The 111,434-nt window shown below is 65.6% G+C and carries 116 protein-coding genes, 1 tRNA gene and 1 pseudogene (2 of these 118 running past the window's edge); 57 read left to right on the forward strand and 61 right to left on the reverse strand.

The features are described from left to right. The 7 genes from ACO05N_RS08070 to ACO05N_RS08100 form a co-directional block, all read right to left on the reverse strand. Positions 1-423, reverse strand: partial view of an asparagine synthase-related protein gene (locus tag ACO05N_RS08070; RefSeq protein ID WP_310037801.1) — the 5' end (the start) only. Its footprint begins 1,347 nt before the window's first position; the window shows 423 of its 1,770 coding nt (coding positions 1-423); it begins with the start codon at positions 421-423; the stop codon falls past the left edge of the window. Next, entirely contained in the window at positions 423-1,073 is a 651-nt protein-coding gene (locus ACO05N_RS08075; RefSeq protein ID WP_310037798.1) for a lasso peptide biosynthesis B2 protein, read from the reverse strand. Before ACO05N_RS08075 ends, ACO05N_RS08070 begins: the two co-directional genes overlap by 1 nt. Before the next feature lie 48 nt (positions 1,074-1,121). Further along, positions 1,122-1,241 (reverse strand): benenodin family lasso peptide, encoded by a 120-nt coding sequence (locus tag ACO05N_RS08080; RefSeq protein ID WP_257844696.1) that lies wholly within the window; start codon positions 1,239-1,241, stop codon positions 1,122-1,124. A gap of 122 nt (positions 1,242-1,363) precedes the next feature. Beyond that, positions 1,364-1,975: a GntR family transcriptional regulator gene (locus tag ACO05N_RS08085; RefSeq protein WP_310037797.1), complete on the reverse strand. Its 612-nt coding sequence runs from the start codon at positions 1,973-1,975 to the stop codon at positions 1,364-1,366. Continuing rightward, on the reverse strand, positions 1,972-2,853 hold the full coding sequence (locus ACO05N_RS08090; RefSeq protein WP_310037796.1) for a phytanoyl-CoA dioxygenase family protein: 882 nt from the start codon (positions 2,851-2,853) through the stop codon (positions 1,972-1,974). The genes ACO05N_RS08085 and ACO05N_RS08090 overlap by 4 nt, the downstream gene beginning before the upstream one ends. A gap of 14 nt (positions 2,854-2,867) precedes the next feature. After that, a complete protein-coding gene (locus ACO05N_RS08095; RefSeq protein WP_310037795.1) occupies positions 2,868-3,485 on the reverse strand; it encodes an acyl-homoserine-lactone synthase in 618 nt (205 codons plus the stop codon). Between the two features lie 79 nt (positions 3,486-3,564). Next, the gene (locus tag ACO05N_RS08100) at positions 3,565-4,302 is read right to left on the reverse strand and encodes a LuxR family transcriptional regulator (RefSeq protein WP_422056631.1); all 738 of its coding nucleotides are present in this window, start codon (positions 4,300-4,302) and stop codon (positions 3,565-3,567) included. A 365-nt stretch (positions 4,303-4,667) separates the two neighbouring features. Here ACO05N_RS08100 and ACO05N_RS08105 point away from each other — a divergent pair. From ACO05N_RS08105 to ACO05N_RS08130, 6 genes and pseudogenes are all read left to right on the forward strand, one after another. Next, a pseudogene (locus ACO05N_RS08105) lies at positions 4,668-4,715 on the forward strand (hypothetical protein); the annotation flags it as partial. Between the two features lie 31 nt (positions 4,716-4,746). Beyond that, complete coding sequence (locus ACO05N_RS08110; protein ID WP_310037792.1) at positions 4,747-5,364, forward strand: DNA -binding domain-containing protein; 618 nt, start codon at positions 4,747-4,749, stop codon at positions 5,362-5,364. Positions 5,365-6,077: 713 nt separating this feature from the next. After that, entirely contained in the window at positions 6,078-7,202 is a 1,125-nt protein-coding gene (locus ACO05N_RS08115; protein ID WP_310037789.1) for an ArdC family protein, read from the forward strand. Beyond that, on the forward strand, positions 7,199-7,615 hold the full coding sequence (locus tag ACO05N_RS08120; RefSeq protein WP_310037786.1) for a DUF2958 domain-containing protein: 417 nt from the start codon (positions 7,199-7,201) through the stop codon (positions 7,613-7,615). Before ACO05N_RS08115 ends, ACO05N_RS08120 begins: the two co-directional genes overlap by 4 nt. Before the next feature lie 84 nt (positions 7,616-7,699). Next, positions 7,700-9,553 (forward strand): ParB/RepB/Spo0J family partition protein, encoded by a 1,854-nt coding sequence (locus ACO05N_RS08125; RefSeq protein WP_310037784.1) that lies wholly within the window; start codon positions 7,700-7,702, stop codon positions 9,551-9,553. A gap of 170 nt (positions 9,554-9,723) precedes the next feature. Then, the gene (locus tag ACO05N_RS08130) at positions 9,724-10,167 is read left to right on the forward strand and encodes a hypothetical protein (protein ID WP_337846595.1); all 444 of its coding nucleotides are present in this window, start codon (positions 9,724-9,726) and stop codon (positions 10,165-10,167) included. A gap of 57 nt (positions 10,168-10,224) precedes the next feature. Here the strand turns inward: ACO05N_RS08130 and ACO05N_RS08135 are convergent, their stop codons facing one another. After that, on the reverse strand, positions 10,225-10,635 hold the full coding sequence (locus ACO05N_RS08135) for a thermonuclease family protein (protein WP_310037779.1): 411 nt from the start codon (positions 10,633-10,635) through the stop codon (positions 10,225-10,227). Positions 10,636-11,119: 484 nt separating this feature from the next. On the opposite strand from ACO05N_RS08135, the gene ACO05N_RS08140 reads away from it, so the two are divergent. The 6 genes from ACO05N_RS08140 to rlxS all read left to right on the forward strand — a co-directional run bounded on the left by ACO05N_RS08140 (position 11,120) and on the right by rlxS (position 16,084). After that, positions 11,120-11,440 carry a DUF736 domain-containing protein gene (locus ACO05N_RS08140; protein ID WP_179510978.1) on the forward strand — a complete coding sequence of 107 codons (321 nt, stop codon included), beginning with the start codon at positions 11,120-11,122 and terminating at the stop codon, positions 11,438-11,440. Between the two features lie 179 nt (positions 11,441-11,619). Then, complete coding sequence (locus ACO05N_RS08145; RefSeq protein WP_310037777.1) at positions 11,620-11,841, forward strand: helix-turn-helix transcriptional regulator; 222 nt, start codon at positions 11,620-11,622, stop codon at positions 11,839-11,841. Then, a complete protein-coding gene (locus tag ACO05N_RS08150; protein WP_310037774.1) occupies positions 11,834-12,430 on the forward strand; it encodes a S26 family signal peptidase in 597 nt (198 codons plus the stop codon). Before ACO05N_RS08145 ends, ACO05N_RS08150 begins: the two co-directional genes overlap by 8 nt. After that, complete coding sequence (locus tag ACO05N_RS08155; RefSeq protein ID WP_310037772.1) at positions 12,418-13,047, forward strand: lytic transglycosylase domain-containing protein; 630 nt, start codon at positions 12,418-12,420, stop codon at positions 13,045-13,047. The genes ACO05N_RS08150 and ACO05N_RS08155 overlap by 13 nt, the downstream gene beginning before the upstream one ends. Positions 13,048-13,367: 320 nt before the next feature. Next, positions 13,368-13,727 (forward strand): hypothetical protein, encoded by a 360-nt coding sequence (locus ACO05N_RS08160; protein WP_422056632.1) that lies wholly within the window; start codon positions 13,368-13,370, stop codon positions 13,725-13,727. Positions 13,728-14,071: 344 nt separating this feature from the next. Further along, entirely contained in the window at positions 14,072-16,084 is a 2,013-nt protein-coding gene (gene rlxS / locus ACO05N_RS08165; protein ID WP_422056633.1) for a relaxase/mobilization nuclease RlxS, read from the forward strand. A 628-nt stretch (positions 16,085-16,712) separates the two neighbouring features. Here the strand turns inward: rlxS and ACO05N_RS08170 are convergent. The 7 genes from ACO05N_RS08170 to ACO05N_RS08200 all read right to left on the reverse strand — a co-directional run bounded on the left by ACO05N_RS08170 (position 16,713) and on the right by ACO05N_RS08200 (position 25,869). Beyond that, positions 16,713-16,952 (reverse strand): hypothetical protein, encoded by a 240-nt coding sequence (locus ACO05N_RS08170; RefSeq protein WP_224921311.1) that lies wholly within the window; start codon positions 16,950-16,952, stop codon positions 16,713-16,715. Continuing rightward, the gene (locus tag ACO05N_RS08175) at positions 16,949-18,931 is read right to left on the reverse strand and encodes a heavy metal translocating P-type ATPase (protein WP_422056634.1); all 1,983 of its coding nucleotides are present in this window, start codon (positions 18,929-18,931) and stop codon (positions 16,949-16,951) included. The genes ACO05N_RS08170 and ACO05N_RS08175 overlap by 4 nt, the downstream gene beginning before the upstream one ends. Further along, positions 18,928-22,152, reverse strand: a complete 3,225-nt coding sequence (locus ACO05N_RS08180) for an efflux RND transporter permease subunit (RefSeq protein ID WP_337846597.1) — start codon at positions 22,150-22,152, stop codon at positions 18,928-18,930. Before ACO05N_RS08180 ends, ACO05N_RS08175 begins: the two co-directional genes overlap by 4 nt. 3 nt (positions 22,153-22,155) lie before the next feature. After that, positions 22,156-23,346, reverse strand: coding sequence for an efflux RND transporter periplasmic adaptor subunit (locus tag ACO05N_RS08185; protein ID WP_310037761.1), 1,191 nt, complete (start codon positions 23,344-23,346; stop codon positions 22,156-22,158). A gap of 2 nt (positions 23,347-23,348) precedes the next feature. Beyond that, complete coding sequence (locus tag ACO05N_RS08190; protein ID WP_310037758.1) at positions 23,349-24,626, reverse strand: TolC family protein; 1,278 nt, start codon at positions 24,624-24,626, stop codon at positions 23,349-23,351. A 60-nt stretch (positions 24,627-24,686) separates the two neighbouring features. Then, on the reverse strand, positions 24,687-25,022 hold the full coding sequence (locus ACO05N_RS08195; protein ID WP_310037757.1) for a hypothetical protein: 336 nt from the start codon (positions 25,020-25,022) through the stop codon (positions 24,687-24,689). A 199-nt stretch (positions 25,023-25,221) separates the two neighbouring features. Beyond that, positions 25,222-25,869: a cation transporter gene (locus tag ACO05N_RS08200; protein ID WP_310037754.1), complete on the reverse strand. Its 648-nt coding sequence runs from the start codon at positions 25,867-25,869 to the stop codon at positions 25,222-25,224. A gap of 65 nt (positions 25,870-25,934) precedes the next feature. On the opposite strand from ACO05N_RS08200, the gene ACO05N_RS08205 reads away from it, so the two are divergent. The 3 genes from ACO05N_RS08205 (at position 25,935) to ACO05N_RS08215 (ending at position 30,128) form a co-directional block, all read left to right on the forward strand. Then, the gene (locus ACO05N_RS08205) at positions 25,935-26,324 is read left to right on the forward strand and encodes a helix-turn-helix domain-containing protein (RefSeq protein WP_310037752.1); all 390 of its coding nucleotides are present in this window, start codon (positions 25,935-25,937) and stop codon (positions 26,322-26,324) included. A 211-nt stretch (positions 26,325-26,535) separates the two neighbouring features. After that, a complete protein-coding gene (locus ACO05N_RS08210; RefSeq protein ID WP_422056635.1) occupies positions 26,536-28,473 on the forward strand; it encodes an ATP-dependent nuclease in 1,938 nt (645 codons plus the stop codon). Continuing rightward, the gene (locus tag ACO05N_RS08215; protein ID WP_310037748.1) at positions 28,470-30,128 is read left to right on the forward strand and encodes an ATP-dependent helicase; all 1,659 of its coding nucleotides are present in this window, start codon (positions 28,470-28,472) and stop codon (positions 30,126-30,128) included. The genes ACO05N_RS08210 and ACO05N_RS08215 overlap by 4 nt, the downstream gene beginning before the upstream one ends. A gap of 149 nt (positions 30,129-30,277) precedes the next feature. On the opposite strand, the gene ACO05N_RS08220 is transcribed toward ACO05N_RS08215, so the two are convergent. From ACO05N_RS08220 to ACO05N_RS08230, 3 genes are read right to left on the reverse strand one after another with little or no spacing between them, the layout of a single operon-like run. Beyond that, positions 30,278-30,925, reverse strand: a complete 648-nt coding sequence (locus ACO05N_RS08220; protein ID WP_310037746.1) for a hypothetical protein — start codon at positions 30,923-30,925, stop codon at positions 30,278-30,280. Continuing rightward, entirely contained in the window at positions 30,925-34,065 is a 3,141-nt protein-coding gene (locus ACO05N_RS08225; protein WP_422056636.1) for an HsdM family class I SAM-dependent methyltransferase, read from the reverse strand. The genes ACO05N_RS08220 and ACO05N_RS08225 overlap by 1 nt, the downstream gene beginning before the upstream one ends. Then, positions 34,062-34,562, reverse strand: a complete 501-nt coding sequence (locus ACO05N_RS08230) for a hypothetical protein (RefSeq protein ID WP_422056637.1) — start codon at positions 34,560-34,562, stop codon at positions 34,062-34,064. Before ACO05N_RS08230 ends, ACO05N_RS08225 begins: the two co-directional genes overlap by 4 nt. A 226-nt stretch (positions 34,563-34,788) precedes the next feature. On the opposite strand from ACO05N_RS08230, the gene ACO05N_RS08235 reads away from it, so the two are divergent. From ACO05N_RS08235 to ACO05N_RS08300, 14 genes are all read left to right on the forward strand, one after another. Next, positions 34,789-35,697 carry a HEPN domain-containing protein gene (locus ACO05N_RS08235; protein ID WP_310037739.1) on the forward strand — a complete coding sequence of 303 codons (909 nt, stop codon included), beginning with the start codon at positions 34,789-34,791 and terminating at the stop codon, positions 35,695-35,697. A 161-nt stretch (positions 35,698-35,858) separates the two neighbouring features. Next, positions 35,859-37,883: a conjugal transfer protein TraG gene (locus tag ACO05N_RS08240; protein ID WP_422056638.1), complete on the forward strand. Its 2,025-nt coding sequence runs from the start codon at positions 35,859-35,861 to the stop codon at positions 37,881-37,883. 7 nt (positions 37,884-37,890) lie between these two features. Then, positions 37,891-38,295 carry a CopG family transcriptional regulator gene (locus ACO05N_RS08245; RefSeq protein ID WP_422056639.1) on the forward strand — a complete coding sequence of 135 codons (405 nt, stop codon included), beginning with the start codon at positions 37,891-37,893 and terminating at the stop codon, positions 38,293-38,295. Further along, positions 38,295-39,293 (forward strand): P-type conjugative transfer ATPase TrbB, encoded by a 999-nt coding sequence (gene trbB / locus ACO05N_RS08250; protein ID WP_422056640.1) that lies wholly within the window; start codon positions 38,295-38,297, stop codon positions 39,291-39,293. The genes ACO05N_RS08245 and trbB overlap by 1 nt, the downstream gene beginning before the upstream one ends. 1 nt (position 39,294) lies before the next feature. Continuing rightward, the gene (locus ACO05N_RS08255) at positions 39,295-39,630 is read left to right on the forward strand and encodes a TrbC/VirB2 family protein (RefSeq protein ID WP_310037729.1); all 336 of its coding nucleotides are present in this window, start codon (positions 39,295-39,297) and stop codon (positions 39,628-39,630) included. Next, positions 39,627-39,902, forward strand: coding sequence for a VirB3 family type IV secretion system protein (locus ACO05N_RS08260; protein ID WP_310037728.1), 276 nt, complete (start codon positions 39,627-39,629; stop codon positions 39,900-39,902). Before ACO05N_RS08255 ends, ACO05N_RS08260 begins: the two co-directional genes overlap by 4 nt. Beyond that, positions 39,896-42,346, forward strand: a complete 2,451-nt coding sequence (gene trbE / locus ACO05N_RS08265) for a conjugal transfer protein TrbE (protein ID WP_310037727.1) — start codon at positions 39,896-39,898, stop codon at positions 42,344-42,346. The genes ACO05N_RS08260 and trbE overlap by 7 nt, the downstream gene beginning before the upstream one ends. Then, positions 42,346-43,092, forward strand: a complete 747-nt coding sequence (gene trbJ, locus ACO05N_RS08270; protein ID WP_310037726.1) for a P-type conjugative transfer protein TrbJ — start codon at positions 42,346-42,348, stop codon at positions 43,090-43,092. Before trbE ends, trbJ begins: the two co-directional genes overlap by 1 nt. Positions 43,093-43,221: 129 nt before the next feature. Continuing rightward, on the forward strand, positions 43,222-44,526 hold the full coding sequence (gene trbL, locus ACO05N_RS08275; RefSeq protein WP_422056641.1) for a P-type conjugative transfer protein TrbL: 1,305 nt from the start codon (positions 43,222-43,224) through the stop codon (positions 44,524-44,526). Next, entirely contained in the window at positions 44,526-45,332 is an 807-nt protein-coding gene (gene trbF / locus ACO05N_RS08280; protein WP_422056642.1) for a conjugal transfer protein TrbF, read from the forward strand. The genes trbL and trbF overlap by 1 nt, the downstream gene beginning before the upstream one ends. Further along, a complete protein-coding gene (trbG, locus tag ACO05N_RS08285; protein WP_310037724.1) occupies positions 45,329-46,183 on the forward strand; it encodes a P-type conjugative transfer protein TrbG in 855 nt (284 codons plus the stop codon). The genes trbF and trbG overlap by 4 nt, the downstream gene beginning before the upstream one ends. Before the next feature lie 119 nt (positions 46,184-46,302). Continuing rightward, on the forward strand, positions 46,303-47,397 hold the full coding sequence (locus ACO05N_RS08290) for a TrbI/VirB10 family protein (RefSeq protein ID WP_422056643.1): 1,095 nt from the start codon (positions 46,303-46,305) through the stop codon (positions 47,395-47,397). Between the two features lie 69 nt (positions 47,398-47,466). Continuing rightward, positions 47,467-47,622 (forward strand): DUF2274 domain-containing protein, encoded by a 156-nt coding sequence (locus ACO05N_RS08295; RefSeq protein ID WP_422058721.1) that lies wholly within the window; start codon positions 47,467-47,469, stop codon positions 47,620-47,622. Continuing rightward, a complete protein-coding gene (locus ACO05N_RS08300) occupies positions 47,619-47,831 on the forward strand; it encodes a helix-turn-helix domain-containing protein (RefSeq protein ID WP_310037721.1) in 213 nt (70 codons plus the stop codon). The genes ACO05N_RS08295 and ACO05N_RS08300 overlap by 4 nt, the downstream gene beginning before the upstream one ends. A gap of 1 nt (position 47,832) precedes the next feature. Here the strand turns inward: ACO05N_RS08300 and ACO05N_RS08305 are convergent, their stop codons facing one another. The 4 genes from ACO05N_RS08305 to ACO05N_RS08320 all read right to left on the reverse strand — a co-directional run bounded on the left by ACO05N_RS08305 (position 47,833) and on the right by ACO05N_RS08320 (position 52,940). Continuing rightward, positions 47,833-49,065, reverse strand: a complete 1,233-nt coding sequence (locus ACO05N_RS08305; RefSeq protein WP_310038482.1) for a tyrosine-type recombinase/integrase — start codon at positions 49,063-49,065, stop codon at positions 47,833-47,835. Between the two features lie 173 nt (positions 49,066-49,238). Beyond that, positions 49,239-49,325: transfer RNA gene (locus tag ACO05N_RS08310), tRNA-Leu, on the reverse strand. 97 nt (positions 49,326-49,422) lie between these two features. Next, positions 49,423-50,637, reverse strand: a complete 1,215-nt coding sequence (locus ACO05N_RS08315) for an MFS transporter (RefSeq protein ID WP_422056644.1) — start codon at positions 50,635-50,637, stop codon at positions 49,423-49,425. A gap of 38 nt (positions 50,638-50,675) precedes the next feature. Further along, positions 50,676-52,940 (reverse strand): beta-glucosidase, encoded by a 2,265-nt coding sequence (locus ACO05N_RS08320; RefSeq protein WP_422056645.1) that lies wholly within the window; start codon positions 52,938-52,940, stop codon positions 50,676-50,678. A gap of 215 nt (positions 52,941-53,155) precedes the next feature. On the opposite strand from ACO05N_RS08320, the gene ACO05N_RS08325 reads away from it, so the two are divergent. The 9 genes from ACO05N_RS08325 (at position 53,156) to ACO05N_RS08365 (ending at position 66,121) form a co-directional block, all read left to right on the forward strand. Continuing rightward, positions 53,156-56,167, forward strand: coding sequence for a TonB-dependent receptor (locus ACO05N_RS08325; RefSeq protein WP_422056646.1), 3,012 nt, complete (start codon positions 53,156-53,158; stop codon positions 56,165-56,167). A 97-nt stretch (positions 56,168-56,264) separates the two neighbouring features. Further along, complete coding sequence (locus tag ACO05N_RS08330) at positions 56,265-57,794, forward strand: tryptophan halogenase family protein (RefSeq protein WP_422056647.1); 1,530 nt, start codon at positions 56,265-56,267, stop codon at positions 57,792-57,794. Further along, the gene (locus tag ACO05N_RS08335; RefSeq protein WP_422056648.1) at positions 57,791-58,507 is read left to right on the forward strand and encodes a SapC family protein; all 717 of its coding nucleotides are present in this window, start codon (positions 57,791-57,793) and stop codon (positions 58,505-58,507) included. The genes ACO05N_RS08330 and ACO05N_RS08335 overlap by 4 nt, the downstream gene beginning before the upstream one ends. Beyond that, positions 58,500-59,531 carry a cupin-like domain-containing protein gene (locus ACO05N_RS08340; protein ID WP_422056649.1) on the forward strand — a complete coding sequence of 344 codons (1,032 nt, stop codon included), beginning with the start codon at positions 58,500-58,502 and terminating at the stop codon, positions 59,529-59,531. Before ACO05N_RS08335 ends, ACO05N_RS08340 begins: the two co-directional genes overlap by 8 nt. Positions 59,532-59,539: 8 nt before the next feature. Beyond that, positions 59,540-61,027 (forward strand): tryptophan halogenase family protein, encoded by a 1,488-nt coding sequence (locus ACO05N_RS08345; RefSeq protein WP_422056650.1) that lies wholly within the window; start codon positions 59,540-59,542, stop codon positions 61,025-61,027. A 7-nt stretch (positions 61,028-61,034) separates the two neighbouring features. Further along, the gene (locus ACO05N_RS08350; RefSeq protein WP_422056651.1) at positions 61,035-62,081 is read left to right on the forward strand and encodes a LacI family DNA-binding transcriptional regulator; all 1,047 of its coding nucleotides are present in this window, start codon (positions 61,035-61,037) and stop codon (positions 62,079-62,081) included. 147 nt (positions 62,082-62,228) lie between these two features. Beyond that, positions 62,229-63,863 carry a DNA methyltransferase gene (locus ACO05N_RS08355; RefSeq protein WP_422056652.1) on the forward strand — a complete coding sequence of 545 codons (1,635 nt, stop codon included), beginning with the start codon at positions 62,229-62,231 and terminating at the stop codon, positions 63,861-63,863. A 786-nt stretch (positions 63,864-64,649) separates the two neighbouring features. Beyond that, positions 64,650-65,393 (forward strand): NUDIX hydrolase, encoded by a 744-nt coding sequence (locus tag ACO05N_RS08360; RefSeq protein ID WP_422056653.1) that lies wholly within the window; start codon positions 64,650-64,652, stop codon positions 65,391-65,393. After that, complete coding sequence (locus ACO05N_RS08365) at positions 65,390-66,121, forward strand: extensin family protein (RefSeq protein WP_422056654.1); 732 nt, start codon at positions 65,390-65,392, stop codon at positions 66,119-66,121. Before ACO05N_RS08360 ends, ACO05N_RS08365 begins: the two co-directional genes overlap by 4 nt. Positions 66,122-66,140: 19 nt before the next feature. Here the strand turns inward: ACO05N_RS08365 and ACO05N_RS08370 are convergent, their stop codons facing one another. Further along, positions 66,141-66,692, reverse strand: a complete 552-nt coding sequence (locus ACO05N_RS08370; RefSeq protein ID WP_422056655.1) for a hypothetical protein — start codon at positions 66,690-66,692, stop codon at positions 66,141-66,143. A 461-nt stretch (positions 66,693-67,153) separates the two neighbouring features. Here ACO05N_RS08370 and ACO05N_RS08375 point away from each other — a divergent pair, with 461 nt between their 5' ends. Beyond that, the gene (locus ACO05N_RS08375; RefSeq protein WP_422056656.1) at positions 67,154-67,699 is read left to right on the forward strand and encodes a CHAP domain-containing protein; all 546 of its coding nucleotides are present in this window, start codon (positions 67,154-67,156) and stop codon (positions 67,697-67,699) included. 3 nt (positions 67,700-67,702) lie between these two features. Here the strand turns inward: ACO05N_RS08375 and msrB are convergent, their stop codons facing one another. After that, positions 67,703-68,182, reverse strand: coding sequence for a peptide-methionine (R)-S-oxide reductase MsrB (gene msrB, locus ACO05N_RS08380; RefSeq protein WP_422056657.1), 480 nt, complete (start codon positions 68,180-68,182; stop codon positions 67,703-67,705). A 126-nt stretch (positions 68,183-68,308) separates the two neighbouring features. On the opposite strand from msrB, the gene ACO05N_RS08385 reads away from it, so the two are divergent. Then, positions 68,309-68,554, forward strand: a complete 246-nt coding sequence (locus tag ACO05N_RS08385) for a hypothetical protein (protein WP_422056658.1) — start codon at positions 68,309-68,311, stop codon at positions 68,552-68,554. Here the strand turns inward: ACO05N_RS08385 and ACO05N_RS08390 are convergent. From ACO05N_RS08390 to ACO05N_RS08400, 3 genes are all read right to left on the reverse strand, one after another. Continuing rightward, entirely contained in the window at positions 68,541-69,770 is a 1,230-nt protein-coding gene (locus tag ACO05N_RS08390; protein ID WP_422056659.1) for a cytochrome P450, read from the reverse strand. The two genes, ACO05N_RS08385 and ACO05N_RS08390, sit on opposite strands and share 14 nt — an antisense overlap. A gap of 103 nt (positions 69,771-69,873) precedes the next feature. Beyond that, positions 69,874-71,115, reverse strand: a complete 1,242-nt coding sequence (locus tag ACO05N_RS08395; protein ID WP_422056660.1) for an ABC transporter permease — start codon at positions 71,113-71,115, stop codon at positions 69,874-69,876. Next, on the reverse strand, positions 71,112-72,038 hold the full coding sequence (locus tag ACO05N_RS08400; protein ID WP_422056661.1) for an ABC transporter ATP-binding protein: 927 nt from the start codon (positions 72,036-72,038) through the stop codon (positions 71,112-71,114). Before ACO05N_RS08400 ends, ACO05N_RS08395 begins: the two co-directional genes overlap by 4 nt. A gap of 41 nt (positions 72,039-72,079) precedes the next feature. On the opposite strand from ACO05N_RS08400, the gene queG reads away from it, so the two are divergent. Next, positions 72,080-73,123, forward strand: coding sequence for a tRNA epoxyqueuosine(34) reductase QueG (gene queG, locus ACO05N_RS08405; RefSeq protein ID WP_422056662.1), 1,044 nt, complete (start codon positions 72,080-72,082; stop codon positions 73,121-73,123). An 11-nt stretch (positions 73,124-73,134) separates the two neighbouring features. Continuing rightward, complete coding sequence (locus tag ACO05N_RS08410; protein ID WP_422056663.1) at positions 73,135-73,470, forward strand: hypothetical protein; 336 nt, start codon at positions 73,135-73,137, stop codon at positions 73,468-73,470. A gap of 53 nt (positions 73,471-73,523) precedes the next feature. Here ACO05N_RS08410 and ACO05N_RS08415 read toward each other — a convergent pair whose 3' ends face one another. Then, positions 73,524-73,901, reverse strand: a complete 378-nt coding sequence (locus ACO05N_RS08415) for a hypothetical protein (RefSeq protein WP_422056664.1) — start codon at positions 73,899-73,901, stop codon at positions 73,524-73,526. Beyond that, complete coding sequence (locus tag ACO05N_RS08420) at positions 73,898-74,581, reverse strand: EI24 domain-containing protein (RefSeq protein ID WP_422056665.1); 684 nt, start codon at positions 74,579-74,581, stop codon at positions 73,898-73,900. The genes ACO05N_RS08415 and ACO05N_RS08420 overlap by 4 nt, the downstream gene beginning before the upstream one ends. A gap of 97 nt (positions 74,582-74,678) precedes the next feature. Between ACO05N_RS08420 and ACO05N_RS08425 the strand changes: the two genes are divergently transcribed. Next, on the forward strand, positions 74,679-75,674 hold the full coding sequence (locus tag ACO05N_RS08425; protein WP_422056666.1) for an adenosine kinase: 996 nt from the start codon (positions 74,679-74,681) through the stop codon (positions 75,672-75,674). Between the two features lie 98 nt (positions 75,675-75,772). On the opposite strand, the gene ACO05N_RS08430 is transcribed toward ACO05N_RS08425, so the two are convergent. The 10 genes from ACO05N_RS08430 to hisB all read right to left on the reverse strand — a co-directional run bounded on the left by ACO05N_RS08430 (position 75,773) and on the right by hisB (position 81,868). Then, positions 75,773-77,350, reverse strand: coding sequence for an amino acid permease (locus tag ACO05N_RS08430; RefSeq protein WP_422056667.1), 1,578 nt, complete (start codon positions 77,348-77,350; stop codon positions 75,773-75,775). A 133-nt stretch (positions 77,351-77,483) separates the two neighbouring features. Continuing rightward, positions 77,484-77,906, reverse strand: a complete 423-nt coding sequence (locus ACO05N_RS08435; protein ID WP_422056668.1) for a histidine triad nucleotide-binding protein — start codon at positions 77,904-77,906, stop codon at positions 77,484-77,486. 1 nt (position 77,907) lies between these two features. Then, on the reverse strand, positions 77,908-78,231 hold the full coding sequence (locus ACO05N_RS08440) for a phosphoribosyl-ATP diphosphatase (RefSeq protein WP_422056669.1): 324 nt from the start codon (positions 78,229-78,231) through the stop codon (positions 77,908-77,910). A gap of 31 nt (positions 78,232-78,262) precedes the next feature. Further along, a complete protein-coding gene (locus ACO05N_RS08445; protein WP_422056670.1) occupies positions 78,263-78,460 on the reverse strand; it encodes a hypothetical protein in 198 nt (65 codons plus the stop codon). 77 nt (positions 78,461-78,537) lie between these two features. Further along, on the reverse strand, positions 78,538-78,771 hold the full coding sequence (locus ACO05N_RS08450) for a PEP-CTERM sorting domain-containing protein (protein ID WP_422056671.1): 234 nt from the start codon (positions 78,769-78,771) through the stop codon (positions 78,538-78,540). Between the two features lie 124 nt (positions 78,772-78,895). Then, positions 78,896-79,663 carry an imidazole glycerol phosphate synthase subunit HisF gene (gene hisF / locus ACO05N_RS08455; RefSeq protein WP_422056672.1) on the reverse strand — a complete coding sequence of 256 codons (768 nt, stop codon included), beginning with the start codon at positions 79,661-79,663 and terminating at the stop codon, positions 78,896-78,898. Next, complete coding sequence (gene hisA, locus ACO05N_RS08460) at positions 79,660-80,385, reverse strand: 1-(5-phosphoribosyl)-5-[(5-phosphoribosylamino)methylideneamino]imidazole-4-carboxamide isomerase (protein ID WP_422056673.1); 726 nt, start codon at positions 80,383-80,385, stop codon at positions 79,660-79,662. The genes hisF and hisA overlap by 4 nt, the downstream gene beginning before the upstream one ends. Beyond that, complete coding sequence (gene hisH, locus ACO05N_RS08465) at positions 80,373-80,972, reverse strand: imidazole glycerol phosphate synthase subunit HisH (protein ID WP_422056674.1); 600 nt, start codon at positions 80,970-80,972, stop codon at positions 80,373-80,375. The genes hisA and hisH overlap by 13 nt, the downstream gene beginning before the upstream one ends. Beyond that, entirely contained in the window at positions 80,969-81,277 is a 309-nt protein-coding gene (locus tag ACO05N_RS08470) for a YciI family protein (protein ID WP_422056675.1), read from the reverse strand. The genes hisH and ACO05N_RS08470 overlap by 4 nt, the downstream gene beginning before the upstream one ends. Before the next feature lie 3 nt (positions 81,278-81,280). Then, complete coding sequence (hisB, locus tag ACO05N_RS08475; protein WP_422056676.1) at positions 81,281-81,868, reverse strand: imidazoleglycerol-phosphate dehydratase HisB; 588 nt, start codon at positions 81,866-81,868, stop codon at positions 81,281-81,283. Positions 81,869-81,971: 103 nt separating this feature from the next. Here hisB and ACO05N_RS08480 point away from each other — a divergent pair, with 103 nt between their 5' ends. The 7 genes from ACO05N_RS08480 to ACO05N_RS08510 all read left to right on the forward strand — a co-directional run bounded on the left by ACO05N_RS08480 (position 81,972) and on the right by ACO05N_RS08510 (position 85,822). Next, positions 81,972-82,457: an SspB family protein gene (locus ACO05N_RS08480; protein ID WP_422056677.1), complete on the forward strand. Its 486-nt coding sequence runs from the start codon at positions 81,972-81,974 to the stop codon at positions 82,455-82,457. Positions 82,458-82,510: 53 nt separating this feature from the next. Next, positions 82,511-83,896, forward strand: a complete 1,386-nt coding sequence (fumC, locus tag ACO05N_RS08485; protein ID WP_422056678.1) for a class II fumarate hydratase — start codon at positions 82,511-82,513, stop codon at positions 83,894-83,896. Positions 83,897-83,960: 64 nt separating this feature from the next. Then, positions 83,961-84,095: a hypothetical protein gene (locus ACO05N_RS08490; protein WP_422056679.1), complete on the forward strand. Its 135-nt coding sequence runs from the start codon at positions 83,961-83,963 to the stop codon at positions 84,093-84,095. After that, positions 84,092-84,286, forward strand: a complete 195-nt coding sequence (locus tag ACO05N_RS08495) for a hypothetical protein (protein ID WP_294018396.1) — start codon at positions 84,092-84,094, stop codon at positions 84,284-84,286. The genes ACO05N_RS08490 and ACO05N_RS08495 overlap by 4 nt, the downstream gene beginning before the upstream one ends. Further along, positions 84,283-84,474: a hypothetical protein gene (locus tag ACO05N_RS08500; RefSeq protein WP_310037664.1), complete on the forward strand. Its 192-nt coding sequence runs from the start codon at positions 84,283-84,285 to the stop codon at positions 84,472-84,474. The genes ACO05N_RS08495 and ACO05N_RS08500 overlap by 4 nt, the downstream gene beginning before the upstream one ends. Before the next feature lie 48 nt (positions 84,475-84,522). Further along, complete coding sequence (gene gmk, locus ACO05N_RS08505) at positions 84,523-85,197, forward strand: guanylate kinase (protein ID WP_422056680.1); 675 nt, start codon at positions 84,523-84,525, stop codon at positions 85,195-85,197. Positions 85,198-85,261: 64 nt separating this feature from the next. Continuing rightward, a complete protein-coding gene (locus ACO05N_RS08510; RefSeq protein WP_422056681.1) occupies positions 85,262-85,822 on the forward strand; it encodes a hypothetical protein in 561 nt (186 codons plus the stop codon). A 3-nt stretch (positions 85,823-85,825) separates the two neighbouring features. Here ACO05N_RS08510 and ACO05N_RS08515 read toward each other — a convergent pair whose 3' ends face one another. From ACO05N_RS08515 to ACO05N_RS08555, 9 genes are all read right to left on the reverse strand, one after another. After that, positions 85,826-87,175 carry a cation:proton antiporter gene (locus ACO05N_RS08515; RefSeq protein WP_422058722.1) on the reverse strand — a complete coding sequence of 450 codons (1,350 nt, stop codon included), beginning with the start codon at positions 87,173-87,175 and terminating at the stop codon, positions 85,826-85,828. A 116-nt stretch (positions 87,176-87,291) separates the two neighbouring features. Next, positions 87,292-87,981 carry an ATP12 family chaperone protein gene (locus tag ACO05N_RS08520; protein ID WP_422056682.1) on the reverse strand — a complete coding sequence of 230 codons (690 nt, stop codon included), beginning with the start codon at positions 87,979-87,981 and terminating at the stop codon, positions 87,292-87,294. Between the two features lie 4 nt (positions 87,982-87,985). Next, positions 87,986-88,201 carry a hypothetical protein gene (locus ACO05N_RS08525; RefSeq protein ID WP_422056683.1) on the reverse strand — a complete coding sequence of 72 codons (216 nt, stop codon included), beginning with the start codon at positions 88,199-88,201 and terminating at the stop codon, positions 87,986-87,988. Beyond that, entirely contained in the window at positions 88,198-88,857 is a 660-nt protein-coding gene (locus ACO05N_RS08530; RefSeq protein ID WP_422056684.1) for an HAD-IA family hydrolase, read from the reverse strand. The genes ACO05N_RS08525 and ACO05N_RS08530 overlap by 4 nt, the downstream gene beginning before the upstream one ends. Continuing rightward, positions 88,854-89,987, reverse strand: coding sequence for an RluA family pseudouridine synthase (locus ACO05N_RS08535; RefSeq protein WP_422056685.1), 1,134 nt, complete (start codon positions 89,985-89,987; stop codon positions 88,854-88,856). Before ACO05N_RS08535 ends, ACO05N_RS08530 begins: the two co-directional genes overlap by 4 nt. Beyond that, a complete protein-coding gene (gene crcB, locus ACO05N_RS08540; RefSeq protein WP_422056686.1) occupies positions 89,984-90,364 on the reverse strand; it encodes a fluoride efflux transporter CrcB in 381 nt (126 codons plus the stop codon). Before crcB ends, ACO05N_RS08535 begins: the two co-directional genes overlap by 4 nt. Positions 90,365-90,457: 93 nt before the next feature. Continuing rightward, entirely contained in the window at positions 90,458-91,006 is a 549-nt protein-coding gene (locus tag ACO05N_RS08545; RefSeq protein WP_422056687.1) for an SAM-dependent methyltransferase, read from the reverse strand. Further along, positions 91,003-92,319 carry an APC family permease gene (locus tag ACO05N_RS08550; RefSeq protein WP_422056688.1) on the reverse strand — a complete coding sequence of 439 codons (1,317 nt, stop codon included), beginning with the start codon at positions 92,317-92,319 and terminating at the stop codon, positions 91,003-91,005. The genes ACO05N_RS08545 and ACO05N_RS08550 overlap by 4 nt, the downstream gene beginning before the upstream one ends. An 80-nt stretch (positions 92,320-92,399) precedes the next feature. Further along, positions 92,400-92,693 carry a winged helix-turn-helix domain-containing protein gene (locus tag ACO05N_RS08555; RefSeq protein ID WP_422056689.1) on the reverse strand — a complete coding sequence of 98 codons (294 nt, stop codon included), beginning with the start codon at positions 92,691-92,693 and terminating at the stop codon, positions 92,400-92,402. 138 nt (positions 92,694-92,831) lie between these two features. On the opposite strand from ACO05N_RS08555, the gene ACO05N_RS08560 reads away from it, so the two are divergent. The 3 genes from ACO05N_RS08560 to ACO05N_RS08570 all read left to right on the forward strand — a co-directional run bounded on the left by ACO05N_RS08560 (position 92,832) and on the right by ACO05N_RS08570 (position 96,275). After that, entirely contained in the window at positions 92,832-94,685 is a 1,854-nt protein-coding gene (locus ACO05N_RS08560) for a DUF885 domain-containing protein (protein WP_422056690.1), read from the forward strand. A gap of 85 nt (positions 94,686-94,770) precedes the next feature. Beyond that, positions 94,771-95,511: a hypothetical protein gene (locus ACO05N_RS08565; protein ID WP_422056691.1), complete on the forward strand. Its 741-nt coding sequence runs from the start codon at positions 94,771-94,773 to the stop codon at positions 95,509-95,511. 77 nt (positions 95,512-95,588) lie between these two features. Continuing rightward, positions 95,589-96,275 carry an AbiV family abortive infection protein gene (locus tag ACO05N_RS08570; RefSeq protein WP_422056692.1) on the forward strand — a complete coding sequence of 229 codons (687 nt, stop codon included), beginning with the start codon at positions 95,589-95,591 and terminating at the stop codon, positions 96,273-96,275. 73 nt (positions 96,276-96,348) lie between these two features. On the opposite strand, the gene recN is transcribed toward ACO05N_RS08570, so the two are convergent. Next, on the reverse strand, positions 96,349-98,010 hold the full coding sequence (recN, locus tag ACO05N_RS08575; RefSeq protein ID WP_422056693.1) for a DNA repair protein RecN: 1,662 nt from the start codon (positions 98,008-98,010) through the stop codon (positions 96,349-96,351). Positions 98,011-98,181: 171 nt separating this feature from the next. Beyond that, positions 98,182-99,042 carry an outer membrane protein assembly factor BamD gene (locus ACO05N_RS08580; RefSeq protein ID WP_422056694.1) on the reverse strand — a complete coding sequence of 287 codons (861 nt, stop codon included), beginning with the start codon at positions 99,040-99,042 and terminating at the stop codon, positions 98,182-98,184. Positions 99,043-99,171: 129 nt separating this feature from the next. Here ACO05N_RS08580 and ACO05N_RS08585 point away from each other — a divergent pair, with 129 nt between their 5' ends. Both ACO05N_RS08585 and ACO05N_RS08590 read left to right on the forward strand, forming a co-directional pair. Further along, positions 99,172-99,996: a phosphoheptose isomerase gene (locus tag ACO05N_RS08585; protein WP_422056695.1), complete on the forward strand. Its 825-nt coding sequence runs from the start codon at positions 99,172-99,174 to the stop codon at positions 99,994-99,996. Between the two features lie 98 nt (positions 99,997-100,094). Further along, positions 100,095-100,661, forward strand: a complete 567-nt coding sequence (locus ACO05N_RS08590) for a glycine zipper 2TM domain-containing protein (RefSeq protein ID WP_422056696.1) — start codon at positions 100,095-100,097, stop codon at positions 100,659-100,661. A 50-nt stretch (positions 100,662-100,711) separates the two neighbouring features. Here ACO05N_RS08590 and ACO05N_RS08595 read toward each other — a convergent pair whose 3' ends face one another. Continuing rightward, positions 100,712-100,939 carry a hypothetical protein gene (locus ACO05N_RS08595; RefSeq protein WP_224921392.1) on the reverse strand — a complete coding sequence of 76 codons (228 nt, stop codon included), beginning with the start codon at positions 100,937-100,939 and terminating at the stop codon, positions 100,712-100,714. A 195-nt stretch (positions 100,940-101,134) separates the two neighbouring features. Here ACO05N_RS08595 and ACO05N_RS08600 point away from each other — a divergent pair, with 195 nt between their 5' ends. Then, positions 101,135-101,719 carry a hypothetical protein gene (locus ACO05N_RS08600; RefSeq protein ID WP_422056697.1) on the forward strand — a complete coding sequence of 195 codons (585 nt, stop codon included), beginning with the start codon at positions 101,135-101,137 and terminating at the stop codon, positions 101,717-101,719. A gap of 61 nt (positions 101,720-101,780) precedes the next feature. Here the strand turns inward: ACO05N_RS08600 and ACO05N_RS08605 are convergent, their stop codons facing one another. The 6 genes from ACO05N_RS08605 to tgt all read right to left on the reverse strand — a co-directional run bounded on the left by ACO05N_RS08605 (position 101,781) and on the right by tgt (position 108,073). Beyond that, positions 101,781-102,824, reverse strand: a complete 1,044-nt coding sequence (locus ACO05N_RS08605) for a cell wall hydrolase (RefSeq protein WP_422056698.1) — start codon at positions 102,822-102,824, stop codon at positions 101,781-101,783. 130 nt (positions 102,825-102,954) lie between these two features. Beyond that, positions 102,955-103,728 carry a hypothetical protein gene (locus ACO05N_RS08610; RefSeq protein ID WP_422056699.1) on the reverse strand — a complete coding sequence of 258 codons (774 nt, stop codon included), beginning with the start codon at positions 103,726-103,728 and terminating at the stop codon, positions 102,955-102,957. Continuing rightward, complete coding sequence (locus ACO05N_RS08615) at positions 103,725-105,884, reverse strand: M16 family metallopeptidase (protein WP_422056700.1); 2,160 nt, start codon at positions 105,882-105,884, stop codon at positions 103,725-103,727. Before ACO05N_RS08615 ends, ACO05N_RS08610 begins: the two co-directional genes overlap by 4 nt. Further along, the gene (locus ACO05N_RS08620; protein WP_422056701.1) at positions 105,833-106,564 is read right to left on the reverse strand and encodes a M16 family metallopeptidase; all 732 of its coding nucleotides are present in this window, start codon (positions 106,562-106,564) and stop codon (positions 105,833-105,835) included. The genes ACO05N_RS08615 and ACO05N_RS08620 overlap by 52 nt, the downstream gene beginning before the upstream one ends. Before the next feature lie 136 nt (positions 106,565-106,700). Beyond that, positions 106,701-106,901, reverse strand: coding sequence for a hypothetical protein (locus tag ACO05N_RS08625; protein WP_422056702.1), 201 nt, complete (start codon positions 106,899-106,901; stop codon positions 106,701-106,703). 50 nt (positions 106,902-106,951) lie between these two features. Next, positions 106,952-108,073 carry a tRNA guanosine(34) transglycosylase Tgt gene (gene tgt / locus ACO05N_RS08630; protein ID WP_422056703.1) on the reverse strand — a complete coding sequence of 374 codons (1,122 nt, stop codon included), beginning with the start codon at positions 108,071-108,073 and terminating at the stop codon, positions 106,952-106,954. Between the two features lie 28 nt (positions 108,074-108,101). Here tgt and ACO05N_RS08635 point away from each other — a divergent pair, with 28 nt between their 5' ends. Then, positions 108,102-108,716 (forward strand): cupin domain-containing protein, encoded by a 615-nt coding sequence (locus tag ACO05N_RS08635; RefSeq protein WP_422056704.1) that lies wholly within the window; start codon positions 108,102-108,104, stop codon positions 108,714-108,716. Here ACO05N_RS08635 and ACO05N_RS08640 read toward each other — a convergent pair. The 4 genes in view from ACO05N_RS08640 to queA are tightly spaced (at most 47 nt apart) and all read right to left on the reverse strand, a layout consistent with a single transcriptional unit that may run on beyond the window. Further along, positions 108,690-109,358: an HAD hydrolase-like protein gene (locus ACO05N_RS08640; protein WP_422056705.1), complete on the reverse strand. Its 669-nt coding sequence runs from the start codon at positions 109,356-109,358 to the stop codon at positions 108,690-108,692. The two genes, ACO05N_RS08635 and ACO05N_RS08640, sit on opposite strands and share 27 nt — an antisense overlap. After that, entirely contained in the window at positions 109,351-110,304 is a 954-nt protein-coding gene (locus tag ACO05N_RS08645) for a cation diffusion facilitator family transporter (RefSeq protein ID WP_422056706.1), read from the reverse strand. Before ACO05N_RS08645 ends, ACO05N_RS08640 begins: the two co-directional genes overlap by 8 nt. 47 nt (positions 110,305-110,351) lie before the next feature. Further along, complete coding sequence (locus ACO05N_RS08650; RefSeq protein ID WP_422056707.1) at positions 110,352-110,828, reverse strand: EF-hand domain-containing protein; 477 nt, start codon at positions 110,826-110,828, stop codon at positions 110,352-110,354. Continuing rightward, positions 110,825-111,434, reverse strand: partial view of a tRNA preQ1(34) S-adenosylmethionine ribosyltransferase-isomerase QueA gene (queA, locus tag ACO05N_RS08655; protein WP_422056708.1) — the 3' portion only. 428 nt of this gene lie beyond the right edge of the window; the window shows 610 of its 1,038 coding nt (coding positions 429-1,038); its start codon lies off the right edge, out of view; its stop codon occupies positions 110,825-110,827. The genes ACO05N_RS08650 and queA overlap by 4 nt, the downstream gene beginning before the upstream one ends.

The following is a 111,434-nucleotide window of genomic DNA, read 5'->3' on the forward strand; positions in this document are numbered from 1 at the left end:
CAAGTCGGAGGCGACCAGCAGGGCGGTGCCGAGGCGCGTCATCAGACAAGACAACGCACCGAACGGCGCGCGCACCACCGACCATTGCCGCGAGCGGGCGCCGCGCACGAATGCGACGTAGCTTCCCCAGAACTCTTGGGTCAGTGTGCTGCCATTCGACACGGGGATCGCGTGCTTCCAACCGCCATCGAGACTTTTCACCAGCGCGCCGGTGCTTCTTGAGTAAAGCTGACCGAGAACCGCCCCCTCGTCGCGTCCGACCGGGAGCGTCGGCAGATCGTTCGTCGCGATCAGCAGCAAGTCGGGCTGATCGACGACAATGTGCAGGTCGGCGCGACGGTTGCAGAGCGCGCGAACACGGTTTGCCGCGACGGCTCCATCGGGCGAGTCGGCACCGAGGACGGCGAGATATTGCCCCGCCATCACACGACCAGGACCGGTGTGAACAGGCGCACGGCATCGAGCTGGTCGTTCACGACCACATCGCCCATCTGAACCCAGCAATGCGCCTGGAAAGGATGCAGCTTCACACCCAGGATGAGGTGGGGCGTTGCCCCGAGGCTGGCGAGCTGCCAGGCGACCGCGAGCGAAGTCGCGAGGCATTGGTCATGCGCGGATACGAGCATTCCGGCGCGACGATAGGCCGCAGCGAGCCGCGAGATCTGAGCCACAGACAATTCCACGTCCGCTCTCGACGATTTTCGCTCCTGCACCCGATCCAGCACCGCCTTGAGCGGGCGTGCGCGAAGCCAGACCCGGCTTGCCGCGCGTCGGGTGAGTGCCCCGAGCACGCTCGTCCGGCTGACGATCTGGTTGTTGTCGTGCAGCGACCCGCGCGGCGGGGCTGGCGGGATACACGCAACAGGGCGCGTGTCGTCGGCAGCCTCGCGGAGCAGGCCATCCCGCAACGCCGCCGCGACCCACGCGGGCGACTCTCCGGCAATCACATCGAGAAATGCCTGGTCCGCTATTGGACTCAGGCAGAAGTATCGATCGCGGGGCAAGTCGAGGAACACGAAACGGCCGTCGACACGGCAGAATGTCAGTCCCTTGCGCAGAGCATAGCCTGTCATTTTCGCGAACAGCGAAACGGCGCGCAGCCGAGGCTGCGCGCCGTCGCTTCAGTCGTCGGAAAGACCGGTCTGGAAGATTCCGAGCGCCAGATCGTCGACCGGACCGCCGGGGCCCTTGGTCTCGGCGCTCGCGGTACCCAGGTCGATGACTTCGTCTTCGCGTTCCATGATACACTCCTTCTCTCAGGCTGCGAGTTGCAGCCCAGGGAGTGTATGAAGCGCGCCCGGCTATCCGAACTTTATACGGATTCTATATCGAGATTGTTTGGCGATCAGCGGAATCGTGACCGTTAGTCGGCCCGGTACACGGCGCGGACAATGGCCGCCGCCGCGCGACGCCGTCGACGGTGGTAAGCCGTGTTGAGACGGCGGAGCAGGTTGCGCTCCCCAGCCTCTGCTGCTGCCGTCATGGCAGCCAGTTCCGCGTCCACATTGTCGAGCACGTGGGCTTCAACCGTGCGGACGGCATGGAGCCTTGCATTGAGACGATCGACTGCACGCGCGTGCTCGCCATTCGGCGAGCGCCGGGCAATTGCGAGGAACGCCTCTGCGACGCGATCGGCGATCGGGTGCCCGTCCTGCGCACGCGGGGGAAGGACGATTGCAGCGTGTGGACGCGGCCAGGCATTAATCGCGAGCGCGATCAGTTCGGCGGACCAGTCGTACAAGTCTTTCAACGCCGGTTCGTCGAGCGCCGGCACATGGAATCCGTCGCCGGTGCGCGTCTCGACCAGGCCTTCGCCGGTGAGCAGGTGAAGGGCGTCGCGGACCGGCGTCACGCTCGATGCCAGCGGAACCGCCAGGACCGCCGGGTCGAGCCGGTCGCCCGGCCTGAATTCGCGGCCCATGATGCGGGCCTTCAATGTCTCATGGACCCGTTCCGCGGTCGCGCCCGAATTCATGGCGCAGCTCGCTGCTCTTGGAGATAGGCGTCGATCATCGCTTGTTGATCGGGGCGCAGCGCATCGATTGCGCCCAGCGGACGATCGCTGTCGTCGCCGAGCAGGACCGAAGGACACTGGCCCTCATAATTGCCGAGATTGGGGCGGTGCTGACGGTAACCGACGAGCGCGGCCAGTTCTGGCGGAAAATGCCGCGCCACCTCTGGTGGATAAGCGAGCCACTGATTCTCGTAAGGTTTGAGCCACCCGAGCGAATAGCCGATGACCAGACCGCGCCGAACGGCCATGCTGGTGTTGGCACCCGCCCCGTGCAGCGCCGACCCGAGAAAGATCAGCGCGCCGCCAGGCTCCATTTCGGCCGCCACTGGCGTCTCGACGGGTTCCGGGTTGAGCGCCTGCGGCCCGTGGCTGCACGGCCAGACCAGCGTGGCACCATTTTCTCGCGTAAAGGACGTCAGCGGCCACATCACATTGACGAGATATTCGATCTCGCCGGTCGGTCCACGCCACATGTCCTGATCCCGGTGCGGCAACTGCGCCGGCGCGCCCGGATGCACCGCGATCGCCTGGGTGGTGTTAAGCTGGATCCGGTCGCACCACGGCGACAAGACCGCCTCGACGATGCCGAGGATCAGGGGGTGCTGGACCAGCGCCGCAGCCTTTGGCGAGCGGACGAGAAGTCGACCGAATCGCTTGGTCGTCGTGCCGTAGAATCCGCCCTGACCAAATGGCGTCCGGGCGAAATGCGCTGCGAGATCATTGTCGAGGGCACCGACCGCCGCGGGCGGCAACGCATCCGGGATGTGACAATAGCCCCGGGTAGAGAGTTCGGCGGTGCGTCGCGCAATTTCGCCGGCGAGGTCGAACATATCCGTCATCGAAATGCTCCCTATCAGGCTGCGACGCGCCGGCCGTCGAACGGCATCGGCCTTGCCGCGATGCCTGCCGCGGCAAGCAACCCTGGCGTCTCGGGCGTGATGTCGATGCGAAGCGCTGCCAGCATCGTGCCGCCGACGATCCCTGGGAGACCCAGCGGCATGCAGCGCCAGCCGAATGCCAGGATTTGCTGGAACCAGCCGATTTCGGCCAGCGCGGTGTAGGTGGTAATACCGGTTGCGAGCGCATGCTCGACCAGTCCCGTTACCAGCGTATCGCGCACGATGCGCCGCTGGGCTGCGTTCAGCCGCCGATCGAGGCAGAAGCGCGTGATCTCGAAGATGCCCGGTCCCTTGGGCGGGACCGCTTCGCACAGCTCGGCATAGAGGCTGTCGAGAATATGTGGGCGCCATGTCGGCAGCAGGCGGGCCGATCCGAGATGAGTGCCGTCCGCTTCGGTGAGGACAAGGTAGGTGGCATGGATATTGTCGAACTGGTCAACCTCATAGGCATCGTCGAGCACGGGCACGTCCCATTTGAGCAGATCGACGAAGACGGATTTGCGCGCGGCGAACATCGCGCGGAGCGTGACGTCCGATGCCGGGCTGCCGGTGGACTGGAGGACTTGCAGCATGTCGGTGGCTCCCTGACCGAGTGATCGGCCAAGGGTCGGCGAGGAGCAGGCTGCGCCGCTATCCCGGAAAAGGGGTATATCAGTGGCGGACGAGGTCGGTGAAGGTCAGCGTTCCGTCGAACAGCGCCCGGATCACCAGCAATGTCCGCTTGCTTACCCCGTAACGCTCGCAGGCGTCCTTGATATGGCGCGCGACCGTCTCTTCGCTGATGCCGAGGATGATGGCGATCTCCCAGTCGCCCTTGCCATGCGCAACCCAAAGCACACAATCACGCTGACGATCGGTCAGCGGCCGTTGCCGTGCGACCGGCATATGACCGCGGATGCTCCACAAGCGTCGCGCGGCCTCGAAGGCGAAATTGCCCGCGAGTTGCGCCACCGGCAATATCGTCTCGGGCACCGGCCGGCCCGCTTCGCTGGCGAACGAACAGGAGCCGCGCGCTTCGCCTGGGACATGCGCCGGTATTGTGAAACCGTCGCCGATTCCCTGATCGCGACCAAGCGCCAGCACCTTGCGGTCGCACGCCGTGAGCGGAATCATATCGGGCATGCGCGACCAGCAAAATCCCATGCTCGTCACATGGCTTGCCCGATGGACCGGGTCGGTGACGCCAAGCGCGTTGCCGTCATAATAGTCGGCCCATTGTGCCGGATAGTTGTGCAGCCGGATCGCGCTGTTGCTTGCCGCAACGATGTCGACATGGTGCGTCAATGCGAAATACTGGAAACCGAGCTCGGCGGTGATCGCTGCCATCGCCGCCGCGAGGTCGTCGGCACTTGCGACATCTTCGACGACGTGCATGAACCGCACTGCCATTGCGTGCAGGTGCATCGGGCATCAGCGCAATCGCGGGCGGCGTCTCAAGCCACCGCAGTCCCGGCGATCGTCCTTTCACGCGGGTACGGGCCGAACGGTGGGATCTCAAACCAGCGCACGGCGAATCTAGCAATAAAAGTGCAGTATCACAGCGGGTTCTTCCGTCAAAGCGCCAGCGCCTCGGGAACAGGGTATGCGCACCGTAAAGGATTGAGCTTCCGGTCCATTGTGGAGGCTTCGTCCCGCAGTGTCAGGATGCCGCCGGGATCGGACCGGTGAGCGGTTCCGCAAGGAAAGACGCTTCTACCGACTGGCGCAACGGATCGAGCTATGATCGATTGCGTAGCATCGATCGCGCGGGGCTGATGTGGGAATGGCTGCGCCGCGATCCCAGCTATATCAGCTGGTATGCACGTGCCAGCACGGCGACGCGCGGCACCGGCGATGCCATGCCCTGGGGGCTGCACTTTCGCCGAGCATCCCGACCTCCAGGCCCCGGAGGCGCGGATCATCTGGCATGCCGATTTCGATCCCGGGGCAATTGCCGTTAACGCCGAGTCGGCGGACCCGTCCGACCCTGACAGTATCTGCATCGACCGGATCGCCCCCTGGCTCGCGATTGCGACCGACGCGGTTGGACGCGAGCATGTCGTCCTGTCCGATGGCTGGCATCATATTCGGCTCGATATCGAGGAGGGCCGTCTGGCGGGCCAGGAAGCGGTTCTGTTGCATTACAGGTTGCGGGGGCTTGCGTCGGCGGAGGCCCGCTTGCTGCCGCTCCGCCGATTTCTCGATCTGTGTCGCCATCGCCGGTTCGCCCGCTCGCTCTTTCCCAGCGATGTCCGGATCGATCGGGGTATCGATATGCTGCGTGTCCATGATGCGATCGGCCAAGGTGCGAGCCAGCGCGAGATCGGTGCGATCCTGTTCGGCAGCGAGCGGGTGGCGCGCGACTGGAATGACGTGTCGGATTCGCTGCGCTCGCGGGTCCGGCGGCTGGTACGCGAGGCTGGTGCCATGGCGCGCGGCGGATATCGTCATTTGATGCGGCGCAAGCCCTAGCCCACGCTTGGGTCGGGTGGACGCGGTGCGCCTTATCGCTGGACCGATCGGGTGTGCGAAGCGATGGCGCCTCACGCCGGTGAAGCGGCGCGACCGCGCTCTACGGCTCGAAGCCGGGCTTCGCGCCGCCGAGCCCCGTTGCGGGTCTCGGCCTGACGGTGACGATCGGCTGGCGCGGGTCAGCGATGCTGACCCTGACGGAGCGGGGCTGAGGACGCACACTGCCGGACTGCTGCGCGGGTGATCCCACAAAGTCCCGCTTTGTGGGCCGCACAGCAGCCCGGCAGGGTGCGACGCCTGAGGCGGCCCCGCAGGCACTCCGGCCTCTCGGGCAGGCGGTGCGCCCGGTTTTGCAACACCGGCGACAGGTGCCGCCTGGCCTTGCAAAGCCCGACCCTGCACCGCTCATCCGCCCGCGCCGGCCGGGGGGCCATCCCTTCGTTGGCGGCGGCTTTGCCGCCGGAAACGGCTGCGGTCGCCGCTCGCGCGGCGGCGCTGTTGGTGGCCTCTCCCGGTGGCGCGGGAGTGGGCGGCGCTCCCTGCTAGGCCCGCTCGCGGCCCCGGCAAGCCGGGCTGTGCCCGGCTCCTTCACTTACGTTGCGGCCCTTCGGGTGCCGGAGCCGCTCAAGCGGGCCTCTCCGGTTCGCATCTTGCCGCCCACCCCCGCTTCCGGGGAGGCCCTGGTGGTTTTGGGGCGGTGCAGGAGGTGAACGATGCGTGCTTCAACTTGCCATCGCGCGCGCGGCACGGGCCGGAAACCCGCCGCGTCCCGCGCCGGAAGACCAACCCCGGCCAAGCCCGGAAGCGAGTCCGAAACGGCCCGCGTCAACCTCTATGACGAGGTCACCGCCCGGATCATCGCCGAGCTTGAGGCAGGTCGTTTCCCGTGGGTTCAGCCTTGGGCGACAGCCGGTGCCCCTGGACGTCCCGATGGCGACGGCAGCGCGGCCAGCCCCGGTCTCCCGCGCAACGCGCTTACGGCCCGGCGTTACTCTGGCGTCAATGTGCTGATCCTGTGGGGCGCGGTGATCGAACATGGCTATCCTTCGCAGGGCTGGCTCACGTTCAAACAGGCGCTTGAGGCGGGCGGCTGCGTGCGCAAGGGCGAGCGCGGCACCACGGTCGTTTACGCTGACCGCTTCATACCCGAGGCCGAAAAGGCGCGCGCCGTCGAAACTGGCGGCGACGCCAAGGCCATTCCCTTCCTCAAACGCTTCACCGTGTTCAACGTCGCCCAGTGCGACGGGCTGCGTCCCGGCCTCGACCCGGACCCGGCCCCCTTGCCCGAACGCCAGATCGTGCCGGTTGCCGAGCAGGTCATCGCGGCGAGCGGCATCGACTTCCGCGTCGGCGGCAATCGCGCCTTTTACGTCCCGGCGCAGGATTATGTGCAGGTGCCGCCGCAACCGGCCTTTTTCGAGCAGATCAATTATTATCGGACCTGCCTGCATGAGCTGACCCATGCCACCGGTCATCCGTCGCGGCTCGCGCGCAACCTGACCACCGGCTTCGGGTCAAAGGACTATGCCCGCGAGGAACTGGTCGCCGAAATGGGTTCGGCTTTCCTCTGCGCGGCGCTCGGCATCGTGCCGACCGTCCGCCACGCCGACTATCTGGCATCGTGGCTCGAGGTGCTGCGCGAGGATAACCGCGCGATCTTCCGCGCCGCCAGCGCCGCAAGCAAGGCTGCCGACTGGCTGCTGGCGCGGCACGCCGCCGCCCAGGCCGAGGCTGTCCAAGGCGACACTTCCCATGATGACTCTGCCGAACGGAGGGCGACGAGGCCCAAGGTTCCGGCGATGCGCAGCATCGCTGGAACGACGGAGGAGGGGGCATGATCCTGCTCACCCCCGAACTTCGCGCCGTGCTGCGCGTGAACGCCGAACGCTCCGCCGAGTGCGATCATGATCCCGCGCCGGTCGTCAAATTCTTCAACCCGCTCGGTGCGGCGACATGGCTGGCAACCGAACTTTACGACGATGGCGACACGCTGTTCGGATTGGCCGACCTTGGGTTCGGCTGTCCCGAACTCGGGCATTTCAGCCTGTCGGAACTGGCGGGCATTCGTCTGTCGTTTGGCCTCGGCATCGAGCGCGATATCGACTTTTCGACCACCGCCAGCCTGTCGGTCTGGGCCGACATCGCGCGCCGCGCCGGTTCGATCAGCCAAGCCCAATCAATCATCTGGCGCATCGAGTCCGCGCCGGTCCCCGAGCTTTCGACCGACCCCGAGCACGGGAGAGGCGGATGACGTGCGGCGCGTAACGCCGCTTTGTAAGCCGGTCCGCCAACCCCGGAAAGAGCGACGGACCGGCACTCACAAGGAGTGACGACAATGAAACTCGATTTTATCCCGCTCGACAAGCTGGTCGTGAGCAAGGCCAATATGCGCTACGGCAAAAAGGCTCCGGACGTGTCCGATATCCTGCCGACCGTGCGCAGCCGTGGCGTCATCCAGCCGGTCATCGTCCGCCCGAACTGCGCGCCCGATGGCTATGAGATCGTCGCCGGAAGCCGTCGCTTCCACGCCGCCAAGATCGTCGCCGAGGAACGGCGCGCGACGGGCGATGCCGATCCCGATGCGGCATTACTCCCCTGTGCGATCCTCGACGAGGGCGACGATGCCGCCGCCATCGAGGCGTCGATGATCGAGAATATGGCGCGGCTCGACCCCGATGAAGTGACGCAGTGGGAGAATTTCACCCGCCTCGTCCGCGAGGGCCGCACGGTCGAGGACATCGCCGCGACCTTCGGATTGCCCGACCTCACCGTCAAGCGCGTGCTGGCACTCGGCAACCTGCTCCCTGCGATCCGCGATCTCTATCGCAAGCAACGGATCGACGCGGCGACCGTGCGCCACCTGACGATGGCGTCGAAGAGCCAGCAAAAATCATGGCTCGCGCTTGCCGGCGACGAGAATGCCTATCTGCCGACCGGCCACCAGTTAAAGGCTTGGCTGTTCGGCGGGCAGTCGATCCCGGTCAAACATGCGCTGTTCGACGTCGAGGCGAGCGGCCTTGCGACGATCGCCGACCTGTTCGGCGAGGACCGTTATGCCGCCGATCCGCAAGCCTTCTGGACTGCGCAGAATGCCGCAATCGAGGCACGCCGCGCCGCCTATATCGAGGCGGGCTGGGCCGACGCGATCATCGTCCCGCCGTCCGATCATTTCTCGACATGGGAATATGAGAAAGCGGGCAAGCGCAAGGGCGGGCGCGTCTATTTCGACGTGCGCGCGAGTGGCGAAGTGATTGTCCACGAAGGCTATGTTTCCGGCAAGGAAGCCCGCCGCATCGCCAAGGCCGAGGGATCGCAGAACGGGACCGGTCAGAAACCGGCGCGACCCGAGGTCACGTCGACGATGCAGACCTATATCGACCTGCATCGTCATGCCGCCGTCCGCGCTGCATTGACCGGCCATCCGGCCATCGCGCTGCGCTTGATGGTCGCCCACGCCATCGGCGGCTCTCACCTGTGGACGGTGAAGGTCGAGCCGCAATCCACCCGCAACGACGAGGTGCGCGACAGCCTCGACAACAGCAAGGCCGAGGCGGATTTCGACGAACGCCGCCGCGCAGTGCTGGCGGTTCTCGGTTTCTCGCCCGAGGAGCCGACCGTGACCGGGGGTAGCATCGAAACGGAGGGCGACGACTATGGCGTCGTCGGCATCTTCCACCGGCTGCTCGACCTTCCCTATGCAGTCGTCATGGAGGTGCTCGCCATCGTCATCGGCGAAACGCTGGCTGCGGGCAGCGCCGCTGTCGAGGCGGTGGGTATCGAGATCGGCGTCGATATGGCCCGATACTGGCAGCCCGACGACGCCTTTTTCGCGGTCGTCCGCGACCGGGAAGTGCTCACGCGGATCGTCGCCGAGGTGGCGGGCGAAACCGTCGCCAGCGCCAACCGGCAGGAGAAGACCAAGACCCTGAAACGGATTGTGCGCGACCAACTTGACGGCACCAATGGGCGCGACCGGCGCGAAAACTGGGTGCCACGCTGGATGGCGTTCCCGCCCACCGCCTATACGGCGCGCGGCGGCGTCGGCACGGTCGCGGCCCATGCCAAGGCGCAAGCCGCCCGCGCGGTCGAGCGGCGCAGCCCGGGCGACGAGGAGCCAGATCCGGGCGCACCGGGCGCGGTGATGGCCGTGCCGGACTCCGACGACGAGGCCGACCGCCTCGCCGCCTGATTGCTCGCGGGCGGCGGCAAACCCGCCGCCCGCATCCTTCCATTTCTGAAAAAATTCGGCCGCGCGCCCGCGCCAGCAATCGGGTCGGTCATACCCCCGGTATGACCTGAACAGCGCGGGGCGCTGTTCACCCGTTGCTCGGGCGCGGGCGCGCGGCAAAGGAGATCATCATGGCCGACCGTGTATCCGCGAGCATCACCATCGGCGGCACCTTGCCGCGATCCTTGTTGCCCGATTTTTTCGCGCTCATTCAGGAGCAGGGACTGTCCACCGAATGGGACGGCGAACCCTTCACCCCCGCGATGGTCCGCGAGGGCATGTCCCTTGAACTCATGGCGCATGAAGTGGCCTGGGGCCGGTTCGAGCGCCTCGAAAGCTGGTGCGTCGAGCATGATCTGCCCTTCGCGCGTTGGTCGGGCGGTTATTGCGGCCAATGGGGTGCCGAGCGCGCCGTGTTCACCGGCGCGGGTGAGGTGCAATGCTATGCCGCCGACGAGGACGACTATCTCCTGATCGGTCGCTGCACCGTCGAGCGTCTCGGCAGCTACGCAGCGATCCTCGGCCACTTCGCGGCGGGCGATTTCGCCGTGCCGCCGTTGCGGCTGATGCCGTGAATATCGGCCGCACCCCGGCCTGCTGGCGCGGGCCGGGGCGCGGCTGGTTCCTTATTTTCATCGCAGCGCGCGCGCGCACCAGTCGGGCTTCCGCTGCCAGCGCGGCCACCAGCGTGCGATGCCGCTCGCCGCCAGTTCGGACCCGACATCGCGACCGGCCAGCGTCACTTGGGCGACCGTGCGGTTGTAGCTGCGCCCGACCCGCATGACGGTGACAGTCCGGCCATCGAGCAGCGTTCGGGCACGCGCGGTCGCGGCCCGGCCAAGTACGATCTCCGCTCTACATCTGGCCTGTCCCGCTTGCGTCTCCGGGGCGTCGATTCCGGCAATGCGGATGCGTTCGCCGCTCTCCAGCCGGAAGGTATCGCCGTCGATCACAAGGCCGACACGCCCCTGGTCAGGCGGCGCGGCGGCGATCAGCAACAACGCCGCGCAGACGGCCGAAGTATGGAGGACGATCCCCGACATGGTGCGGGCCGCAATCGCCTTCCACGCCGGACCCGAACCCCCGATCTGTCGTCATCGGCCATGCTGACGGCAGTCGCGGCAGCGTCGCGCTGCGTGCGGCGGAGGATCGATCCGATGAGGCTCCGGTAATGTCCGCGCAACCCGCTGTCCGATCCATCGCGTGGGTGAACCGACGGCATGATCGGGATCGCCACTGCCATCTCCCGCACCGTTTTCGGCTCCTCGGGCGCATGACCTGGGACGGCCGCAGTCCCGCGAAACCATCGCCGCGCGGCTTATTTCCCCGCCCGCGCCCACCCCACGCGGCACGCCGCGCGGGACCCCGAGCTTGCGGCCTCCTCCCGCTCGCTGCGCTTCAAATAAGCCTTCGGCTCCGGTCCTCCGCTTCGCTCCGGCCTGTCGGTTCGCGGGCCTGCTTTGACCGTCCCTTCGGTCCGCCCATCGCCCGGAAACGGTTCGGGGCGACTTTCTAAGGAGACGAACAATGCCAGCCATCGGTTATGTCACCCGCGACGGAAATGGCTTCAAGGGCCAGCTCAAGACGCTCTCGATCCGCACCGACATCGAGATCATTCCCAACACCCGTAAGTCCGGCGACACCCAGCCCGACTACCGGGTGTCGGCAGCCGGCGTCGAGGTCGGGGCCGGGTGGGTCCGGCGCGGCGAAATGAGCGGCAAGGACTATGTGTCGCTGTCGCTCGCCGCCCCCGAATTCGGTCCGCGCCGGCTCTACGCCAACCTCGGCCGCGCCGCCGGCCAGGACGACGATGACGCCTTCGCGATCATCTGGAATCCCGCCGACTGAGCGAAGCGCCCCGCGTCCCGAAAGGACGCGGGGCATCGCCACCGGCCCGAAACGCCGGTGCCAATTCGGGGGGTCGGAATCGCAGGGGTCGATTTGCGACCCTGCCGAAGACGACCGGATCGATCCAATCCGCGCTCATCAGCCGACGCCGGGTGCGTGGGCGCAGATGGAGCTTCATCATGGATACCGCCGAACGGGCGCAGGCCGCGCGCGAGACCTGTCCCTTCCTCACCGCCAAGCAAGCGGCTTTTCATCTCGGCCTCGCCTACTCGACGCTGAAGCGCCTGCGCCACACCGGCAAGGGGCCGAAATGCCGCCTGCATGGCCGAACCTGGCGCTATCATATCGACGATATCGAGACCTGGTCGGCAGCCCGCGCGCGCGGAGGCGACCGTGGTTGAGCGCCGGATACGCGACCGCCCGCTCCCGCTTCTCGCCTGGTTTGAGGTTCGCCGCGCGGAACGTCAGCGCATCCGCGCACGCCGCCTGCGCCTGGGGCGACGCGCGGCGCTGCTCGGTATCGGCGTCGCTTGCCTTGGCGTCACGATCGCCGTCCCGCCGCTGCCCCGGCTGGTGTGGAACGCGAGTGCGAGCGCACCTGTCGGCCTCTATGCCGTGTCGCCCGGCGCGCCGCTCGAACGCGGTGACATGGCGATTGCCTGGCCGCCAATCCAAGCACGGCAACTCGCCGCACGCCGCCACTATCTTCCGAGCAACGTGCCACTGGTGAAGCGGGTTGCTGGCGTTGCGGGAGACACAATCTGCGCAGTGGATCGCGTCGTGACGGTCAATGGCAGGCCAGTCGCAACGCGCCGTGCCGCCGACGCAGCGCGCCGTAATCTACCCGCGTGGCGGGGGTGCATCCGGCTTGGACGTGGCATGCACTTCCTGCTCCTGACCGAGACCCCGGACTCGTTCGACGGGCGCTATTTCGGACCGACGCTGGCGCAGGATGTCATTGGCAAGGCGACCCCGTTGTGGCTGCGCTGAGGACGCTCGCGCTCGGCCTCGCGCTGCTCGTCGCGACCCCCGCCGCCGCCAATCCGTCGGGAACCGATCCGGTCTCCCGCTGGCGCGCCGAGATCGCCGAGGCGTCCGCCCGGTTCGGCGTGCCGGTCGCCTGGATCGAGCGGGTGATGCGCGCCGAAAGCGGGGGCCGGACCATGCTTGGCGGACGACCGATCACCTCCCATGCCGGCGCGATGGGGCTGATGCAGTTGATGCCGAGGACATGGCTGGCGATGCGGGCCGCGCACGGCCTGGGGCGCGATCCCCATGATCCACGCGACAATATTCTCGCAGGGACGGCTTATCTGCGCGCGATGTATGACCGGTTCGGCTATCCTGGGTTGTTCGCTGCATATAACGCGGGTCCCGGTCGCTACGCCGCCCATCTCGCCACCGGCCGTGCGCTGCCAGCCGAGACGCGCGCCTATATCAAACAGGTGTCGGGCGGGCCTTTGATGCCATCCCCATCGCGCGCGTCGCAGCCGCCATCGACCTTGTTTGTCGTGCTTCGGCCCAGCAATCTGTCGGCTGATCCATCGCGATCGCGCACGCCGGACGCGCCGCCAGATACGCTGTTTGCGATCCGCGCACCCCGTTGAGCCTGCATGTGTTGCTGCGTCGAAGGGTGCGGACTGCGCGGGCATCGCGCCACCTTGGATGTTGGAGGGGCTCGTCTCGGCAAGGCCCAGCATGACGGGCGGCGAAGCGGCTGTGCAAGGCCGGCGGCCCCTCCAATTTTGCCGCGAACCGGAGGCTGCTGCGCAGCCGCGTTGTTTGTTTGCAGCGCAACAAAATCGGTTCCTCCGCCGCCGCTGCGCGGCGCTTCCGGCTTCGCCTCCAGCGGCCCTGACAGCCGCCTCGCCACCCGTCTTCGGATGTCTGTCCTCGATGAGGAGGATTTCAAGCAAAGGAGGCGATCATGACCATGTTTCAACCCATCGGTGTAACGTCGGACCGCGTAGTGGCGACGCTGGTGGCAGGGCTCGAAATCGAGTTTGGGCGGGGCGCAGGCGAGGCGCTAGCGACACGGTTTCTAGAGGCTGAGGAGAGCGATTTCCTGTGGGAAGCGAGGGCCTCAGAACACTGGCTCGGTGCGTATCCGGCACATGACGAAGAGGATATCGAGCTCGATCGGGTGGCGATCACGGGACGGTTGGATGGCCGCTGGTTCGTCGCGGTGAGCATCGTCGATGGCGATGGGATGGCGCAGGGATTGATGGGTCGGCGCAACTTCAGAAGCGAACGCCAGGCACGCGAAGCGTTCGCAGCGACGCATTGATCGCAGCATCGCAAACGCCGGGACACAGGTGCCGGACAGGCATCGTGTCCCGGCTCATTTTTGCCTCGGCTCAGGCCAGATGGGCAGGCATCAGGTCGGCGGAAATTGGCGACAGGAGCGGTTCCGACGGGAGGGTGGCGTAAGGCAAGATAAAGCTATGGCACTGGTGTTCCATAAGCCTTTGTCTGCACATCGTTTTTTGGAACCGCCACCGGCACTGCTCTCTCGGCACCCGTGCCGTTCGGCCCGGACATGGCGGTATTGCACCACATTCGGCGGCACCGGTTTTCAGGGGAACCGCACAGGGTCATGCTTGCCGCTCCGCACCCCTTGGAATCACCACAATGGCCGACGACGACAGCTTTGAACCGCGCCTCGGGCGCCAGCGTCAGCAGGGTGCCAAACGCGCCCGGCGCTATCTCGGCCGCGTCCTTGCCGCCGCCAACCTTGCGCGCGGCGGCGCGGTGGCTTCCGGTCTCGCGCGTGGGGCGTTCTCAGGCGTCCGGATCGGACGCGGTGCGGGTGTCGGACGCCTGCTCGCCAGCCGCGGCAAACATGCCGCCGCGAACGGCCGCCGCGTCATCGTCAAGGCGAGCATCGTCAAGCTCGCCGGCAAGGGCGCATCGACCGCTGCCGCGCATCTGCGTTACCTCCAGCGCGACGGCACGACGCGCGAGGGCGAGCGGGGTGCGCTCTACGGGCGCGATGCCGACGCTGTCGACGGCAAGGCGTTCGGCGGACGGGGAGCTAACGATCGCCACCAGTTCCGCTTCATCGTCTCGCCCGAGGACGGCGATCAATATGACGATCTGAAACCGCTCACCCGGCGGCTGGTGGCGCGCATGGAAGAGGATCTTGGAACGAAGCTCGACTGGGTCGCGGTCGACCATTTCAACACCGGTCACCCGCACACCCATATCGTGGTGCGTGGGAAGGACGATCGTGGTGCCGATCTCGTCATCGCCCGCGACTATATGACGACCGGCATCCGCGAGCGTGCCGCCGAGCTGGTCGATCTCGACCTTGGCCCGCGCACCCACCGCGAAATCGCGCAGACGCTGCGCGTAGAAGTCGAGCAGGAGCGCCTGACCTCGATCGACCGGGCCTTGCTCAAGGGGATGGACGCCGCGCGGATAGTAGCGACCAACGGTCGCGATGCCGCCGACCAGGCGCTGCGCGCCGCCCGGCTGGCGAAACTGTCGCGCCTGGGCCTGGCCGAGCCGCTCGGCGCGGGACGCTTCCGGCTTGTGCACGACCTTGCCGATACGCTCCGTGCGTTGGGTGAGCGCGGCGACATCATCCGCACGATGCAGCGCGACTTTTCCCGTGCCGCGACCGTGCGGGCGCCGGCAGATCGGGCGATCTACGATCCCGCCGCGTCCGGTGCCCGCCCGCTGGTTGGCCGCGTGCTGGCGCGCGGGCTCGCCGACGAACATGCCGATCGCCATTATCTGATCGTCGACGGGGTCGATGGGCGCAGCCACTATGTAGCGATCGGCAAGCCTGCCCTGAGCTTCGTCGATGGTGGCAAAGAAACCGATGCCAGCTTGCCGCGCGGTGCGATCGTGCGGATCGATCCGGTAAGCCCGACCGTGCGGGAGGTGGATCGGACCATCGCCGCGGTCGCCGCCGCGAATGGTGGACGCTATGATGTGGATGCCCATCTTCGCTACGATCCGGCCGCGACTCAGGTCTTTGCCGAAACCCATGTCCGGCGGCTGGAGGCGATGCGGCGGACGTCGGGCATCGTCGAGCGCGAACCCACGGGCCGCTGGATCATCGCGCCGGACCATCTGGCACGTGTCTCGGCCCATGAAACAGCGAGGCTACGGGACCGTCCGGTCGCGATTACCTTGCTGTCGTCGCAGCCGCTTGACCGGCTGGTCGATGCCGACGCCGCGACCTGGATCGATCGCGAGCTGATTTCGGCCGCGCCTGAGGCGGTTCGAGATGCCGGGTTCGGACGCGAGGTGCGCGAGGCTCAGGCGCGGCGTCGGCAGTGGCTGGTGGTGCAGGGTTTCGCAGAAGAGGCGGGCGGCGGCACGCCGTTCCCAAAAAGCATGGTTGCGGTGCTTCAGCGGCGCGAGCTGCTGCGTGTCGCGGGCCAGCTCTCCGACGAACTCAAAGTGCCGTTCCGCGAAGCTGCCGAAGGCGACCGTGTCGAGGGCCGTTATCGCCGCCCGGTCGACCTTGTCAGCGGGCGCTTCGCGCTCATCGAACGGTCGCGGGATTTTACGTTGGTGCCGTGGCGCCCGGTGCTTGAGCGGCAGGTTGGCAAATCGGTTTCAGGGTTGATACGCGGCGACGGGATTAGCTGGTCGATTGGGCGTGGTCGAAGCGGGCCGGGGATTTCATGAACAGGCCGCTTTCGTGACGGTCAAGTTAGGGAGAAGGCTGCAACCGACCGCAGTCGGTCAAAATCAACCGTACCCGGCGATCATCGTGACGTCCGCCCTTGAGAAACAGGCCGATAGGGCGACCCAAACAGACATTCGGCAACGCGCTCGCCTTGTCGTAGCTCAAACAGCTTGCGGCGACCTCCGAAAGCACTCCTTCGGTCAGCGCGACGGTCGGTCCGGAACGTGCGGCCAGTCCTCATGATATCTAACCGAAATCCGTTCCACATCTTGATAGTTGGTCTCGGCCATGTAGGCACTGAATGATCGACTACCCCGGCCTCGGCGCGAAGATGGTCCAGGCCGGGTTGCAATCGTCTGCGGGTCGCGCCGATCGGAAAACATGGCAGTTACGTCGATATGGCCACGGCCAGCCCTGTACACTCCGCGGCTCGGTCGAACGGTGCCGACCACCCTTATGCCGCTTCCGACCTGATAGGCGTGGAGCCAGTAAATCCTAATCGGGTCGTTGGGCACGTTGATCGCCAAAGGCTGCAACGGGATCGGCTGCAACGTCGCACACCCTGAAAGCACAATCGACAGCGCCAGCGCTGCAAGCGCCAGATGCGGTCGCGGACAATCAACCATCCTACTTCTCCTGATTATTGTTGCGGCGGACGCCCATTCGCCAAGGGCGCAGCGGGGAGGGCAGTACAAGGCGTAGCTGCGCCGCCCGTCCGCGGATGGCATCAACCGTCCGGTGTAACCTTCGCGCGATCTCGCCCGGAGGGTGTCGCGCCTCGATCATCTGTATCAGCGCGGCATCGTCGGCCTCGGTCCATGGGCGCGGCTTGCGGCGCGCGGAGGTGTCGGTCGGATCGCTGCTCATTGGCGATACGCCAACAGACGAAGGGCATTGAACACGACCAGCAGTGTCGATCCCTCGTGGATCATCACCGCCGGTCCGATGCCCAGGCCCAGGATCGTAGCGGGCACGAGAAACCCGACGATGCCAAGGCTAACCACCAAATTCTGCCGGATGATGCCGCGCGTTTTGCGGCTTAGACCGACCGCGAAGGGCAGATGGGCGAGGTCATCCGCCATGAGCGCGACATCGGCGGTTTCCAGCGCCACGTCCGAACCGGCGGCGCCCATCGCGATGCCGACCGTCGCATTGGCCATCGCCGGCGCGTCGTTTACGCCATCGCCCACCATCGCGACCTTCGCTTCGCCACGCAGCTTGCGGATCGCCTCGACCTTGTCTTCGGGCAGCAAATCGCCCCATGCCTCGTCGAGGCCGACGTCGCGCGCAATTGCCTCGGCAACCTTCTGGTTGTCGCCCGAGATCATGATCATCCGCGTGATGCCGAGCGCATGAAGACGCGCGATCGTGTCTTTCGCAGCCGCGCGCGGCGTGTCCATCAGCCCGATGGCGCCGAGATCGCGTTCGCCGTGACGCACCACCATCGTCGTTCGCCCGCCGTCCCGCAGCCGGGCGATGGCATCGCGCATGGCATCCGAAAGCGGCGCAATGCCATCAGTGCCGAACATCTCCGCCTTACCGATCAGCACCGGCTCGCCATCGATCTTCGCGGTGATCCCGCGTCCGGTCAGACTGGTGAGATCGGTCGCGGCGGGAAGCTTGATCTCGCCGAGCCGTTCCTCGCCGTCCTTGGCGATCGCACGCGCGAGCGGATGGTCGCTGAGCCGCTCGACCGCCACCGCGACCGCAAGCAGATCGCGCTCATCCACACCGTCCGCCGGGAGGATGTCAGTGATGCGCGGACGCCCTTCGGTCAACGTGCCGGTCTTGTCAAAGGCGATGGCCTTGAGCGATCCCAGATCCTCGAGCGGACCACCACCCTTCACCAGCACGCCGCCTCGGGCAGCGCGAGCGACACCGGATAGCACCGCGCTCGGCGTGGCGATTGCCAGCGCGCAGGGGCTTGCCGCTACCAGCACTGCCATTGCGCGATAGAAGCTGTCGCGGAACGGCTCGTCGATCACGACCCAGGCGAACAGCAGCACGACCGTGAGAAGTAGTACCGACGGCACGAACACGCGCTCAAACCGATCGGTGAAACGCTGGGTCGGCGACTGGCGCGTTTCGGCCTCGCTGACCAGTTCGACGACGCGCGCCAGCGTCGTCTCATTCGACTTGCGCGCGACCTCGACCTCGATCAGACCGCTGCCGTTGATCGTGCCGGCGAACACACGATAGGGCGCTTCGATCGTGTCCGATCTGGTGCGCGCCGCGGTTTCGTCGGGCACGGGCCGCTTGTCGACCGGCATGCTCTCACCCGTCACCGGCGCCTGATCGATGCTGGTCGTCCCTTTGACGATGAAACCATCTGCTGGCAGCCGCTCGTCGGGTTTGACAACCACCGTGTCGCCAACCACGAGTTGCTCGACCGGCAACTCGACCAGCTCGCCATCACGGCGCACCAAAGCTGTCTGCGGTGCCAACTCAGCCAACGCCTCGATCGCCCGTTTGGCGCGCCCCATGGCGTAGTTTTCGAGCGAATGCCCAAGGCTGAACAGGAACAGCAGCAGCGCGCCTTCGGCCCACGCGCCAAGCGCCGCCGCACCCACTGCGGCGACCAGCATCAGCGTGTCGATCTCGAACCGCTTGTGCCGCAGGTTGTCGATCGCTTCGCGCAACGTGAAGAAGCCACCGAACAGATACGCGGCGACGTAGCAGGCAAGCGGTATCCAGCCTGGCGTATTGGTCAGCTTCTCGAGCGCAAAGCCGATCGCGAGCAGCGCCCCGCACAGCAGCGCGAAGATCAGTTCGGTATTTGCGCCAAAAATCCCACCGTGCGCATGATCGTGCCGGCCATTTGGCTCGGGTCGGGCTTGATCGGTCATGCGATGGCCTCCGTTGGACCGACGTCATCCCGTTCAACCTCGGCCACGTCGGTCTCACGCCGGCCGTAACGGGCGTAGAGCGTGGGCAGGACGAACAGGGTCAGAAGCGTCGCCGAGATCAGGCCGCCGATGACGACTGTTGCCAGCGGCTTCTGCACTTCGGCGCCCGACCCGGTCGCGATCGCCATCGGCACGAAGCCGAGCGAGGCCACCAGCGCGGTCATCACAACCGGCCGCAGCCGGGCGAGCGCGCCCTGCCAGGCCGCATCGGCCCTCGCGACGCCGCGCGCCATCAAGTCCTGGATCGAGGTGACCATGACGAGCCCGTTGAGCACCGCGATGCCGGACAAGGCGATGAACCCGACCGCTGCCGAGATCGAGAATGGCATCCCGCGCAGGAACAGCGCGAGCACCCCGCCGACCAGCGCGAGCGGCACGCCGGTGAAGACGATCGCTGCGTCGCGCACGCTGCCCAATGCCCCGTAGAGCAGCAGGATAATCAGCGCGAAGCAGGCCGGCACGACCAGCATCAGTCGCTGGCTGGCCGATTGCAGATTCTCGAACTGCCCGCCCCATTCGAGATACTCGCCGGCCGGAAGACGCACCTCTCTGGCGATGGCCGCGCGGGCGTCTTCGACCACCCCAGCGACGTCGCGGCCCCGGACATTGGCCTGCACGACGACACGGCGCTTGCCATTTTCGCGGCTGATCTGATTGGGACCAGCGGTCACCGCGATGTCGGCGATGCTTTCGAGCGGAACGAATGCGCCATCGGGCGTGGGGACGGGAACCTGCCCGAGCGTTTGCAGATCGGCGCGCGCGGCGTCGGTCAGCCGGATCGTCACCGCGAAACGCCGATCACCCTCGAAGATCATCCCGGCGTCGCGCCCGCCGATCGCGGCGGCAAGCGTGTCCTGCATGACCTGCGCAGTGATCCCCAGCCGCGCCATCGCATCGCGGTTGGGCCGGACGTCGAGCATGGGCAGACCTTCGGTCTGTTCGACCCGCACATCGGTCGCGCCCTCAACGTTACGCAAAATGCCCGCGATCTGGTTGGCCGTTGCGTTCATCGTGTCGGTGTCGTCGCCGAACACCTTGACCGCGATGTCGCCGCGCACGCCCGCGATCAACTCGTTGAAGCGCATCTGGATCGGCTGGCTGATCTCGAATGCGTTGCCTGGCAAACTTTCCAGTGCCTTCTCGATCTTCGCAACCAGTTCCGCCTTTGGCAGCTTCGGATCGGCCCACTCGTTGCGGTCCTTCATGATGATGAAGGTGTCGGAGATGTTCGGCGGCATCGGATCCGACGCGAGTTCGGCGGTGCCTGTCTTGGAAAAGACGAACTTGACCTCGGGAATCGCCGAGATGGCCTTTTCAACGCGAAACTGCATCGTCTGGCTCTGCTCGACCGACGTGCCCGGCACGCGGAGCATCTGCGCGGTCGCATCCCCTTCATCCAACTGCGGCAGAAACTCCTGGCCCAGCGTCATGAACGCACCGATCGCCAGCACGAAAGCACCGACGGCGGCGGCAATCGTCGCGCGTGGCCGCTTCATTGCCTTGTTGAGACCCGGCTCGTAGCGCCGTTTGAGCCAGGTCATGATCCGGCCCTCCTTCTCCTCGACCGGCTTCGACAGCCAGATCGCCAGCATCGCCGGCACGAAGGTAAGCGAGAGGATGAATGCGCAGACCAGCGCCAGGATTACGGTCAGCGCCATCGGCGTGAACGTCTTGCCCTCGACCCCGGTGAGCGTGAGCAGCGGAACATAGACGAGGATGATGATCGCCTGGCCATAGACCGAGGGGCGGATCATTTCGCGCGTGGCGCTCGCCACCGCGTGCAGTCGTTCGCCCTTGTCGAGGGTGCGGCCAAGGTGATGCTGGCGTTCGGCGATCCGTCGCAGCGCATTCTCGACGATGATGACGGCACCATCGACGATCAGGCCAAAGTCGAGTGCTCCGAGGCTCATCAAATTCGCCGACACGCCGCCACGCAGCATACCAAAGCTGGTCATCAGCATGGTGATCGGTATGACCAGCGCCGCGATGAGCGCGGCCCGGAAATTGCCGAGCAGCAGAAACAGCACGACCACGACGAGCAGTGCGCCCTCCGACAGATTCTTGGCGACGGTCTTGATTGTCGAATTGACCAATCCCGTGCGGTCGAGCACCGGCTGGATGATGATATCGGTCGGCAACGAGGCGTTGACCTCGTCGAGCCGGTCGGCGACCGCCGATGCAACATTTCGGCTGTTCTCGCCGATCCGCATAACGGCTGTGCCGACGACGACTTCCCGACCATTTTCGGATGCCGATCCCATCCGTGTTGCCTGGCCGAGCTTTACCGTTGCGACCTGATTGAGCAGGATGGGCACGCCTTCGCGCGTCGCGATCACGGTGCGGGCAAGCTGGTCGGCATTGGCGATGCGCGCGTCGGAACGAACCGCGAGACCTTCACCGTTGCGATCGACGACACCTGCGCCGACCGCGCTGTTGTTCGCCTCAAGCGCTTCGGCAAGGTCGCTAAGGCTGAGTTTGAGCGCGGTCAGCCGCTGAACGTCCGGCACGACCTGATACTGCTTCACATAGCCACCGATCGAGTCCACGCCTGCCAGGCCGGGAACCGACTTGAGCAACGGCGCGACGATCCAGTCCTGCGCAGTGCGCAGATAGGTCGCCTTGTCAGCGTCGCTGACCAGCCGGTCGCCTTCCGGCGTGATGTAGCTGCCGTCGGGCTGGATGCCCGGCTCGCCGGCCTTGTGCTTGTCCTCGGGGCGATGAGCCATGTGGACGGTCCACATATAGACCTCGCCAAGGCCGGTCGCGATCGGTCCCATTTCCGGCGCGACACCCTCGGGCAGGTTTTCCTCGGCGGTGCGCAGTCGTTCAGCAACCTGCTGGCGCGCGAAATAGATGTCGGTGGCGTCGGTGAACACCGCAGTGACCTGCGCGAAGCCGTTGCGGCTGAGTGATCGGGTATATTCGAGACCGGGAATGCCCGCGAGCGCGGTCTCGATCGGGAATGCGACTTGCTTCTCGACCAGTTCGGGCGAAAGCGCCGAGGCGCGGACGTTAATCTGCACCTGGTTGTTGGTGATGTCGGGAACGGCATCGATTGGCAGCCTCGACAAGGAGACCGCGCCGATAACCGCGGCGATGAGGGTCAGGAGCAGCACGAACCAGCGCCGCTCGACCGCGAAATTGACAATGCGTTCGATCACGGATCAATGCCCTCCGTGCTCGGCTTCGCCCTTGGCGAGCTCGGCCTTGAGCGTGAAGCTGCCATTACCGGCGACTTCTTCGCGACCGGTTAGGCCGGACGTGACTGTGACCGTACCGGCGCCGCGAGCGCCGAGTGTGACCGCCTGGGCGCGAAATCCGGTCGCAGTGCGGACGAACACGGTGTTACGGTTTTCGACGGTCTGGACTGCGGCAGCCGGCACGCTGACCGCGCCGCCCCCTTCGCCGGGCAAACCCAATATCGCGGACACCGGTTCGCCGACACGCCACTGGCCGGCACGGTTGTCGATCAGCGCGATGGCGGCAACCAGGCGCGTCGTTTCGTCGAGCACTGGCGAGACGAAGCTGAGCACCGCAGCCGAGCGGCGGCCACCCGCGCTGATCTCGACCGGCGTGCCAACCCGCACGCGCGCGGCATCGGACGGTGAAAGCGAAATCGTTACCGCGACGCGCGACAGGTTGGAGACGCGAAACAGTTCGGCATCTGCCGCAACCGTTTGGCCGAGCACAACCGGTCGTGCGGTGATGCGCCCGCCAAGCGGCGCGACGACACCGATGCGGTTGAGTGCGCCACCGCCGACGCCAGCCGCAGAGACCTGCTGTTGGGCAAGGCGCAGTGCGATACCGGCCTCAGTCGCCGCGGTGCGAGCCGCGATAAGATCGCGTTCCGGCGAGACACGCAGCTTGAACAGCCGGTCTTCGCGCCGCAGATTGGATTGGGCGAGCGCCGAACGTGCCCGCGCCGCTTCGACCTCGGCCCTGAGCGACGCGGCTTCACGGCTTTCGATCACGGCGACCACCTGGCCGCGCGCGACGGCGTCGCCCAGATTGCGGTTGAGTGCGACGACGCGACCGCCAATCGCTGCGGAGACCACTTGTGTCCCCTGCGGATCGCCCTCGATCGTCGCCGGGAGCGTCAGCGCGCCGCCGCCGGAGGACAAGACCCGGACAACCTCGATGCCCGCAGCCTTGATCTGCGGTGCGGTCAGCGTGATGACGCCTTCCTCGCCTTCGCCTTCTCCATGGGCGGCTTCGTTGCCGCCATGATCATCCCCGGCCTCCGCACCGGCTTCCGTGGCCTCGCTGTTGTTGGCGGCATCCTCGCCACCTGAGCAACCTGCAAGCAGCATCGCCAGGACGAGCGGTGCCGCAGCCCCGCTTACGAGCTTTTTCATCGTCAATTCCCCGTTTGCACCGGCGTGGGAGCCGGTGTGGTCAGCCGGGCGAGACGCGCCTCGGCATCATGATATTGTTCGAGCGCATCGACCGCGGCGGTGCGGGCATCGAGCAGTGCCTGTTCGGCTTCGAGCAGGACCAGCTGGTCGAACTTGCCCTCGCCATAGCCAATGCGTGCGATGCGCGCGGCTTCCTGTGCGGCACTGAGTGCCGGACCAGACGCCCGCACGCTTGCCGCCGCCCGATCGCGGTCGGCGCGCGCCGCAGTGATCGCACGTTCAGCCTCGAAGCGAGCCACTCGCCGCTTGGCTTCACTCTGGTTGCGCAGCGCCGTGGCCTGCCCCACGGCAGCCCGGCCGTTGTTGAACACCGGCAGCGGCACCGAGACGCCCAAGACCATCGCCATGTCGCCGCTGGCCTGAAGACGGCGCGTACCCGCGCTTACCGTCAGGTCGGGGATGCGCTGGCTTCGCGCGAGGCGAAGTTGTGCATCGGCGGTGGCGACGTCGGCACCCGCGGCCGCGAGCGCCAACGTGCCATCCGCATTTGCCGGTGTCGCAGGGCCCGCCCGAACGTTGTCGATACGATCGAACCACGGCTGGTCGAGGGCACCGGGCAGGCTGGCGCCGACGAACTGGGCGAGCGCCAGCCGGTTCGCCTCGACGCTGCGCTGCGCACGCTCCAGCTCGGCTTCCGCGTTTGCCGCCAGCAAGGCAGCGCGCTGCTGATCGATGGGCGAATTCGCACCGGCTTCGACCCGGTCGCGCGCGATACGCAAATTTTCGCGCGTGACCCCAAGCTGGTCCTGCGCGATCGTCAGCCTTCGTTCGGCGGCGACCGCCTCAATATACGCTTGTGTGACTAGTAGCCTGAGGTCGGCTCGCGTGATCACCGCGTCAATCCTAGCGCGCGCCGTCTGCGCGTCGGCTACTGCGATGCGTGCGGGTCGCTTACCGCCGAGTTCGAGCGGAAGCGCGAACGCAATCGTTGTCTCGGCTTCGTTGATGCCCTTGTACGGGCCGGTGCCGATTACATTCTCGACATCGGCGCTGAGCGTCGGGTTCGGTCGCAACGCAGCGACTACACGACCCGCTTCGGCGGCTTCGATGCCGAGCGCCGCCACTTCGTTGGCTGGCGCGATCGCGCCCGCCTGAGCCAACGCTTCGTCAAGCGTTAGCGTCTCGCCAGCTGAGACCGGCGCGGACGATGTCGAACTTTGCGCCTGCGCAATCCCTGCGCACGACGCCGCGGCGAGAAGCGCCGCGTAGATGGACTTCATGATGGAACACTCCTGACAGCCACAAACAGCCGCCGGGCATCGGCCCGCGGCGGAGGGGCGTCAGGCTTGCGGAGGTCTCAACGCGGGGTCGGGCGCGGCCGCGACCAGCACACTCGCCGGGCCGCGATCACGAATATTCTCATGTGAGGTTAGCGTCGCTGTCACAGCGGCATCGTCGAGCGACGCGAAATGGTGGCCGTGGCAGCCGCCGTGCTGATGCGCGATGTTCTGGTCGCTCTTGCCGGTCTCCGGCGCGTTCTGATCGGCGTGATCCACGCCCGGCAGCGAGGGAGCCATCTCGACGCAGATCGACCGCTCCACGGCATGCGCGACCGGCGCAGTGCCGATCGACAGCAGCGCAAACGCACAAAGCATCAAGGTGAGCAGACGGATCATCGCGATGCCGCGTTATCCTGTCGAGGCCGGGTTGTCATCTGCAAAGTGTGCGCCAATGAAGTTGATATAGCGTATCATATCGCCGACGGAAGTGAATTGGGCCACCGTCATTTCGAGTTAACGCTTGAGACCATAAAGATCCTCGCCAAAAGTCTGAACTCATTCCGTATCGATGTCCGATGTATTTCATCTTCATCTTTCATTTGACTTGCAGACGGAAGATGCCGTGCTGCCCGGACGCGGAAATTTCACGCTTAGCCTGACGGATAATCTGAACACCGCCGGTGATCCCCAGGCCGGCCATGATCGCTGCCACGATCAGATCAGGCCAGGCCGTCCCGGTGCCGAACACCCCGACAGCAGCCATGACCACGGCGATGTTGCCGATCGCATCGTTGCGCGAGCAGATCCACACCGACCGCATGTTCGCGTCGCCCGCGCGGTAGCGGTAGAGCATCAGTGCAACCCCGGCATTTGCGATCAGCGCCACGAAGCCAATAACGCCCATCACCTCGGCCTCGGGCGTCTGTCCGTCCCACACTGCCCATAAGGTTGCGCCGAGAACATAGGCACCAAGCAGAAGGAGCGTTACGCCCTTGAACAGTGCGGCACGCGCCCGCCAGCCGAGCGCCATGCCGGCAACGCCGAGGCTGATCGCATAGTTGGCCGCGTCGCCCAGGAAATCGAGTGCATCGGCCTGAAGCGCTTTCGATCCGCCCGCGACACCGGCGACCATCTCGGCCACGAACATCGTCGCGTTGACCACCAGCGCGATCCACAGCGCGCGCCGCCATTTGGGGTCATTGTTCGCGTCGGACTTGTCCGACGCACAGCTGTTACACGCCATTGCCACCTCGCACGACTCGACATGACTGGCTATATGGACCCTGTAGTAACTCCAGGGTCAATGGCATGAAGATCGGTGAACTTGCGCGAGCGACCAGCACCAAGGTCGAAACAATCCGCTTTTACGAGAAAATCGGCTTGCTTCCCGCGCCCGCTCGGACTGGAGCGAATTATCGCGCCTACAATCAAAATCAACTGGCCCGTCTGTCCTTCGTGCGCCGCGCTCGCGACCTTGGATTTACGCTAGATCAGATACGCGGTTTGCTCGCTTTGTCAGATGATCGGGACCAGTCTTGCAGTGCAGTCGATACCGTGGCTCGTCAGCACGTGTCCGAAATCGACCGCAAGATCACCGATTTGCGGGCGCTCCGCCGCGAACTGCAAGAGATGCTCGATCAATGCAGCCAGGAGACGGTCTCAACATGCCGGATCATTGAGTCTTTGGCGCCACGCTGACTTGGCGTCTCGTTGAGCGAAGTGACGAACGACCGATTCGGTCGCTCCAAGCGCTCGCGGAGATACCCGACCCTGGGCGTTAGCTTGTAGAAGCTGACTCCGAAAAGCGACCGTTCCCAGAACGTCCGCGCAAGGTTATTGCCGGCAATAATTGATCGCACAGCGCAGTATGAGTCAGTGCTAAGACTGCTAACCTCCGGGGGATGGACCGATGAAGCTCGCGCATTTGCGCATCTGTAACTTCAGGTGCTTTGGAAATGTCGCTACTGAGATCGGGTTGGACGACACGACGTTCATCCTCGGACCTAACGGCACCGGCAAAACTGCGGTCCTGCAGGCGCTGGCAAGAATGTTCAGTCTCGATCCTGCGCTGCGCAAGATCAGGCATTCGGATTTTCACATTGCAACCGATGAAGCACCCGATGCCGCGCCGGAAGAGCGCAGGCTCTGGATCGAAGCCGATTTCGACTTTCCCGAACTCGAACTGGACGACGAAGACGCCATGCCCGCCGTGCCGGGCAATTTCGCGCACATGCTGATGGTGGACGATGATGAGGCCGTGCGCGTCCGTTTCCGTCTGGCTGCGACGCTCGATCAGGATGGCGATATTGAGGAAACCTTCACCTATGTGACCAAAACCGACGATGCAGGGGTGCCGACCGAGGAAAGCCGCGCATCCAAGCAAGATCGCAATGCCATTCAGGTGCACTATCTGCCCGCTCGGCGCGATCCTTCCGATCATATCTCCTACTCGTCCAATGCGCTGTTGGGCCGGGCATTGCGGGCGGCGGACTGGAGCAGTGAACGTGCGGCAATCGGCGATCTCACCGCGCAGATCACCGCAGCGCTGACCGGCAACGCCGCCATCGAAAGCATTGGCGAATCCCTGACCACGATCTGGAGCCAACTGCACAAAGGCCAGTTCTTCGCCGACCCCGGGGTTTCCTTCGAGCAGAGCGAGATCGATACGCTGCTTCGCCATTTGAGCCTGACGTTCACGCCCGGACACGGTGAACCTCTCGTTGATTTTTCGCGGTTGAGCGACGGTCAGCAGTCGCTGCTCTACATCTCGCTGGTACTCGCCATGCGCGAGATCAGCGACAAGGTGCTAGCAGGCGAGCTGAGCGCGTTCGATATCGATAAGCTCCGGCCTGCAATCTTCACTCTGATTGCGGTCGAAGAGCCGGAGAACAGCCTGTCGCCACATTATCTGGGACGCATCGTGCGTGCCGTTTCCGAATTCGCCAAAGGTCAAAATACCCAAGCGCTCGTGGCAACGCACGCGCCGTCGCTTCTGCGGCGGGTTGCGCCCGAGACCATTCGTTATCTGCGGCTCGACGGCAACCGCCGCACGGTCGTTACGCGTGTCGTGCTTCCTCAAAATGCGGACGCCGCCAAATATGTGCGCGAAGGCGTACAAGCCTTTCCGGAGCTGTATTTCTCGCGGTTCGTGATCCTGGGTGAAGGCGACAGCGAGGAGGTCGTTCTGCCGCGGCTGCTCGGCGCGCGCGGGATTCTTACCGATGACGCGTCGATTTCGATCGTTCCCCTGGGCGGTCGGCACGTCAATCATTTCTGGCGGTTGCTGCACGCGCTCGGCATTCCGCACGCGACACTGCTCGACCTTGACCTTGCTCGCTATCAAGGGGGCTGGGGCCGGATCAAATATGCCGCGAAGCAACGCCTCAAATACGGCGATATCGAAAACGCCGGCATCGACGACGACGATATCGCGGGCATTCCGGCCTGGGACAGCGATCTGGGATTGCTGGACGATGACGATGACTGGATCGAGTATTTCGCAGATCGGGGAATCTTCTTCTCTTCTCCGCTTGATCTCGACTTCATGATGATCGAAGCGTTTGGCGAAGTGTACAAGATTGACGACGACGAGCGCGAGGAACCGGACGAAAGCACGCTCAAGGCGGTTCTTGGCAAGAAGCACGACACAGTTGATGGCCAGTACTCCGACGAGCAGCTGGAGCTGTTCGATGCCTATCACCGCAGGTTCAAGATCGGCAGCAAGCCGGCTTGGCACATCCGGGCGATGGCGGCGCTCGATGATGCGGAACTAGCGGCCGACATGCCAGCAGTTATGACAGCGCTGATCGACTATGTTGAAACCGCACTGGAAGGCCTGCCAGAATGATCTCGGCCGAGCGATGGTCTCCTGCCGACGGCTTGACGCTCGAGCCGAATGCGATGGCTGCCGCTACGGAGATCGCACGCAATCTGGCGCTGACCGCAGGTCCGGGTGCCGGCAAGACCGAAATGCTCGCGCAACGTGCGGACTTCCTGCTTCGGACCGGCACTTGCCGCTATCCGCGGCGGATCCTCGCCATCTCCTTCAAGACCGATGCCAGCCAGAACTTAAAGGCGCGCGTCCGCAAACGCTGTGGACCCGAACTGGCGGCGCGCTTCGACAGCCACACCTTTCATGCATTTGCGAAGCGGATCATCGATCGCTTTCGCCCCGTGCTCACCGGACGGGATGCCCTGGGCCCGGACTATTCGATCGGTACACGTCGGGTGCAGCGCCAGTCCATCACCTTCGCCGACATGGTGCCGCTCGCCCATACGATCATCGAAGCCAGCCTCATTGCGCGCAACGCAGTGCGTCAGACCTACACCCATATCTTTCTCGATGAATTCCAAGACTGCACGGCCGAGCAATATCGCCTGATTCTCGCTTGCTTCGGGGGCACCTCGGCGATTCTGACAGCGGTGGGCGATACCAAGCAAAGCATCATGGGCTGGGCCGGCGCGCTTGAGGGTATCTTCCAGACCTTTGCCGATGAGTTCGATGCGCTGCCGCGCAATCTCTACCAAAATTTCCGATCCGCACCGCGGCTACGCCGCATGCAGAATGCGATGGTCAAAGTGATGGATCCACCCGCCGCGCTCGACGATGCGGATATCCTCGGCGAGGAGGGCGAGATCGCTATTCTTCGTTTCGACGATGATGAAGAAGAAGCTGCCAGCCTGACGGGGCAAATCCGCGACCTGATCGACGATGGCGTCCGACCCTCTGAAATCGCTATTCTCGTCAGCAAGCAGCAGAACCTCTATTGCCAGCGCCTTACGGCCGCATTCGAGGCCGCCGAAATCCCGTTTCGTGAGGAAGACAAGGAACAGGATCTGGCCTCCGAGCCGGTCGCCTGCCTCCTCATCGACTTTCTTCTAGTCGCCAGCGGTTCGCGGCAACCCGCTGCCTATCGTCGATTGTTGGACATCGTCGTGTTCAACCATGGCTATGACGAGGAACGCGAATATCAGCTGCGCTCACGCTGGGATCGCTTCGTTACAGAAACTAGGCGGCAGATCGCGTCGGCAGAGATCAATCTAGGCCATATCAACGACCTGCAAGCCGTTGCCACGGCGCTGGTAGGCGCAGTTGGGCGGGACAATCTCATCGCGCTTTCGCCTGACTACGGGCATGGGGGCCGCCTCGATCAACTGATAGAACAGGCACTCGAACGCGCGCATCTGTTGCTGCAAAGCAACGCGGACCCCGCGACGGCCTTGGCGTCCTTTTCTGGCGACAGCGCGGTCCGCATCATGTCGGTACATAAGAGTAAGGGTTTGGAGTTTGATACAGTTGTCATTCTTGGGGTCGAGAAAGAGACTTTCTGGGGCGAATCATCGGCGGAACGCGCTGCCTATTTTGTCGGGATTTCCCGCGCTAAACAAAGGCTTTGGCTAACCACGTGTCACTGTCGCCATCGCCCGGATGGCGCTAAGCGCTGGGATGTCGAGCGTCGGGAGCACGACGAATTTCTTGGCTACGCGCTTGATGGCGATTGAGCCGAACTTATGCAGCAATCAGCAAAACTCGACATCGGCGTGATTGTGTCAAGCTCGGTGAGCTCTTGGAGTTCTCGCAGGTACCTGACGAGACCCCGCTGTGCCAGTTTTTAAACCAGTCGGGCAGCCGTGCTGGCGCGCATGTACGATCAACCAAAGGGATCAAGCGCGTGCGAAAGCAAAGCGTGACGCACTTCGATGTTCTTCGTTCCGGCGCGGCTATGGGTCGTACTGAACCGGTTGATTCGATGCACCGGGACCATAGGAACCGGACCACCTAGAATATTTAGCGCAGCGTGAGACGCGATCGCATTTGCCAATCGCTCCATTGAGAAACCGAGATCGCCGTCCAACACATAACCGAGCATGCAACCGACCTCCAACCCTTCGGCATATTGCTCGGTGATGAAGCGCATCATTCCGTCGGTGACGTAAGGGCCGGCCAGTGATTGTCTGCCACCGCTGTAGATCACATTTAGGCGTTTGCATTCGTAGGCGAGGTAGCGCGTGCGATCCCAGTCGAGAATGACAGCGAGGTCGATCTGACCTTTGCTGTATTGGGCGCCTGTCGGATGGGTGCCGGTCGGTTCGAACTGAAATTCTATCCAGTGACAAAGCCGACGAACCACAGGATCCTTGCCCAGCAAAGAGACGAGATTGATTGTGATTGTGTCTTCGTCCGGTTGTCCGGGCAGAAGATCGAGGAGCGTGGGCCATACCGCCGCGATACGGTCGAGAATGCGATCATCGAGCGAGGCAAAACGCGCTGCCCATTTCTCAGAGTCGCCCAGCAGCATCAGGCGCCGGCAGTCTGTCTTTGGATGGTGATCGCGTCCTGAAGATCCATCGCGATGGAATCCGCGTCGGCAAGTGCGGCAGCCCGAAGCCAGAACCGCATTTGCATCGGCTTGATCAGATAGAGACTGTCGCCGACGAAGACCCGGAGATCGGGGATCAACTGGAAATTACCGTCCAGCGGCTGATTGATGTGCTCCGCCAGATAACCCAGCACATCGTTCAGAGAAGCGCTGTCATCCTCGGAATAGCTGCTCTCATGCTCGAGCGTGATCCGCAATATTGCGAGGTCGACGCTCCTGGCGACCAACTTCGTGCCTACCGATCCGCCATCAAGGAGCCATCCCCGCAGACTCTCGGCCAAGGTTTCGGCATATGCCCGCCGCTGATCTTCGAGCGGCGGCTTCCAAAGATCCGGACTTGCACCTTCGTGCGGCTGGATCGCGGGAATGATTGTATCGACCGCATCGTCGATCAGAACGATCTCGTCGTCCGAAAGGCAGAAATAATCATAGGTTAAGCGGTCGATCGCGCCGAGATACGCATCGTCTCCGCCACCGAGCGTGAAAGGTTGGCGCGAGGCATCCATCGCCGCGTCGATCACCGCGACCAGCGCGTCCGAGGCGCGGGCCGCTCGATCGGGATCCGGCAGCTCCGCGAGTTTCGGGAAGGGCAGGCGTCGCAGCTCGGCCTGCTTCACTTCCGGCCGGTCCGATCCGAACGATGCCGTGCCATGGAATGCGTACCAGACGGAAAGTCGGCTGTTCAGGATAGCAGTGAGCAATTTTGCCCGCCGCTCCTCGCCGGACGGAACAATGATCGCCTGTAGAATGTCCTGGAACGTCAACGGACTTTGACAATAGGCGGCGCGCAACCTGGTTTGGGAGGTTTCGACCCCGCGCGGGACAAGGATGCGAACCCCCGCAAAGCCCGGCTCGAAACCCCTTCTGCGCACAAGGTTGCTGATAGCAGGGTGCAGGCCATCATCGGCTTGTGCCAGTCTGCGAAAAGCACCGATCGGGAGGTCGGGGTATGTGCCGACATACTGGCTAACCTGAGGCTTGACCGGTTTGCTCCCCGTTTCGTCCTCCTCGGCACCGGCGTAGCCAGCAGTTTCAGCATCGTCATCGTCATTGCTTGCGAATGGCTGGTAGCCTTGCCCGATGACCCAGTGCCCAGTCGGGTCCTGCCGCCGCCGGCTGAACGACCCAAAGTCAGCGACAAGGTCGCCGATTTTTGACAACCGGGCGAGATAGCCGAACAGTTTGGCGTCCGGTTCCCGCATCCAGAGGCGTTGCTTGAATGCTAACGGGTTATCGAGAACGGCCTCCACGGACATCGCCATCTTGTCGGCGCTGCTGAGTGTGATCACCCGTTTGATCCGCAGGTTCAGATCGGCTTTCGGTGCCCAATAATCGAACGTGTAGGGAAAATGCTCCACTGAACCGGCACCATAAATGACAAGTGCTGCGGGACGATGGGCATGTTCGAAGAGCTGGAAGCGCAGGTCGGCGAAGTTAATAATCCGCCGGATGTGGCACGCGCGCATAAATTGGTTTCGCGCGGCGACGGTCTTCGCCGAATGGTTATGCAGGAAGCCCATCGACGGAAGAAGAAAAGCAACGACGCCGCCTGCGGCGAGATGTCGACCAGCCTTCCAGGTGAAGGCCCAGGCGTCCTCCTTGCCGGGCATTGGGAGCGCTGCATCTTTACTCCACCGAACCGACGACCGGTCGGGTCCCCGCCGACTCGTCCACGGCGGATTGCCGATGATGAGATCGAATCCCTGTTCGGTTTCGGGCACCGCGAAAAAGTCCCGACAGATTAGGCTGTGGCCCCACAGCTCCGGTAAGACCTTCCCCCGGCTGATCAGCCGTCGGATGTCACGGGGCGATACTTCCTCGAGCAATGCGACATAGAGGGAGAACACCGCCACGCGCACCGCGCTGCCATTGATATCCCAGCCATGGACACGGCGCAGTATCCCGAGGAGCTGGTCCCAGGCGATCTCGCCATCGTTCGAACGGCTTCTCCAGTGTTCGCAGAGCCGCTGGAAGGACCGGACCAGAAAAACTCCCGACCCGCATGCGGGATCGAGGAAGCGGCCTTCGTCGCGCACTGCGGGGCTCAGCATGTCCCAGACCTGCGATACTACGGTATCGGCCAGGAACATGGGGGTATAAAAGGCGCCGGTCGCCCGACGCTCCGCCTCTTTTTCTCCTAGAAAGCGATCATAAACCGCACTGACGAGTTCGACGGGGATATATCGGAAATCATAGCCCCAGAACCGGTGCTGCCCGTAAGCCATCTCTTCGCGACCCAAGCGGAACGAGGCGAGGATATCAAGATGGCTTCCCCTGATCTCCGGCGCTTGTACCTGCGGCTCGAACGAGCAGGGCGCGACAAAGATATCGCCGTTGAAGTCGGCCTTGAGCGTCGCGAATAGCGCCTGAAGAAGCGACACGTCCCGCTGGCCTAGCATTTCAAGGAAGCTGTTCGCGGTTCCTGAGGATACCGTGCGGAAATATTCGGCGGAAATGATGTCACGGTCTTCGAGATAAGCGATGAACATCGCCTGGATCAGAAGCGCCTGAGCGGGGTCTGGATCGAGCCCCTCCTTGCGAAGCAGCGTGTGCGAGACCTTAAGGTTGTCGAGCAAAACCTGGTCGATGCGTTCCTTGGGCTTGAAGTATTCCGCGTGCTCGGACCACAGTCGGCCCGATTCGGCACCATCGACGATATTTCGAAGCCGCAGGGCATCCGCCGTCAGTGTCAACGTGTCGACCAAACAGCGATTCTCGAACGCCTCGTCGGCGTCTTTCAGCGGCGTGCGCGCGAGCGAGAATGCGCGCATAACCTCGCCACTGATGACCAGAAGCAGACTGATCAGTCCCTGATTCCACAATGCGCCATGGAGGTCGACGACCGCTTTGCGGTCGTAAGTGTCAGTGACCAGAATGGCGATCGTTGGCACTGTCTGGACGCAGAACACCGCCGACACCTGAAGGTCATCCAGTGCCACCCGGATCGCCGAGGCGTGTGGCGCATCAACAACAGACGCTGACGCGTCGTAGAGTTCCGGCGCCTGCCGGTTAGCGAGGCCAAGCCGCTCCTTCCATTCCGGGCTAAGCGCGAGGGTCATCGGGTCGCTACAGTGCGCGTCAGTGCAAGTGGCGGGAACAGCAATTGACTTTGATCACTCTCGCCCTGCTCGCGAAGCAGGGCACCACGCAGCTCCGCGAGCAGCGGATCGAGCGGACAGAAGATCGTCAGCTCGCCGGCTTTCCACGGCGATGGATCCCGGACGATTCGGCATTTGCGTTCCAGCAGGTCGATTGCGAAAACGCCGCCTTCCATGACGCTCCAAGGGGACGCATCGCAGATGGTGATGATGTCCGGGACAACGTCCTTCAGCGCGCTTACTCGAATGCCAGCCGTTTCGGTCAGTCGCCGGATGATGCTCGCCGCGACCAGATCACCAATTGTGAAGCATGGCGCCCGTCCAGTGCGCCCCGCATAGGACGGCAACGCGCGTTTCCAGTGGCGATAGGTTTCTAGCGAGAGGCCGACGGTGTCACGCAATTGGCCAATCGTATAATACATGGGGCTCACAACGGCCTGAGGTGGGGCCAGCCCCATGTAATGGGCGCGCTAGGCGCCGTCAACCATGTTCTCTCTGTGTTCCTGGCGAACTAGCCGCAGCGCGAATTGGCGAAAATGCAAAGGCAAATGTGCATAACTTGTGGCTTTCCTACATGCTCCGATCGGCCCGCTCCGAAAGCCGTTGGGCTTTGGAAGAGGCAATGGACGAATTATGTTGCTGCCAAGGCGGTTCGCCGCGAGAATCGTGACCGTGAGGCACGGCGTGGATCATCTGCCCTTGGTCCAGCAAGGCGAGCTGGACCGAGTGAAGCAATTGCTGATGGGCGAGTTCGCCCAAGCGACGGCGCGCGCAACTCAGCCCTGGAAGAGAAACGGGAGCATCCTCAAGGTCGTGTTGTTCGGCAGTTATGCCCGAGAGGATTGGGTCGATGAACCCCAGAATGGCTACCAGTCCGACTATGACCTGCTGATCATCGTCAGTCATCCTGATCTCACTGACATTGCCGACTACTGGTATGTCGCCGAGGACAAGATACTGCGCGACGCCGAAATCGCCCGGCCAGTGAACATCATCGTCCACACGCTGGATGAGGTGAACCAAGCGCTAAGCCGGGGCGAGTATTTCTGGGTCGATATCGTCCGCGACGGCATCGTCCTATACGAACGGCCTGGCAGTGCGTTTGCCACACCGCAACCGCTAACGATCGCTGATGCGTATGAGATGGCGAGCAAGTACCTTTCCGAATGGCTGCCCAGCACAGATAGAGCGCTGACGACGGCACACGAGCAGGCGCTTAAGGGCGCTGACGATCTCGGATGGCGCAAGGAGGCCGTGTTCTCGCTGCATCAGGCGACGGAGCGCGCCTATATCTGCTTCCTGCTTGTCCGAACCCTGTACTTCCCCCGCTCGCACAACATCAAATTCCTGCGGTCGCTGGCCGAGGACAGCGAGACACGGCTGATCGACGCATGGCCGCGCGCCACCCGGATTGACCGCCGTCGCTTCGAATTGCTCAAGCGCGCCTATGTCGAGGCTCGCTACTTGGCGAGCTTCGAGATCACCAATGACGACCTCAATGTCCTGTCCCGATCGGTCCGCACCCTTCGCGATATCGTCGAAATGGTTTCGCGCGAACGTATCGAAACGCTCCGGATAGACGCCGGTCTCTAACTGCCGAGCGATGGCTGCCGGAGAGCTTCCGGCTCCGGCACCTGACCGGAACGCACCAAGGCAAGCCCATCTGCGCCCATCAGCGCCGTTCCGTTTTTGGCGTCCGTCAACGAGTCTGAATCCGCCCGAGCCGATCCTGTCCGGCGGGCGGGAGCCTCGACGTGACACCCACCAAATTGCTCATCGGCCAGATCCTTATCGTCTTCGCGATCGTCATCGCGGGCGTGTGGGCCGCAACGCAGTGGGCGGCGGCGATGCTCGCTTATCAGCCCGAACTGGGGCTGCCGTGGTTCAGGCTCGGCACCATGCCAATCTACCATCCATGGGCGCTGTTCGGCTGGTGGTATCACTATGATGCCTATGCCCCGATCGTCTTTGACAAGGCGGGTATGCTCGCCGGCGCCAGCGGGTTTATCGGCTGCGCGGCGGCGATTTTCGGATCGATATGGCGCGCGCGCCAGTCGAGCAATGTCACTACCTATGGCTCGGCGCGCTGGGCCAGCCGCCGCGAGATCGAACGCGCTGGTCTGCATTGCGACGCGGGGGTCATGCTCGGCACGCTCGGTGGCCGCTATTTGCGCCATGACGGCCCCGAGCATATCATGGCGTTCGCGCCAACCCGATCGGGCAAGGGCGTGGGCCTTGTCGTGCCCACCTTGCTGTCCTGGACCGGTTCGACCGTGGTCCACGACATTAAGGGTGAGAACTGGACGCTGACCGCCGGCTGGCGCGCACGCTTCTCGCACTGTCTGCTGTTCAACCCCACCGATGTCGCGTCAGCGCATTACAATCCGCTGCTCGAAGTGCGGCGCGGTATCGACGAAGTGCGCGACGTCCAGAACATCGCAGATATCCTGGTTGATCCCGAGGGTGCGCTGGAACGCCGCAACCATTGGGAAAAGACGAGCCATTCGCTGCTCGTCGGCGCGATTCTCCATATCCTCTACGCCGAGGAGGAAAAGACGCTCGCGCGTGTCGCGACATTCCTGTCCGACCCGCAGCGCAGCTTCGTCGCCACGCTGCGCCGGATGATGACCACCAATCATCTCGGCGACGACAAAAGCCCCAGGGTCCATCCCGTAATCGCGTCCGCCGCACGCGAACTGCTCAACAAGAGCGAGAACGAGCGTTCTGGCGTGCTCTCGACCGCCATGTCCTTCCTTGGCCTTTATCGCGATCCGACTGTTGCCGAAGTCACCTCGCGATGCGACTGGCGGATCGCCGACCTGATCGAGGCCGAGCGCCCCCTGTCGCTTTATCTCGTCATTCCGCCGTCGGACATCAGCCGCACCAAACCGCTGATCCGTCTTGTGCTCAACCAGATCGGGCGTCGGCTCACCGAGCGGCTCGATCAACCCGGCACATCCGCACGTCGGCACCAGCTCCTGATGATGCTGGACGAGTTCCCGGCATTGGGTCGTCTCGACTTCTTCGAGACCAGTCTCGCATTCATGGCTGGCTATGGCATCCGCGCTTTCCTCATTGCGCAGAGTCTGAACCAGATCGAAAAGGCATATGGCGATCACAACGCCATCCTCGACAATTGCCATGTCCGGGTTGCATTCGCGACTAACGACGAACGCACCGCCAAACGCATTTCCGACGCGCTCGGCACCGCGACCGAGCAGCCCGCCATGCGCAACTATGCAGGCCATCGCCTCGCGCCGTGGCTCGCGCACGTCATGGTCAGCCGCCAGGAAACCGCCCGGCAGCTGCTGACCCCCGGCGAGGTCATGCAGCTATCGCCCGACGAGGAACTCGTGCTCGTGTCCGGGCTCGCGCCGATCCGGGCGCGTAAACTGCGCTACTTTCGCGACCGCAACTTTGTCGCGCGCGTGACACCCGCGCCGGTGCTGGCATCGGGTGAATATTCCGATCGCCCTAAGCCGCGCGGCAATGACTGGTCCGATCAGGTGCGCGGCATCGATGCGCGACTGCACCAGGCAGAGAATGCTGCGGGCGGCGAGGACGATGGCGGTATGCAGCAGCAGCGTCATCCCGGACTTCCGGAACAAGTCTCCAGGGCAGCCGACGCCGCCGAAACACGCGATCCCCAGATCGTGCCCGACGACGACGATGTCGCCGCCGACAAGCGCGCCATGGACCAGGCGCAAGGGCAGAACGCCGTCGTCCGGAGCCATGCGATCAACGAGGGCGCGAAGCGCGACCTCATACCCGATTTCTGAGGCTGCGATGAAGATCCGTCAGAACCTCTATATCGACCGCGAACTCAGCGACGCGCTGGAAGCGCTCGCCGCCGGACCGCGCGGCAACAAGAGCCATCTCGTCAACGATGCGCTGAAGGACTGGCTCGCGCGCCAAGGGACCAAGGAGGTCGATGACCTCCTAAAGGTTCGCCTCGACCGGATATCGCGCGAACTCGCCGGCGCACGGCGCGACATCGACGTGCTGCTGGAAAGCCTGTCGCTGTTCGTCCGCTACCAGTTGATGGTGACGGCACCTTTGCCCGAAGCCGACGCCGCAGCTCGCGCCACCGGTCGCGACCGCTTCGAGGCGTTCGTCTCACAGGTCGGCCGTCAGATCGCGGGCGGCACCCGCACGCTGGCGCCTTTCCAATCCGACGGAGCATCATCGTGATGTCCGCCCAGCCTGAAAGCGTCTCCGCAGAACGCCGCCGCGCCATGCTGCGCACCGCGATGGGGCCGGCGATCGCCGCCGCGCTCGCCGACCCGCGCGTCATCGAGATCATGGTCAATCCCGACGGTGCGCTCGGCATCGACATTCTGGGCGAAGGCCGCGTCGATACCGGCGTGAAGCTCGATCCCGCCCAGGTCGAGCGGATCATCCGGCTGGTGGCGTCGCATGTCCGGTCCGAAGTGCATGGCGACAGGCCTATTGTGTCGGCTGAGCTGCCGCCGCTTGACTCAGGTGCCGGGGAGCGGTTCGAAGGAATTCTGCCGCCAGTTTCCACTGCGCCGTGCTTCTCGATCCGGAAACCTGCGGCCCGCATCTACACGCTGATGGACTATGTGACCGACGGCATCATGTCGGCGGAGGCCGCGCGCCTCTTGTCGCTTTCCGTCGTCGAGCGCAGCAACATCCTTGTCGCTGGCGGAACCAGTTCGGGCAAGACCACGCTCGCCAACGCGCTGCTCGCTGAGATGGCGCATTTGGACGAACGGGTAATCCTGATCGAGGACACCCGCGAGCTGCAATCGCCCGCGCGGGACACGATCGCGCTCAGGACCCGGGCTGGCACCGTCACCATGGGCGATCTCGTGCGCTCGACGCTGCGCCTTCGACCCGACCGCATCATCGTCGGCGAGGTACGTGGGTCCGAAGCGCTGGACATGCTCAAGGCGTGGAACACCGGTCACCCCGGCGGAATCGCGACAGTCCACGCCAACAGCGCCGCGTCCGCGCTCTACCGGATCGAACAGCTCATCCAGGAAGCTGTCGTCACCGTCCCGCGCCGCCTCGTCGCCGATGCGATCGACATGATCGTCTTCATTGCCGGCCGCGGCACCGCGCGGCGCATCGAAACGATCGCGCGCGTCGCGGGGCTCGACCCGCAGGGCGATTACGCCGTCGTCGATCTCACACCCGTCCTGACCCCTGACCTTCAAGGAGACTGACATGCGTATGCTTCATATCCCTAACCGCGACCGCATTTTGCTGACCGGCCTGGCGCTGGGTCTTTCGCTCACCTTGGCGAGTGCAGCACAGGCCGGCGGGTCCGGCATGCCTTGGGAGCAGCCGCTCCAGCAGGTTCTCGAGTCTGTCCAGGGACCGGTCGCCAAGATCGTCGCGGTGATCATCATCATCACCACCGGCCTGACGCTCGCCTTCGGCGAGTCCTCGGGCGGCTTTCGCCGGCTGATCCAGATCGTGTTCGGTCTTTCGATTGCGTTCGCGGCTTCGTCCTTCTTCCTGTCCTTCTTCAGCTTTGGCGGCGGGGCGCTCGTCGCATGAGCCCCGTGGACACCGCTCATGTTGCGGGCTTCGAGGCGCCGATCCACGCCAGCCTGGGGCAAGCGATCCTGCTTGGCGGCGCGCCGCGCGGGATCGCCATCGTCAACGGTACGGTTGCAGCGGCCGTCGGCCTGGGCCTCCAGCAATGGCCGGTCGGGATCGCGCTATGGGCAGTCGGGCACAGCATCGCGGTCTTTGCCGCGCGCCGCGATCCTGATTTCGCAGCCGTTTTGCTCCGCCACCTGCGTCAGAAGGGATATCTGGCGTGCTGAACCTCGCCGAATATCGCAGCCATGCCGACCGGCTCGCCGATCACCTGCCCTGGGCCGCGCTGGTCGCACCCGGAATCGTCCTCAACAAGGATGGCAGCCTCCAGCGCAGTTTCGCGTTTCGCGGTCCCGACCTTGAAAGCGCGACCGAGGCGGAGCTCGTCTCCGCCTGCGCGCGCGCCAACAATGTACTCAAGCGGCTCGGCTCGGGTTGGGCGCTATTCTTCGATGCCGAACGGCGCGAAGCACTGGGCTATCCCGAAAGCGTCTTTCCCGATCCTGCGTCATGGCTGATCGAGCAGGAGCGGCGTGCCAGTTTCGAGGCCCAGGGTCAGCACTTCGAGAGCCGCTTTCACGGCACGCTGGTCTGGCTGCCGGATGCCGACAGTAGCGATGCAGCAGGACGGACACTGGTCGAGCGACCCGACGACGCCAAAGGGCGAGACTGGCATGCCAGCCTCTCCGGCTTCATTGCCGAAAGCGATCGCGTGCTCGACCTTCTGTCCAGCTTCATGCCGGAGGTGCGCCCTTTAAACGACGCCGAGACGCTGACGTATCTCCACGGCACCGTTTCCAGCCGTCGTCACCCCGTCATCGTGCCGGAGACGCCGATCTATCTCGATGCGCTGCTCGTTGACACGCCGCTGACCGGCGGGCTTGAGCCCAGGCTCGGCGATCTGCACCTGCGCACCCTAACCATTCTCGGTTTTCCGAACCTCAGTCGACCCGGCATTCTCGATGCGCTCAACCATCAGGATTTCGGATACCGCTGGGTCACGCGCTTCATTGCGCTCGACAAGACCGACGCGACTAAGGCGCTGACGAAGATCCGGCGGCAATGGTTCAACAAGCGCAAGTCGATCGCCGCGCTGCTGCGCGAGGTAGTGTACAACCAGCCAGCCCAGCTTCTCGACAGCGACGCCGATAACAAGGTGGTCGATGCCGACCTTGCGCTCCAGACGCTCGGCGGCGATCACGTTGCTTTCGGATATCTGACTACGACGATCACGGTGTCGGACACCGATCGCGCTCGCGCCGAGGACAAGGTTCGCGCGGTCGAGCGGATCGTCAACGGCCTCGGCTTCACATGCCTGCGCGAAGGCGTCAACGCGGTCGAAGCGTGGCTGTCATCGCTGCCCGGTCAGGCTTACGCGAACGTGCGCCAGCCGCTGATCCATACCCTCAATCTCGCCCACCTCATGCCACTGTCGTCGGTGTGGGCAGGACCTGCTGGCAACCGCCATCTCGACGGCCCGCCATTGCTCTATGCGCAGACCAGTGGATCAACCCCTTTTCGCCTGTCGACCCATATCGGCGATGTCGGTCATATGCTCGTCGTTGGTCCTACTGGTGCTGGCAAGTCGGTGCTGCTGGCCCTGATTGCATTGCAGTTCCGGCGCTATGCCGGCTCGCAACTCTATATCTTCGACAAGGGCTATTCGGCACGCGCGGCGGTGCTGGCGATGGGCGGCGCGCATCATGCGTTGGGTCTCGGCGCGGATAGCGGCGACACCTTGGCGTTCCAGCCGCTTCGCCGCATTGATGATCCCAACGAACGGAGCTGGGCGGCAGAATGGATAGCGGCGCTGCTGGCCCACGAAAAGGTTATTGTCACCCCCGAGGTGAAGGACGCTGTGTGGTCCGCACTTTGCAGCCTCGCATCGGCACCACCTCAGGAGCGCACGCTGACCGGACTGGCCATGCTACTCCAGTCCAATGCGCTGCGCATCGCGCTGACCGCCTATACGCTCGACGGCCCCTACGGGCGTCTTCTCGACGCGGCTGAACAGCATCTCGCCTTCGCGGACATCCAGTGCTTCGAGACCGAGGCGCTGATGGGACAGGCCGGGGTGGTCGCCCCGGTGCTGACCTATCTCTTCCACCGCCTCGAAGAACGCTTCGACGGTCGGCCAACGCTGCTCGTTCTCGACGAGGCCTGGATTTTTCTCGATCATCCGCTTTTCGCCGCGCGCATCCGCGAATGGCTGAAGACCCTGCGCAAGAAAAATGTCGCGGTGCTGTTCGCAACGCAGAGCCTCGCCGATATCGCCGACAGCAGCATTGCACCAGCGATCATCGAGAGCTGCCCGCAGCGCATCTTGCTGCCCAACGACCGCGCGATCGAGCCGCAATCGCGGGCCGCCTATGAACGTTTCGGACTCAATGACCGGCAAATCGAGCTGGTCAGCCGCGCGACCCCGAAGCGGCAATATTACCTTCAATCGGCGCGCGGCAATCGGTTGTTCGAGCTCGGCCTCGGGCCAATCGCGCTTGCGCTGTGCGGTGCGTCCGATCCCGTAACCCAGGCGCGCATCGACGCGCTGCTGGCGGAGCATGGTCCCGAGAATTTCGCGGCCCGCTTCCTTGAGCAAGCCGGTCTCGAATGGGCCGGCGATCTCCTCGCCGATTTTCCGAATTTCACGCCTACCCAAGAAGGAGAAGTGTAATGCGTATTGTCACCCGCAAAGTCCTGATCGCGTCCGCGCTCAGCATCGGAACCGCCGGTTCGCTGGCCATGGGGCTCGTCACTGCGAGCACCCCGGCACGCGCGCAAATCAGCGTATTCGACCCGACCAACTACAGCCAGAACCTGCTCACCGCGGCGCGCACGCTCACCCAGATCAACAATCAGATTCAGTCCCTCCAGAACGAGGCGACGATGTTGATCAATCAAGCGAAGAACCTCAGCCGGATCGACTTCCCGCAACTCCAGCAGCTCAACCAGAACTTGGCTGCGATCGACCGGCTGATGGGACAGGCGCAAGGGATCGATTTCAGGGTCGATGGCCTGGACCAGCAGTTCAGCCGGTTGTTTCCCAGGGACTTCAATCAGGCACTGACCACCAACAAACAGGTGGTCGCTGCCAAAGCGCGGCTCGATGCCGCAATGTCGGGCTTCCGGCAGGCGATGGGCGTGCAATCCCAAATCGTCACCAACGTGCAGGCTGATGCCGGGACGCTCAGCGAGATCGTTGCGAGGAGCCAGGGCGCGGAGGGCGGCTTGCAGGCCCAACAGGCCACGAACCAGCTACTGGCGCTCACCGCCAAGCAGCAGTTCCAGATCCAGAAGATGATGGCGGCGCAATACCGCGCCGAAGCGACCGAAGCCGCGCGCCGCGCGCAGGCCGAGGCCGAAGGGCGGGAACGTACCCGGAAGTTCCTGGGCACCGGTCAGGCCTACACGCGCGAATAGGCGCGGCGACGAGCTGAGGCGGCGCAGTCCAGCTCCCTGATCGCGCCGCCTCGTCGCGGAGTCCGTTTGCCTCGCCCCCGGGTGGCGGACTCCGCGACACCTCTTACTCAAGTCGAAAGCTGCCGAACCGTGCAAGATCTCAATGTCATCGACCGCTTCATGCAGGCCTTTATCCGCTATATCGACAGCGGATTCGGGCTGCTCGGTAATGACGTCGGATTTCTCACCGCGACGCTGATCGGGATCGACATCACGCTCGCCGGCCTGTTCTGGGCAATGGGTGGCGACGACAACGTCCTTGGCCGGTTCCTCAAGAAAATCCTCTACATCGGTGCGTTCGCGTTCATCCTGAACAGCTTCTCGACGCTTGCCGACATCATCTTCAAGTCGTTCGCCCAGGCCGGACTAACTGCTGGCGGCGGCACGCTGTCGGCTGACGACCTGCTTCGCCCCGGACAAGTTGCATCGACCGGCTTCAGCGCCGCCTGGCCCCTGCTTGAGCAGGCCTCGAGCATGATGGGCTTTATCAGCTTCTTCGAGAACTTCCTGACGATCATGGTCCTGCTGTTTGCCTGGGCGATCGTCATCCTCGCCTTCTTCATCCTTGCCGTGCAAATGTTCGTGACCATCATCGAGTTCAAGCTGACGAGCCTCGCTGGCTTCATCCTCGTGCCGTTCGCGCTGTGGAACCGAACCAGCTTCCTTGCCGAGCGCGTGCTTGGCAATGTGGTCAGCTCGGGCATCAAGGTGATGGTGCTCGCGGTCATCGTCGGCATCGGCTCGAACTTCTTCGCCGAGTTTACCACCTCGATGCAAGGACAAGAGCCCGATCTCGGTGCCGCGATGAGCCTCGCGCTCGGCGCGCTTTCGCTTTTCGGCCTCGGCATCTTCGGCCCCGGCATCGCTTCCGGTTTGGTAGCGGGCGCGCCGCAGCTGGGTGCAGGCGCTGCGCTCGGTACGGCCGCCGGCGCGGCGGGGGTGACCATGCTTGCCGGCGGTGCGACGATGGGCGCGGCCAGCGCGATCGGGGGCGGTGCGCTAGGCGCGGTCCGCGCCGGGACGTCGATGGGATCGGCTGCATCGACCGCTTACACGCTCGGGAAAGAGGCTGGCCCGGCACCGACGATGTCCGCCGGTCTTGGCGGTGTCGCCCGCGCGGCAGGCAACGCCGCCCGCGATCGCGCGTCGAGCGCGCTCAGGCTTGGCGAAGCCGCATCGAGCGGCCGCACGGCTGCCTGGAACGCGCTCAATCGGTCCGGCGCAGGTGAGCCTGCCTCCTCAGCGGCTGTCGGCGAAGGAGCGCCCAAATGGGCTCAATCGATGCGCGCGCAGCAAAACGCTCGTCATCACCGTCAGATCGCGCTGCACTCGATTCAGCAGGGCGATCGTGGCGGTGCCTCCGCTCACCCCGACATCAAGGAAAGGGACGACTGATGATCTTCAAGCGCGCCGTCCAGCGCTACGGACGGACACCCCAGCCCGAAACGCCATACCAACGTGCCAGTCAGCTTTGGGACGAGCGGATTGGCTCGGCCCGGGTTCAGGCCCGAAACTGGCGGCTGATGGCGTTCGGGACGTTGACGCTCACCTGCGCCATGTCTGCCGCACTCATCTGGCAGTCACTCCAGAGCAGGGTCACGCCCTATGTGGTCGAGGTCGATCGTCTTGGCGAGGCACGGGCGGTCACCGAGGCCGAGGCCGGATACAAGCCCACAGACCCACAGATCGCCTGGCATCTGGCGAAGTTCATCGAGAACGTTCGCGCTGTTTCGCTCGACCCGGTGCTGATGCGCCGCGACTGGCTATCGGCCTATGCCTTCGCGACCGAGCGCGGCGCGCGATCCCTCGACGACTATGCAAGGGCTGCGGACCCGTTCGCCCGGATCGGCGAGCGAACCGTGGCGGTGCAGGTGACTAGTGTCGTCCGTGCCTCGGAGCGATCGTTTCAGGTGAAATGGACCGAAACGCCCTACGAGCGCGGGAGTGCGGGGGGATCGTCGACCTGGACGGGAATTCTGACGATCGTGACCAAGCCACCCGTATCGGCGGACACGCTTCGCAAGAATCCGCTCGGCATCTACGTCGATGCGATCGACTGGAGTCGCGAAATCGAGCCGGCAACGGCCACCGCCCCGGCGCGCACGCCGCTGCCTCCGTCCTCAGACAACCAGCCGCTGGGCTCGCCGCTCGATCCCAACCTTGCCGCACAACCGACCCCCAATCCGGAGACACAGCCATGATCCGCTACCTTGCAGTGCCATCCCTGCTGGTGCTTGCCCTTCCGCCAGCAGCGCATGCGGCCGGGGCTTCACCATCTCAAAGTGGCCCGACGCAACGGACGGTCGCATCCGCCAATCGCCTTGCAACCATCGAGCCCGCTGCGAATGGTTTCCTGCATGCCGTTCAGGTCTATCCCTTTGCGGAAGGGGCAATCTATCGCGTGATGACCGCGCCCGGGCGGGTAACCGACATCGCGCTCCAGCCAGGCGAAACGCTCGTGGCGGTAGCCAGCGGCGACACGGCTCGCTGGGTTATCGGCGATACGACCAGCGGATCGGGCACCGCGAAGCGTACGCATGTGTTGGTCAAACCATTCAGCGCTGGGCTGTCGACCAACCTTGTGATCACCACAGACCGCCGCAGCTATCATATTGCGCTCACCAGCGTCGCGAAGGCGGCGATGGCTGCGCTCTCATGGACCTATCCGCAGGATGCGCTGATCGCCCTCAAACGCGCGGCCACGGCCGCCGAGGCAATGGCCCCGGTGGCCGCCGGCATCGAGGTAGAAACTCTTCATTTCAACTACGCCGTATCGGGCGATCGTCCCTCCTGGCGACCGCTACGCGCGTTCGACGATGGCAGGCAGACATTCATCGAGTTTCCCGCGTCGCTCGCTGTCGGGGAGGCTCCCCCGATCTTTCTGATGGACGCAAAGGGAGAGGCCCAGTTGGTCAACTATCGGGTGAAGGGCCGTTTCTACGTGGTCGATCGGATCTTCGATGCTGCGGAGCTTCGGCTCGGCACGAAGAATCAGCAAGTCGTCCGCATCAGCCGGCTGGCGGCTGGCGCCAAGACACGGAGGGGATCATGACCGACGGGAATGATCGGCCCGCGATTGATGTCCCGGCAGCGCCCGGCAAGGTTGATCCGGAAACACTGGCACTTCGCGCCCAGCCTGCGCGGGCGATCCGTTTCAAGCGCGGTGCCATCGTGGCGATCGCGGCGCTCGGCTCCGTCAGCCTTGTCGCAACCGTCTGGGTTGCGCTCAGGCCATCCAATCTGCAGCTCGTAGGCCAGACTGACGATCGGACAATTATTGCGAAGCCCCCTACCGACGCGCTCAGCGCACTTCCGGGCGGCTATGGCGACGTACCCAAGCTCGGACCGCCGCTGCCTGGTGATCTCGGCCGACCCATTCTCGAGCATCGGCGCGCAATGGGAATCGAGCCGGTGGCGGAAGAGGCAGCCCGGGCCGATCAGGCGGCAGCAACCGAACGTGAGCGGCGCGTTGCTGAAGTGAGGGCTGCGCGAGAATCCGGGTTGCTCGTGCAGTCGGGCAGCCGTCCAATCCCGACCGCTGAGGCTCAGGCAGCATTGCCTCTGGCACCGGTGGAAAGCGCCGATGCGCCGCGGCCTGTGGTCAACCCGGACCGCGATCCCAACGCCCAGCAGCGCAAGGTCGATTTTGTGGCCACGCGCGATTCCAGCGGCGACGTCAACGGTGATCGGCTGATCCCACCTGCATCACCAAATATGCTTTCCGCCGGCAGCGTGATCGCCGCGGGTCTGATCACCGGGCTTAGGTCAGATCTCCCCGGCCTTGTCACCGCCCAGGTCACCGAACGGGTCTATGACAGCGCAACCGGCTCCATCCTGCTCATTCCGCAGGGCGCTCGGCTGATCGGCAGCTATGATAGCGTCGTAGCGTACGGGCAGAAGCGCGCGCTGATCGTGTGGCAGCGGATCATATTGCCCGACGGCCGCTCGATCCGGCTCGATAATGTCCCCGCGACCGACCCGTCGGGCTATGCGGGACTAGCCGACAAGGTCGATTTCCACACTTGGACGCTGCTCAAGGGCGTCGCGATTTCAACGCTGTTGGGAGTTGGTGCCAACCTCTCCTTCTCCGGTGAGAGCGATCTCGTCCAAGCAATTCGGGAATCGACCCAGCAGAATGTCTCCCGCGCAGGAGACCAGATCACGTCGCGCAACCTGCAAGTTCAGCCGACCATCACAATCCGACCCGGCGCCCCTGTTCGGCTGGTCGTCCATCGCGACCTGATTCTCGCGCCCTGGCGCGGTTAGGAGACAAGGAGGCCAACCCTTAAGCTCACCAAGCTGCCTGATCGCACGCCGATCAAGCTCACCATCACCATCACGCCGGACCTGAACCAGTTGCTGACGGACTACGCGGAAGCCTATCGGGATGCCTATGGTCAGTCGGAGCAGGTGGCTGACCTGATCCCCTACATGCTCCGCTCCTTTCTTGAGAGCGATCGCGGTTTCAGCCGCGGGAAGGCGAAATCATGACTTCACCCTCCCTGCCAACGCGGAACCATGAGCATGGCGGTGTCGCGATCGAGCCATTGTCGGTGCGGATCGCGACAGCGGTCCAGATCACGGGGATCAGCCGGTCCCGCATTTATGAGCTTATCCAGTCCGGCGATCTTGAGACTGTGAAGGTCGGTCGGTCGACGCTCATACCCTATCGCAGCCTCAAGGAGCTCGTCGGCGGCTAGCCTATCGTCGACCGCCTCCGCTCCCGAAGATCGGACGAAAAATTGCTGCGCCGTCACGCAGCTGGTCAAGATGGTCCGACCAGTGCTGCATCATTCGGACTCGCTCCTCCCAATATTCTCCCCGCGTGTAAGCGCGGCGCACCGCGCTGCCGTCGAGGTGAGCGAGCTGCTTTTCAATCGCATCGGGGTTCCAGATGCCCATCTCGTTGAGCAGCGTTGCTGCCATTGCGCGAAAGCCGTGCGCGGTCATCTCCTGTTGACTGTAGCCAAGCCGGCGAAGCGCTGCGTTGATCGTGTTCTCCGACATCGGCTTGTCCGCCGACCTGAAGGACGGAAACAGGTATTTTCCATGCCCGGTGAGCGTATGTAGGTGATCGAGATGCGCCATGACCTGTCGGGACAGCGACACCCGATGCGGGCGGCGCATTTTCATTTTCTCCGCCGGGATCGACCAGATCGCATTCTGCGCGTCAATTTCGGCCCATTCGGCCTTGCGCAACTCTCCTGGCCGGACAAACAAGTACGGCGATAGCTGAAGTGCGACCGCGGTAATCTCGTGGCCAGTGTAGCCGTCGATCGCGCGCATCAGCGCACCAGCTTCCTTCGGTGTCGTGATGGCTGCAAGGTGCGTGACCTTGGGCGTGATGAGGGCACCGCGAAGGTCGGCCGCTACGTCGCGATCTGCTCGGGCGGTTGCGATGCCATAGCGAAGAACGCGGCTGAGTACGCTGCGCATCCGGCGGGCGCTCTCGTAGCGGCCCGTTGCCTCCACCTTGCGCAACACGGATAGAACGTCCTGTGCAACGACCTTTGAGATCGGCAGGTTGCCGATCGTGGGATAGGCCATGCCCAGCAGCCAGCGAATCTTCTCCAGCGTGACAGGCGCCCGACCTTCCCGTTCGATCTTGTCGAGCCATTCCTCGGCTACTGACTTGAACGTATTGTCGGCTGCGATCTTCTCCGCGATTCGGGCGTGTCTCCTTTCCGCGCACGGATCGAGTCCCGCGGCGATCTGCTCTTTCGCTTCGATCCGTCGCTGGCGTGCCGCTGCAATTCCCACCTCGGGCCAGGCGCCGAAATAGAGGGTCTTCTGCCGACCGAGGTGACGGTAATTCATGCGCCAGAGCTTCGCGCCGTTCGGCTGTACGAGAAGGTAAAGCCCCTCGGAGTCGGCTACCTTGTAGGCTTTGTCCCTGGGCTTAGCGTTGGTGATCTGGATGTGGTTCAGTGCCATGATGGTGCTAGCTCCAAAGGGCTCGCCGGCACCATCAAAAACACCATCATTTTGATGGTGCTGCCGATGGATTCGGGTGGATGAGCCCGGATTCCATTCGGCGATTTTCACTGAAAATATGCTGTAAAACCAGCTGCTTACTGGACCTTCCCGGACGTTGCCGGAAAGGCCTCTGGTGCCCAGAAGAGGACTCGAACCTCCACGACCTTGCGATCGCCAGCACCTGAAGCTGGTGCGTCTACCAATTCCGCCATCTGGGCACGGGGTAGGCGAGCGCCTCTACGGGGGCGTCCGGGGGCTGTCAACCGGCTTGCCCGGCAAATTCGCATGACGGTTCGATTTTTTCGCCGCCGTCGCTCAGCGCTGCTGACGAATTGCCGTGACCAGGATGCCCCCGGCCAGCGTCAATATCGCGAGCAGCAGCATGACAGGGCCGAAATCGCGCGGGGTCGACAGCGCCCAGGCGAGCGCGGGGCCGATCAGCGCGGGGAGGGTGTTGGTCAGATTGATGAGGCCCAGGTCGCGGCCCCTATTCTGCGCGCTGGGCAGGAGTTGCATGGCGAAACCGGAATGGATCGACAGGAACACCGATGACCCCAGCGCATAGAGCGCGAAGGCCGGCGCGGCGACCGACCAGTCGCGGGCGACAGCCAGACCGAGCAGACCGATCGCCGCCACCGCCGCAGCAGCGAGCAGGAACGGCTTGCGCCGCCCGATGCGGTCGGACCAGCGGCCCAGCAGCACAGCGACGGGCAGGGGAAGCAGATAGGCGATCGTCATCAGCTGGCCGATCGGGCCGACCTGCTTTGCGGCGGACAGGCCGGGATCGATGCTCACGAAATAATAGACGAGATAGAGCGACAGGACATTGCCGGCGATCTGAACCAGCAGCCGCGACACCCAGGCAATAGCCAGGTCGCGCCCCGCGAGACGCCGCGGCGCGTCCGGCGCAGGGTCCGCCGCCGCCCGCGCCGGCACGCGCAGCAGCGGAGCGACACAGAGCAACACCATTGCGTAGACGAAGGCGAGGCGGGCACCGTCGGTCGCAAAGCCGATGCCGATCATCACCGCTCCCACCGCCGACGCCAGCGGCGAACCGAGCGCGATCAGCCCGCCGGCCAGCCCCATCTGCGCGCCAGGCACCTCATCGGCCATGATGGCGAACAGCGGGGCAAGCAGCGCGTTGACCGCAACCTGGAACAGGATGACGGCGATCAGAATCGCGACCGGCGTCTGCGCCAGCGCGACGGTCGCAAATGATGCCGCGAGCAGAATTAGGCCCAGCGCCGCCCAGCGCCGTCGTCCGCCGCCGCGCGCGCGCGTGCGGTCGCTGGCCCAGCCGAATGCGATGTTGGCCAGGCTGGCGGCGATGGCACCGGCGATCACCGTCGCGGTGAACAGGCCGATGCGCGCCTCGCCCGCAATCTCAGCGATCTTGACCGGCAGCATCAGGCTGAGCAGCGGGAGAAACGCGATCACGCCCCCTGCATTGGCGAGCGCGACGAGCAGGATGAATCCCATCCCGCGCCGCGTCGCGCTCCCTGTCGCCTGATCGCCCGTCACCCGCTCCACCAGATCGGGCGCGTTGAAGGCCGCCCGTTTTTCGATGGCTAGGGCTTCATCGTCGCCGCGTCGAGCGTCGTGGTGAGCGTCATCGACCGATCCGTCGCATCGCGGGCGATGGCGACGCGATAGCTGCCCCCCGCGATCCGCCAGCCGGGCAGGCTGATGTCGTAATCGGCGAGGATGCGCGGCTCGGCCGTCAGCGTCACGCGGCGCGATTCGCCGGGGTTGAGCATCACGCGATGGAACCCGGCGAGGCGCATGGGCTTGCCCGACCCGTCACGGGTTACGTAGAGCTGAGGTACGTCCGCGCCGGCGCGATGGCCGGTGTTTGTCACGGTGAAGCTGACGGTCAGCGTCTTGCCCCCGCGCACCTGCGGCTGGGCATAGGCGAAGCTGGTGTAGCTGAGGCCATGGCCGAACGCGAACAGCGGCTTGTTGCCCTGCCGTTCGTACCAGCGATAGCCGACGTCGCTGCCCTCCTGATATTTGACCGGGAAGGTCTTGAGGCTGAAATCGCCGCCCGCCGCCGGGTTCGACGCGGCATCGCGCTCAAGGCCGGTGAGCAGGTCTAGGCCGACCGGGGTTGGACGCGGTGCCTGGGCCTCGCGCGCAGGGAAGGTGATCGGCAGGCGACCCGAGGGATTGACCTTTCCGGTCAGGATGTTCGCGATCGCCTCGCCGCCGCGCTGGCCGGGGTACCAGGCCTGGACCACGGCGGGGACCGCTTCGATCCACGGCATCGTCACCGGGCCGCCGGTGGTCAGCACGACCACGGTCTTTGGCTGCACGTTCGATACCGCGCCGATCAGCGCGTCCTGATGGTCGGGCAGGCGCAGATTGGGGACGTCATCCGCCTCGGTCGTCCATTGCGTGGCGAAGACGATGACGATGTCGGCCTTTGCCGCAGCCTCCAGCGTCGCATTCATGTTGCGGCCGTCGGTAAACTCGATCTGCGCACCGGGCGCGGCCTTGCGCAGCGCGGCGAGCGGGGAGGAGGCGTGGTACGTGATCCGCGCAAAGGATGCCGAGCCGCCATAGGCGAGCGGGATCTCGATCGGCGCGCCGCCGACCGAGCGGACCTGGCTCGATCCGCCGCCCGACAGGACGCCCACATCCGCGCCGCCGCCGATGATCAGGATCTTCTTCGCGCTCGCCGCCAGCGGCAGGATGCCGCCATCATTCTTGAGCAACACGATGCCCGCTTCGGCGGCGCGCCGCGCGACGTCGGCGTTGGCGACATAGTCGATCGGCTGGGCGGTGGCGGGGGCGGGGGTATCGAACGCGCCGGTCAGGATCAGGCCGGTCAGGTAGCGCGCGACCATGTCGTTCAGGCGCGCCATCGGCACTTCGCCCTTCTCGACCGCGGCTTTGAGCCGCGCGTCGAAGAACATCGCCTTGTCCAGCTCCTGCCCGGATTGCTGGTCGAGCCCGGCATTCGCCGCCTTGACGGTCGAGTGGACGCCACCCCAATCGCTCATCACCCAGCCGGGATAATTCCAGTCGCGCTTGAGCACGGTATTGAGCAGGAAGGAGTTTTCCGACGCCCAATGGCCATTGACCTTGTTGTACGCGGCCATCACCGATCCGGGCTTGCCCTTCTCGATCGCGATCTGGAACGCGAGCAGGTCGCTTTCGCGCAGTGCCGCCTCGTCGATCTGCGCGTCGAGGACCATGCGACCCGTTTCCTGCGCGTTGAGCGCGAAATGCTTGATCGTAGAGACGATGCGGTTCGACTGGACCCCCGCGATATGCGCACCGGCCAGTTCGCCGGCGAGCAGCGGGTCTTCGCCCAGATATTCGAAATTGCGCCCGCCCCATGGGTCGCGGGTCAGGTTGACGCCCCCCGCGAGCAGGACGTTGAAGCGCTTGGCGCGCGCCTCCGCCCCAATCATCGCGCCGCCCGCGCGGGCAATCTCGGGGTCAAAGCTGGCGGCGGTGGCGAGGCTGGAGGGCAGGGCGGTGGCGACATCGCCCTTGCGCTGCTCGACCTGGTTGGCGACGCCGAGCGAGGCATCGCTTTCGCGGACCAGCGGAATGCCGACGCGCGGCACGCCGTCGATGTGCCCCGCCGACGGGATCAGCTCTTCCTGCGTCTTGCCCCCGGCCATCGGCGGGAACAGGCCATGGACCAGCAGGATCTTTTCATCGAGCGTCAGCTTCGCGACGATGGCGTCGGCGCGGGCGCGTGCTTGTTTCGCCGATTGGGTAGTGGAGGCGACCGATTTCGGCGCCTGCTGCGCCACGCTGGCCCCGCTAGTGAGCGCGCCGATGGCGGCCGCGGACATGAGTGCGGCGATCATTTTCGACATCGAACTTCCTCTCCGGATCAGTGCGCCGAGCGTTCGCCGCCCTGCTGTCAACTCCCAGACAGCATAGATTGAGAACGTTCACAATAGCAGATTTGCGCGCTTTCAGCTTGTGCATGGCAGGATCGAGGGCGCTTGACAACGTTGTACAACGGGTTCAAGTGAACGTTCTCAACAGGCGAGCGCGAATGGCGCGCCGTAACGGGGAGGATTGGGAAATGCGTGACCTTAAGGCACGCGCGCTTTCGCGACTGGTAATCGGCGTTTCGACGCTGGCAATCGCGACCGCGCCGGCATTCGCACAAGATACTGACGCTGCTGCTCCGGCCGAGGAGGGCGAGGAAATCGTCGTCACCGGCATCCGCGCCAGCCTTCAGGCGGCGGTGGATATCAAGCGCGACGCGCAGGGTGTGGTCGACGCGATTTCTGCCGAGGATATCGGCAAATTCCCCGACACCAACCTCGCCGAATCGCTCCAGCGCATCACCGGAGTGTCGATCGACCGCCAGAATGGTGAGGGTTCGACCGTCACCGTCCGCGGCTTCGGTCCCGAATATAATCTGGTGACGCTGAACGGGCGCCAGATGCCGACATCGACCCTGGGCGACGGCGCCAGTGCGCCGGCTTCGCGCTCGTTCGATTTCGCGAACCTCGCCTCGGAAGGCATTTCGGGCGTCGAGGTCTACAAGACCGGCCGCGCGGCGGTCGCTTCGGGCGGCATCGGTTCGACCATCAACATCAAAACGCCGCGCCCGCTGGACCGTCCCGGCATGCGCGGATCGGTGTCGGTCAAGGGCGTGCTCGACACGTCGATCAACGGCGAGGACAAGGTCACGCCCGAAGTATCGGGCATCTTCAGCACGACATTCGGCGGTGAGGGGCAGTTCGGCATCCTCGTCTCGGGCATCTATCAGAAGCGCAATGCCAGCGTGAACACCGGATCGGTGGCGTTCGGCAACTCGTTCCTCGGTAACGAGAATGACTGGGGCACGCTTGGGCCGGAGGGGCCCAATGTGATCAACCGCCCGGGGCCCAACGATGTATACGAGATTCCGCAGGAAACCTCTTACTCGCTCACCGATATCGAGCGCGAACGCATCAACGGCCAGGTCGTGCTGCAGGTTCGTCCGACCGAATCGCTGACCGCCACGCTCGACTTCACCTATTCGCGCAACAAGGTGGAGGCCCGCACCAGCGGCGTCGGCGTCTGGTTCAACTTCGGCGACACCAGCACCGAATGGACTGACGGCCCGGCCGCCGGCCCGGTATTCTATACCGAGCGATTTGGCCCGGGTAAGGACCTGTCGTACAGCGGGTCGCTGACCGCAAACCAGTCGGAGAACAAGTCGTTCGGCGGCAATCTGCGCTGGGACGCGCCGGGCGGGGTCACCATCACGCTCGACGGCCACCATTCGACCGCGGAGTCGAAGCCGACGAACAAATACGGCACCAGCGTATCGGTGGGCTCGGCGATCTTCGGCGTCGCATCGCAGACGGTCAACTTTACTCACGACCTTCCGGTGCTGTCGGTTACGATGCAGCCCGGGATCGATCCGCTCAACGCGGCGCTGGTCAACGCCACCGGAAATTCGTTCCGCAACGCCTATTTCCGGGACGAGATCAATCAGGTCCAGCTGAGCGGCCGCTACGATCACGATGGCGGGTTCCTCGACTCGATCGACTTCGGCTTCTCGTTCGTCGAGAACAAGGTGCGTTCGGCCTATGGCTTTGTTCAGAACGACACTTGGACCGGCCTCGGGACGCCAGCTGACCTGCCCGACGATCTGTTCGAGCTCGTAACGCTGCCCGACAAGTTCAAGGGCGTCGACGGCGCGAATGCCGGGATGCTGCCGGCCTATCTCCGCTTCGATTTCGAGCGGATGGTGGGTATTCTGAACAGCAAGTTCGGCGTGTGCGGTGGCGATAACGACTGTCTCGCCCCGTACGAAGCGGATCGCCGTATCCAGGAAAAGACGATCTCGCCATTCGTGCAGGTCAACACCAGCTTCCCGGTCGGCGAGCGCGACGCGCATATCATCGCCGGCGTCCGGTACGACCAGACTACGGTGTCGTCGTCCGCGCTCACCCCGATCGCAACCGGGGTGGTGTGGCGCGCCGCCGGCGAGTTCAACGTCCTTTATCGGGAAGACGGTCAGGGTAATCTTGTCCGCGATTTCCAGACGACCAAGGGCAGCTACCAGAATTGGCTGCCGGCGATCGACTTCGACATCGAGCCGATCGACGGAGTCAAGCTGCGCGCGTCCTATAGCCACACCATCACGCGTGCGGACTATAACAGCTTGCAGGGCGGCCTGACGCTGAACCGTCAGTTTGGCATCACCGGCGGTGGCGGTCTTCAGGGCAACCCGAACCTGGTGCCGTTCCTGTCGCGCAACATCGACCTGTCGGCGGAGTGGTATTACGCTCCGGCAAGCTATGTGTCGGTCGGTTATTTCCGCAAGAAGGTGAAGAACTTCATCAACTCGCAGGAGATCGACCAGTCGGCGTTCGGTTTGCGCAATCCCGCGGATGGACCGCGCTTCCGTGCGGCGCAGGCAGCACTCGCTGATCCTGCCAACCCGAATGCACAGATCGATGTCGTCAGGATCCGTGACTACATCCTGCGCAACTTCCCTGGCCAGGGCACGGAAGTGACCGGCAGCTCGACCGTCCAGAATCCGGACGGCTCGTCGACGACCTATCTGAACGGCAACATCTTCGGACTTCCCGAGGACGGTCTGGTCAATTTCAAGATCGGTACCCCGTTCAACTCGGACCAGACGGCGACGCTCTATGGCTTCGAGTTCGCGGTTCAGCATGCTTTCTGGGACACCGGCTTCGGTGCGCAGCTCAACTACACGATCGTGCGTGGCGATGCCGAGTTCGACAATGCCGCCAACCCCAATATCGGCCAGTTCGCACTGGCGGGGCTGAGCGACAGCGCGAACGCGGTCCTCTACTACGACAAGGGCGGGCTGCAGGCGCGCGTCGCGTATAACTGGCGTGACAAGTTCTACGCCGGCGGCAACCCCAACCCGACCTATGTCGAAGCCTATGGCCAGTTCGATGCCAGCATGAGCTACGAGTTCATTCCCGGACTCACCGCTTTTGTCGAAGGCATCAACCTGACCGGCGAAGGGCGCCGCGGTCACCGCCGTAACGAGAACATGGTGACCTTCGCCCAGCCCGGCTTCGCCCGCTACATGGGCGGTGTCCGCTTCAACTTCTGACCTCCCCCCCCAAGGCCACCCTCGTTCATTCGAGGGTGGCCCTTTTTTCATCGGGGATGCACAAGTCGGGGCGTCACTGAAGCAAACGGAAAACACGGTGGAGCAGGAAACGGTCCGGATCGTCGTCGTCGGTGGGGGAACCGCCGGATGGCTATCGGCATGCCTGCTCGCCGCGCGCGTGCCCGGCGCATCCATTACCCTGGTCGAATCCCCCGATGTCGCGACGATCGGCGTGGGCGAGGGTACCTGGCCGACGATGCGTCGCACGCTGCAGGCGATCGGGCTTGACGAGGCGGAGTTCCTGCGCGCCTGCGATGCGTCGTTCAAACAGGGTTCGCGCTTTATCGGCTGGGCCAGCGGTGCGCCGGACGACAGCTATTACCACCCCTTCACCCCGCCGGTCGATCCGGACGCCCGCGCGCTGGTGCGTGGCTGGCACGATGCCGCCGGGGATCAGGCGTTCGCGCCCGCCGTGTCGGTTCAGCCGCGCATCTGCGACCTCGACCTCGCCCCGCGCCAGCGGGCGATGTCGGGCTATGCCGGTGCGCTCAACTATGCCTATCACCTCGACGCGGCGAAGCTTGCGGCGCTGCTGGCGCAGCATGGGGTGGAGAAGCTTGGCGTGCAGCATGTGCGCGCGCATGTCACCGGGGTCGATGCCGACACTGCGGGCGATCTGCGCGCGGTGCAGACGCGGGAGCAGGGGGCGATTGCGGGCGACCTGTTCATCGACTGCACCGGCCATGCCGCGCTGCTGATCGACCGGCATTTCGGCGTGCCGTTCGTCGATCGCGGCGACGTGCTGTTCAACGATCGCGCGCTGGCGGTGCAGGTGCCGGTCGATCCCGACAGCCCGATCCGGTCACAGACCGACGCGACCGCGCATGACGCGGGCTGGATCTGGGACATCGGCCTGCCCACCCGGCGCGGCGTGGGCTGCGTCTATTCCTCCGCCTTTATCGATGACGATGCTGCTGCGGGGGCGCTGGCGCGCTATCTCGGCCGCGATCCCGGCGATCTCGGCGCACGCGCACTGCGCTTCCGCTCCGGCCATCGTGCCGAGTTCTGGAAGCGCAATTGCGTCGCGATCGGGCTCTCGGCAGGCTTTCTCGAGCCGCTTGAGGCATCGGCGATCGTATTGATTGAATTGTCCATCAACGCGCTGATCGACGGCTTCCCCGCCGACCGCGCGGCGATGGACATTCAGGCGCGCCGCTTCAACGCGCTTTTCCGCTATCGCTGGGACCGCATCGTCGAGTTCCTCAAGCTCCATTATGTGCTCAGCCGCCGCGACCAGCCTTATTGGCGCGCACATCGCGACCCGGCCTCGATCCCGGATCGGCTGAGCGAGCTGCTTACGCTGTGGCGCCACCAGCCGCCGTCGATCGCCGATTTTCCGGCGGTGGACGAAATCTTTCCCGCCGCCAGCTACCAATATGTCCTCTATGGCATGGGCCATTCCGCGCCGCCGCCCGGCCCGGTCGCGGTCGATCCCGATGCGGCGATCCGCGCCATGGCCCAGACGGCGCAGCGCGGCCGTGCGCTCGCCGCCAGCCTTCCCACCAACCGCGCCTATCTTGACGCGTTGCGCACCGCCGCGCCACGCAGGGCGCTGGAGACCCTATGACCGACCATCAGCTGCTGACACCCGAAGCCCATGCCGATCTGCGCGTCCATCGCGATCGCGGCGCAAGCTATGGCGATGCGGTCATGTCGTGCGTGACCGTGCCCGATGAGTTTCGCCAGGTGCAGGCGCATTACCCGATTCTGTTCCGCCGCAATATCGAACGCGACGAGGTGGTGGCCGTGGCGCTGTTCGGGTTTGAGGAAGGCGAGAACCTGTTCCTTGCGGGGGATCGCTGGGACGCGGGCTATGTTCCGCTGGCGATCGACATCCAGCCTTTTCTGATCGGCGGCGCGCCCGAAAGCGACGCGGCGAAGCAGGTGTGCGTCGATCTTGCCAGCCCGCGCATCGCCGCCGGTGAAGGCGTGCGGGTGTTCGACGAATTTGGTCGCCCCAGCCCCTATCTCGAAACCGTCGCCGAGCAACTGGGCGCGCTCGATGCCGGGTGGCAGGGGGCTGCCAGCTTCTACGCCGCACTGCGCCGCCACGATTTGCTCGAACCGCTGACGTTCGAAATCACGCTGGACGATGGCTCCACCCATCGGCTGGTGGGTTTCCACGCCGTCAACGAAGACCGGCTGCGCGGCCTCGACGCCGCGGCGCTGGGCGACCTGCATGGCGAGGGGCATTTGATGCCGCTGTTCATGGCGGTCGCGTCGATCGGCAACATCGCGGCGCTGGTCGACCGCAAGAACCGGCAGATCGCCGATGGCTGAGGCCGATCCGGGCGCCCTGGCGGGCCTGGCGGCGGTGCCCGAGGTCGCGGTGGCCGATACCGCCGCGCTCGACGCACAGCTGCGCGCCGCCACCGCGCCGTTCGTGGTGCGCGGGCTTATGCGCGACTGGCCGCTGGTGCAGGCCGGGCTGGAATCGGGTCGCGCCGCGCGCGACTATCTGCTGCGCCGCCGCCGCGATACGCGTTTTACCGTTTCGGTTGGCCAGCCGGGTAGCGACGGGCGCCTGTTCTACGATGCGGCGATGGGCATGAACTTCGCGACGGTGCGTGCCAAGCTGCCGGAGATTTTCGCCAAGATCGACGAGACCGAGGGCGATCCCGCCGCGCCGCCAATCTATCTCGCCTCGATCGACGTGCATGACTTTTTCCAGGGGCTGCACGAGGCGAACCATGTCGATCTGGGTGATCGGCAATGCCTTGCCAGCATCTGGATCGGCACGCGCACGCGCATCGCGGCGCATAACGACATGCCGGCGAACCTCGCCTGCGTCGCCGCCGGGCGCCGCCGCTTCACGCTGTTTCCCCCCGAACAGTTCCGCAACCTCTATCTCGGCCCGCTCGACAACACGCCCGCCGGACGCGCGGTCAGCATGGTCGATTTTCGCAATCCCGACTTCGCCGCGCATCCGAAATTCCGCGAAGCGCTGGCGCATGCACAGGTGGTCGAGCTCGAGCCGGGCGACGCGCTGCACATCCCGTCGATGTGGTATCACCATGTCGAGGGGCTGGAGCCGTTCAACATCCTGCTGAACTATTGGTGGCGCGAAACGCCCGCATGGCTCGGCCAGCCGCAGGATGCGCTTAACCACGCGCTGCTTGCGATCCGCGATCTGCCGCCGGCGCAAAAAGCGCATTGGCGCGACCTGTTCGACCATTATGTGTTTTCCAATGACGAAGCCGTCACCGCGCATATCCCGGAAGGCGGGCGCAGCATCCTCGCGCCCCTGACGCCCGAAACCGCGTCGCGCATCCGTACCTTCCTGCTGCGGCAGCTCAGCCGATGAGGACTCCCATGATCAAGCGCATTGTCGTCGCCGGGGGCGGCACCGCCGGATGGATGGCCGCCGCCGCGCTGGCGCGCACCATGGGCCACACCGTCGCGGTCACTCTGGTGGAATCCGAGGCGATCGGAACGGTCGGCGTTGGCGAATCCACCATCCCCCCGCTCGTTACCTACAACCGCCTGCTCGGCATCAACGAGGCCGAGTTCATGCGCGCCACCCAGGCGACGTTCAAGCTGGGCATCCTGTTCGACAATTGGAAGCAGCCGGGCGACCGCTATTTCCACAGCTTCGGCTATACCGGAAAGGACCATTGGGCCGCGGGGTTCCAGCATTACTGGCTCGAAGGTCGCGCGCGCGGGCACACCCAGTCCTATGACCATTACTGCCTGGAGCTGGCCGCCGCGCTGCAGAGCAAGTTCGCGCAGCTGCCCGACAACAAGGTCAATTACGCCTATCAGCTCGATTCGGGCCTCTACGCCCGCTTCCTGCGCCAGATGGCCGAGGGGGACGGCGTCACCCGGATCGAGGGCAAGATCGCCCGCGTCGCGCTGGATGGCGAAAGCGGCGACATTGCCGCGCTGGAGCTGGACGGTGGCCGCCGGGTCGAGGGCGACCTGTTCCTCGACTGCACCGGCTTTCGCGCGCTGCTGATCGAAGGCGCGCTGCACGCCGGTTACGACGACTGGACCCACTGGTTGCCCTGCGACAGCGCGATCGCGTTGCAGACGCCCAATGTCCGCCCGCCGGTCCCCTATACCCGCGCGATGGCGCATGACGCCGGCTGGCAATGGCGCATCCCGCTGCAGCACCGCACCGGCAACGGCATCGTCTATTGCAGCCGCTATCTCGACCATGACGCCGCGCTCGAACGCCTGCTCGGCAATCTCGAGGGCGAGCCGCTGACCCCGCCTAACAAGATCCGCTTCCAGACCGGCGCGCGGCGCAAGCAATGGCACCGCAACTGCGTCGCGATCGGCCTGTCGGGCGGGTTCATGGAGCCGCTCGAATCCACCTCGATCCACCTGATCCAGCGCGCGATCCTGCGCCTGATCCGGATGATGCCGCAGGGCGCGATCAGCCCGCGCGACATCGCCGAGTTCAACGACCAGCAGTTCCAGGACATGGAACAGATCCGCGACTTCCTGATCCTGCACTACAAGGTCACCGACCGCCGCGACTCGCCCTTCTGGCGGCAATGCGCCGCGATGGAGGTGCCGGACAGCCTCGCGCAGAAGATCGAACTGTTCCGCGACACCGCCCGGGTCTTCCGCCGCAACGAGGAGCTGTTCGCGGAGAATAGCTGGGTGCAGGTGATGCTGGGGCAGGGGATCGAACCCCAGTCATGGCACCCGGTCTCGGGCAAGCTGACCGACGATGAGCTCGACCGCCTGCTCGGCATGATCCGCCAGGACGTCAGCCGCACGGTCGCGGGTCTGCCCGCCCATGCCGATTATGTCGCGCGCTATTGCGGTGCGGCCGAACCGCAGGCAGCCTGATCCACGCATGGCACGACGCAAGCAGGCAGTCACGATCAAGCATGTCGCAGCGGACGCCGGGGTCTCGCTGCAGACGGTAAGCCGCGTCATCAACAAGGAGCCGAATGTCCGGCCCGAAATGATGGCGCGGGTGCGGGAATCGATCGCCAAGCTCGGCTATGTCCCGTCGATCGCGGCGCAGCGGATGAGCGGGTCGCGCTCCTACCTGATCATGGCGCTCAACGACCGCGAGCGGACGATCCAGGGGTGGAAGTCGCGCGAGGGCACCGACTGGGTCGATCAGATGCTGCTCGGCGGGATGCTCACCTGCGCCGAACATGGCTACCGCCTGATCGTCGAGCTGGTCGACACGCATAGCGACCATATCGAGCGCGAGCTGTCCGCCGCGATCGCCGCGCTCCAGCCCGACGGCGTGCTGCTGACTCCGCCGCACTCGGCCAATGCGGAGATCATCGCGCTGCTCGACGCGGCGGGGATCGATCTGGCGCGGATCGGCTCGCTGGCGCCGGGGCCGGGGTTCCGGTTGACCATGGGCGACGATCTGGCGGCGGCGATGGCGACGCGGCACCTGGTCGAACTGGGTCACACGCGGATCGGCTTCATCGCCGGGTCCCTCGAATATGAACTCAGCGGCTGGCGCGTCGATGGCTGGCGCGCGGCGATGGACGAGGCAGGGCTGTCGACTGAAGGCATGCTGGCGCAAGGCGATTTCAGCATCGAATCCGGCCGTGACTGCGCGCCGCAGCTGATCGACGCCGGGGCGACCGCGATCATCGCCAGCAACGACCAGATGGCGCTGGCGACGCTGGAGGTGGCGCGCGCCCGCGGCCTGTCGGTGCCGCACGACCTCTCGGTGGTCAGCTTCGACGACACCCCGGTGGTGCGCTTCTCACACCCGCCGCTGACCGCGGTCGAACAGCCGATCGCCGCGGTCACCGCACGCGCGGTCGAGCTGATCATCGGCGCGCGCGCCTGCCGCGCGGCGCACGACACGCCTGTCGTCGTAACCCCTTCGCTGACCGTGCGTGAGTCCACCGCGCCGCCGCGATCGTAACGCAACCGATCCAAAGCTGGGGCGATCTCGCCCCATTCCCGACGCATCTCCGTTCGTCGAGATAAGCACCACCGCCCTAAGCTGCAGCCGCAGCAATTGGGTCCGCAACGGATGGGATCATCGCCCCGAAGCGTGCATGTTCCGCTAATGTTCCCGAACCGCATGGCGCGGTGGGAGGAGCGGGTGAACGTTGCCAACTCCCTGTTCTACGGGGACAATCTCGATGTGATGCGGGCGCATTTCCCGGACGGTTGCGTCGATCTCGTCTATCTCGACCCGCCGTTCAACTCGAACGCCAGCTACAATATCCTGTTCCGCTCACCGACCGGCAGCGACGCCGACGCACAGGTTCAGGCGTTCGAGGACAGCTGGCACTGGAACGACGCGGCGGAGGATGCCTTCGATCAGGTGATGCAGAGCGGGCACAGCAAGGCGTTCGACCTGCTTGCCGCCTTCCGCAGCGCGCTCGGCACCAACGACATGATGGCCTATCTCGCGATGATGGCGATCCGCCTGATCGAACTGCACCGCGTGCTCAAGGCGGAGGGCAGCCTCTATCTCCACTGCGACCCGACCGCGAGCCATTACCTCAAACTGTTGCTCGACGCGGTGTTCGGCGCCGAGCGCTTCCGCAACGAGATTACGTGGAAGCGCACCGCGGCGCATAGCGATGGCGGGCGCTATGGGCGCAACACCGACACGATCCTGTTCTATTCAAAGGGCGCGAAGCCGCGCTGGAACCCGCTCTTCACCCCCTATGAAGCCGAGTACGCCGCGCGCTCCCGCAACCGCGATCCTGACGGGCGGCTGTGGATGGACGACAATCTGACCGCCAAGGGTCTGTCGGGCGGCGGCTACAGCTACGCGTACAAGGGTGTGACCTCTTACTGGCGCATGCCGGTCGAGACGATGGAGCGGCTGGACCGGGAGGGGCGACTGCACTTTACCCGCACCGGCGGCATCCGGCTCAAACGCTATCTCGACGAAGCGCGCGGATCGCCGGTGCAGGCGCTGTGGACCGACATCCCCGCGCTCAATTCGCAGGCGCAGGAGCGGCTGGGTTACCCGACGCAAAAGCCGATCGCGCTGCTCGAGCGGATCATCGCCGCATCGTCCGACCCCGGCGATCTGGTGCTCGATCCGTTCTGCGGCTGCGGCACCGCGGTGCATGCGGCGGAAAAGCTCGGGCGGCGCTGGGCCGGGATCGACGTCACCCACCTCGCGATCGGCCTGATTGAAAAGCGGATGCGCGCCGCCTTTCCCGGCGTAGCGTTGCGGGTCGAGGGGACGCCGCGCGACTGCGCCGCCGCTGCCGATCTCGCCCGGCGCGACCCCTATCAGTTCCAATGGTGGGCGGTGGCGATGATCGACGCGGTGCCGTTTGGCGGGCGGCGCAAGGGCGCGGATGGCGGGATCGACGGCATCATCTATTTCCGCCCCGAACGCCGCCAGACCGCGCGGGCGCTGGTGTCGGTCAAGAGCGGCGAGCGCGTCGGCGTCGGCGTGGTGCGCGACCTCCACTCCGCAATGGAGCGCGAACGCGCCCCGATCGGCGTGATCCTCACCCGCTCGCCCCCCTCCGCCCCGATGCTGCGCGAAGCGGCGGCGTTGGGGCGATTCCATAGCGAGGCGACCGGGCGGAGCTATGCGCGGATGCAGATCCTGACGGTCGAGGAGCTGTTCCGGGGGCGGCGACCGGACATTCCGCTGGTGGACCACGCCGCAGCGTTCCGCACGGCGCCGAGGGAGCGGGCGGGCGGGGAGCAGGCGGTCTTGATTTAGGGGGGCGGCAACAGGTCTTCGGTGGGTACTGGCTCCCGCTCCAGGGCATCCACCAGAACCATAGCGGAGGTGCTGTGTTCTTATCGTTTGCCCAATATGCGTAGTCGCCTTCGCCCCGTCGCACGTCTCGCAGCCCAGTGAGAAGGTCGTCTATGCGCTCGCTCCCGACGCGGAGCAAAAGGCGGTCATCTTCCTCGACCAATCTCAGATCCGGAAAGAGCGGATCGTAAACTAGCGTGAGTGGCCCAAGCGCTTCCTTCGTCGGCTCTCCAAAATTTGGAACTCCCCAGATCGGCTGTGTAGGTTTGGTGATCGCAATTGTTCGCCGTCTAGTCTCGGCGACGCGTCGCATCGCCTCGACGAGCTGGGTCAAGCTGTCGCAGGCCTCGTCTTCAGCCGTAAAGTGCCAGCCCTGACGCTTCGTGAGGTGTTGGGGGTATCGCCACAGGTAGACACGCCCAGTCTGTTTCCATGCGTTTACCGGGTCGCTCATATAACCACACTAGGGGAGAGCGGCGAACGTCCGCAATGGCGCGCGCTAATTGGTCACTAAGCGTATCGACGCCGCAATACGCAGATCGCCGAGACACTTGTCGTTACGCACTAAGCCGTCACCCCCGCGAACGCGGGGGCCCATCTCCCGGACTATCCTCGGATCGCAACGGCGCAATGTGCCGACCCTATAGGAGATGGCCCCCCGCTTTCGCGGGGGTGGCGAAAGGGCTTAGTCGCGGCGTAACCACCACACATTGCCCATCCGCCCCACTCCCCATACACCCGTCCCCAATGCCCGAAGACCTCACCCCCATCCCTGCCGCGACGCTCGTCGTGTTCCGCCAGCGGAGCGACGGCCCGCCCGAGCTGCTGATGCTCGAACGCTCGGCGGCAATGCGCTTTGCGGGTGGGGCGGTGGTGTTTCCCGGCGGCAGAGTTGACGCGGGCGACCGCGCCTTTGCCGCGACGCTCGACGGCGACCCCGACGACCTCGCCGCGCGGGTGGCGGCGGTGCGCGAAACCATCGAGGAGGCGGGGGTCGCGATCGGCGTCGACCTGCCCGACCTGCCCGCCGCGCGGCGCGCGCTCTATGACGGCATGCCGTTCGCGGAGGTGATCGCGGGAGCCAGGTTCGATCCCGCCGCGCTCGTTTCCTTCGCCCGCTGGATGCCGCATCGGGGTGTCGCGCATCGCATCTTCGACACGCGCTTCTACCTCGCCCGCTGGCCCGAGGGCGCGCCCGATCCGGCGGTGGACGGCAATGAGAATAGCCTGCTGTTCTGGTCGAGCGCGCGCGACACGCTCGCCGCCGCCGACGCGGGCCGGGTGCGGATGATCTTTCCGACGCGCCGCAACCTTGAGCGGCTGGCGCTGTTCAACAGCTTCGACGATGCGGTCGCCGATGCGCGGGCGCATCCGATCGAGACCATCACCCCCTGGATCGAGGTGCGCGACGGCGTGGACCATCTCTGCATTCCCGAAGGGCTGGGCTATCCGGTCACCGCGCAACCGCTGGGCGCCGCGCTGCGGGCATGAAGGCGCTGCGCACCTCTGTCGGCGCGATCGTCATCGCGGCGTTGCTGCTGACGCTGGCGCTGCTCGTCTATGCGATGCTGCGCAACCGGCCCCAGGATCTGCCCTGGACCAAGCTCGACCTGTCGCAGCCGGTCGGCATGTTCACCGGGCGTAAGCTGACCGCGCTGACCGACGATTTCCCCGCCTGCCGCGCTGCGCTCGATAAGGCCGGGATCCGTTACACCGCGCTCCCCGCGCGGACGGAGGGTGAGGGCTGCGGCTATACCGACGCGGTGCGCTTTACGAAGGGGGGCGCGCGCCGCATCGGATTTGCGCCCGCCGATCTCGGCGTATCCTGCCCGGTCGCGGCGGGGCTGACGGTGTGGGAATGGGAAGTCGTCCAGCCCGCAGCCCAGCGCATCTTCGGCCAGCGCGTCGCCGAGATCGAGCATTTCGGCAGCTACAATTGCCGCCGCATGTATAATCGCGAGGGCGCCAGCTGGAGCGAGCACGCCACCGCCGACGCCGTCGATATCGCCGCCTTCCGGCTGGCCGACGGCACGCGCATCACCCTGATCGGAGACTGGGCAGGGGAGGGGAAGAAGGCGCAATTCCTACGCGCGGTGCGCGACGGCGGGTGCGACCTGTTCGCGACCGTGCTGTCCCCGGACTATAACGAAGCCCATCGCGACCATTTCCATTTCGATCAGGCCGAGCGCGGTGCGATGGGGTGGCGGGCCTGCCGCTAGGGCAAGCCCGCTCGATATCTCAATTCGGCAGCGCCCCCGCCTCAACCTTCTCCACCCATTGCGGGTAAAAGGCTGGCTGGCGGTTCGACCAGCCCGATGCGGTCGCCGCCGCTTCGCTGATCGACTGGAGCAGCTTGCGGCGCAGGTCCGGGTGCAGATGCGGCAGCGCGGCCGCTCCGCAAAAGGCGGCGGGGAGCCACGGGCGCACTTCCGCACTGATCAACCGCTCATAGAGGAAGCGATAGGCCGAAAAGCTGGTCAGCCGTCCCTGCGACAGGTCGAAAGCGGTGACGGTGATCAGCGGTGCGAGGAACGGTTCCATCGCATCGAGACCGGTATCGTCGGGGATCAGCGCGCGAATCTCGGGAAGGCGGTCATAGATATGCGCCTGGGCACGGATGCTGGCCGCTTCGACCACGTCGCGCGACCAGCGCTCCAGTGCGTCGTCGCGGTCGAGGCCGATGTCGAGCGCGCGGCGGATATAGCGCTGCGTCGCTGCGGCAAACCCCGCAAATTCCTTCATCTCGGCCAGGGTCATGGCCCCTTCGGCCGGCTTGCTCCGTGCACTCATCTCCTACACTCCCACCCCACTCAATTGCCCACTCCGCGATCATGCTCCCCGCATGGTTAACGCCGCGATAATGCTGCGTCGTCGCGCGTTAAGCATGTCATCACAGCATCCGTTGCAACGCAACATGGCTGCGGCGAACCGAGTTAGCCACTGTTGAAACGATCGCGCGGTGCGGCTTTGGCGCAACAAAATGCTCCGCCTCCGTAACATCGCGACCGATCGCATTGTGGTTGATCGGCTCCTTCACATTAGGCCGGATTGGACGGGACTGGTCACGCGCAGGGCGAATTCGGGGGGGCTAGGTATTCACCCTGATGCATCTGCTGCGTCGCAACACGGGCTGTTCCGCAAGTCATCGCCCCGACGAAACGATTCATCGGATATACAGGTTCGGGGGGTGGTCAGCCCGCGACCGCCCTGCCAATCCCCATCCTAAGAAATCGGGGAAGGGGTTTTCCACCATGTTTCAGACGCTGAAAGCGCGTTTCGCGCTGATGGCCGCGCTTTGCCTGGCGACGATCGCCACGCCGGCCCAGGCCCAGTTCTGGCAGTGCGCCCCCTATGCCCGCATGATCTCCGGCGTCGAAATCTATGGCAATGCTCACACCTGGTGGGCGCAGGCGGAGGGCCGCTATGCCCGTGGCGACGCCCCGGTCGAAGGCGCGGTGATGTCGTTCGCTCCGACCCAGAAGATGCGCCTCGGCCATGTCGCGATGGTGTCGAAGGTGTTGAGCGACCGCCAGGTGTTGCTCACCCACGCCAACTGGTCGCGTCGCGGCGGCGTCGAGAAGGACGTGATTGCAGTCGACGTGTCGGAAGCGGGCGACTGGAGCCGCGTGAAGGTATGGTTCGCGTCGAACAACGGCCTCGGCACCTCGACCTATCCGGTCAACGGCTTCATCTACGCCAAGGGCGCACCGCGCAACGACGCAACGCCCTTCACCGGAGAGACCGTCGCGCAGATCGACCTCTCGCTGTTCGGGATCGAAACCTCGCTCCAGAAATAAGCGTCAGGCTGGCCGGAAATTCAGCGCCAGCCCGTTGATGCAATGCCGCTTGCCGGTCGGCGGCGGCCCGTCATCGAACACATGGCCCAGATGGCCGCCACAGCGGCGACAGATCACCTCGGTCCGCGCCATCCCCAGCGAGAAATCGGACCTGGTCCGCACCGCATTGTTCAGCGGCTGCCAGAAGCTCGGCCAGCCGGTGCCGCTCTCGAACTTGGTTTTCGACGCATAGAGCGGCAGCCCGCACCCGGCGCAGGCATAGATGCCGGCGCGCTTTTCCTTGTTGAGCGGGCTGGTCCAGGGACGCTCGGTGCCTTCCTGGCGCAGGATGCGATATTGCGCCGGGGTCAGCCGCTTGCGCCATTCGGCATCGGTCAGCGTGAACTCGAACTTCTGCGCCGCCGCCTCGCTCGTATCCGAACTGCACCCGACGATCATCGCCGTACCCACGACCCCGATGAATTGACGACGATGAACGCGCATCCTGCTTCTCCTCAGCCATAGATACGGTGCGGACCGCGAAATGGTTTCACCGCGTCGCCCGGCGCGCCCGGAACCAACGCCGTCTCCCGGCTTTCATGCACCGGCGGGGGCAGATGCGGGTGACACATGGCATTTCAACAACTTGACCCACCAATCCCGGTCCAGGTCATTGACAAGGGCAAGGGCTATGCCTTCGCCGTCATCGACTATGGGCCGGAGCATAATTTGATCTGGGTCACCGCGCTCGACGAAAGTGGCGAGATCTGGTGCGCGCCCAACCCGCTGGTGCGGATGCAGGGCAATTGGACACTGGGCCGCAAGCGCCCCGCCGCCAGTCACTCCGCATCCGACGCGTGCGTCAGTAGCGGCTAAGCTCCACCGGCATCGCCTTGTAGCCATGGACGAAGCACGCCGCGACCCGCTCGGGCTCCGCGACGACGTTCGGGCGCAGCCGCCGCTTCGCCATTTCCTCCATCAGCACGCCGATCTGCAACTCCGCCAGCCGCGCACCGACGCAGCGGTGGATGCCATGGCCGAACGCCAGATGCCGCCGCGCATTGGCGCGGTCGACGATGATCTCGTCCGGCCGCTCGAACACGCTTTCGTCGCGATTGGCCGACAGATACCATAGCACCAGCTTGTCGCCCGCCTTGATCTGCTGCCCCATCAGCTCGGCGTCGGCAGTCGCGGTGCGCCGCATATGCGCCAGTGGCGTCTGCCAGCGGATGATCTCCTGCGTCGCATTGGCGATCAGCGACGGATCGGCCTCCAGCTTCGCGCGCTGGTCGGGGAATTGCTCCAGCGCCCAGGCATAGGCGCTCATCGAATTGCGCGTCGTATCGTTGCCACCGACGATCAGCAGGATCAGGTTCCCGAGGAACTCGAACTGATCCATCTCCTTCATCGCGTCGGAATGGATCATCATCGAGATCAGATCGGGCGTCGGCTCCTTGCCGACCTTGCTGTTCCACAGCGCGCCGAACTCCGCCGCACATTGGAACAGGATCTCGCGCCGCTGCTCCTTCTTCACTGGATCCTTGGCGATTTCGATATCCCCGGCCCAATCGGACCAATAGGTCAGCTTGCGCCGCTCCTCCCACGGAAAGTCGAACAACAGCGCCAGCATCTGCGTCGTCAGCTCGATCGACACGCGGTCGACCCAATCGAACGTCTCGCCGATCGGCAGGCCATCGAGGATTTCGGCGGTGCGCTGGCGGATGTCGCCGGTCATGCGCAGCATCTCGCTGGGCGTGAAGGCGGGGGCGACGGTGCGGCGCTGGCCGGTATGCTTGGGCCGGTCCATCGCGATGAACATCGGCATCCGGATGTCTTCGGGCATCAGGTCGGCCACGACGATCCCGCCCGCTTCGGACGAATAGAGTTCGGGCAGCGATTCGACCTCGACGATCGGCTTGTAGGTCGAGATCGACCAATAGGGCCCGAACCCGCTCTCCTCGCACTTGTACACCGGCGCCTCGGCGCGCAGCTGGCGGAACGGTTCGTGCCAGGTGTCGTCGCGGTAGAGTTCCGCCCGGGTGACGTCGAGCGGATCGACGGTGGGCACGGTTTCGGGCGCAAGGGTGGCCATGGCGATACTCTCCCGGATTCTGTCTTTCCGGGAGAGTGAATTAACTTACAGGAATGTCAATAGTGGGGTTCTGCCAAATTCTCCCCCGCCAGGGGAGGATCATTCAGGCCGCCGCCACCTTCTTGCGCCGGATCTTCGGGCTCCCCGATTGCAGCACCCCGCGCCGGAACAGCCGCGCCGCGATCGTCACGGTGATGATCACCCACAGGGCCTGCCAGGCCAGCGCCGCGACATGCCGCCACAATTCGGGCGAGTTGGCCGCGCGCGCCGCCATCGCAAAGGGCGAGCTGAACGGGAACAGCTCCGCCGCAGTTGCGACCCAGCTATCCGGGCTCGCTGCCGCAGCCGACGCAACGCCGAACATCGCGACCTGAAAGATCGTGATCGGCAGCGACATCATCTGCAGCTCGCGCTGCGTCGCCGCCTGCGCACCCAGCCCCAGGAAGACCGCGCCCAGCAGCATGTACGCCATCACGAAATAGGCGAGGAACAACAGGCCATAGGGGACGAGCCCGACCGCCGGGCCGATATCCGAAAGCCCGGCGGCGAGGCGCGGCGGCATCACGCTGGCGGCATTGGCGCCGAGGTTGATCACCACCGTTCCCCAGAACAGCAGGAACAGCAACGCCACGCCGAACATGCCAAGCAGCTTGCCGAAGAACACGCTTTCCAGCGGCACGGCGGCGGCGAGGATCTCGATCACCTTGTTCGACCGCTCCTCCGCCATCGTGCCGACCACTTGCCCCGCCAGCATCAGCGAGACGATGAACAGCGCGAACACGGTGAAGAACGCCGCCTGACCCTGCCCGCTCGATGACGTCGTGGTCCGCGAAATGACGGTCTTGGTCGCTTCGCTCAGCGGCGCGTCGGTGCCGGCGCGCTCGGCGCGCAGCACCTGGTTCGCCAGTTCGGCGAGATATTCGGCCGATCGCGGGGCGGCTTCGACATGCAGAATCTGCGGCCGCTCGAGCGGACCGTACAGAACCGCATAGGTATCGATCCCCTTGCGATCGATCAGCGCCTTGGCCTGCGCGCGCGGATTGGCGCTGGGCGCTTCGACGATCAGGTCGGCGGGCTGGCTGGCGAGCGAAAACATGCGGCGCAACTGCTTGTCCATCGCGACCACGGTGCGCGCCTGTTCGCCGCCGGCGATGAACACGATGCGCGATTTCGAATCGCTGCTCATCGCCATCTTCTGAGCACCCAGCCCACCCACCGTGGCGAATCCCAGCATCAAGAGCGGCGCGAGCAGGAACAGCAGGAAGGTGGGGGTGAACACCGTCGCCACGAAATCGCGGCGCGCGATCGTCATTGTCTGGCGCACCAGTCGGGAAAAGCCGTTCATGCCGCTGCTGCCTCTTCCAGTGCCTGGGCGCCGACGATCTTGACGAACACGTCGTGCAGCGACGGTCGTTCGATCGACAGGCCCGAAATGCCGTATCCCGCGTCGATCAGCCGCACCAGCAACGCCTCGATCCCCTCGTCGGGAAGGGTGAAGCGCCAGCCGCCGTCGTTGTCGGAAATCGCGTCGGCTGGAAGCAGCGCAGCGATGCCCGCGTCGGACTTGTGCGGCACATAATGCGCCTTGTGCGGCAATGTCCCGCGCGCATCGGCCATGCTGCCCTCGAACCGCACCTTGCCGCCAGCGATGATCGTCAGCCGGTCGCACAGCCGCTCGGCATGCGCCATCACATGCGTGGAAAACAGGATCGTCGCGCCGCGATCGCGCTCGGCTAGGATCAGCTTTTCCAGCCGCTCCTGATTGACCGGGTCGAGGCCCGAAAAGGGTTCGTCGAGCACCAGCAAATCGGGTTGATGCACCACCGATCCCAACAGCTGGACCAGCTGCGCCATGCCCTTGGACAATTTGCGGATCTTCTGGTCAGTGGCATGGCCCAGCCCCGCCGCCTCCATCAGTTCCACCGCGCGCTTGCGCCCGATCTTCCAGTCCAGCCCGCGCAGCGCGCCCATGAACGCAATCGCATGCGTCGCCTTCATGCTCGGATACAGGCCGCGTTCTTCGGGCAGGTAACCGACCCGGTCGCTCATCTCGCGCGGGCGGTCGCTGCCCAGCATGGTGCGCTCGCCCTCATCGGGTTCGATGATGCCGAGCAGCATGCGCAGCGTCGTGGTCTTGCCCGCGCCGTTGGGGCCGAGCACGCCATAGATCATGCCCTTGGGCACCGCGATATCGACGCCATCGACGACGCGGCGATCGCCGAAGCGTTTGACGAGGCCTTGGGCGGTGACCGCCAATTCGTGATGCAACTGGAATCCCCTCGCTTGGCTTACCGTGGTAGCGGGGGGTGATGCATGAGCGCAAGGCACTGGAGGATCGGATTCGCGAAAAGGCGGCGGAGCTGGGCTTTGCCGCTTGCGGATACGCTTCGGCGGATGCGGCGCCTTTGGCAGGCAAGCGGCTGCGCGAGTGGCTCGAACAGGGCCGTCATGGCGACATGATCTGGATGGAGGAGCGCGCGCACCACCGCGAAAGCCCCGCCGGGCTGTGGCCGGAGGTGCGCAGCGTGATCGCGCTCGGCATGAGCTACGCCCCGGCGCTCGACCCACTCGCACTGGCGGGGGAGGGGGACCGGGGACGCATCTCGGTCTACGCGCAGGGCGCGGACTATCACGACGTCGTGAAGAAGGCGCTGAAAGCACTCGGCCGCTGGCTGGCGCAGGAGGCCGGCTGCGATCTCAAGGTATTCGTCGACACCGCCCCGGTGATGGAAAAGCCACTGGCCGAAGCCGCCGGCCTCGGCTGGCAGGGCAAGCACACCAATCTCGTCAGCCGCAGCCATGGCAGCTGGCTGTTCCTCGGCGCGATCTACACCACGCTCGATCTGGCACCTGACGCCCCCGGCCGCGACCGCTGCGGATCGTGCGACGCGTGCCAGCGCGCCTGCCCGACCGACGCCTTCCCCGCGCCCTACACGCTCGATGCGCGGCGCTGCATCTCCTACCTGACGATCGAGCATAAGGGGCCGATCCCGGAAGAGTTTCGCGCAGGCATCGGCAACCGAATCTATGGCTGTGACGATTGCCTCGCGGTGTGTCCGTGGAACAAGTTCGCGGCCGCCGCCGCGCGCAACATCGCCTTCGCCCCGCGCGCCGAACTAACCGCGCCCGAACTCGCCGATCTGCTCGCGCTCGACGATGTCGGATTCCGCGAAGTCTTCTCCGGCTCCCCGATCAAGCGCATCGGGCGCGACCGCATGGTCCGAAACTGCCTGATCGCGGCGGGCAATAGCGGCGATCCGGCGCTGCGCCCCGCGGTCGCGGCACTGGTGACCGACCCCGATCCGGTGGTAAGCGAAGCGGCAGGCTGGGCGCTCAGGAAGCTCGGCGGATAAGGGAAGTTGCGATGCGCGCGTTTCAACTGGTGCTGATCGCACTGTGGCTGGTGCTGGCGGGCTATACCGGCGTGGTGATCGCGCGGCACGGGCTCGACCTGCTGCCCATCTTCTTCGGCGACATGGCAAAGCTTGGCTGGCCGGGGCAATTCAACCTTGATTTCCTGTGCTTTCTCGTCCTGTCGGCGCTGTGGACCGCATGGCGCAGCGGCTTTTCGGCAGGCGGCCTCGCACTCGCGCTGGTCGCCTTTTTCGGCGGCGCCGGCTTCCTGCTCCCCTATCTGCTGTGGCTGACGATCAGCACCCGCGGCGACATGCGCCGTGTGTTGCTGGGCGTGCGCGCTTAAAGCCCCTCCCGCGTGCGGGAGGGGTTGGGGAGGGTCTTCTTCTTAAGCCAGGACTACCGCCCCGTCCGGCTCGCCCGGATCGCCGCCGCGCAGCTGGCCTGATCGATCGGCGACCCGTCGCGCTGGCGCGTCTCGGCAAAGGTGACCACCGGATCGCCGCGCCCGGACTTGGGCGGGTAGAGATAGGCGTCGAGCACACAGGTGCCGTTGCCGAATTGCAACTTGCGCGCGCTGCCTTCGGTCACGTCGAGCAGCGGGCGACCGAACTGCGCGGTCAATGCACTGGCGCTCGCCCCGATCACGCTGGTCAGCGCGGCCATGCCCGGTTGCGGCACCGGCACCGGCCCGGCGCGGCCGGGCGGCGGGATGACGCCCCCGCCACCACAGGCGGACAGCAGGACTATGGCGGACAGTGCCGCAATCACTCTCACTTGGTTTTTCTCCGGTGGAACATATGCGTCGCCATCGCCGCGCCGACGATCGGCGCGATCAGGTTGGCGAACGGGATGAAGAACAATCCGGTTCCCGCCGCCCCGGTGGCAAATCGCGCCAGCCGCGTGCTCGCCCGCCAGCGCGGCAGGTCCTGCGCGGGCATGTGCCGCACCGCGACCATGTCGCCAAGGTCACGGCCGAGCAGCCAGCTGTTGACCACGAAAAAGGCGATGGCCGTGCCGACACCGGTGACCAGCAGGACCAGATAGAGCGGCGAGAGGATCAGGTTGACCAGCAACGCCCGCCCGGCGGAGCGCAGGCCCATCGCCGCGGAGCGGGCAAAGCTCAGGTCACGCGCGGTGGCAAAGCGGTCGGGATAATGTTTCGCCTCGACCGCGTGCACAACCTCGTCCGCGAACACCCCGATCACCGCGATGGCGATGACGCGGAACAACAGCCATGCGCCCAGCAGCGCGACCAGGATGGCGGTCGCCGCAGCGAGGCTCGCGACGCTCTGGCTGGCGGCGAAATAGCGCGCGACGAGCTGCTCCGTGCCGAACCACAGCCCCGCGCCCAAGGCGGCGAAGATCGCCAGCGTCACCAGCATCGACTTTGCGAACACCGCGAAGATGCGTTTGTCGAACAACTGGCCGATCGAAAGAAGCAGCGCCTGAAGCATCGGGACATCGTTGCGGGGCGATGTCCGCCAAGTCAACGCAGTTGCGCCGGGCCGGATGGCGCTATAGGCGCGCGGAATATACTTCCCGGAGACACAAGTGACCACACCCACCCACGACGTCGTCGCGATCGGCAACGCCATTGTCGACATTCTGGCCCAGGCCGAAGACGCCTTCATCGAAGAAATCGGCGTCGCCAAGGGCTCGATGCAGCTCATGTTCTCGCCCGAGGAAGCCGACGCGCTCTATGCCAAGATGGGCCCGGGCCGTGAAGTTTCGGGCGGTTCGGCGGCGAACACCGTCGCCGGCATGGCCGCACTCGGCAGCCGCACCGCCTTTATCGGCCAGGTCGCCGACGATCAGCTGGGTCAGGTGTTCGGCCACGACCTGCGCGCTGCCGGCGTTGATTTCGGCACCGCGGTCCGCCCGGGCCAGCCGACCACCGCGCGCTGCCTGATCTTCGTGACGCCGGATGGTCAGCGCACGATGAACACCTTCCTCGGCGCGTCGCAGTTCCTGCCCGAAGCCGCGCTCGACCGCGACCTGATCGCGGGCGGCGCGATTCTGTATCTCGAAGGCTATCTGTGGGATCCGGAAGAACCGCGTCAGGCGATGCGCGCCGCGATCGATATCGCGCGTGGTGCCGGCCGCAAGGTCGCCTTCACCCTGTCGGACGTGTTCTGCATCAGCCGCCACGGCGACGATTTCCGCGCGCTGATCGCGGAGGGCTTGGTCGACATCCTGTTCGCCAACGAGAATGAGCTGCTTGCGCTCGCGCAGCTCGAGGATTTCGACGCGGCGGTTGAGAAGGTCGCGGCGCAGGTCCCGACCCTTGTCGTCACCCGCAGCGAAAAGGGCGCGATTGCGGTCCAGAACGGCGCCCGCGTGGCCGTCGCGGCCGAGCCGATCGAGCGGGTGGTCGACACCACCGGCGCAGGCGACCTCTTCGCCGCCGGCTTCCTGTACGGCCAGGCACAGGGCTGGGACGTCGAGACGTCGCTCAAGCTTGGCGCGGCCTGCGCGGCGGAGATCATCTCCCACTATGGCGCGCGGCCCGAGGCGGACCTCAAGGAAATCGCCGCCAAGTTCGGCTAATCTTCTTTCCCCCTCCCGCGACGGCGGGAGGGGCTGGAAACAAAAAAAGGGCCGGGGGAAACCCCGGCCCTTTCTGTTTCGGGCAGTCGCCCCGGCGCTTAGTGCGTGCCGGGGGTGTGCGGTTCGATTTCCGTCACCGCCTCGACCTCGTGGCTCTCCACGATGCCCTTGCCCAGATGGCTGCGGCTGCGGCTGTAGAGGAAGTAGATCACCAGACCGACGGCCGCCCAGACCGGCAGCACCAGCATGGCTTCCAGCGGCAGGTTGAGGAACAGGAAGATCGTTCCCGCGATCGTCGCCGGTCCGATCAGCCACAGCATCGGCGTCTTGAACTTGCGCGGCGTGTCGGCTGCGGTCTTGCGCAGGATCATCACCGCGATGGCGACCATCATGAACGCATAGAGCGTGCCGGCATTGGCGATGTCGGCCAGCTTGCCGACTGGCAGGAACGCCGCGGCAACCGCGACCGCACCGCCCGTGATGGCGGTGATGATGTGCGGGGTCTTCCACTTGGGGTGCACCTTGCTCCACGATTCGGGGAGCAGGCCGTCGCGGCTCATCACGAACGCCACGCGGGTCTGACCGAACAGCAGGATCAGGATGACCGACGGCAGCGCCACGAAGGCGGCGATGCCCAGCATGTTGCCCACGCCCGACCAGCCGATCTGACGCAGCACATGCGCCAGCGCCTCGTTCGAGCAGACCAACGGCAGCGCATCGGCGGCATAGGTGGCGCACTGGCGCGCCAGTTCCTCCGAACCGGCGGGGAAGGGGACACCGTTTGGACCCACGATCGGCTGACCGCCGACGGTGCCAATCGCGCCTGCGGCGACAAGAATGTAAAACACGGTGCAGAACAGCAGCGAGCCGATCAGGCCGATCGGCACGTTGCGCTGCGGGTTCTTGGTCTCTTCAGCTGCGGTCGAGACCGCGTCGAAGCCGACATAGGCGAAGAAGATCGTCGCCGCCGCGCCCACCGCGCCCAGGCCCGATCCGAAGCCGCCGAACACGCCTGCCGGCAGGAACGGGTTGAACTTGTCGGTCGAGAAATACTCGCTCGGCAGGGTCAGGACGATGAAGGCGGTCAGCGCGGTCACCTTGATCGCAACCAGGATGGCGTTCACGCGCGCGCTCTCGGTCGTGCCGATCATCAGCAGCCAGGTGACGAGCAGCGCAATCACAACGGCGGGAAGGTTGATGAAGCCCCCTTCAACGCCGCCAAGCGCCAGCGGTGCGCCGGAGAGGAAGGCGGGCAGCTGTACGCCCAGGAACTCGTTCAATATCGTTCCTGTGAAATAGCCGGACCACCCGACCGACACGGCGCTGGCCGCGACCGCATATTCAAGGACCAGTGCCCAGCCGACGGTCCAGGCGAGCACCTCGCCCATCGTCGCATAGGTATAGGTATAGGCGGAACCCGCGACCGGGATCATCGCCGCGATTTCGGCATAGCAGAGCGCCGCGACGATGCAGATCAGCCCGGCGATGGCAAAGGCCAGCATCAGGCCGGGACCGGCCTTTTGCGCACCCGCTGCGGTCAGCACGAAAATGCCCGTGCCGATGACGCAACCAATGCCGAACAGGGTAAGCTGGAACCATCCGAGCGAGCGATGGAGTGATTTCTTCTCCGCCGTCGCCAGGATCGCGCCGAGTGGCTTAACGCGACCAAATATCATGATGAAGGTTTCCCCCTTGGCGACGCCGGAGTGACCGGTTGCCGCTGATACGAAAGCCGCGTGAGCCTAGCCGCAATTCACTTGCGTGCAATCCCCGAATTGCGGCTTTGTTACAGATGTTACGTCGCGGTCCTCAACCGATCGCGTCGCCCCGCGCCAGCATCGCGTCGACCGTCGCCTTATCGACCAGCATCGGCCCGAGCTTGCGCCCTGCAAACAGGTGGACGTGCAGATGCCCCACCGTCTGGTGCGCGTCGGCCCCGGCATTGGCGAGCAGGCGAAAGCCCGGCGCGACGAGCCCCGCATCGCGCGCCACCTTACCGACGGCGCGGACGAAGCCCGCAATCTCTGCATCGCTCGCCCGCGCGCTGAAATCGTCCCAGCTGACATAGGCGCCCTTGGGGATCACCAGGATATGCGTCGGCGCGACCGGGGCGATGTCGGGAAAGGCGAGGGCGTACTCGTCCTCATAGATGCGCCTGGCCGGAATCTCTCCGCGCAGGATCTTCGCGAAGATGTTGTTGTCGTCATAAGGCTGGGTCGCGTCCACGGCCATCTCAACTCTCCTTGCGGCTCGCCTTTTCCTCGATCCCCGACACGCCTTCGCGCCGCGCCAGTTCGGCGCGGACATCGTCGAGGCTGAGGTCCATGTCGGCGAGCAGGACGAGCAGATGGAAGATCAGGTCCGCCGCTTCGCCGGTCAGCCCGGCGCGGTCGCCCTGCACTGCGGCGATGGCGGCCTCGACCGCTTCCTCGCCCAGCTTCTGCGCGATCTTGGCGCGGCCCTTGGCGGTCAGCTTGGCGACATAGGAGGACGCCGGATCACCCGAACGGCGTTCGCGGATCACGGTTTCGAGCGTGGCGAGGATATCGTCGGCCATGGCTGCGCAGTCGGTCAGCGCGGCGGCCGTGTCAATCCTGGGAACCGCCCTCGCGGCGCGCGCGGGCGCGGCGCCGCATCGCGCGCTGGGCCAGCCACAGCCCGCCCGCAGCCATCGCGGCGAGCGCGAGGTCCGACAATTCGGGCATCGTCCGGCGGGTGATCGCGCCGCCATGCGCGGCGAATGCGGGGGCGGCGGTCAGCAGGATCAGGGGCAGGGCGCGGATCATGGTTCGACCATAATCCGCGACCCCTGCCAAAAAGTTGAGGCGCGATTTCACCGGGCCGGTGCCGCATCGGCGAATGATCAATCCTCGCGCTTGCGACGGCGCATGATCGCAGCGCCCGCAATGCCGAGGGCAAACAGACCGATCGCTGCGGGCTCGGGGATCGAGGTGGGGCTGCCGCCAGACGATCCGGTGCCGCCGCCCGAAGACGAACCCGGCGGGGTCGAGCTGCTGGGTGGCGCGTCATAGGCGAGCGCCGGTGCGGCGGCGATGGCGGCGGCGAGCGCGGCAATGCGAAGGCTGGTGCGTATCATGGGATTCTCCCGTTCCCGGTGGTTTGCGGGGAAGGGAGCAAGAAGCCTGCCAGTGGTACGGAATGCGCGGGAGCGGCGGGGCTGGAAGGTTAACGCTGCGTGTGCGCAACCGGTAACTGTCAAGTTAACCGACGGTGCGGACCGGAATTCCCGCGCCCGCCAGCGCGGCATGCGCGTCGGCGATGCTCGCCTGCCCGAAATGGAAGATCGATGCGGCGAGGACGGCGCTGGCACGCCCCTCGACAATCCCGGCGACCAGGTCGGCAAGCCCGCCGACGCCGCCCGATGCGACCACCGGCACGCGCACCTGGTCGGCGATGGTGCGGATCAGCGCGAGGTCATAGCCATCGCGCGTCCCGTCGCGGTCCATCGATGTGACGAGCAGCTCGCCCGCACCAAGCCGCGCGAGGTTGAGCGCATGCTCGACCGCGTCGATCCCGGTCGGCTTGCGCCCGCCATGGGTGAAGACTTCCCACCGGCCCGGCTCCACTTGACGCGCATCGACCGAGGCGACCACGCACTGGCTGCCCATCTTCTCCGCGATGTCGGCGACCAGCTCGGGCCGCGCGACCGCCGCGCTGTTGACCGCGACCTTGTCCGCGCCGGCGAGCAGCAGCGCGCGGGCATCCTCGACGCTGCGCACGCCGCCGCCCACGGTCAGCGGCATGAAACACACTTCGGCGGTACGGCGCACGACGTCGAGGATCGTGCCGCGCGCCTCGTGGCTGGCGGTAATGTCGAGGAAGCACAATTCGTCCGCCCCGGCGGCGTCATAGGCGCGCGCCTGCTCGACCGGATCGCCGGCATCGACCAGATCGACGAAGTTCACGCCCTTGACGACGCGGCCCCCGGCGACGTCGAGGCAGGGAATGACGCGCGCGCGAACGGTCATGCGGCCGCCCTGATCGCCTCGGCCAGGTCGAGCCGCCCGTCATACAGCGCCCGCCCGGTGATCACGCCCTCGATGCCGGGCTTGCCGACCAGCGCATGGATGTCCTCGATCCCCGCAACGCCGCCGCTGGCGATCACCGGGATCGATACCTCTGCCGCCAGCGCCACCGTCGCCTCGACATTGCAGCCCTTGAGCAGCCCGTCGCGGCCGACATCGGTGAACAGCAGTGCCGCGACCCCGGCATCTTCGAAGCGATGGCCGAGTTCGGCAATCGACACGGTCGACACATCCGCCCAGCCCTTGGTCGCGACGAAGCCGTCGCGCGCATCCACCGCCACGACCACGCGGCCCGGATGCGCCTTGGCGCTCTCGCGCACGAAATCGGGGTCCTCCAGCGCCGCAGTGCCGATCACCACGCGGGTCACGCCCAGATCGAGCCAGCGCTCGACCGACGCACGGTTGCGGATGCCGCCGCCCAGCTGAACCTTGCCCGGAAAGCGATCGACGATCGCCGCGACCGCGACGCCGTTGATCGACTCACCGGCAAAGGCTGCGTCCAGATCGACGACGTGCAGCCACTCGGCCCCGGCCTGCGCGAACAGTCCAGCCTGCGCGGCAGGGTCGTCGCCATAGACGGTGGCGCGCGCCATATCGCCTTCGGCAAGACGGACGACCTGCCCGGATTTGAGGTCGATGGCAGGGAAAACGATCACGGCTTCCATCCTAGAAAACGCTGGAGGAACGCCAGCCCGTAACGCTGGCTCTTTTCGGGGTGAAACTGCACCCCAAGGATATTGTCGCGGCCGATCGCGGCGGTGACGGGGCCGCCATGGTCGGTGATCGCCAGCACGCCGCTGCCCGAATAGGCAAAGCTGTGCAGGAAATAGGCTTCGCCCGGCTCGATCAGCGCATGCGGCGATAGCGGGGTCACGTCGTTCCAGCCCATATGCGGGACATGGACGTCCCCGGCCGGCAGTTCGCGCACCACACCGTCCATCCAGCCCAGGCCATCATGGCTGCCATGTTCCTCGCCGCGCGTCGCCAGCAGCTGCATGCCGACGCACACGCCCAGGAATGGCGCGCCCTGTTCGAGCACGCGGCGCTCCATCGCGTCGACCATGCCCGGGATCGCGCGCAGCCCCGCCGCACACGCCCCGAACGCGCCGACGCCGGGCAAGACGATACGGTCGGCCTGCGCCACCACCTCGGGATCGGCGGTAACCGCGACGTCAACCGCCCCGGCGGCTTTCAGCGCATTGTGGACCGAATGAAGATTGCCCGCGCCGTAATCGATCAGCGCGATGGTCATGACAGCAACGGCGCCAGTGCGTCGGCGGCGAAGCTCGCCGCCATCTCGGTCACGACCGCGGTCGCGACGCCGGAGGTCACGAACGGGTCGGTCGCGGCAAAGGCCTCCACCTCGGCGCGGTGGCCGCGGCACAGGATGATGCCGCCGGTGCGCGGCACCTGACGCCCCGCGATCAGCAGCAGTCCTTCCTCGAATCCTGCTTCCAGCCAGGCGACATGCGCCGCCATCTGCGCATCGACCGCTTCGATCGGCGCGACATAGGTCAGGGTGATGACACAGACCGGCGCAGCGGACAGTCGGGCCATGGCCTAGAGCGTCCCCTTGGTGCTCGGGATCGTGTCCGCCTTGCGCGGGTCGATCTCCACCGCCTCACGCAGCGCGCGGGCAAGGCCCTTGAACGCGGCTTCGGCGATATGGTGGTTGTTGCTGCCGTACAGCGTTTCGACATGCAGCGTCAGCCCGGCGGTCTGGGCGAAGCTGTGGAACCAGTGTTCGAACATCTCGGTGTCCATCTCGCCCAGCCGCTTCTGGCTGAACTGCGTCTTCCACACCAGGAAGGGACGCCCCGAAATGTCGAGCGCGACGCGGGTCAGCGTCTCGTCCATCGGGCTCAGCGCATCGGCGTAGCGGCGGATGCCGCGCTTGTCGCCCAGCGCCTTGGCCACCGCCTCGCCGATCGCAAGGCCGGTGTCCTCGACCGTGTGATGCTGGTCGATATGCAGGTCGCCGACCGTCTTGACGTCGAGGTCGATCAGCGAATGGCGCGACAGCTGCTCGAGCATATGGTCGAAAAAGCCGATCCCGGTGGAGATCGTGTAGCTGCCGGTGCCATCGAGATTCACGGTCACATCGACCGAAGTCTCGCTGGTCTTGCGGCTGATCGTGGCGGTACGCATGGCCGTCCCCATAGCGGTTGCACGGGCGCGTGCAATCATCGCTGCACTTTCGCGAGTGGCAACAAATCTTGACCGCTCCGCTGGCGTCGCTAGGTCAGGGCATATGACCGGCAATGTACCCGATAGTTTGATTCCCTATGACGAGATCGTGCAGGAGGCCCTGCGCGCGGTCGTCGGCCGGGTGCTGGATCAGGTCGCCGCGACCGGTGCGCTGCCCGGCGCGCACCATTTCTACATCACGTTCAAGACGCGCGCGCCCGGCGTGGACATCCCCGACCGGCTGATCGAACGCTTCCCGGACGAGATGACGATCGTCCTCCAGCATCGCTTCTGGGACCTCAAGGTCGACGACCACCGCTTCTCGGTCGGTCTCAGCTTCAACCAGATCCCGTCGATCCTGACGATCCCGTTCGCCGCGATCACCGGCTTCCACGACCCCGCGGTCAATTTCGAACTGCGCTTTCAGGCCGCCGAGGACCCCGACGGTCCCGAACCGCATGACGAGGCGGAAAACGACGAACCCCCTGTCGCGACCCCGGTCGAGGATGGGTCGAACGTCGTCGCAGTGGACTTCAAGCGCAAAAAATAGGGCTTGCGTTTGCAGCCTTGCATCCCAGCTTGGTCGGGGATGAAGGAGGCTGCATGACCGATACCCGCACCGAAACCGACTCGATCGGCGCCATCGCGGTACCCGCCTCCGCCTATTGGGGCGCGCAGACCCAGCGGAGCATCGAGAATTTCCCGTTCGGCCCGACCGAGCGCATGCCGATCGGCATCGTGCGGGCGCAGGCGGTCGTCAAACAGGCGGCGGCGCGGGTGAACGCCAGGCACGGCCTGGCGCCGGAGATCGTCGCGGCAATCGAGGATGCGGCGGGCGCGATCGTCGCGGGGCAGCTCGACGACCAGTTCCCGCTGGTGATCTGGCAGACCGGCAGCGGCACCCAGACCAACATGAACGTCAATGAGGTGATCGCCGGCTATGCCAATGAACGGCTGTCCGGGACGCGCGGCGGCAAGGCACCGGTCCATCCCAACGACCATGTGAACATGAGCCAGTCGTCCAATGACAGCTTCCCCACCGCCCTGCACGTCGCGGCGGTGCTGGCGACGCGCGACGCGCTGCTGCCCGCGCTCGACCGGCTGACCGCTGCGCTGATCGCCAAGGTCGAGGCGTGGGAGCGTATCGTCAAGATCGGCCGCACCCACACGCAGGACGCGACCCCGCTGACGCTGGGGCAGGAGTTTTCGGGCTACGCCGCGCAGCTGATCAGTTGCAAAGCGCGGATCGAGGGGGCGCTGAACGGCAATCTGCGCAAGCTCGCCATCGGCGGCACTGCGGTCGGCACCGGCCTCAACGCGCCTGAAAACTGGGCCGAGGACATGGCCGCCGCCATCTCCGACATCACCGGCGCGTCGTTCGAAAGCGCGCCCAACAAGTTCGAACAGCTTGCGGCCAAGGACGGCCTCGTCTTCTTCTCCGGCGCGCTCAATACGCTCGCGGTGGCGTTGACCAAGATCGCCAACGATATCCGCTTCCTCGGCTCCGGTCCGCGTTCGGGCCTGGGTGAATTGTCGCTCCCGGCGAACGAGCCGGGCAGCTCGATCATGCCGGGCAAGGTCAATCCCACCCAGTGCGAATCGCTGACAATGGTCGCGGCGCAGGTGATCGGCAATCACCAGGCGGTGACCGTCGGGGGGATGCAGGGGCATTTCGAGCTCAACGTGTTCATGCCGCTGATCGGCGCGAACGTGCTGCGCTCGATCCATCTGCTCAGTGTCGGGATGGAGAGCTTCGCCGAGCGCTGTGTCGATGGCATGACCGCGAACGAGGATCGCATTGCAGAACTGGTCGAGCGTTCGCTGATGCTCGTCACCGCGCTCGCGCCCGAAATCGGCTACGACAATGCCGCCAAGATTGCCAAGACCGCGCATGAGCAGGGGACAACGCTAAGGGAGGCCGGGCTCGCACTCGGTCTGGTCGATGCCGCGACGTTCGACCGGCTGGTCCGCCCCGAAACGATGGTCTGACTCCTCGGCGCGGAACCCGATGCGGTTTCGCGCTTTTCCTCCCCTGAACGCGGAGGCTTGGTTAATGGACGGATCGATCATCGGCGCGCTGCTGGGCGGCGTTGCAGTGGCGTTTGCGGGCGCGGCCTTCTGGATGGGTCTGCGCGGCGTGGGAGAGGTGTTCGACCTCGCCACCGGTAACAAGGAGTTTGGACGATGATCGGCGATCTGGTGGCGGGCTATATCGGCAAGCGCATCGATGAGAGCGATGGGGAGGGCGGAACGCTCGGCACCATCGCCGGCATCGCGGCGTGGCGCGTCGGCAAGACCGTTGTGCCTGCCGCAATCGTGATCGGCGCTGCAGCGTTCGGATATCGCTACCTGCGCCGTCGCATGCGGACTGCGGCATGATTCGCACCATCTTTGCCGCGCTGCTGGGTCGGGCAATCGATCGCCGCGACGGGCGCGGCGGGATGAAGGGCGCGATCATCGGTGCAGTCGGTCAGCGCGCACTGACGCGCATGGGCCCGTTCGGCTGGGTGATCGGTGGGTTGATCCTGCTGTGGTCGCTGATGACGGGTCGCCGTCGCCGCTATTAACCGCCTCCCAGCCTTGACGTAGCCACCCCGCCCGCGCCAATGGCGCGCATGGCGCATCGCGATTCCAAATATGAGTTCGACCGCAGGGGCGTGCTGTTCGTCCTGTCTTCTCCCTCGGGCGCGGGCAAGTCGACCATCGCACGCAAGCTGCTCGAACGGGAGCCCGGCATGGGCGTCTCGGTTTCCGCGACCACCCGCCCGATCCGCGCAGGCGAGGAAGATGGCCGCGAATATCACTTCCTCACCACCGACGAGTTCAAGGCGCGCGCCGCGCGGCACGAGTTCCTCGAATGGGCGCACGTCTTCAACTATCGCTACGGCACCCCGCGCGAACCGGTGAAGCGGATGCTTGCCGCCGGGCAGGACGTGCTGTTCGACGTCGACTGGCAGGGCGCGCAGCAGCTGTTCCAGCTCGAGGGCGGCGACGTCGTCCGCATCTTCATCGTGCCCCCCTCGCTGACCGAGCTCGAAAAGCGCCTGCGCGCGCGGGCGACCGACAGCGAGGAGGTGATCCAGTATCGCATGAAGCGCGCCGAGCGCGAGCTGAGCCACTGGGACGGCTATGACTATGTCGTCGTCAACGACGATCTCGATGCGTGCTTCGAGAAGGTCCACACGATCCTCAAGGCCGAGCGCGAGAAGCGCTCGCGCAAGCCCGGCCTGATCGGCTTTATCCGCGAACGGGCGGAGGAAGCGATCGACATGGGCCTAGCCACGCGCTGAACTTTCCTGTCCTCAGATTGTTACGGCTGCACTAAACTGCGGCGAAACACTGGGGAGAGCGCAAATGCCACGAGTCTTGCTGGGCGGCCTGCTAGGCGGGGTCGCGATGTGGATCGTCGGATTCATCTTCTGGGGCACGCCACTGTCGATGCTGGCGACCAGCAATGCGGGTGACAGCGCCAGCGTCGCCATCCAGTCTGTCCTGGCCCAGCATCTCGGTCCGAACGGAAGCGGCGCGTATCCGATCCCTTGGCCCGGCACGCCGCTCGGCACCCAGGCCTATGGCGAGGGGCCTACCGCACTCGTCCTCTTCAACACCAACGGCTTCGCGCTGCCCGATACCGCCGCTCTGGTTGGCGGGCTGATCCTTGGCATCCTGTGCGCGCTGCTGCTGGCGGTTGCGCTGGCGCGGCTGACCACCGGCATGGGCTTTGCCCAGCGGCTGACCGCCGTCGGCCTGTTTGCCGTCGCCTTCACCGCGTACAGCCAGCTGGGACAGCCGGTGTTCAACCATGCCCCCTGGGGTTATTTCATCTATCTGTGGATCAGCGAAGTCGCCGGCTGGCTCGCCGCCGGGGCGGTGATCGCGTGGCTGCTGCCAAAGCCTGCCGCCCCGGGAGTGTAAGGTTCAAGCCGGGCGCGGAGCAATGGCGGCGCCACGCGCGTCGCCATCCTCGCCGCGCAGCGCGTCCAGTTCACCGCTCGCCCGCGCGCGCTTGCCATAGACCGCTTCGAACAGCGGGCCGGCCATCATCGTCGTGACGATGGCCATCAGCACCATCATCGAAAACAGCGTCGGCCCGATAATCCCTTTTTGCAGGCCGATGTTGATGATGATCAGCTCCATCAGCCCGCGCGAGTTCATCAGCGCGCCGATGCCGAGCGCGGTGCGATTGTCCTCGCCCGACAGCCGCGCCGCCGCCCAGCATGCGCCGAGCTTCGCCAGGATCGACACCGCCAGGATGCCCAGCGCGATGGCGAGCAGGGGCAGGCTGTTGACCATGTCCATCCGGGTGTTGAGCCCCGAATAGGTGAAGAACATCGGCAGCAGCATGACCACCGCCAGCGGCTCGACCTTGCGCTTCAGCTCCTCGACGAACAGCCCGCGCGGCATGCATACGCCCAGCAGGAAGCCTCCGAACACGGCGTGAATGCCGATCGCGTCCATCACGAAGGCCGACAGGCAGAACAGGATCAGCGTGATCGCAAGGACCAGGTTGCTCATCTCGCCCCGCGCCTCGACCGCACGGCCCAGTGGCGCGAGCAGGCGCTTGCCGAGCAGCAGCATGAAGATGGCATAGCTGACGCCGCCGACAATCGCGATGACGGCGACGCCCGGCCCGGAGCCAAAGGTGGCGAGCACAATCGCGAGCACGCACCACGACACGGCATCGTCAAACGCCCCTGCGGTCAGCGAAAGCGTGCCGAGCGAAGTCCTGGCTAGGCCGCGTTCGTTGATGATCCGGGCCAGCATCGGGAACGCGGTCAGCGCAATGCACGCCCCCATGAACAGCGTCGCGTTCCACTGGCTGATCCCTTCGGAAAACAAGCCGGGGACGTCGAGCAGCAGCGGTGTGATGAGCGCGGCCATCACGAACGGCGTGGCGATGCCGGCAACCGATACGGTGGCCGCGCTCTTCGCCTTGGTCTTGAAATGGTCGAGATGCAGCGTGCAGCCGACCAGGAACATGTACAGCCCGACGCCGAACTGCGCGCCGACATACAGGACGTTCTTGGTCTCCTTGGGAAAGATCGCTCCCTGCAGCTCGGGGAAGAACAGACCGAACAGCGACGGGCCGAGCACGACGCCCGCGATCATCTCGCCTACCACCTGTGGCTGGCCGAGGAATTTTTGCCCCAGCCATCCCACGACGCGCGCGGCCAGGATGATCAGCGCGAGCTGCAGGAAGAAATGAATGCTGTGGTCGTTCGGGGTGAAGCTTGCGGCGGCACTCACCGCCGGGCCATGGGCGCCCATGACGTCGCCCAACGCACGCAACGTGTCGCCAAACAGTTCCTCGAACACCCGGCCATCCCCCTTTGGCGCGACCCATGGCGGGCCTTTTGCGATGATATCGCTATCATCCTACTCATTTAGAGCAAATGCAGAAATTTGACTGCTGCGGCATACTCGGCGCGACGGGCGTCGCGTGCCTTGCGGGCCAGTTTGTCTTCGCCCCAATGCTCGACCTGCCAATCCTCGTCCAGGTTCGCGGCGGACCAGATATCCTCGGGGTCGGCGGCACGTTCGACCAGCGCAAGCGCGGCGACCAGCGATCCGGTGACGGTAACAATCGGCGACAGCCCGGCCAGCTCAAACGGCGACCGCGCGGCAACGGCGTCGGCCAGCGCGGTGACGGATTCGGCGGGCTGGGCAACATGCACGATGCCGGTGGTCGGGATCAGCGCCGCGCCATAGCGCTCCCGCGCCCAGCCGAGCAGCGGGTCCCAGCTCGCCGCCTGCCGCAGCTGCAGCTCCAGCGGATGGTCGGCGCGGTAGCAGAGCAGGTCGCTCTCGCCATATTTGGCAAGGCCAGTGGCGAAGGCAGCCGGATCGGGCGCGATCCGGTCGATCGCCGCATTGGCCAGGCCCGTGAGCGGCATCGCGCGCGGATCGATCGTCTCGCCGACACCGCGCCACTCGTCGGCCACCGCCTCGGCCAGCGCAGGATTGGGCAGCGTCAGCGGCGCGCGGCCCGGCGTGCGCACCGGCTTGCCGTCCAGATGCACGTCATGCCCACCATCGGCCGCGACCAGCGCGACCTCCTTCCAGAACCGTCGCATGGTTTCAGTCCGTCGGCGGAGTGCGCCAGCGCCGGGCAAGCGCGCGCGGCACGACCGCGATGCAGTACAGGCCTGATAACAGGATCGCGGCGCCCAGCAGGCGCATCGGCATATCCTCGGCGCGGCCCATGATGATCAGGCCGAACACTGCACCGGCGACCGCGACCATCTGCGCGAACACCATCGCGAAATAGCGGTTGCGGGCCTGATCTTCGGTCATAACGCCTCCAACAGTGCCGGCAGGTCGCGAGCGTGCGTGGTCACGTGATGCGCCCCGGCGGCGTGCAATTCATGCGCCTCGTGATAGCCCCACGCAACCCCGACCGCGTGGGTGCCTGCATTGACCGCCATCGCGATGTCATAGCTGGTATCGCCGATCATCGCGGTGCGCAGCGGATCGCCGCCGGCCTCGGCAATCGCGGCGTGCAGCATCGCCGGATGCGGCTTGGATGGATGCCGGTCGGCGGTCTGCAGCGTCACGAACCGGTCGGTCAGGCCATGATGCTCCAGGATCAGCGCCAGCCCGCGATCCGACTTGCCGGTCGCAACGCCGAGCAGCCACCCGGCGTCGCGCAGCGCGTCGATCGCTTCGGCCACGCCGTCGAACAACGGTTCGGGATCGAGCGCCGCGTCCATCCGCATCGCGTGGAATGCGCTCTTGTACGCCTCTGCCATGGCAACGTGCATCGCCGGATCGGCATGCGGCAGCAGCTGCGCGATCGCGGGGACGAGGCTCAGCCCCACGATCCGGCGGATATCCTCGCGCATCGGCGGCTCCAACCGGTGCGCGACAAAACACGCCTCCATCGCGCGACAGATATTGGCCTGCGAATCGACCAGCGTGCCGTCGCAGTCGAACACGGCGAGGCGGGTCATGGCTTCTTCGTCGGCTTCCGCGCGGGTTTCTTCTTCGCCGTCGTGTCGCGGCGCCCCTGGCGCTCGCCGCGGCGTTCCTTGCGATAGGTCTTGGCATGCGCCTTGGCCTTCGCCTTTTCCTGCTCCTTGGTGAACGGCACCTTCTCGTCAGGCGGCAGATTGTCGCCGTCCTCGAGGTTGAAGCCCAGCTGGACCAACGTCTCGGCGAAATGCGTCGGCAGGTCAGCCTTTACGTCCAGCTTGCCGCCATCGGGATGGTCGATGCGGATGCGGCGCGAATGCAGGTGCATCTTGCGGCTGATGCTGCCCGACAGGAACGCTTCGGCCATGCCATATTTGCCATCGCCGACGATCGGATGGCCGATCGCTGCCATATGCACGCGCAGCTGATGCGTGCGCCCGGTATGCGGCTGCAGCTCGACCCAGGCGGCGCGGTTGCCGGCGCGGTCGATCACGCGATAGCGGGTGCGCGCGGGCTGGCCCTCCTTCTCGTCGACCTGCATCTTCTCGCCGCCGGTGCCCGGCTGCTTGCCCAGCGGCAGGTCGATATAGCCGTCCTCGATGCTCGGCACGCCGACGACGATCGCCCAATAGGTCTTGCGCGCCGTCCGCCCCGAAAAGCTCTTCGAGAAATACGCCGCCGCGCGCGCCGTCCGCGCCAGCACCAGCGCGCCCGACGTATCCTTGTCGAGCCGGTGGACCAGCTTGGGCCGCACATCGAGCTCGTAATAGAGCCCGTCGAGCAGCTGATCGACATGATCGTGCGTCTTCGTCCCACCCTGCGTCGCAAGGCCGGGCGGCTTGTTGATCACCATCGCCTGCGCATCGCGATGGATCACCATGCTTTCGGCGAACTCCATCTGTTCGGGCGAGAGTTGCGGGCGCGCCTTTTTCGGCTTTGCCGTGCTCGCGGTCACCGTTTCGGCCGGGGGCACGCGGATTACCTGTCCCGCCTGGATGCGATCGCCCGGCGTCGCGCGCGCGCCATCGACCCGCAGCTGCCCCGTCCGCGCCCAGCGCGACACGATGTTGAAGCTGGTGTCGGGCAGATGCCGCTTGAACCAGCGATCCAGCCGGATGCCGTCATCGTCGAGCGCGACGGTGAACTGGCGGACATTCTCGGTGCTCATGCCGCCACCATCCGGCTGACCTGCAGCCCCGCGAACAGCGCGCCGATCGAGAGTGCGACCGATGCGAGGATATAGAGCAGCGCGGTCACCAGCGCGCCGCGCTCGATCATCAGCACGGTCTCGAGCGAAAAGGCCGAAAAGGTGGTGAAGCCGCCAAGCACGCCGACGCCGAGCAGGTAGCGCAGCGCCTCGTCCCCGCTCGCCCGCGTCGCGAGCCAGCCCGCAAGCAACCCCATGGCAAGCCCGCCGAAGACGTTGACCGCCAGCGTGCCGATCGGGAACCCCGGCCCCCAAATTCCAAGCGCGGCGCGCCCGACCAGATGCCGCGCGCCGGCGCCGACCGCGCCGCCCAGCATGACGAGAAACAGATGATGCATATCGCCGCCCTAGCGCGGAAACCGCTCCGGGTCGATTCCCGAGGACTGCCACTCATCCTCCCCCTGGCGGGAAGGATTGGCAAGGTCCGCCAGCTACCGTTCCGGGACAGTCCAATAGTAGATCGTCCGGCCGTCGATCGTTTCCTCTTTCTCCGGCTCCCAGTCACCCATGCGGAAGGCGTGGCTGACGATCCGCGTTCCCGGCTTCAATTCGGCGAGCAGTTTCGGGCGCAGTTTCTCGTTCAGCGTGTCGAGCAGGTAGAGGGTGACGACGGTCGCGTCGCTGAAATCGCTGGTGAACAGGTCCGCCTGTCTGAAAGTCACTTCCCCGGTGACCCCCGCCGCCCTGGCGTTGGCGTTCGCCTCCTTGATCCGTGCGGGATCGATGTCGATGCCGACCGCGCGCACCTGCTTCCGCTTCGCCGCGGCGATCGGGATGCGTCCGTCACCCGAGCCCAGGTCATAGAGGACATCGCCGTCGCGCAACGCCACCATGTCCAGCATCGCCTCGACCACGGCGGGTGGGGTGGGGACATAGATTACGTCGGGGGTCTGGCCGCTCGCGACGGAAACCGGTGCAGGTGGTGGTGTGACCGCGCTTCCGGCGACCAGACTGGCGGCGGCAAGGATCAACAGCTTCATGGCGCAAGCTCCTCTTGAGGGGTAACGACCAACAGCATCAAGGCGCCGACAGCCAGCACGGCAACGCCGGCGAGCGCCCCCCATCCGGTATAGGCGAGGCTCGACCATAGCAGATACGCGGTCGTGGCGCAGAAGACCCCGGGCAGGACCGGATAAAGCGGTACGCGAAACGGACGGGGCGTGTGCGGTTCGGTCCGGCGCAGCACGAACAGCGAGAGGCCGGCGAGCAGCAGGAACAGCCAGAACACCGGCGCGGTATATTCGACCGCAACCCGGAACCCGTCGCGCGCAAACCCGCCCAGCGCGACCAGCAGCAGCGCGATTCCGCCCTGCGCGATCAGCCCGTTGCCCGGCGTGTCGCGGCGTTCATCCCAGCGGCCGAGCCAGCGCAGCGGCCGCACCCGCTGTCCCAGCGCACAGGCGGTGCGGCCGCCGACGATTGCTGTGCCATTGGCGCTGGTCAGCGCTGCCACCGCCACCGCCGCGCTGATCGCCGCCGCGCCGGCCGGGCCGAACGCGCGGCGCATGACCTCCGCCGCCACGGCGTCATTGCCGGCCATTCCTGCAAGACCGAGGCCGTTGAGCAGGGCAAGGTTGACCAGAACATAGAGCGCGGTGACCAACGCCAGCGCCGCGCACAGGATCGCGGCAATGCGGCGCGGCGGGTCCTTCATCTCGGCCGAGACATAGACGGCCTCGCTCCACCCGCCATAGGAGAGGAGCACGAACACCATCACCAATCCCAGCGCGCCGCCGCCGGGTGCCGCGGGAACGGCGTCCGGGGGCGCGATCGAGAACCCGGCGACGATGATCGCGACCAGTCCGATCACCTCGGTCAGCGTCAACCAGCGCTGCGCCTGCGTTCCCCAGCGCACGCCGAGCCAGTTGATCGCGCTCACCGCGACCACCGCGATCCCCGCCCAGATCGCAGGGCCGATTGGGCCGAGCGGCAGCAGGATCTGAAGATAATCGCCGACGATGAACGCGAGCAGCGCCAGCGATCCGGTCTGGATCACCGCCAGCCGCGCCCAGGCGTAGAGGAACGCGATCCGCTGTCCGAATGCGCGCCCGATATAGTGATAGTCGCCGCCCATATGCGGCCACGCCGCCGCCATCTCGGCATAGCAGAGCGCGCCGATGATCGACAGCACACCCCCCGCCACCCAGGCGAGGATCATCGTGGTGGCGTCGCCCGCCACGCCCGCGACCAGCGCCGGGGTGCGGAAGATGCCAGCGCCGATCACGATGCCGACGGTCAGCGCGAACACGTCGACTGCGCGGAGCGTGCGGCGCGGGGCGGCGGCGGGGGTCACGAGATCGGCATCGGGCAGGTCTCCGGAGAGAAGCGGGCTGTCGATTGCGGATGCAACGGACCGCCGAAAGGCAAGGTTCCTTATGCGATCAGTTTGACCAGTGCTTCAATATAGGCCGCAAACGCCTTGCGCCCGGCCGGCGTCATGCGCACGCGGGTCAGCGGCTTGCGGCCCGAAAACCCCTTGTCGATCGCGATATATCCGGCCGCTTCCAGCTTGCGCAGATGTACCGACAAATTGCCCTGCGTCGCCTGGAGCATCGTCCTCAACGCGTTGAAATCGGCAATTTCGGTATCGGCAAGATAGGCCATGATGCCAAGCCGCATGCGGGCATGGATCATTTCATCGATCTGAGCGATGTCAAAAGGCTTCATCGCAACCCTCCCTTGACCGGCACATCTGATCACCCCCTTGCAGAAAACAAGTTTGCAGTACAAACCTGTTTGCGGACATTCCCTCGGGCGCCGCACAGCTTGCTTGCAATGTTGGATTTCCTCTGCTTGCCTCCACGAATGGCTATTTTCGACATCACTCAGCGACGCGCCCACCGCTCCGCCCATGTCCCCGTATACGGGATCAAAACTGTAAGTTTGGCTGTCCGCAGCGTAATCGCCGGGGCTGCTCTTGCCGCTGCGCTGGCCGCCGGACCGGCAGTCGCCGGACTGCAGGACGACTTCCGCGCTTTGCTCGACGATCATTTCAACTGGGTGCTCAAGGAGAATCCCGGTTTTGCCCGTTCGGTCGGCGTCGATATCGATCCGATCGCGGTCGGCGATGTCAGCCTCGCGGCCGACGATCGGCGCGCTGCGGCGGAGGCGGTGTTCCTCAAGCGGCTCGATGCCATCCCCGATGCCGGGCTGACCCCGGCGCAGCGCACCGACAAGGCGATCCTGCGGCGGTTGCTGGCGGAGAGCATCGAAGGGAACAGCTTCGGTCAACGCACGATCCTGTTCACCAGCTATTCCAACCCGTGGCAGGGCGCGGCGGGGCAGGGGGAGCGCACGGCCTTCCGGCGCAAGGCCGATTATGGCCATTATCTCGACAGGCTGGCGAAATTCCCCGAAACCAACGACACGCTGATCGCGATCACTGCTCAGGCGGTGAAGGGCGGCTATGTCCAGCCTTGCGTCAGCCTGGTCGGGTTCGAACAGACGATCACCGGCGTGATCCAGCAGGATGCGACCAAGTCGCGCTTCTACGCGCCGTTCAACCGCAAGAAGCCGGTCGATGCGACCGACGGCGAATGGGCCGCTCTTCAGGCGCGCGCGGCGAAGACCGTCACTGAGGTAATCAACCCGGCCTATGCCAAGGCGGCGGCGTTCTACCGCACCAGCTATGCCCCCAAATGCGCCAAGGCGGTCGGCGTGTCGGCGCAGCCCGATGGCGCGCGCTACTACGCCTTCCGCATCCGCCAGCTCACCACCACCGACCTGTCCGCCGAGCAGATCCACAAGATCGGGCTGGACGAGGTCGCCCGCATCCGCGCCGAAATGGAGGCGGTGGCGAAGAAGGCGGGCTTCGCGACGCGCGAGGCGTTCGTGCAGGAGCTGCGCACCAACCCCAAATATTACGCCAAGACGCCCGAGGAGCTGATGGCCGCCGCCGCGGTGCAGGCCAAGGACATCGACGGCAAGATGCCGGGATTTTTCAGCCGCATGGCGCGGCTGCCCTATGGCCTCAAGCGCATTCCGGCGGAGACGGCGGAGGGGACGACCACCGCCTATTACGGCCCGGGCAATCCCGAGCTGGGGCTGGCCGGCCATTATTACGTCAACACCTCGAAGCTCGACCAGCGGCCGCTGTACGAGCTGCCCGCGCTGACCGCGCATGAGGCGGTACCGGGGCATCACCACCAGATCGCGTTGCAGCAGGAGCTGGAGACGTCGAAATTCCGCCGCTACCTCGCCAATTTCACTGCGTTTACGGAAGGGTGGGGCCTCTATTCCGAGCGGATCGGGATCGAGATGGGGATTTACGACACCCCCGAAAAGGAAATGGGGCGGCTGTCCTACGAGATGTGGCGCGCGTGCCGTCTGGTGGTCGACACCGGCATCCATGCCAAGGGCTGGACCAAGGAACAGGCGGTCCAGTTCATGCTCGACAACACCGCGCTGTCGGCGGCGAATATCGATGCCGAGGTGAACCGCTATATCAGCTGGCCGGGGCAGGCGCTGGGCTACAAGCTGGGCGAGATCAAGATCCGCGAACTGCGCGCGCGGGCGGAGAAGGCGCTGGGGGTCGAGTTCGACGTCAAGCGCTTCCACGACGCGGTGCTGGAGCAAGGCGCGGTGCCGCTGGACGTGCTGGACGCGCAGATCGATGCGTTCATTGCGGCGGAAAAGGCGCGGGTCGGCAAGGCGGGGTGAAGGTCCGGCAAACGCTTCCTTAACCCTGGCCTGTCATCCCTTTGCCCCAAATCCCGCAGCCTGTGCGGGGATGCGGAGCGTGATGATGAGCCGTCGGGCCAATGGTTTTGCCGTCCTGCTGATGCCACTGGCACTCGCCGCCTGTGGCGGGGGCGAGGCGGGGAATGTCGATGCGCTCGATAACGAGATTGGCGGCAACTCGACCGATCCGGCGCTGATGGGCGCGCTGCAGGACCAGATCATGGTCGACCCGCAGCTGGCCCAGCAATCGAACAAGGATGCGATCCGCCCGCCGGGCCAGCCCTATTCGGCGCCGATCCCGTCGGACACCGTCGCCGCCGCCAAGGCGGCGATGCCGGCCGAAGGCGAGCTGCTCAAGGCTCCGGCTCCGGTCGAGGGCAAGTGCGACGCCTGCGACGCGCAGGACAAGTCGGTGACGCTGGGCGGTCTTGCAGCGGGGCAGAAGGACCGCCGCACCGCCGACTGCGCCGCAAAGTTGAGCTACTCGGCCGGCTGGGCCGCGCGCCTGCCCGCCGACATGCCGCTGCATCCGCAGGCCCGCGTAACCGAAGCAGCGGGGGCCGAGGGCGGCCAGTGCGGCCTGCGCGTCGTCAGCTTCTCCACGCCCCAGCCGCTGCAGACGATGATCGACTGGTACTACACCCGCGCCGTCCGTGGCGGCTATTCGGCCGAGCATCAGCTGAAGGACGGCCAGCATGTGCTGGGCGGGACGCGCGCGAAGGACGATTCGGCCTATGTCGTATTCCTGTCGGCGCGCGGCGACGGCGGGACGGAGATCGACCTGATTGCGAACAGGGGTAACTAGAGCGTAATCTCGTAAGAGCGGTCTGCCGGGACACGACCCCATTGCGGCCATTTGCTCGCGCAGCTTACAGTCCAGCGATGCCATCAAAGCTAGTGCAGTACAGGGGGCCCTTGACGTCTAGCCAAGCGGCTGAGGGTATTGCACTCGCGCGGACCAACGCCGCACGGCTGATCGCCGATGCAGAGCTATTGCTTCAAAGCGACCGTCATGCCTCCGCCAGCGCCCTCGCAATCCTAGCTATAGAGGAGCTTGGCAAAGTTCAGGTTATCAAGACCATCGCGCTACAAAGAGACGAAGCTGGCCTGAAACAGTGCTGGAAGGATTATCGAAACCACAGAGCTAAGAATGTGCAGTGGATAATTCCGAAACTTGCCGCTGAAGGTGCAAGGACCCTGGTGCAGATGCGGGCGGCAGCGGATCCGAGTGCGGAGCACACCGCGATGCTGGACACCGTGAAGCAACTCGCTTTCTACACGGATTGCTTCACTGCTTCTGCCCGTTGGAGCGAGCCGACCGATGCCGTCGACCCCAACTTCGCGGACGCCATTCTCTCGGTTGCGCACATGCTCAATCGAGAATGTGAAACGACGGTGCGAGAGTTGGAGCTTTGGACCACAATTGTCGGGCCGCACTACAACAAATCAACTATGGTCGACGCCTTGCTGAAGTTTCAAAAGCAGGCATATGCGGAAGGCCTGAGCACGACGACGCCGGAAGCGATGGAGGCTTTCGTTAAGGGGAAGCCAATTGACGAGCGCGAGTAGCCAACGGCAACTATCTCACCGATAGTCGGCCATTCAGCCATTCTTCGATAGCGGTCGTTCGTGCTCGAGTGACCTAAGCCGCCTCAAGCAACCGTCCGGCCTGCGCCCGCGCCTCGTCCGTAACCTGCGCGCCGGACAGCATTCGCGCAATTTCCTCCCGCCGCTCGTCTTCGCTGAGCTGGCGCACGCCGGTGCGGGTGACGAGGCCGTCGTGGCTTTTCGCGATCAGCAGGTGCGCCGCGCCGCGGGCTGCGACCTGTGGGCTGTGGGTGACGACGAGCAATTGTGCGCCGGTCGAGAGGCGCGCGAGGCGTTCGCCGATCGCGCTCGCCACCGCGCCACCGACGCCGCGGTCGATTTCGTCGAAGATCAGCGTGCGTGCGCCGCCTTCCTCGGCCAGCGCCACCTTGAGCGCGAGGATGAAGCGCGACAGCTCGCCGCCTGAGGCGATCTTGATGAGGGGCGCGAAGGGGGCGCCGGGGTTGGTCGAAACTTCGAACTCCACCCGGTCGCGGCCCGATGCCGACCATTGGTCGCGCGGCAGCGGTTCGACGGTGGTGCGGAAGCGGGCAGCGTCGAGCTTGAGCGGGGCAAGCTCGGCGGCGACCGCCGCGTCGAGGCGCGCGGCTGCGGCGGTGCGGGTTGCCGAGAGCGTTTCCGCCGCCGCGACATAGGCTGTTTCGGCTGCGGCGAAATCGGCGGTGAGGCGGGCGATCAGACCTTCACCGCCTTCGATCCGTTCGAGCCGGGTCGCGAGCGTTTCGGTCAGTTCGGCAAGGTCGTCGGGCTGGACGCGGTGCTTGCGAGCGAGGCCGCGCAGTTCGAACAGCCGCGCCTCATCCGCCTCCAGCGCGGCGGGGTCGAAGGCGAGCGCCTCGGCGGCTGTGTCGATCCCTTCCTGTGCCGTGCCGGCTTCGACGAGCGCCCGGTCGAGCGCGGCAAGGGCTTCGGTGAGGGCGGAGTGATCCTCGGCGATCCGCTCCAGGATGCGCGCCGCCTGACGCAGCCGGGTGAGCGCGCCGTCCGACCCGTCGATCAGTTCGGCAATCGCCTGAAGTTCGCCCGCGATCTTTTCGCCGCGTTGCATCGTCGCGCGGCGCTCGGCCAGCACGGCTTCCTCGCCGGGCTCGGGGGCGAGCTTGGTCAGTTCGGCGACGGCATGTTCGAGCCATTCGCGGTCGCGCGCGGCGCTTTCCTGTTCGGCATGGGCGGTGGCGAGGGCGTCTTCGGCATCGCGCAGCGCGCGATGGGCAGATGCAACGGCGGCGGTGTCGGCGCGCGCGAAGCTGTCGAGCAAGCCGCGGTGGCCGCGCGGGTTGAGCAGGCCGCGATCGTCATGCTGGCCGTGGATCTCGACCAGCAGCGCGCCGAGTTCGCGCAGCAATCCCGCTGAGGCGGGCTGATCGTTGACATAGGCGCGGCTCCCGCCATCGGCCTTGACCAGGCGGCGGATCGTCAGCGGTTCGGACGGGTCGTGGTCGAGCCCGCTCTCGCCGAGCAGCGCGGCGATCGGGGCGGGGTCGGCGGGTTCGAAGCTCGCGGTCACCACCGCCTGCGCCGCGCCCTGTCGCACCAGCCCGCTATCGGCGCGTGCGCCGAGCGCGAGGCCGAGCGAGTCGAGCAGGATCGACTTGCCCGCGCCGGTCTCGCCGGTGAGCACGCCAAGGCCTGCGCCGAAATCGAGGTCGAGTGCCTCGATCAACACCACGTCGCGAATGGAAAGCGCGGTCAACATGCGCCCGCATTACCCCTTTTTGTTCCGCGGTGGGAGAGGGGAAGTGTGAGTTCGAGAACGGAACCGGCCCGCTCCCCCACACCGCCACCCGTAGGATGCTGCCGTTGGGTGACCGGGTGGGGGAGCGGGCAGATGCCGCACCGTGCGTTGGCGCACGGCATCAAACAAAGCTCAATTGGTTTCGGTCGAAGCGGGCTTCGGCGTTTCGTCGCGTGCCGGCGGCGTGGCGGGAGTGACGAGCGCTGGCACCGGAACCGGCTCGCCATGCTTCTGCACCAGTTCGTACGCGCGGCTGTACCATTCGGTGCCGGGATAGTTGGCGCCAAGCACGGCCGCCGCCTTCTTCGCTTCGTCCTTCACGCCAAGCGCCAGATAGCTCTCGGTCAGGCGCATCAGCGCTTCGGGAGTGTGGGTAGTGGTTTGATACTGGTCGATCACGGTACGGAAACGGATCACCGCAGCGAGCCACTGGCCGCGCACCTGATAGTAACGCCCGACCTCCATCTCCTTGCCCGCAAGATGGTCGCGGACCAGGTCGATCTTGAGCCGCGCATCGGCGGCGTAGCGGGTGTTGGGATAGCGGCGGTTGAGTTCGCCCAATGCGTCGAGCGCCTGCTGTGTGATCTTTTGATCGCGGGTCACGTCGCTGATCTGCTCGTAATAGCTGAGCGCGATCAGATAATAGGCATAAGGCGCGTCGCGGTTGCCCGGATGCACCGCGAGGAAGCGCTGCGCCGACTGGATCGACTGGGTGTAGTTTTTGTCGAGATAATAGGAGAACGCACCCATCAGCTGCGCGCGGCGCGCCCAGACCGAATAGGGGTGCTGGCGCTCCACCTCGTCGAACAGGGCGGCGGCGAGCTTGTACTGGCCGCGGTCGAGCCGGTCCTTGGCCGTGCTGTACAACGTGCCCACGTCGCGTGCGACATAGGGCAGATCGGCACGCTTGCCGCCGCCACCGGCGCAGCCGGCGAGCGGAAGGGCGATGGCAACTGCGACGAGCGCGAGCGAGCGGGTGGAAAGCATACGCATCGCGTCGGTTCTTAGCCGAGCGTTGCGGCCCTGCGAAATGTTTTTTCGGGGTGCTTGCGGCGAACGGGATCGACCGTCAGAATCCGGGCGTTGATGCGAGACGCTGATATTCTCATTCAGGAAGAACCGATGCCCGCGCAACTGCTCGCCATGCACCGCGTTGAAAAGCCCTGGGGCAGCCACCGGCTATGGCCGGGCTTTGCCGATCCGGCGCCCGATGGCGAGCCGGTGGGCGAGGTGTGGTTTCAGTCGCCGGGCGATGCCGCACCCGATCTGCTCATCAAATATCTGTTCACCAGCGAAAAGCTGTCGGTGCAGGTGCATCCCGACGATGCAGCGGCGCAGGCGCGAGGGTTGCCGCGCGGCAAGGATGAATGCTGGCTGATCCTCGATGCCGAGCCCGAATCGACGATCGCGATCGGGCCGGGTGAGCCGATTGACGCCAAAACGCTGCGGGCGGCCGCGCAGGACGGGTCGATCGTCGATCTGCTCGACTGGAAGCCGGTGCGCGCGGGCGATTTCTTTTACGCGCCGTCGGGAACGGTGCACGCGATCGGCGCGGGAATCACGCTGATCGAGGTGCAACAGAATAGCGAGACCACGTATCGCCTCTACGATTACGGGCGCCCGCGCGAACTGCATCTGGACGACGGGGTCGATGTCGCGGTGCTGGACCCTTGGTTGCCGCCGGAAAGTCCGGGGGTCGTGGAGCATGGTCGCACGATCCTGGTCGAAGGGCCGAAATTCGTGCTTGAGCGGTGGATCGGTGGCGACCGGATGATCCGGCTGCCGCACGGCGCGACCGGCTGGCTCGTTCCGGTACGGGGCAGCGGTGAAGTCGACGGCGTGGCGTGGCGGGCGGGCGACTGCGTGAGCGTGAGCGGGAGCGCGGTGCTGACCGCGTCGAGCGACGCCGACCTGCTTTTTGCATATCCCGGCGACACCCGCATCTGAAGCTGGCCGTGGCATGAACGCGGGGTAGTTTTGCGTTCACGCAACCTCCTGATCGTCCGGGCCGTTTAGCCCGGTGTTGAAGATGCAGGAGAAGTTGCATGCGTACCCCTTTGATCGCTGCCATCATGGCATCGGTGGCCCTGAGCCCAGTACCGGCCATGGCCCAGCAGACCCCGCGCGAATCGAATCGCGAATATCGCGAGGAAGTGCGCGATGCGCAGCGTGACTATCGTCGCGACATGCGCCGTGCCGATACGCCGGCAGAGCGCCGCGCGGCCCAGCGTGAATATCAGCGCGAAGTGCGCGATGCGCGTCGGGACCGTCGCGAAGACCGTCGCGATTGGCGGCAGTATCGCAACTATGACTGGAACCGCCCCGCGCGTGGCCAGCGGGCCTATTATGCCGACGATTATTACCGCGACGGCCGCTATTATCGCGAACGCCGCCTGACGCGGCAGGACCGCATCTATCGCGGGCGTGACGGGCGTTACTATTGCCGCCGCAACGACGGCACGACCGGCCTGATCGTTGGCGGCATCGCCGGCGGCTTCCTAGGCAACGCGCTTTCGAACGGGCGGTCGAACGTGCTCGGCACGCTGCTGGGTGCAGCCGGTGGCGCGGCGCTGGGCGCATCGATCGATCGCGGCAACGTGCGCTGCCGCTAAGCCAAATGATGGAGCGCCCCGGCCCTAGAGGTCGGGGCGGGTCCGTCAGATCAGATGAGACCGCCGGTCAGGAACAGGCGCAGCCCGCTGATCACAAGCACGACAATGTTGAGGTTCCGTCCGGCCGTACCGCTAGACAGCAGGCCGAAGACGAGGCCGACGACTGCGATCGGAAACGCGATCCAGTTTACCAGCGGCAACAGCGGGATGGGCAGAATGCCGATCAATGCAATGAGCAGCGCAACGGCACCGGTGACGAGCGAGAGAAGGTTCAGCATGACGGTAAGATGGCTCCTTCAAGGTGTTTTGGCAAGATAGAACACTAGGCCTGCGTTAACGAATCTGAACGGACCTGTCGCCGGTGCGACACGCCGCGACACAATAACGACATTCTCGCCAAATCGCTGCGACACCCGCTGCCCATAACGAGCACAGCCGCCGATGCGGCCACGAATTTGAAGAGGAGACATTCGATGAAGAAGTTCGCACTGATGATTGCCGGTATCGGCATCGCCGCCGCTACCGTTCCCGCCGCAACCGCGCAGGCCGGATGGCAGAACATCAACCAGCGCCAGACGCAGCTCGATCAGCGGATCGACCAGGGCGTGCGCACCGGCCAGCTGAACCGGAACGAGGCGGCGCGTCTGCGCGCAGAGTTCCGCGGCATTGCGGACCTTGAAATCCGCTATCGCCGCTCGGCACCGGGCCTGACCATGGCCGAGCGCCGTGACCTTGACCGCCGCTTCGACGCGCTGTCGCGCAAGATCCGCGCGGAGCGCCAGGACAATCAGGGCGCCGGTAATGGCTGGTGGAACATCAACCAGCGTCAGGCGCAGCTTGACCGTCGGATCGACCAGGGCGTGCGCAGCGGCCAGCTGACCCGCGCCGAGGCGGTTCGCCTGCGGGCCGAGTTCCGCGGGATCGTGGCGCTGGAGGCGCGCTATCGCCGGACCGCTCCGGGCCTGACGGTCGCCGAGCGGGCCGATCTCGACCGGCGCTTCGACGTGCTGGCGCGCAAGATCCGCTGGGAGCGTCGCGACTGGCAGAATCGTCGCTAAGCCCGAGCAGTAACCTGTAACGACGATGGCCTCCGCACCCCGGTGCGGGGGCCGTTTCGCGTCAGCGGATCGGCTTGCCGCTGTCCTTCCAGCGGTCGAGCACCTGCGAGTCGGCGGGTTCGGCGTAGCGTGGCAGCGGGTCGCCGCTCTCCGCTTCGGAACGGCGCGGGGCGGGGCGTTCGGTGCGGGGCATCGGCACTGCGGGGGCCGGACGGAGCAAGGGATTGCCCGGGCGCTGGATGGCGCCGACCGCCGCGACGGGAGTCGGCTGCGGCGCGGGCTTGGCGGTATCCGGGGCTGGGACGGCTGCGACCTGAGCCTTCGGGCCCGGCACCGGCTCCCCACCGCGATAGCGTTGCGTGAAGGCAGCACCGGTGCCCCAATAGCCCTTCCAGCGATGGAAGAAATGCGCGCCGAACACGCCGGTCATCACCAGTGAGGTATTCCAGCGCGGGGTGACGGCGTGCGTGTGGTAATGCGTTGCCATGCCGACCGGCGCGAACACCTCGCCCGCCAGCGCCGCCGATGCGACGCGCGCGGCGCGGTCCCAATATTGGCGCGACGGCTTGCGCGCCATCGACCCGTCGCAGGCAAAGCTGAACTGGCAACCGGCGCGTTCCGACCCCTGATAGACCACGCCGCAAATGGTGGCGGGGAAGGTCGGGTGGCGCGCGCGGTTGAGGATCACCTGTGCCACCGCGCGCTGGCCGTCATCGGGCTCGGTGGCGGCCTCGTAATAGATGGCGGTGGTCAGGCATTGCAGCGCGTGCGCCTTGTCCTGCGCCGATCCGCGCAGCTCGAACGGCGGGGCGGGGCGGATGGTCGGGTCGATCACCGCGCCGTCGGGAACGGGCGCGTCGGGCAGCTCGACCGTGCCGGTCGCGCCCGGGGCCGAGGGGACGGCGGCATCGTCATCGGCAAGTTGGTAAAAGGCCGCGCCGGGAAAGTGATCGTCGGCTTCATAGCCGGTCGGCTCCGGCCCGGCGCGCTGCGCGCCCTGTTCCGACGCGTGCAGCACGGTCAGCCCGGCATGCGCGGAAAAGCCGGCACCGATCAGCGACGCGATCAGCGCCGCCGCAAGGCCCCTCAGCTGTATCCGTGTCATCCGCCGCAGCATGCTCGTCCCGCCGGGAGAATCCCGAGCCTGCGCCATAGCGTGGCGGAGGTTTAAATTCTGCTGCCGATTCCGGCGCGTCCCGGGGTGAAACGATTGATAGTTAAAGTAATTTAAGGGATCAGTCGTTGATGCGGAAAGTCACCGAGAAGGTGAAGCTCAACCCTGCACTCGGCCGCCCATCAAGGGTGAGCGGTGCCACGACGCCGGAAAGGGCGGAGCGCATCGCGGCAGAAACCAGGTGGAACTGATCCTGTGGGCCAAGGCCGCCGTCTGGACGCACGAGCGGGTCGGGCAGATAGGGCGTCATGCTTTCGCAGTGCAGCCGTCCTTCGCCAATCACGGTGCATCGAAGATCGACCTGACCCTGAGCGAAGGTGCGCAAGGCCTGTAGCGGATATGCGATCATTCGGGGTTTGACCGCAAACACGATGTCGGAGCGTAACGCCTCACCGCGCGACGGCGGCGTTACGAGCAGATCGGTGGACGCAACCGCTTCATCGACAAAGAACGTCGTGAACTGTTCGCTCACGGGTTCGACTGACGCGTGAAGCAGCATCACGCGCAGCCACGCGGTGCGCCGCCAGCGGTCGTCGGCAGTCATTTCGGGCGCGGCGGCCTCTGTCCGCGCGAGCTCGGCGAAGCGCTTGGGATCGGTGACCGGACGCTCCCGCGCCGTAATGCATTTCGGCGGCACCCATCGATAGGGGCGGCGCAGGACCTGCGCCGCGCTGCACTGGAACCGAAAGCGACGCGGTTCCGATGGCAGGTCGGCGGCGATCCGGCGCGCGGTGTCGTGCCGGACCATCGCCTCCCGCCAGCCCGCCGGCGGTGCGGCCACCGGGGGAGCGGCGGCCTGGCCGGCAACGCCGAGCAGGACCGCCGCGCCGATCACTTCAACGTCGCATTGTCGAGGTTGAGCGCGCTTGCCGGGATCACCTCCAGCTGGGGGTAGGTCTTGCGCAGTTCATCGACGAACGTCTTGGCGTCGCCGACCACGACGATGCTGGCGCTGGCGGGATCGAGCACGCGCTTTGCCGCCGCCTGCACTGCTGCCGGATCGACGCTCTGGATCGACGGGATGTAGCTTTGCAGCGTGCCGAGCGCGACGCCGTCAGCGACATAATCGGCGAGTGCGCCGGCGATGCCGTCGGTGCGTTCGATGCGGCGGCCGAAGCTGCCGATCAGCACCGCCTTGCGCGAATCGAGTTCGGCGGCGGGGACCGGGGCGGCACCGAGCTTGGCCATCTCCTCCGCGATCAGCTTGACCACCTCCGGCGCGGAGGGGTTCTTGGTCTGGGTCGAGGCGGTGACGATGCCGGGCTGGCGGCGGGCGTCGACGCTGCTGCCCGCGCCATAGGCAAGGCCGCGCTTGATGCGGATTTCGCGGTTGAGGCGCGAGGTGAAGCCGACGCCGAGCGTGGCATTGGCGACCTGTGCCGCGTAGAAATCCTTGTCGGTGCGCGCGATGCCCGGACGCGCCACGACGACGCCGGCCTGACCCGCCTCGGGCAGATCGACGACGATGACGCGCGGCTTGGGCGCTGCGGTGACCGGTGCGGCAACGTAGGTGACGTTGCCGGGCTTCCAGTCGCCGAACAGCTTTTGCGCTAGCGCGGTTGCATCCTTGGCAGCGATGTCGCCGACCACAACCAGCGCCGACTGGTCAGGGCTCCAGGCGCGGGCATAGGCGCTGGCCACGTCATCGCGGGTGATGCGCGGTAGCGAGGTGGGGGTGCCCGACAGCATGTTGCCATAGGCGCGGTTACCGAACACCGCGCGGCTGGCGGCGATGCCGGCGAGCGCGGCGGGATCCTTGAGCTGGACCGACACGCCATCGACCGTCTGCTTGCGCGCGCGGTCGAGTTCTTCCTGCGCGAACGCCGGGTTGCGCGCGACATCGGCGAGGACGGTGAGCGCGGGTTCGACCTGATCAGCCTTGACCGTGACGGTGGCGAAGGCGGCGTCCCAGTCGGCCCCGGCACCGATCGATCCGCCGAGCGATTCGATCTGCTGCGCGATCTGTTCGGCCGAGCGGGTGGTCGTGCCCTTTGTCAGCAGCGCTGCGGCAAGCGACGCGGTGCCGGCCTTGCCCGCCGGGTCGCGCGTGCCGCCTGCGGGCGAGACGACGGTGGCTGTGACGATCGGCAGGTCACGCTTTTCCACCACGATCAGGCGCATGCCGTTGGCGAGCTTGCTTTCCGACGCCGTCGGGATGGTCGGCGAGACCGGCGCGCCGGGGGCGGGGACCGCGATGCGCGTCTCCGGGCTGGCCTGAGTGTGGATCACGATGTCCTTGGGCGCGACCAGAGCTGCGACCTGGACCGTGTCGGCGATACCGACGCTGTCGCCCTTCGCACCCGGCGCTTCGGGCAGGTAGGTCAGCGCGGCGGACTGGTTGTCGCCGAGATATTGGCGCGCGACGCGCTGGACATCGGCGGCTGTGACGCGGGCGATCGCGGCGAGCTGCTGGTCCGCCGCCTTGGGATCGCGGCTGACGATGATCGATGCGGCGAGGGTCGATGCCTTGCCTTCCGCCGTTTCGCGGCTCTTGAGCGCGCTGGTCAGGATCTCGTTCTTCGCCTCGGCCAGTTCGGCGGCGCTGACCGGCTTGTCGCGCAGTTCGGCAATTTCGCGGCGCATCGCCGCCTCGCCGGCGTCAGCCGCCTTTCCACCGGCGAGGATCGCGTACATCGCATAGGCGCCGGTCGACTGGCGCGTGTCGAGGAACGTGCCGGCCTGGGCTGCCAGCTGATCGCGATAGACGAGGTTGCGGTAGAGGCGCGAATTTGCGCCGCCCGACAGAATGCCGTCGAGCACCGTCAGCGCAGGCAGATCGGGATGATTGTCGGGCGGCAGCTGATAGCTGAGCAACACGGCCGGCAGCGGGGTGTTGGCTTCATAGACCGTCTTGCGCACCGCAGTCGTGCGCGGCGGTTCGGCGACGGTGACGCGTGGGATCGGGCGGTCGGGCTTCGCGATCGGGGCGAAATATTTGTCTACCCATTTGTCCAGCTGGGCCGGATCGAAATTGCCTGCGACGACCAGCACGGCATTATCGGGGCGGTAATAGGTGGCGTGGAAGGCGCGGATGTCGCCGATCGTCGCGGCGTCGAGATCCTCGATGCTGCCGATGCCGGGGCGGCATAGGGGTGCACCGAATAGCTGATGTTCGGGAAGTAGATGTAAAAGAGCTTGCCATAGGGCGAAGCGAGCACGCGGCTGCGCAGCTCTTCCTTCACCACGTCGCGCTCGGAGGCGAACACCTTCTCATCCACCACGAGGCTCGCCATGCGGTCGGCTTCGGCGAACAGCAGGCGTTCGAGGTGGTTGGCGGGGACCACTTCGAAATAATTGGTATAGTCCGAGTTGGTCGAGGCATTGTTGTAGCCGCCGACATCCTCGGTCAGCCGGTCCATCTGTTCATCGACCAGATTCTTCGTGCCCTTGAACATCAGATGTTCGAACATGTGGGCAAAGCCCGACTTGCCCGCGGGGTCGTCCTTGCTGCCGACATCATACCACACCTGGACCGACACGTTGGCGGTGCTGGTGTCGCGGACCGCATAGACTTTGAGTCCGTTGGGCAACGTCCGCTCGGTAAAGTTGAGCGGGGCGACGGCGATTTGCGGCTGCGTGGCGGGGGCAGCGGCGGGAGCCGCCTGCTGCGCCTGTGCGGCGAAGGGGAGGAGGGCGGCGCTGAGATACAGCGCGGTGCGGGTCAGGCGCATTCGGGTCTCCTGGTTTTTGGACTTCAAACTCCCCTCCCGCTTGCGGGAGGGGCAGGGGGAGGGCCTGTCTCAAACCGGATCGGGGAGGACAGGCCCTCCCCTAACCCCTCCCGCGAGCGGGAGGGGGATATGAAGGTCAGTCTTTCTTGCGGCTGCGCGCAGCGTAGATCACCGCGGCGGCGAGGGCGGCGGAGCCGATACCGATGCCGATCTTGGCCAGCGGCCATTTCTTCGCATCACCGGGCTGCGGAGTGCCTTCCGCGCGCTCGGCAATCTCGCGCGCCTGGCGGGCGGCAGCGGTGATCTCGTTGGCGGTTTCGTCGGTCTTGTCGGTCACTGGATACTCCTTGGTGGCACAGGAGTAGGACAGCGGCGGAGCGGGTGCAATCAGTCGCGACCGCCATAATATGCTGCGCGGAAATCGTTCGCGAAGGCGGTCAGCTGGCCTTCCGCAATCGCGGCGCGCAGGTCGGCCATCAGCCGCTGATAGAACCACAGATTATGCTCGGTCATCAGCATCGCGCCCAGAATCTCGCCCGAGCGGACGAGGTGGTGGAGATAGGCCTTGCTCCACCCGGCGACCGGCGATTCGGGGTCGAGCGGGGTCTGATCCTCGGCAAACTTCGCGTTGCGGATGTTGATCGGGCCGTTGCGCGTGAACGCCTGGCCGGTGCGGCCCGAGCGGGTCGGGAGGACGCAGTCGAACATGTCGATCCCGCGCTCGACCGCGCCGACAATGTCGTCGGGCTTGCCGACACCCATCAGGTAGCGCGGTTTGGTCGCGTCGAGCTGGCCGGGCGCATAGTCGAGGCAGCCGAACATCGCCTCCTGCCCCTCACCGACGGCGAGGCCGCCCACGGCATAGCCGTCGAAACCGATGTCGAGCAGCGCGTCGGCGCTGGCCTTGCGCAGCCCTTCGTCGAGTGCGCCCTGCTGGATGCCGAACAGCGCATTGTTGGCGGCATGCGCGCCGCCCGCGTCGAACGCGTCGCGCGACCGCTTCGCCCAGCGCATCGAGCGCTCCATCGCGGCCGCCTGAACCTCGCGGGTCGAGGTGGTCGGGACCAGTTCGTCGAATGCCATCACGATGTTGGAGCCCAGCAGCCGCTGAATCTCCATCGAGCGTTCGGGGCTGAGCATGTGGCGCGTGCCGTCGAGGTGCGACTTGAAGACGATGCCCTCTTCGCTGCGCTTGGTCAGCTCGGAGAGGCTCATCACCTGATAGCCGCCGCTGTCGGTCAGGATCGGGCGGTCCCAGCCCATGAAGCCGTGCAGGCCGCCGAGCCGGTCGATCCGCTCGGCACTGGGGCGGAGCATGAGGTGATAGGTGTTGCCGAGGATGATGTCGGCGCCCGACGCGCGCACATCCTGCGGCTTCATCGCCTTGACCGTGGCGGCGGTGCCGACCGGCATGAAGGCGGGGGTGCGGATTTCGCCGCGCTGCATGTGAATCGTGCCGGTGCGCGCCTTGCCGTCGGTGGCGTGGATGGTGAAGGTGAAACGGGACATAGCAGTCCGATGCTGCGTTGAGGGGATAATGGCAAGCGAAGCTGACGATGCATTGCGCGAATCCGCGCGCCACCGCGGCCTGAAGCTGGTCAAATCGCGGCGGCGCAAGCCGGGCGGCGATTTCGGCAAGTTCGGGTTGACTGACGCGGCGGGCAAGACGCTGTTCGGCTTCGGCGCGGATGGGCTGACCGCGAGCGCGGAGGACATCCAGACCTACCTCCGCGGCGCGATGCGCAGCGACTGGCAGGAGGCGGCGAAGGGATTGCCCAAGCGCAAGGCCCCGCCGCCGCCCGAGCCAGCGCCCAGGCCGCGCCTGCGCAAGCTGAAGCTCGACAATCTGTTCGCGCGTCTACCCTCGGCGAAGCGTGGCGAGGTGTTCACCGATCTGCTCGCGCGGCCCAAGGTGCGGATCGAGCGGATCGTGTCGCTGGGGCAGGCGACGCCGGAAGATGCGCCGATGGTGCAGGACGCGGACGAGTGGGTCATCCTGCTGCAGGGCAGCGCGGCGATCCGGTTCAAGGATAGCGCCGAGACACCGCTGGCACCGGGCGATCATTTGCTGATCCCCGGCGGCACGCGGCATTGGGTGACGCGGACCGACCCGGACGGGCCGACCCTATGGCTGGCGGTCCACCTTGGCTGAGGCGGCGACATAGGCGACGACATCGGCGGGCGTCGCGAAGGCGAGGTCTGGGTTGAGGTGCGCGAACGCCTCGGGTTCGGCATAACCCCACAGCACTGCGGCGGCGCGAATACCGACTTCGCGGGCAGAATCGATGTCGCGGGTCTCGTCGCCGAGCGAAATGATCTGCTCGGGCGGAATGCCGCTTTGGCGCAGGACCGAGCGGAACTTGGGCGCCTTGCCGAACAGCGACGCGCCGCATGCCCACCAGCTGAACCGCGCGGCATTTTCGGGGCCGAGCACCGCGCGGGCATTCGCCTCACTGTTCGATGTGACGAGTGCGAGCGGGATGCCCATCGCCTCGATCGCGGCCAGCATGTCGGTGACGCCGGCGAACAGATGCACCTTGTCGGTGTTGAGCCCGAACAGCTTGCGGACATAGCGGGCGATGAAGGGCAGCTTCCAGCGTGGGATGCGCAGATGGCTGATAACGTCGCGCGACGTCATCTTGCGCAGCGGCTCGACCTCTTCGGGCAGGACGGGGCGGAACCCGTAGCGGTCGGATAGGTGATCCATCACCGACAGGAACCAGCTGCCGCTGTCGGACAGGGTGCCGTCGAAATCGAAAATGACCAGTCGCAGCGGCTGGGTCGCGTCAGTCATGCGCGGCACCGTGCCCGCCTTGGAGATGGCAGGGGTCGCCGTCGCCGATCTCGATCTGCAGCGTGATGTGGTGGATGCCATGTTCATGCTCCAGCCGGTGCTGGACATCGTGCAGGAAGGCATCGCCGGGATGGCCGTCCGGCATCTGCAGGTGCGCGGTCAGCGCGACCTGGGTCGTGCTCATCGGCCAGATGTGCAGGTCGTGCACGCGCGCGACGCCGGGTAGCGTCGCCAGCGTCTCCTCCACCTGCTCGGCATCGATGCCCGGCGGGACGGCGTGCAGCGCCATCACCACCGAGTCGCGCAACAGGCCCCAGGTGCTCCACAGGATCACGACGACGATCAGCAGACTGAGCGCAGGGTCGATCCAGGCTTTGCCGGTGAACAGGATCAACGCGCCGCCGACGACAACGGCAGCGGATACGGCGGCATCGGCCGTCATGTGGAGATAGGCGCCGCGGATGTTGAGATCATGCTTGCTGCCGCGCATGAACAGCAGGGCGGTGGCGGTGTTGATGACGATGCCGATGCCCGCGACGATCATCACCGTGGCACCGGGGACGGGGGCGGGGGAGCCGAGCCGCTGGACTGCCTCCAGCGCGATCGCCCCCACCGCGAACAGCAACAGCACGGCATTGGCGAGCGCGCCGAGGATAGTCGAGCTGCTCAGCCCATAGGTGAACCGGCGCGATGCCGGGCGCTTGGCGAGCGAGGCGCCGCCCCAGGCGATCAGCAGGCCGAGAACGTCGGAGAGATTGTGCCCGGCATCGGCCAGCAGCGCCATCGATCCGGTGGCGATGCCCGCCAGCCCCTCGACCAGCACGAAGCCGAGGTTGAGCACGGTCCCGATCGCGAAGGCCCGGCCGAAATCGACAGGCGCATGGCTATGCCCATGGCCCGAATGGCTATGCCCGGCGGGGCCGTGATGATGGTGAGAGCCGTGCATCGCGCCAACCTTAGCCGCAGTGCGGCAGGAGATGCTAGGACATCGGTTCAGCGGTCGCGCCGGCGACGGTCGGGCTGCTGGCCGGGCGTCGGCATCGCGCGAACCGTCAGCAACTCGCTGCGGCGGAGCGATCCGTCCTTGTCGGTGTCGAAGCGGGTGAAGAACAGGTCGAAGCGCGCCTGAAGCTCGGGCAGGGTGATGCGATTGTCGCCATCGCCATCGACCTCGAACGGGCTGGGCAGCGCGTTGCGGTTGCCCAGCCACCGCTCCGACCAGTCGCCGAACGCGATATAGCCGAGCGCGGGCTGGCCCTTGGCACTGAGCTCGAAGCTGCGGCGCACTCCTGCGTCAAACTCGGCGCGGGTGATGATGCCGTCCTGATCGCTGTCGAACGTCGCGATCGCCATCGCCACCGGCTCGGCGATCATCAGTGGGATCGGGGCGGGGGCGGCACCCGGCTGGGGCGGCGTCGCCGGTGCGGGCGCGGTCTGGGACGCAGCGAGCAGGGCGAGGGCGGCGATCATAAGCGTGTCTCCGGCAGCAACAGGCTCGAATCGCCATAGCTGTAGAAGCGATAGCCGGTGGCGATGGCATGCGCATAGGCAGCCTGCATCCGATCCAGCCCCATCAGTGCCGATACCAGCATGAACAGGGTCGAGCGCGGCAGGTGGAAGTTGGTGATCAGGCCGTCGATGCCGCGGAAGCGGTAACCGGGGGTGATGAAGATCGACGTGTCGCCTTCGAACGGGCGGATGACATTGTCTTCGCCCGCCGCGCTTTCGATCAGGCGCAGGCTGGTGGTGCCGACGGCGATGACGCGGCCCCCGGCGGAACGGACGGCGTTGAGGCGGTCGGCGGTGGCGGCGTCGATGCGGCCCCATTCGGCGTGCATCTTGTGGTCGTCGGTATCGTCGGCCTTGACCGGCAGGAAGGTGCCTGCGCCGACATGCAGCGTCAGCGTGGTGTGCCCGATCCCGGCGGCGTCGAGCGCGGCCATCAGGCCCGGGGTGAAGTGCAGCGCCGCGGTCGGCGCGGCCACGGCGCCGGGTTCGTTGGCGAACATCGTCTGGTAATCTTCGGCGTCGCGCGCGTCGGTAGGGCGCTTCGCTGCGATATAGGGCGGCAGCGGC

The sequence above is a fragment of the Sphingomonas sp. genome, from assembly GCF_965227385.1.
Taxonomy (GTDB): Bacteria; Pseudomonadota; Alphaproteobacteria; order Sphingomonadales; family Sphingomonadaceae; genus Sphingomonas.

Bases quoted from the DNA above. Each gene is read 5' to 3' on its own strand.
- ACO05N_RS08215 (WP_310037748.1), top strand. From the start codon at position 28,470: ATGATCTCGGCCGAGCGATGGTCTCCTGCCGACGGCTTGACGCTCGAG.
- hisF (WP_422056672.1), bottom strand. From the start codon at position 79,663: ATGACCGTTCGCGCGCGCGTCATTCCCTGCCTCGACGTCGCCGGGGGC.
- ACO05N_RS08090 (WP_310037796.1), bottom strand. From the start codon at position 2,853: ATGACGGATATGTTCGACCTCGCCGGCGAAATTGCGCGACGCACCGCC.
- ACO05N_RS08145 (WP_310037777.1), top strand. From the start codon at position 11,620: ATGGATACCGCCGAACGGGCGCAGGCCGCGCGCGAGACCTGTCCCTTC.
- ACO05N_RS08360 (WP_422056653.1), top strand. From the start codon at position 64,650: ATGCCCGAAGACCTCACCCCCATCCCTGCCGCGACGCTCGTCGTGTTC.
- ACO05N_RS08470 (WP_422056675.1), bottom strand. From the start codon at position 81,277: ATGGCCCGACTGTCCGCTGCGCCGGTCTGTGTCATCACCCTGACCTAT.
- ACO05N_RS08100 (WP_422056631.1), bottom strand. From the start codon at position 4,302: ATGGCAGTGCGGTTCATGCACGTCGTCGAAGATGTCGCAAGTGCCGAC.
- ACO05N_RS08195 (WP_310037757.1), bottom strand. From the start codon at position 25,022: ATGATCCGTCTGCTCACCTTGATGCTTTGTGCGTTTGCGCTGCTGTCG.
- ACO05N_RS08140 (WP_179510978.1), top strand. From the start codon at position 11,120: ATGCCAGCCATCGGTTATGTCACCCGCGACGGAAATGGCTTCAAGGGC.
- ACO05N_RS08170 (WP_224921311.1), bottom strand. From the start codon at position 16,952: ATGAGCAGCGATCCGACCGACACCTCCGCGCGCCGCAAGCCGCGCCCA.
- ACO05N_RS08110 (WP_310037792.1), top strand. From the start codon at position 4,747: ATGCCATGCCCTGGGGGCTGCACTTTCGCCGAGCATCCCGACCTCCAG.
- ACO05N_RS08590 (WP_422056696.1), top strand. From the start codon at position 100,095: ATGCGTACCCCTTTGATCGCTGCCATCATGGCATCGGTGGCCCTGAGC.
- ACO05N_RS08580 (WP_422056694.1), bottom strand. From the start codon at position 99,042: ATGCGTATGCTTTCCACCCGCTCGCTCGCGCTCGTCGCAGTTGCCATC.
- ACO05N_RS08500 (WP_310037664.1), top strand. From the start codon at position 84,283: ATGATTCGCACCATCTTTGCCGCGCTGCTGGGTCGGGCAATCGATCGC.
- ACO05N_RS08390 (WP_422056659.1), bottom strand. From the start codon at position 69,770: ATGGCCACCCTTGCGCCCGAAACCGTGCCCACCGTCGATCCGCTCGAC.
- ACO05N_RS08600 (WP_422056697.1), top strand. From the start codon at position 101,135: ATGAAGAAGTTCGCACTGATGATTGCCGGTATCGGCATCGCCGCCGCT.
- ACO05N_RS08120 (WP_310037786.1), top strand. From the start codon at position 7,199: ATGATCCTGCTCACCCCCGAACTTCGCGCCGTGCTGCGCGTGAACGCC.
- ACO05N_RS08095 (WP_310037795.1), bottom strand. From the start codon at position 3,485: ATGCTGCAAGTCCTCCAGTCCACCGGCAGCCCGGCATCGGACGTCACG.
- ACO05N_RS08535 (WP_422056685.1), bottom strand. From the start codon at position 89,987: ATGAGCACCGAGAATGTCCGCCAGTTCACCGTCGCGCTCGACGATGAC.
- ACO05N_RS08075 (WP_310037798.1), bottom strand. From the start codon at position 1,073: ATGACAGGCTATGCTCTGCGCAAGGGACTGACATTCTGCCGTGTCGAC.
- ACO05N_RS08410 (WP_422056663.1), top strand. From the start codon at position 73,135: ATGCGCGCGTTTCAACTGGTGCTGATCGCACTGTGGCTGGTGCTGGCG.
- ACO05N_RS08520 (WP_422056682.1), bottom strand. From the start codon at position 87,981: ATGCGACGGTTCTGGAAGGAGGTCGCGCTGGTCGCGGCCGATGGTGGG.
- ACO05N_RS08495 (WP_294018396.1), top strand. From the start codon at position 84,092: ATGATCGGCGATCTGGTGGCGGGCTATATCGGCAAGCGCATCGATGAG.
- ACO05N_RS08365 (WP_422056654.1), top strand. From the start codon at position 65,390: ATGAAGGCGCTGCGCACCTCTGTCGGCGCGATCGTCATCGCGGCGTTG.
- ACO05N_RS08545 (WP_422056687.1), bottom strand. From the start codon at position 91,006: ATGAAGCTGTTGATCCTTGCCGCCGCCAGTCTGGTCGCCGGAAGCGCG.
- ACO05N_RS08635 (WP_422056704.1), top strand. From the start codon at position 108,102: ATGGCAAGCGAAGCTGACGATGCATTGCGCGAATCCGCGCGCCACCGC.
- ACO05N_RS08640 (WP_422056705.1), bottom strand. From the start codon at position 109,358: ATGACTGACGCGACCCAGCCGCTGCGACTGGTCATTTTCGATTTCGAC.
- ACO05N_RS08435 (WP_422056668.1), bottom strand. From the start codon at position 77,906: ATGGCCGTGGACGCGACCCAGCCTTATGACGACAACAACATCTTCGCG.
- ACO05N_RS08430 (WP_422056667.1), bottom strand. From the start codon at position 77,350: ATGATATTTGGTCGCGTTAAGCCACTCGGCGCGATCCTGGCGACGGCG.
- hisA (WP_422056673.1), bottom strand. From the start codon at position 80,385: ATGGAAGCCGTGATCGTTTTCCCTGCCATCGACCTCAAATCCGGGCAG.
- fumC (WP_422056678.1), top strand. From the start codon at position 82,511: ATGACCGATACCCGCACCGAAACCGACTCGATCGGCGCCATCGCGGTA.
- recN (WP_422056693.1), bottom strand. From the start codon at position 98,010: ATGTTGACCGCGCTTTCCATTCGCGACGTGGTGTTGATCGAGGCACTC.
- ACO05N_RS08085 (WP_310037797.1), bottom strand. From the start codon at position 1,975: ATGAATTCGGGCGCGACCGCGGAACGGGTCCATGAGACATTGAAGGCC.
- rlxS (WP_422056633.1), top strand. From the start codon at position 14,072: ATGGCCGACGACGACAGCTTTGAACCGCGCCTCGGGCGCCAGCGTCAG.
- ACO05N_RS08560 (WP_422056690.1), top strand. From the start codon at position 92,832: ATGGCTATTTTCGACATCACTCAGCGACGCGCCCACCGCTCCGCCCAT.
- ACO05N_RS08200 (WP_310037754.1), bottom strand. From the start codon at position 25,869: ATGGCGTGTAACAGCTGTGCGTCGGACAAGTCCGACGCGAACAATGAC.
- trbF (WP_422056642.1), top strand. From the start codon at position 44,526: ATGATCTTCAAGCGCGCCGTCCAGCGCTACGGACGGACACCCCAGCCC.
- ACO05N_RS08595 (WP_224921392.1), bottom strand. From the start codon at position 100,939: ATGCTGAACCTTCTCTCGCTCGTCACCGGTGCCGTTGCGCTGCTCATT.
- ACO05N_RS08175 (WP_422056634.1), bottom strand. From the start codon at position 18,931: ATGACCGATCAAGCCCGACCCGAGCCAAATGGCCGGCACGATCATGCG.
- ACO05N_RS08490 (WP_422056679.1), top strand. From the start codon at position 83,961: ATGGACGGATCGATCATCGGCGCGCTGCTGGGCGGCGTTGCAGTGGCG.
- ACO05N_RS08370 (WP_422056655.1), bottom strand. From the start codon at position 66,692: ATGAGTGCACGGAGCAAGCCGGCCGAAGGGGCCATGACCCTGGCCGAG.
- ACO05N_RS08305 (WP_310038482.1), bottom strand. From the start codon at position 49,065: ATGGCACTGAACCACATCCAGATCACCAACGCTAAGCCCAGGGACAAA.
- ACO05N_RS08525 (WP_422056683.1), bottom strand. From the start codon at position 88,201: ATGACCGAAGATCAGGCCCGCAACCGCTATTTCGCGATGGTGTTCGCG.
- hisB (WP_422056676.1), bottom strand. From the start codon at position 81,868: ATGCGTACCGCCACGATCAGCCGCAAGACCAGCGAGACTTCGGTCGAT.
- ACO05N_RS08230 (WP_422056637.1), bottom strand. From the start codon at position 34,562: ATGGGGCTGGCCCCACCTCAGGCCGTTGTGAGCCCCATGTATTATACG.
- queG (WP_422056662.1), top strand. From the start codon at position 72,080: ATGCATGAGCGCAAGGCACTGGAGGATCGGATTCGCGAAAAGGCGGCG.
- ACO05N_RS08480 (WP_422056677.1), top strand. From the start codon at position 81,972: ATGACCGGCAATGTACCCGATAGTTTGATTCCCTATGACGAGATCGTG.
- ACO05N_RS08620 (WP_422056701.1), bottom strand. From the start codon at position 106,564: ATGCGCCTGACCCGCACCGCGCTGTATCTCAGCGCCGCCCTCCTCCCC.
- ACO05N_RS08205 (WP_310037752.1), top strand. From the start codon at position 25,935: ATGAAGATCGGTGAACTTGCGCGAGCGACCAGCACCAAGGTCGAAACA.
- trbG (WP_310037724.1), top strand. From the start codon at position 45,329: ATGATCCGCTACCTTGCAGTGCCATCCCTGCTGGTGCTTGCCCTTCCG.
- ACO05N_RS08135 (WP_310037779.1), bottom strand. From the start codon at position 10,635: ATGTCGGGGATCGTCCTCCATACTTCGGCCGTCTGCGCGGCGTTGTTG.
- ACO05N_RS08130 (WP_337846595.1), top strand. From the start codon at position 9,724: ATGGCCGACCGTGTATCCGCGAGCATCACCATCGGCGGCACCTTGCCG.
- ACO05N_RS08585 (WP_422056695.1), top strand. From the start codon at position 99,172: ATGCCCGCGCAACTGCTCGCCATGCACCGCGTTGAAAAGCCCTGGGGC.
- ACO05N_RS08420 (WP_422056665.1), bottom strand. From the start codon at position 74,581: ATGCTTCAGGCGCTGCTTCTTTCGATCGGCCAGTTGTTCGACAAACGC.
- ACO05N_RS08510 (WP_422056681.1), top strand. From the start codon at position 85,262: ATGCCACGAGTCTTGCTGGGCGGCCTGCTAGGCGGGGTCGCGATGTGG.
- ACO05N_RS08530 (WP_422056684.1), bottom strand. From the start codon at position 88,857: ATGACCCGCCTCGCCGTGTTCGACTGCGACGGCACGCTGGTCGATTCG.
- ACO05N_RS08645 (WP_422056706.1), bottom strand. From the start codon at position 110,304: ATGCACGGCTCTCACCATCATCACGGCCCCGCCGGGCATAGCCATTCG.
- ACO05N_RS08385 (WP_422056658.1), top strand. From the start codon at position 68,309: ATGGCATTTCAACAACTTGACCCACCAATCCCGGTCCAGGTCATTGAC.
- tgt (WP_422056703.1), bottom strand. From the start codon at position 108,073: ATGTCCCGTTTCACCTTCACCATCCACGCCACCGACGGCAAGGCGCGC.
- ACO05N_RS08350 (WP_422056651.1), top strand. From the start codon at position 61,035: ATGGCACGACGCAAGCAGGCAGTCACGATCAAGCATGTCGCAGCGGAC.
- ACO05N_RS08340 (WP_422056649.1), top strand. From the start codon at position 58,500: ATGGCTGAGGCCGATCCGGGCGCCCTGGCGGGCCTGGCGGCGGTGCCC.
- ACO05N_RS08260 (WP_310037728.1), top strand. From the start codon at position 39,627: ATGAGCCCCGTGGACACCGCTCATGTTGCGGGCTTCGAGGCGCCGATC.
- ACO05N_RS08605 (WP_422056698.1), bottom strand. From the start codon at position 102,824: ATGACACGGATACAGCTGAGGGGCCTTGCGGCGGCGCTGATCGCGTCG.
- ACO05N_RS08565 (WP_422056691.1), top strand. From the start codon at position 94,771: ATGAGCCGTCGGGCCAATGGTTTTGCCGTCCTGCTGATGCCACTGGCA.
- trbB (WP_422056640.1), top strand. From the start codon at position 38,295: ATGTCCGCCCAGCCTGAAAGCGTCTCCGCAGAACGCCGCCGCGCCATG.
- ACO05N_RS08325 (WP_422056646.1), top strand. From the start codon at position 53,156: ATGCGTGACCTTAAGGCACGCGCGCTTTCGCGACTGGTAATCGGCGTT.
- trbJ (WP_310037726.1), top strand. From the start codon at position 42,346: ATGCGTATTGTCACCCGCAAAGTCCTGATCGCGTCCGCGCTCAGCATC.
- msrB (WP_422056657.1), bottom strand. From the start codon at position 68,182: ATGCGCGTTCATCGTCGTCAATTCATCGGGGTCGTGGGTACGGCGATG.
- ACO05N_RS08650 (WP_422056707.1), bottom strand. From the start codon at position 110,828: ATGATCGCCGCCCTCGCCCTGCTCGCTGCGTCCCAGACCGCGCCCGCA.
- gmk (WP_422056680.1), top strand. From the start codon at position 84,523: ATGGCGCATCGCGATTCCAAATATGAGTTCGACCGCAGGGGCGTGCTG.
- ACO05N_RS08515 (WP_422058722.1), bottom strand. From the start codon at position 87,175: ATGGGCGCCCATGGCCCGGCGGTGAGTGCCGCCGCAAGCTTCACCCCG.
- ACO05N_RS08335 (WP_422056648.1), top strand. From the start codon at position 57,791: ATGACCGACCATCAGCTGCTGACACCCGAAGCCCATGCCGATCTGCGC.
- ACO05N_RS08320 (WP_422056645.1), bottom strand. From the start codon at position 52,940: ATGTCGAAAATGATCGCCGCACTCATGTCCGCGGCCGCCATCGGCGCG.
- ACO05N_RS08555 (WP_422056689.1), bottom strand. From the start codon at position 92,693: ATGAAGCCTTTTGACATCGCTCAGATCGATGAAATGATCCATGCCCGC.
- ACO05N_RS08080 (WP_257844696.1), bottom strand. From the start codon at position 1,241: ATGGAACGCGAAGACGAAGTCATCGACCTGGGTACCGCGAGCGCCGAG.
- ACO05N_RS08115 (WP_310037789.1), top strand. From the start codon at position 6,078: ATGCGTGCTTCAACTTGCCATCGCGCGCGCGGCACGGGCCGGAAACCC.
- ACO05N_RS08570 (WP_422056692.1), top strand. From the start codon at position 95,589: ATGCCATCAAAGCTAGTGCAGTACAGGGGGCCCTTGACGTCTAGCCAA.
- ACO05N_RS08440 (WP_422056669.1), bottom strand. From the start codon at position 78,231: ATGGCCGACGATATCCTCGCCACGCTCGAAACCGTGATCCGCGAACGC.
- ACO05N_RS08345 (WP_422056650.1), top strand. From the start codon at position 59,540: ATGATCAAGCGCATTGTCGTCGCCGGGGGCGGCACCGCCGGATGGATG.
- ACO05N_RS08255 (WP_310037729.1), top strand. From the start codon at position 39,295: ATGCGTATGCTTCATATCCCTAACCGCGACCGCATTTTGCTGACCGGC.
- ACO05N_RS08395 (WP_422056660.1), bottom strand. From the start codon at position 71,115: ATGAACGGCTTTTCCCGACTGGTGCGCCAGACAATGACGATCGCGCGC.
- ACO05N_RS08300 (WP_310037721.1), top strand. From the start codon at position 47,619: ATGACTTCACCCTCCCTGCCAACGCGGAACCATGAGCATGGCGGTGTC.
- ACO05N_RS08450 (WP_422056671.1), bottom strand. From the start codon at position 78,771: ATGATACGCACCAGCCTTCGCATTGCCGCGCTCGCCGCCGCCATCGCC.
- hisH (WP_422056674.1), bottom strand. From the start codon at position 80,972: ATGACCATCGCGCTGATCGATTACGGCGCGGGCAATCTTCATTCGGTC.
- ACO05N_RS08185 (WP_310037761.1), bottom strand. From the start codon at position 23,346: ATGAAAAAGCTCGTAAGCGGGGCTGCGGCACCGCTCGTCCTGGCGATG.
- ACO05N_RS08160 (WP_422056632.1), top strand. From the start codon at position 13,368: ATGACCATGTTTCAACCCATCGGTGTAACGTCGGACCGCGTAGTGGCG.
- ACO05N_RS08445 (WP_422056670.1), bottom strand. From the start codon at position 78,460: ATGATCCGCGCCCTGCCCCTGATCCTGCTGACCGCCGCCCCCGCATTC.
- ACO05N_RS08190 (WP_310037758.1), bottom strand. From the start codon at position 24,626: ATGAAGTCCATCTACGCGGCGCTTCTCGCCGCGGCGTCGTGCGCAGGG.
- ACO05N_RS08125 (WP_310037784.1), top strand. From the start codon at position 7,700: ATGAAACTCGATTTTATCCCGCTCGACAAGCTGGTCGTGAGCAAGGCC.
- ACO05N_RS08210 (WP_422056635.1), top strand. From the start codon at position 26,536: ATGAAGCTCGCGCATTTGCGCATCTGTAACTTCAGGTGCTTTGGAAAT.
- crcB (WP_422056686.1), bottom strand. From the start codon at position 90,364: ATGCATCATCTGTTTCTCGTCATGCTGGGCGGCGCGGTCGGCGCCGGC.
- ACO05N_RS08225 (WP_422056636.1), bottom strand. From the start codon at position 34,065: ATGACCCTCGCGCTTAGCCCGGAATGGAAGGAGCGGCTTGGCCTCGCT.
- ACO05N_RS08375 (WP_422056656.1), top strand. From the start codon at position 67,154: ATGTTTCAGACGCTGAAAGCGCGTTTCGCGCTGATGGCCGCGCTTTGC.
- ACO05N_RS08245 (WP_422056639.1), top strand. From the start codon at position 37,891: ATGAAGATCCGTCAGAACCTCTATATCGACCGCGAACTCAGCGACGCG.
- ACO05N_RS08220 (WP_310037746.1), bottom strand. From the start codon at position 30,925: ATGCTGCTGGGCGACTCTGAGAAATGGGCAGCGCGTTTTGCCTCGCTC.
- ACO05N_RS08355 (WP_422056652.1), top strand. From the start codon at position 62,229: ATGTTCCCGAACCGCATGGCGCGGTGGGAGGAGCGGGTGAACGTTGCC.